Here is a 113,171-nt window from a genome sequence, read left to right as displayed (position 1 = left end):
CGGCACACCGGCCGGCGTGGGACCGCTCAGCCACGGCGACAGGATCGTCCTGGACATCGAGCGCGTCGGCCGTCTCGAAGTGGGCGTCGACGGGGACCGGGCCGTGCCCTACGAGCAGCGCCCCGGAGCCCGGCTCCGCTGACAGCACCGCGGCGGTGAGGTGGTCCCGGGCGCTCGTAGACTCCCAGGGGCCACCATTTCCCTGACCGGCACCACCTCACATCTGGACGAACGGAGCATCGTGACGCGTGGACTGGAGCTGAGCAACTACGTCGGACATCTCATCCGGCGCGCGGAACAGGTCCACACCGCCCTGTGGGTCCAGCACGTGTCCCGCGACATCACCTCGCAGCAGTTCGCCGTCCTCAACGCGCTGCGCCAAGAGCCGGGCATCGACCAGCGCACCCTCGCCCACCACGCGTCCCTGGACCGCTCCACGATCAGCCAGATGGTCCGGCGCCTGACTCACCAGGGCTATCTGAGCCAGGTACGGGACGAAGAAGACCGCAGGCGGACACTCCTGTGCCTCACGGATGAGGGAACTGCGCTCCTCGACTCCCTCATCCCTGCGGCGAAACGCATCAACGACCAGCTCCTGGAATCACTGTCCGACGACGAGCGGATCGTGGCCACCGACATTTTCCGCAAGATCGCGTCCTTGGACCACGAGCCGCTCGGCGGCGCTCACTGAACCTGTTTGATCCTGCGCTGGAGGGTGAAACAGGTTTACTGCGTGTTCCAGATGTCGGCCTTGCCTGCTTCGACAAGGCTCCTCGCATGGCTGGTCAGAATGCTGCATCCTTTTGCCGGGCGAGCTCACCTAGGACCCTCGTCAGCTCTTCCCTGGTGCGGCCGTACGTCTTGACGCGGTGGCAATTGGGGCATAGCGCCACCATGTTCCACGGAAGATCAGGGCCACCGTCCTCAAGGGCGTGGACGTGGTCCACTTCCAGGATTGCGCTGCCGTCGTCCTTTACGTCGGCTGGCTGCCCCGCGCACCCAGGGTTCTCGCACAGCCCGCCGCAGCGCACTAGGACGGCGTCCCTTGACTGTTCAATCCGGGCCCGCTTGGAGGAGCTATTACGACGAATTCCGCGCATCGTTGGCTCACGCTGCTCGGCAATGGCGACTAAGCGTCGGTACTCCGAGCGCCTGTCACGGCGCCGTTGCTCGTGGATGACGGATGAGCTCGGGGGGATCGCCTCCAACGTCTCCTCGATCTGAACCAGCTTCCCGGCCTCGCATTTCCTGTGTCGAAACTGGCCAGGCTGAATTCCGCCCTTCTCGCATACGGGGCAGACCCTGCCGTCAGGGTGATTAAGGGGGTGGTTCTTCGCTGTCGAGGCATTCACTACTCCTACCGCGGCGGGATTGGTGCTCTCCCCCGTAATCTCGACAGATGTGACCAACAGAGAGCCGCTGAAGGTCTTCTGTTCGGCTCGGAGGACTAGGAAAGCAGCCTTCTCCTTTTCCTCGGGGTTCGTCAGATCCTTCTGCGCCATCTGAAGCGCCTGGACTCTGTCGGTGAGCCGACGGTCCGCCACCTGGAACCGGTGCTGGGCCTCCCGGTGTCGTTGTTCCGCGATCTGGAGCTGTTTCAGCGCGGCGGCATGCCGCTTTGAATTCAGTTGGGCCTTCTCGGTCGCCTGCCGCGCCGCGTCGAGCCTTTGCTGATCCAGGGTGACTGCTTGGCTGTCGCTGAACCGCTGTTGGCGGGCGCGGCTGAATGCGGTAAGAGCCGGCTCAAACCGCTTCCACGCGGCCGAGACTCCAAAAACCGCGGGTGAGGGCATATCAGGGCGCGGGGCACTCAGCCGGACAGTCGGCTGCGGCTTGGCACCTCGGCGAGTACGTCGGCGAGTACGTCGGCGAGCAGACGGTAGCGCAGGCGGCAGGTTGGGAGGTTGGAACAGCGGTGTGAGGGACGCCTTCGGGGTCTCCGGAGGTTGCGGCAACATCATCCTTCCATGCCGGTGGAAGTCGGGCTGGCCCGCCTTGTTTCGTCGGCGGCGAACCCAATGCTGTCCCGTCAGACGCTGCTCTCGGTCGCCTTGACCAAAATGTTGTCTCCCGTCTGGCTAAGACATGTCCTACACGGTCAGCTTGAGGAATCGTTTGTAGCAGCAGAGAGCGGCTGCCAAGTCCGAGAAGGGCCAGGTAGTTGCCTGGTTTCCGCTCGTAGCGGTGATTGAGTCGGCGGTAGCCGGTCAGCCAGGACATGGCTCGTTCGATGACCCACCTGCGCCGGCCGAGTCGCTCGCTGGATTCGATGCCTTGCGGGCGATGCGGACCCCGATGTGCTTGCCCCAGAGCCATCGCCGCAGGTGGGGGATGTCGTATGCCTTGACTGCATGAAGCCGGCGGGGCTTGGATTCCGTCGCGTGGGAGTCGTGTCCCATATGGAAATGGGACAGCATCGGCTTCAGGGCCTGACTGTCGTGGGTGTTGGCCGCGGAGAGTCCGACGCGTAGGGGCAGTCCGTCCGCGTCGGACGGGACGTGCATCTTGGAACCTGGCTTGCCCCGGTCCACGGGGCCCGGACCTGCAAGTTCGCGCGCATTTTAGCCCTCACATGCGCGGAGTCCAGGACGGCCCGGGACAGGCCGATCAAGTTCTGTTCGTCCAAGAGCTGGAGAATCTTCTGACACGCGCAACTGCCGGCCACCCTAAGGGCTGTCCCGCAATTCCTGGTGGATCAGCGCACGGCGTCAGATGCGGTGCATCGCAAGGCGGAGAGGCGCCCGCATACTGGATGTATTCGGGTGTTTCGACAACGCGGCGAGGTGCCGTAGCTGTCGTCGTGCGCCCGCCAGGAATTGCGGGACAGCCCTTAGGAACCGACGTACGCGAGGCGCAGCTGCATCCCCTCGCCGCACCGTCGGGGGGATGCGGCTAGCGCACCCGACCGACAGCGCCGGAGAACACATCGCTCCAGGTCAGCGCACCCGCCCCCGCGGTTTCAGCGCCACCGGCGGCAGTGCGGGAGCCGACAGTCGGCCGCCGTCGTAGCCGTGCACCTCACCGAAGCGGGAGCCCTCCGCCCACCCCTGCCGGGCCTCCTCGATCTCCTCATGGGAACGCCCGATGAAGTTCCACCACATCACGATCTCCTCCTCGAAGGGCTCCCCGCCCAGGAGCATCAGACCCGCGTCGGACTCCGCGCGCAGAGGAAGCTCCGTGCGGCCGCAGCCGAGGTAGAGCATCGAGCCGGGCAGCACGGGGACCCCGTCGACCTCCGCCTCGCCGGACATGGACAGCACGGCGTACTCGAAGTCGGGATCCAGCGGAAGGCGCGCTTCGGCTCCGCTGCTCAGGGCGAGGTCGGCGCCGACGATCGGCGTGTACGCGGTGCCGGGCGAGGTGGCGCCGTCGAGGGCGCCGAGGATCACGGTGGCCGTAAGGCCGGGGGCGGTGACCGTCGGCAGGTCCGTGTGGTGCTGGAAGTGCGGCTCGACGTTGCGGTGGGCGTCGGGAAGGGCGACCCAGAGCTGGGCGCCGTGCAGCAGCGCGGCGTGCGGCCTGGGGCTCTCCTCGGAGTGGCTGATGGCCCGGCCGGAGGTCATCAGTCCGAGTTCGCGCGGGCGGATCGTCTCCAGGCTGCCCAGGCTGTCGCGGTGCAGGACCTCGCCCTCGTGCAGCCAGCTGACCGTCTGCAGGCCCATGTGGGGGTGGGGCGGCACCTGCATCCCGGGTTCGTCGGCGATGTCGTCGGGGCCGTAGTGGTCGACGAAGGCCCACGCCCCGACCATGCGGCGGCCCAGATTGGGCAGCAGCCTGCGGACCTCGGTGGACTCCCCGAGCTGGACGCGGCGCGGGGTGAGGAGTTCACGTACCGGTTCGGCGACGACGAAGCCCCGGCCTCCACAGACGGAGAGGGCGGCCTGGCGATCGAGATTGCTCATGACACTCAACCTATTCCCGTGCGACTCCGGGCGGACGACACCCACGCCGAATATTTAGTGGAATGTTAAACGATCCGTTGCTGTTGTGGCGTGTGGATACGTACGGGAACGGCCCGGCGGCGCCCTCGACCGAGGAGGTCACATGAGCGACACCTACTACGAGTTCGGTACCGCTGCCGAACGCTGGGACCGTGCGCAGTTCTTCTTCGCGTCGAAGGAGTACACGACCGCCGCCAGGATTCTGGGCGGGCTCGTCGAGGAGGTGCCGGAGCAGGTCGCGCCTCGGCTGCTGCTGGCGCGGTCCTACTACCACTCCGCGCGGCTCGGCCGGGCCGAGACGGAACTGCGCGAGGTACTGGAACGCGACCCCGTCGAGCAGTACGCCCGGCTGATGCTCGGCCGCACGCTGGAGCGTCAGGGCCGGCAGGCAGAGGCGGACACGCAGCTGCGGATGGCCGCCGCGCTGTCCGGGGACTTCACCGGGGCCGGCAGCGCCTGACCCGCGTGCAGCGGGGCCGCACCCGGAAATCCGGGTGCGGCCCCGATCTGCCACGTGATACTTCACAGGGCATGACCGACCTCGTCACACCCCGCCTGCTCCTCCGCCCGATGACCGTTGCCGATGCCGAGCAGGTGGCGGCGGGGCAGCCGAAGGACGGTGTCCGCTGGGCTCCGGGCTATCCCTGGCCCGGGGAGATGGCGGCTGCCGCTCGCTTCCTCGAAACGTGCGCGGCCACCGGCGACCCCAGCCCGTTCGCGAACTACGGGATACGACGCCGCGAGGACGGACTGGTGATCGGCGGAGCCGGTTTTCACGGGGCGCCCGACGAGAACGGCCACGTCACCATCGGCTACGGACTCGTGGAGTCTGCGCGGGGCCAGGGGTACGCCTCCGAGGCTCTTCGTGCGTTGCTGCGGTTCTCCCGCGAGCAGGGCATCGCCTGCGTGCACGGGGACACCGACCTCGCCAACGTCCCCTCCCAGCGCGTCATGACCGCAGCCGGTATGCGACTCGTGAAGGAGGACGGGCTGCTGAAGCACTACCGGATCGGCTGGGACACGGCCGCCCCGCCCGCCGAGTCGGAGTGAAGCGGCGTCCGTACGCGCAGGGCCCGCCGGGATCTCCCCGGCGGGCCCTGCGCGTACCGTCGGCACGCTGTGCACATCAGCACATCAGCACCTCCTGCCGCACCCCGCATCCCGCCCTCTGCACGACGTGCGTGGCGGAGTGCCGGCCAGTGGTGCCCCAGGACTCAGCCGGCGACGGTGGCCGGCCGGTTCGCGGCGCCGTCCGTGACCGCGGCCGTTCCCGGCTTCGGCACCAGCAGCCGCTCGGTGAGGTACCCGAATACCAGCCCGAAGGTGGTCCAGAGCGTGACCTGCACCGCCAGCGTGGCCAGCCTGAACTCCCAGAGCAGGGAAGCCGGGAAGTCCTTTCCGACCTCGTTGAACGAGGGCAGGAAGGCGTAGGCCAGCCCGATCACCAGCACATAGCCGCCGGCTGCGGCGATCGTGGCGTTCCAGTTGCCCAGGCGCGGAGCCAGCCGCCTGCCGAGGATGACCGCGACGACGGCCAGCAGGACGCTGAGCGCGACCATCAGGAAGAACAGGGCGGTGCGTTGGCCGATGGTGTCCGGGTTGCCGACCGCCGGCGGATTGGCCGGGTACTTCAGGAACGGCACGATGTACACGGCCACCAAAGCAGCGCCCGCGATCAGCGCAGCCGTCGCCCTGGGGCCGAAGCGGCCCATCCGGCCGAGGGCGTAGCAGAAGACGAGTGCGGCGATGCCTCCGACGGCGACACCGAAGACGAGTACACCGGTGGCGAGGCCGGCGGTGGACTGCATGGTGCGGCTGACGAGTTCTTCGCCGCCGCCGTGGTCGTGGCTGTGCGTCTCTTCGAGAGCGATGGCCGCGTCCACACGGGACTCGCCGAGGAAGTAGGCAACGCACAGGGCGAGCGCGCCCGCGACGAGTCCGGCCAGCATGCCGCGGACCAGCAGGGTCCTGACAGATATGGAGTTCATGAGGGGTTCCCCTGGATCAAGCGGTGGGATCAGTGGCAGGGGAAACCGAGGAGGTGGCGCCCGTCGTGGACCCACTCGTGCACGCCCTCGCCCGAGATGAGCGCGGTGGCGCCCTGCTCGGCGCCGACGAAGTACAGCAGGATCAGCATGAGGATGCCGAAGAAGGCGGCCCAAGGGGCGATCGCCTTCAGCGAGATGGGGGTGAGGGCGGGTGCGGCGGTGGTGGGGGCAGCAGCAGTCTGTGCCATGGCAGAACCTCCTGAGGGAACACGCGTCCCGATCGTGGTGCCTGAGACGAAGGTGCTGGGTCTGACTTCCCGTACGGGTACGGGTTCACAGTGGCGCGACCGTGCCGGATTCTCACCGGACTTCCGTCACACCTTCGTCATGTCGTCGCGACCATACCGCCTGCGAGCGGGCGCCGCCATGGTGCCCGTGGACGGCCTGTCCGTCCCCGGATGCCATGGTGGACCTGGCCAAGTGACCAGAGTTCAGGGAGTTGAGAGCGGGTATGGCGGTACGGGTGATGTTGATCTCACCGGCGATGAACGCCGCGCTGCGCGAGGCCCGGTTCGCCGGTGACGCGTCCCTCGACGAATCCGGGCTCCGGCAGGCCCGAGCCTCGGCGGACACCTTGCCCCCGGCGGACCGGGCGCTGCACGGGCCGTCCCGGCGCTGCACCCGGACGGCCGAGGCCCTGGAGATCGGCTCCGTTACCGAACACGCCATCCGTGACTGGGACTTGGGGCGCTGGACAGGTGCCCGCCTGGACGAGGTGAGCGCGAGTGAGCCGGAGGCTGTGGCGGCATGGCTCGCGGATCCCTCGGCCTCGCCGCACGGCGGCGAGTCCCTGCTAGAGCTGTGGGCGCGGGCAGGGGCGTGGCTCGGCTCTCTCGACGCCGGCGACCCCGGTCGAGTGCTGGCGGTGGTCGAGCCCGCCGTGGTCAGGGCCGCGGTCGTCCACGCGCTCGACCTTTCGCCGCAGGCGTTCTGGCGTATCGATGTCGCCCCGCTGACGCTCACCGAGCTCAGCGGCAGGTCGGGGCGGTGGAACCTGCGCTGCGGCCGGCCGCTCACGCCGGAGCAGGGCGCTTGACGCCACTCGGCCAGGGCCGAGGCCGTCCGAGCGTCCCCCGCGTGCGTGGTCGCCCCGCATCCAGCTAAGGGCTGTCCCGCAATTCCTGGTGGATCAGCGCGCGGCGTCAGATGCGGTGCATCGCAAGGCGGAGGGGCGCCCGCATACTGGATGTATTCGGGCGTTTCGACAACGCGGCGAGGTGCCGTAGCTGTCGTCGTGCGCCCGCCAGGAATTGCGGGACAGCCCTTAGTGCTGGGCGCCGGCCGCTGGAGCGTCCCCCGCGCGTGCGTGGTCGCCCCGGGCGGACCCGGGGCGTTACGCCCAGGAGCGGAGCATCAGGCCACCACAGGCGGGACGAAGGCAAGGTCTCGTGTGACGGAACACGAGCCCGCTCGCACCGGGCAGCGGGGAAGCGACCTCGGCGGGACACGCGCCTCGTCAGGACGACCGGTCCGGACACGGCAGTTGAGGAACGCGTCCCTCACGAGTCGTAGTCGACGGTGAGCGTCTCGGTGACCGGGTACGTCTGGCAGGTCAGGACGTACCCGGCGTCGACCTCGCCGGGCTCCAGAGCGTAGTTGCGGCGCATGTCCGCCTCGCCTTCGGTGACCAGCGCGCGGCAGGTTCCGCACACCCCGCCCTTGCAGGCGAACGGCAGATCGGGGCGGATGCGCGAGGCGCCGTCCAGGACGGTCACGGTGCGAGGGAGCGGGGCGGTGGTGGAGCGGCCGTCGAGGACTACGGTGACCTGGCTGACGGGACCGTCGGTGGCGGGCTCCTCCCGGCGCACGGCGACCGGTTCGACGTCGTCGGCGAAGAACAGTTCCCGATGGACGCGGTCCGCGGGAACCCCGAGGGAGGCCAGCAGTTGCTGGGCGTCCTGGACCATTCCGTGCGGGCCGCACAGCCACCAGTGGTCCGCGCCCTCGACATCGACGAGTCCGCCGATGAGCGCGGCCAGACGCCCGCCGTCCAGACGCCCGGTCAGCAGCTCGGCCTCCCGCGGTTCGCGTGAGAGGACGTGCGCGAGGCGGAACCGGGTGGGGTGGAGGTCCTTGAGGTCGGCGAGTTCGTCGGCGAACATCACCGTGTCCGTGCGCCGGTTCCCGTAGAACAGCGTGACCCGTGAACGGGGGTGGGCGACCAGGACGGACTCGGCGATGGACAGCATCGGGGTGATGCCCGAGCCGGCCGCGATCAGTACGTGGTGGCCCGGCTCGTCCAGGGTGGGGGTGAAGGCACCGGTCGGCGGCATGACCTCCACGATGTCGCCGGGGCGGATCTCCTCGACCAGCCAGGAGGAGAACAGCCCGTCGGTGACGATCCGTACGCCGATGCGCGGCGCCGCGCCCGCCGGGGAACACAGTGAGTACGAACGGCGCTCGTCGCGGCCGTCCAGGACGCGGCGCACGGTGAGCGTCTGACCCGGCCGGTGCGCGAACGCGTGGGTGAGCTCGTCGGGCACCTCGAATCCGATGGTGGCCGCGCCGGGGCAGAGCGGCGTCACCTCCGCGACGCGCAACGGGTGGAAGACGGCGTGGCGGCGTGCGCGAACGGCGGGTGTCGCGGCCGTCGGGGCGGGGGTGCCGGTGACGGGCATCAGATCTCCTTGACGTACTCGAACGGTTCCAGGCAGGCGCGGCAGCGCCACAGCGCCTTGCAGGAGGTGGCGGAGAAGCGGGAGGTCTCGGCGGTGTCGGCCGAGCCGCACTGCGGGCAGGCCACCGCCGGGCGGGTGGCCAGGAGCTGGAGCGCCACCGGCCCACCCGTGCGCCGGGGGGCGGCGCCGGGGGGCGCGATGCCCGCGGCGGCGAGTTTGCGCCGCCCCTCGGGGGTGATCCAGTCCGTGGTCCACGGCGGGGACAGAACGGTGCGGATCTCGACCTTCTCGAAGCCGGCCGCGCCCAGCCGGGCGGCGACATCCGCGCGCATCTCCGCCATGGCAGGACAGCCCGAGTACGTGGGCGTCAGCCCGGCCACGACCGTCCCGTCCGCGGAGATCTCGACCTCGCGCAGCACACCGAGGTCGGCGAGGGTGAGCATCGGCAGTTCGGGGTCGGGCACCTGCTCGGCCGCGTGCCGGGCCCGCAGCACGGCGGTGTCCCCCGCGCTCACCAGGCCCCCTGCGGGTGTGTGCGCGCGAGGCCCTGCAGCTCGTCCAGGAGCGGGGCCAGGTGTTCCGTGTGTTCGCCCTCCCTGCCGCGCAGGAGCGGCGTGGGTCCCGTCACGGGCAGGCGAAGGGTGGCCGCGTCCAGGACCTGGCACAGTACGGCGCCGACCTCCTGTGCGATGTCTGCCGCGGAGATCCCGAAGCCGGGGTTCCAGGCCAACAGCTCGGGCAGGTGCGGGGCGATGCCGTCCAGCGCGGCGCGCATCCTGCGGTGGGACTCGGCTGTGCCGTCGCCCAGGCGCAGCGTCCAGTCGGCGGCGAACTGACGGTGGTAGGCGAGCTCGTTGATCCCCTTGGCCGCGATCGCGGCCAGCACCGGGTCGGGTGCCGAGACGGCCAGCCGTTCGAAGAGGGACAGCCTCCAGCAGGACAGGAGTAGGAGTCGCGCGGTGGAGAACGCGAAGTCCCCGTTGGGGAGTTCCGTGAGCGTCACGTTGCGGAACTCCGCGCCGCCCCGGAGGTAGGCGTAGGTGTCCTCGTCACGGCCGGTGCCGTCCACCTGCCCGGCGCGGCTGTAGAGGAGGCGGGCCTGGCCGAGGAGGTCCAGGCCGATGTTGCTCAGTGCGACTTCCTCCTCCAACTCCGGTGCGAGGGTGACCCACTGGGCCAGGCGCTGCGCCGCGACCAGGGCGTCGTCGCCCAGCGCCACGCAGACATCGGCCAGTTCGGTGGTGTCGGTGCCGGCCGGGACTCCGGTGTCGATCCCGTGCAGCGGGTCCTCGAAGCCGGTGCCGAACGCCCAGCGCGCCTCACCGTCGTGGTCTTCGGCCAGGGAGAGGGAGACGTGGTCGTCAGGGGCGTCGTTCATGCCGTCCAACTCCTAGATGTGGGGAACGTCGGCGGGAATGTCGTAAAAGGTGGGGTGGCGGTAGACCTTGTCGGCGCTGGGAGCGAAGAAGGGGTCCTTCTCGTCGCGGGTCGATGCGGCGATGTACCCCGAGCGCACGGCCCAGATGGACACGCCCTCGTTGCGCCGCGTGTACAGGTCGCGGGCGTGCGTGAGGGCCATGGTGTCGTCGGCGGCGTGCAGGGAGCCGACGTGGACGTGGTTGAGACCGCGCTTGCCGCGGACGAACACCTCGTACAGCGGCCAGCTGTCGTGCGGGGCCTCGGAGGCCGGACGGTCGTCCGTCGACGAGCCTTCGGTGGTGGTCATACCGTGGTTCCTTCCGTGGAACGGGACGACGGACGGGACGCGTCGGTGCGGGCGGCACGTCTGGCGGCGTGGGCCGTCGCTGCCTCGCGCACCCAGGCGCCGTCGTCGTGGGCCTTCTTGCGCCGGGCGACGCGTTCGGTGTTGCAGGGGCCGTCGCCGGCGATGACGCGCTGGAGTTCGGTCCAGTCCGGGGCGCCGAAGTCGTGGCGGCCACGCTCCTCGTTCCAGCGCAGCTCGGGATCGGGCAGGGTGACTCCGAGCTTCTCGGCCTGCGGGACGGTCATGTCGACGAACCGCTGCCTCAGTTCGTCGTTGCCGTGCCGCTTGATCTTCCATGCCATGGAGCGGGCCGAGTTGGGCGAGTCGTCGTCGGGCGGCCCGAACATCATCAGGGAGGGCCACCACCAGCGGTTCACCGCGTCCTGCACCATCGCCCGCTGGGCATCGGTGCCGCGCATCATCGTCAGCAGCAGTTCGTAGCCCTGCCGCTGGTGGAACGACTCCTCCTTGCACACGCGCACCATGGCGCGCGCGTAGGGGCCGTACGAACTGCGGCACAGTGGTACCTGGTTGCAGATGGCCGCACCATCGACGAACCAGCCGATCACTCCGACGTCGGCGAACGTCGGCGTCGGGTAGTTGAAGATCGAGGAGTACTTCTGGCGCCCCGTGACGAGCCGCTCGGTCAGATCGGTGCGGTCGGCGCCGAGGGTCTCGGCGGCGGAGTAGAGGTAGAGGCCGTGACCGGCCTCGTCCTGGACCTTGGCGAACAGGATGGCCTTGCGGCGCAGCGTGGGAGCGCGGGTGATCCACTCGCCCTCGGGCTGCATCCCGATGATCTCGGAGTGGGCGTGCTGGGCGATCTGCCGGATCAGGGTCTTGCGGTAGCCCTCAGGCATCCAGTCCCTTGGTTCGACACGCTGGTCGCGGGCGATGGTCGCATCGAACTCCTCTTGGAGCTGTGTTTCGGGGTCCTGCGGCGCTGTGGCGGGTGTGGTCATCTCAGCCAGCCTTTCGACAGGTTCGTGAACCGGTGCTGCGGTGTTTCGGGCGAGGTCGGGTGAGGGGCGCGGCGGCCGGCCCCTTCGAAAGAAGGCGGCCGGCCGTGCCCTGGGGTCAGCGGCCCTCGAAGCGCGGCCGTCTCCTGGCGAGGAAGGCGTCGACCGCTGTCCGATGGTCGTGCGTTGCGCCCAGGCGCTCCTGGGCGTCGGCCTCGCGCTCCAGGACCTGCGCCGGGTCGGACGTCTGCGCGTCGCGCAGGAGCGTCTTCACTTCCCGGTACGCCCGCGTCGGCCCCTGGGCGAGCCGCGTGGCCGTCGCCAGCCCCGCCTCGGTGGCGGTTCCGTCGGGGACCACTTCGTGGACCAGTCCCCAGCTCTCGGCCTCGGCAGCCGTGAAGCGGTTGCCCAGCAGCATCAGCCCGGCGGCTCTGGAGGGTCCGGCCAGCTGGGTGAGGCCGGCGCTGAGACCGCTGTCGGCGGCCAGACCGATCCCGGTGAACGCGGTGGCGAACGTCGCGCCCGCGGCAGCGACCCGCAGGTCCGCCGCGAGCACGAGTCCGAGCCCGGCACCCACACAGGCGCCCTCGACGGCGGCGACCACGGGCACCCGTAGCGCCCGGATCGCCGTGATCAGCGGGTTGTAGTGCGCGCGTACGGTGGCGAATGCCGTTTCGGCACCGTCGGTCAGGGCCGTCGCGTGTTCGGCGAGGTCCTGGCCGACGCAGAACGCCTTCTCGCTGCCCGTGATCAGTACGGCTCGGGCGGTGCCGTCGTCGCCGGCCTGCTTCACGGCGGCCAGCAGTTCGCGCTTGACCCGCATGTCCAGTACGGGGCACAGCAGTTCGACGACGGCCACGTCGTCCTGGCGGTGGTACGCGGCGCCGGTCGCGTTCACGGCCATGTGTAGAACCCCTTGCCGCTCTTGCGGCCCAGCTCGCCGCGGGCGACCTTCTCCCGCAGCAGGCGTGGCGGGGCGAACCGGTCGCCGAGAGTGGCGTGCAGGTACTCGGCGATCGCGAGGCGTACGTCGAGACCGACGATGTCCGTCAGTCGCAGCGGTCCCATCGGGTGCTTGTAGCCGAGTGTCATCGCGTCGTCGATGGCCTCGGGTGCGGCGACGCCCTCTTCGACCATGCGGATCGCTTCGAGGCCCAGGGCCACGCCGAGGCGGCTGGAGGCGAATCCGGGCGAGTCCCTGACGACGACGTCCCTTTTGCCGAGCGCTTGCACGAAGGACAGCGCGGTGTCGAGCGTGACCGGATCGGTGGCCGGGGCGGTGACCAGCTCGACCAGGGCCGAGGCCGGGACGGGGTTGAAGAAGTGCATGCCCAGGAAGCGTCCGGGGGCTTGCAGGGCCGCGGCCAGTTCGGTGACCGACAGGGAGCTGGTGTTGGTGGCGATGAGGGTGCGCGGTCCGACGGCCTTCTCGGCCTCGCCGAGCATCGTGGCCTTGAGCCCGGCGTCCTCGAAGACCGCCTCGACCACGAGTGCACAGTCGTGCGGGAGTTCCGCGATCGATCCCGCCGCTGTGATGCGGGCCGCGACCGTCTCGGCCGGTTCGGGAAGCAGTCCCCGCTCGGCGGCCCGCCGCAGCGACGCGGCGACGCGCTCGACGGCGAGGCGCGCGGCCTGCTCTCCGTCCTCGACCAGCGTGACGGACGACCCTGCCGTGGCGAAGGACTGGGCGATGCCGCCGCCCATCCGTCCTCCGCCGATGACTCCGACGCGCGCGGGCACGGACGTGCTCATGCGCGACCACCTCCTGTGCTTCTGTCGAGGAAACGGGTCATCCGGTCCTTTTTGTCCGCGCCTTCGAACAGCACGGCCTGCGCCAGGTCGTCGGCGACCGGGTGGGCGCCGGGGTGGTCCACGACGAGCTTGGTCAGCCGCAGCGCCGTGGCCGAGGAGCGCGCCATCGTGTCGAGTACGGCGTGCCCGGCGTCCATCAGCCGGTCGGCGGGAACCACGTCCATGACCAGACCGCAGGCGAGCGCCGCCTGCGCGTCCAGCCGGCGTCCGGCCAGCAGCACCTGCTTGGCCACGGACGCGCCGACCAGTTGGGGAAGCCGCCAGCACGCCCCGGCCGCGGCCAGGATGCCCAGGCCCGGTTCGGGGTTGCCGAACATCGCGTCGGGTGCGGCGATCCGCAGGTCGCAGGCGTACGCCAGTTCCGCTCCGCCGCCCAGCGCCCAGCCGTCCACCGCGGCCAGGGTGGGCAGCGGCAGGCGGTGCACTCGCTCGAAGAGTCGGCTGTTGATGCCCCGCAGCGCTTCGTCGCGGCCCCGCTCGCGCAGTTCCGCGATGTCCGCGCCGGCGGCGAAGACTCCGCCGTGGCCGGTCAGCAGCAGCATGCGCGGACTGCGTTCCAGCAGGTCGCACACCTGGTGCAGTTCGGCGATCATCGCCGCGTCGAGGGCGTTTCGGGCTTCGGGGCGGTACAGGGTGACCACCACGCGGTCGTCGTGCTCGACGATGTCGAGCGTGCGGGCTCGGGAGGTCGTCTCCACGGTGCTCACACCCTCTCCACGAGCATCGCGACGCCCTGTCCGACGCCCACGCACAGAGTGGCCAGTCCGCGCCGGGCGTTCGCCCGTTCCAGCCGGCCGACCAGGGTGAGCAGGATCCGGGCACCGGAGCAGCCCAGCGGGTGGCCGAGGGCGATCGCGCCGCCGTCGGCGTTGACGGTGTGCTCGTCGAGCTTCAGACGGCGTGTCACCGCGAGGGCCTGTGCGGCGAACGCCTCGTTGAGTTCCACTGCGTCGAGATCGCCGGTCTGCCAGCCCGCCCGGGCCAGCGCCTTCTCGGTCGCCGGTACGGGGCCGAGCCCCATCAGGTGCGGCTCCACGCCGGCCGACGCGGAGGTGACGATGCGTGCCCGGGGCGTCAGGCCGTAGCGTTCGACAGCCCGTCCGCCGGCGATCACCAGGGCGGTGGCGCCGTCCGACAGCGGGGAGGAGTTCCCGGCCGTCACGATGCCGTCCGGGCGGAAGACCGTGCGCAGAGCGGCCAGTCGCTCCGGGCTGGTGGACGCGCGCGGGCCTTCGTCGGTGTCGACGAGCGTGGTACTGCCCTTGGGTCCGGTCACCTCCACCGGGACGATCTCGCGGGCGAAGTGGCCTGCCTCCCGGGCGGCGAGGGCCCGCCGGTGGCTGCGGAAGGCGAACGCGTCGGCGTCGGCACGGCCGATGCCGTCCAGTGCGGCGACTTCCTCGGCCGTCTCCCCCATGGACAGGGTGTCCTGCGGAGCGAACCGCGGGTTGGTGAAACGCCATCCGATGGCGGTGTCCGCGGTTTCGCCCGGCCTGGCCCACGGGGCGCCGGGTTTGGCCATGACCCAGGGCGCGCGGGTCATGGACTCCACGCCGCCCGCGACGACCACGTCGGCTTCGCCGGAACGGATCGTGTGGGCGGCGGAGGCGACGGCGGTGAGCCCCGAGGCGCAGAGCCGGTTGACGGTGTAGCCGGGCACGGTGTGCGGCAGGCCCGCGAGCAGGACGGCCATCCGGGCCACATCGCGGTTGTCCTCGCCGGCCTGGTTGGCCGCGCCGAGGATCACCTCGTCCACCTGCTCGGCGGGTATGCCGGCCCGGCGTACCGCCTCGCCGACCACCAGGGCCGCGAGGTCGTCCGGCCGGACGGAGGCCAGGGCTCCGCCGTAGCGGCCCTGGGGGGTGCGGGCTCCGTCGACGATGAAGATGTCGTCAGTCACGGCGGCCTGCCTCGGCCGTGCCCGGGCGACGGGACTGCAGGACGTCGAAGCGGCCGGTGACGAAGGCCGCGTCGGCGAGGGCGGCGGTGGCGGCGGGATTGGCGGCGGAGCCGTGGAAGTCCGCGAAGGCCGCTGTCTGGTTGACGAAGACGGCGCCGGTGAGGTTCTCCGACAGTTGTACGCCGACGTCGAGCGCCGCGCGTTCCATGGCCGCGAGCACCCGCTCGTCGGTGGAGTGGACGGCGGCGGTGACTGCGCCGTGCGCGCCAACCGTCTCCCGGAAGATGTCCAGGGCGTGGGCCGTGTCGTCGACGCCGATGACGAACGAGACGGGCCCGAACCACTCGCGGGTGTAGGCGTCGCGCTCGCTCGCCTCCAGCCGTGCCACGAGCGGGGTGCGCAGGACCGCGCCCTCGTACTCGGGGTGCGCGCTCTCGGCCGACGGGTGGGCGGTGACGCCCACGGACGCCGCCCGCGTCAGCCGTTCCACGACATCCGCGTTGACGAGGGCCCCGAGCGTGCCGGCGGCGCGCGAAGGGTCGCCGAGCAGCTTGTCGAGCGCTGTTCCCAGGTCGGTGGCGAACTGGTCGGCGGTCTTCGTGCCGTCATCGGTCGGGAAACCGTCACGCGGGACGAGCAGGTTCTGCGGGGTGGTGCACATCTGGCCGCTGTAGAGGGAGAGGGAGAAGGCGAGGTTGCGCAGCAGGCCCTGGTAGTCGTCGGTGGAGTCGAGGACGACGGTGTTCAGTCCGGCCTTCTCGGTGTAGACGCTCGCCCGGGAGGCGTGCGCCTCCAGCCAGTCGCCGAATTCCGTGGACCCGGTGAAGTCCACGATCCGCACGCGCGGGTCGACGGCGAACCCGGCCGCGGTGCGGCCGTCCGCGGCCTCGGCGGCGAGCAGCGTCACGTTCGGGTCGAAGCCGGCCTCGGCCAGCACCTCTCGGGCGATCCGTACGGTGATGGCCAGCGGCAGCACGGCTCCCGGGTGCGGCTTGACGACAACCGGGTTGCCCGTGACGAGCGAGGCGAACAGGCCCGGATAGCCGTTCCAGGTCGGGAAGGTGTTGCAGGCGACGAGGAGGGCGGTGCCCCGGCCGACCGGGGTGAAGCGGCTCTCGATCACCACCTCACCGCCCTTGCGCTGCGGTTTGGCCCACCGTGCCGTAGCCGGTTGGCGCTTCTGCTCGGCCCAGGCGTGGGCGACGGCCTCCAGGCCGCGGTCCTGTGCGTGCGGTCCGCCCGCCTGGAAGGCCATGACGAACGGCTGGCCGGTGGTGTGGTGCACGGCGTGCGCGATCTCGTAGCTCGCCGCGTTCAGCCGCAGCAGGATTTCGGCGGCGACGCCCGCGCGGACGTCGGGCTCGGCGGCACGCCAGTCGGGAGCCGCGGTCGCGGCTGCGGACAGGGCCTCCTCGACGGTGACGGCTGGGTAGGTCACGCCGAGCGCCGGCCCGTACGGCGACACCTCGCCGGCGTCGGTCAGTTGCTCGCCCGGGTGGCCGGGGAGGACGAACGGGTTTCCCAGGTGCGCCCGGAAGGCCGCCTCGCCCTGTTCGGGTGCTTCGGTGCCGTAGACCTTGGTGCTCGGCGATTCCGGGAAGGCCGACCAGAATTCACGGCGCGTCGTCGCCTCCACGGCGCGTTCCAGCAGTTCCTGATGGCGAGTGAAGAAGTCGGGCGGTGTGGATGGGGGCATGCGTTCCACCTCTTGACAGGCGCCTGCGTCGCTTGATTGTTTGACTGCGCCGCACGCTAACCGAATGTTCGGTCGGGAGACAAGGTGGTACCTGACGTGACGCACGACACGCCTGACGTGACGGATTCCGTCCGCACGATGTTCGACGCCGACCAGGCCTCGAAGGGCCTGGGGATCGAACTCCTGAAGCACGGCGGCGGGGCGGCCGTGGTGCGCATGACGGTGACCGCCGCCATGGTCAACGGCCACGGGACCGCCCACGGCGGCTATCTGTTCCTGCTGGCCGACAGCGCGTTCGCCTGCGCCTGCAACGGCGAGGGCACCGTCACCGTCGCGGCCGGGGCCGGCATCGACTTCGTCGCACCGGCGCACGAGGGCGACGTGCTCGTCGCGACCGCCGAGGAGCGCGGCCGGTTCGGACGGAGCGGCCTCTACGACGTGGCTGTGCGGCGCGGCGACAAGGTGATCGCCGAGTTCCGCGGGCGCAGCCGCGGCATCCGAAACACGAGTACCGAGGAGTCCCGATGAGCAGGCCCACCACCCCCACTCCGCAGGACCGCCCACTGGGCGAGGCACTGCCTGCCGCGTCGCGTGACGCGGCGGAGCGGCTGGACCGCGAGGAGTTGCGGGCGCTCCAGCTGGAGCGACTGCGGACGACGCTGCGTCACGCGTACGACCACGTGGAGCTCTACCGCGTGAAGTTCGACGCGGCCGGGGTGAAGCCCGAGGACTGCCGCACACTGGAGGACCTGGCCCGGTTCCCGTTCACCACCAAGGCGGATCTGCGCGACACCTACCCGTTCGGCATGTTCGCCGTCCCCATGGACCGGGTGCGGCGCATCCATGCCTCCAGTGGCAGCACCGGCCGGCCCACCGTCGTCGGGTACACGGAGAACGACCTGTCCGTCTGGGCCGATGTCGTGGCCCGCTCGATCCGCGCCGCCGGCGGACGGCCCGGCCACAAGGTCCACATCGCCTACGGCTACGGCCTGTTCACCGGGGGCCTCGGCGCGCACTACGGCGCCGAGCGGGCCGGCTGCACCGTCATCCCCGCCTCCGGCGGCATGACCGCGCGCCAGGTACAGATCATCCAGGACTTCCGGCCCGAGATCATCATGGTCACCCCCTCCTACATGCTCACCCTCCTCGACGAGTTCGAGCGCCAGGGCATCGACCCGCGCACCTCCTCGCTGAAGATCGGCATCTTCGGCGCGGAGCCGTGGACGGAGGCGATGCGCCGCGAGATGGAGGACCGCCTCGACCTCCACGCGGTGGACATCTACGGCCTCTCCGAGGTGATGGGCCCCGGCGTCGCCCAGGAGTGCGTGGAGACCAAGGACGGCCTGCATGTCTGGGAGGACCACTTCTACCCGGAGATCGTCGACCCGCTGGCCGACGACGTCCTGGCCGAGGGCGAGGCCGGTGAGCTGGTGTTCACCTCACTGACCAAGGAGGCGCTGCCGATCATCCGCTACCGGACGCGCGACCTCTCCCGGCTGCTGCCCGGCACGGCACGCCCTGCCTTCCGACGGATGGAGAAGATCACCGGGCGCAGCGACGACATGATCATCCTGCGGGGCGTGAACGTGTTCCCCAGCCAGATCGAGGAGATCGTGCTCGCCACCCCCGGCGTCGCCCCGCACTTCCAGGTGGAGCTCACCCGGCGCGGGCGGATGGACCACATGACCGTCCGAGTGGAGGCCCGTTCCACGAGCGGTTCCACGGAGCGCGACGACGCCGCGCAGGCCATCTCCCGGGCCGTGAAGGACGGCGTCGGGGTGAGCGTCGACGTACGCGTCGTCGATCCACAGACCCTGGAACGCTCGCTCGGCAAGATCCGGCGGATCAAGGACCTGCGCGAGAAGTGACTGCACCGCCGGCAACGCGGTCCGTCCGCCGGCGAGCCGCCCCCTCACCAGGGCGCCCCGACCCGCATCACCGCTCGGCGCCGGGCCCTTCGGGGCCGCCGGGCGGGTCCCACGGGGCGCCCTTGTCCGCGCGCCTCCTCGAACACCAGCCAGGTACGGCTCCCCCGGACCCCGGGAATCCCCTGGATGCTCTCCAGCACCACGTGGCGCAGCGCGGCGTTGTCGGGCGCGCGCACGAGGACCAGCACGTCGTAGTCACCGCCCATCAGGGCGAAGTGCTCCACGAACGGAATCTCCCGCAACCGCGCGGACACCGTGCGCCAGGCCGTCTGGTCGATCGTCACCGTGACGTACGCCGTGGTGCCCAGGCCGGCCCTGGCGGGATCCAGCTGGACGGTGAAGCCAGTGATCAGCCCCTCGTCCGTCATCCGGGCGATCCGCGTGTAGGCGTTGGCACGGGAGATGTGCGCCTTGTCGGCCAGGGCGCGGACCGAGATGCGCCCGTCACGCCGCAGTTCGGCGAGGATCGCCCGGTCTATCGGGTCGAGGTGGTCGGCAAAACGTCCTGCGGTGCGGGTCCCGGCGGTCTCTTCCATTGACACATCTCCTCGACTGTCGCGCGATACCGGCATTCTGCCGCCGCACGATCGCCGCCACCGCCGAGGTGAACCCGGCCCTGGTCATCCACTACTTCGGCAGCAAGTGCGGCCTGTTGGCCGCGACCCTGCGGCTCCCCCTGCACCTGCGCGACCAGGTCTCCGCGCTGGTGCGTTCCGACCCGGGCGACATGGGCGAGCGCGTGGTCCGGCTCTTCCTCGGAACGTGGCAGTACCCTGTCACCCGCGCCCCGCTCATGGCGATGGTCCGCTCCATCTTCTCGGACCAGGACGCCGCCGACGCGCTCGGCCAGTTCCTGTCCACGCACATGCTCGGCCCCATCATGGCCGCCTCCGACCGCGACCAGCCCGAACTGCGCGTCTCCCTGGTCGCGAGCCACCTGTCAGGCCTGGCCATCGGCCGCCACCTCCTGGGCGTCGCCCCGCTGGCCCGCGCCGACGTCGACCACCTCGTCGCCTGCACCGCACCCGTCGTTCAGCACTATCTGACCGGAGACCTCCCGGCTGTGCGGCATCGCTGACGGCAACGCGCCCGCCCGGCTGAGCAGTCAGCCAGGCGGGCGTCGATGCCGCGCGGCGAGTTCTCCGCCCCTCGCGGTGTGGATCCGTGCCTCCACCGCGCCCGGTTGCTCGACCGCCGCGGCGTCGGTCAGAGCGAGGACGCGTACGGCCTCCCGCGTACGCAGGGCGGCGAGCGCGGCGGTGACCACGTCCGGCGGGGACATCCCGCCGCTCTCCTCTCCACCATCCCCGCGGAGTCCGCTCGGCCGGGCGGTCTCGCGGCAGTGAGCCGTTCAGACGGTGATGGTCTTGTACTCGATGTACTGCTGGAGGCCGGCAGCCCCGTACTCGCGACCGATGCCGCTGGCCTTGAAGCCTCCGAACGGACCGTCGAAGCCGACGGACGCGCCGTTGACGGTCACGGTCCCGGTGCGGATCCGGCGCGCCACGGCCAGGGCGCGGGCCTCGTCGGAGGACCACACGCCGCCGGAGAGGCCGTACTCGGAGTCGTTGGCGATGCGTACGGCGTCGTCCTCGTCGTCGTAGGCGATGACGACCAGGACGGGGCCGAAGATCTCCTCCTGCGCGATCCGCATCGAGTTGTCGACGTCGGCGAACAGTGTCGGGGTGACGTAGTTGCCCCCTTCCAGGCCCTCGGGGACCTGTGGGCCTCCGGTCACCAGGCGGGCGCCCTCCTCGATGCCGAGCGCGATGTAGTCGCGCACCCGCTGCTGCTGGTCCCGGCGGATCATCGGGCCGATGAAGGTGTCCGGTGCCTCGGGGTCACCCACCTTCAGGGACTCCACGAGCTCCTTCAGCGCGCCCACGATCTCCTCATGACGGGAGCGCGGGACGAGGATGCGGGTCTGGGCGATGCAGGACTCGCCGTTGTTGAGCAGCGCGCCGAACTTCAGCCCTTGGACCGCCTCGGCCACGTCGGCGTCCGGAAGGATGACCGCCGCCGACTTGCCGCCCAGCTCCAGGCTGACCCGCTTCAGCTGTTCACCCGCGATCGAGGCGATCCGGCGTCCCGCCCGCGTCGATCCGGTGAACGCGATCTTGTCGACTCCCGGGTGCGACACCAGGTATTCACTGGTCTCCCTGTCCGCCGGCAGGACGCTGATCACGCCCTCCGGCAGACCGGCCCGCTCCAGCAGTTCCGCCAGCAGCCCCATGCTCAGCGAGTTCTCCGGCGAGACCTTCAGCACCACGGAGTTGCCCGCCAGCAGAGCCGGAATGATCTTCGCCGTCGCCGACGAGAACGGTGAGTTCCACGGAATGACCGCGGCCACCACACCCACCGCCTCCCGGCGCACCACGCTGCGCACCGGCGAAGCCGGGTCGGAGGGCTCCAGCGTCTCCTCCCATCCGAACGCCTCCGCCGCCTTGAGGTACGCGTTCGCCTGCCGGGTGAGGCCCGGCTGACCGGCCAGCGTGAACCACGTCGCGGATCCGTTCTCCGCCGAGATCAGCGCGGCGATCCTCTTCGCGCTCGCTTCACGCAGGGCGTTGAACTCGCGTAGTACGGCGATCCGTTCAGCAGGAGCCGTCCCCTGCCACACCCCTGCGTCGAACGCTGCGCGCGCCGCCGCCACCGCCCGGTCCACATCGGCGGGAAGGGCCTGCGCCGCACGGCCGATCACGGTCCGGTCGTGCGGGGAGCGGATCTCCCGCAGCCCCGCGTCGCTCGGATCCGTCCAGGAACCGCCGATGAAGAGCCGGTCGTAGGTGATCATTCGCTCCCACCTCCATGGGGTCATTTAACTGTCTCATGAATGTAGCACTTCACTCGACTGGTGACACACGCGTGCGCTGTCCGGTGCACCGCGCGCGGCCTTTCCCGCCGCACCGGGCACGTGACATCGGGAGTCCCCATGTCGCAGGGCACTCGTATGCGCGGGGGCGTGGCCCTCACGGCTCTCGGCGGGACACGGAGCCGGAAAGCATTACCGGAGCCGGAGGCACCGCGGAGGAGAGGGCCCATGACTCGCTGTGGACAGGTGGCCGCGTACTCGCCCCTGCCGTGCTGAGCACGCCCCACCCCGGAGAACGAGGTGGGCGCTCGGGCCGCATCATCGGCCCGGTGGCCTCACGCACTCCTCGCGGCGTTCACACCCCGGGCCTTTGCCCGCACCGGAGGAGGGCTCGTCGGCCGGCCGCCGACGCCGTGCCGCTGACGCACCTCATGGACATGTGGGGGCGCCGGCGTGCCGGAGGCCGATCAAGAACGAATCGGCCCGGCTCACCGGAGAGCGGGCGGGGTGACGGGCCGTACGCGGGTGCGCTCGCGTGCGTCAGGTACTTCCGAGCCCCCGCACCAGTGTGTCGACGACGAGGTCGGCCGCCCGGGCGGCCGACAGGTCCGGCAGTTGGCGCGACGCCAGGTGCATCAACTGGGGCAGCAGAGCTCCGGCCCACCCCGCCGGTGCGTCGGGGCGGAGCAGGCCCTCGTCGGTGGCGCGGCGGAGGAAGGCGTCGACCTCCAGGATCGACGCGTCCCGCCGGGCGCGGACCTCGTCGTCGGCGAGCATACGGGCCAGGTCCACGGGCCAGGTCCGGTTCACGCCGATGATGTTCTCGACGTACCGGTGCAGTGCCACAGCTACCGGGGCCTCACGCAGCCGCGCGTCCTCGATGGCCCGCTCGATGGCCTCCAGCCTGGCCTTGTAGACAGCCGCGAGGAGTTCCTCGCGGGAGGCGAACCGCCGGTAGACCGTGCGCCGGTCCACCCCGGCCTCGGCGGCGATGCTCGCGATACTGGCGCCCGGATCGGCGGCCAGCATGCGTGCCCCTGTAGTCAGGACCGCTTCCACGTTGCGTACGGCGTCGGCTCTCACACCCGGAGTTTACCCTCGCACGAGGAGCCTGTGCCGGTATGTGTCTCAGCTCAGGCGAGCATCCAGCCATGGACGCCCCATCCCGGTGGCGGACGGCCGAGCCGCCGGGGTCGGCCCGAATCCGGCGGCTTCTCCACGCGAAGGCGGTTCACAGGGTCGAGCGCCGTGACGCGGGGCCCGCCTGTCCGCACACCAGAACGGTGCCGTCCGCCGTACCCGGCGCCCCCGTCCGCCATGCCCGGCACGCCCGTATGCAATGGCCGGTGGGGAGGACGTGACCTTCCGCGAGGCCGGGCCGATCCTCGCCACGCCGTCGCACCCGGTCGGCGCCGTGTCCTCTCTGTGCTCCTCAAGAAGTACGAGACTGCCCTCGTCGACGCCCACCGGCCCGGCGGGACTTCGCCCTGTCCGCAACACCGCTCGGTGCGGCTTGCGCGCGTCACCCCGTGGGCCGCAGGCCGATCCGACGCCCCGCCGCCCGGTTCCGCTACCAGCCTGCCTTCACCCCGGTGTAGGCGGTACGGCAGTCGGCGTTCGTGGCCTCCGCGGCCAGCTTCTCCATGGAGGCCTTCCAGACCTTCTTGGCCAGCTTCTCCAGCTCCCGCGTCGCGGCGGGCACATTGGGGGCGTACTTCTTGATCGTGGCGATGGAGGACTTGGCGAACTTGCTGCACACGGGCCCGGCCGCGTTCCGGTAGCGGGTGTCCAGGTCCGTCGCGACCGCCTGACCGTTCTGCGTCGCCCAGGTGTTCCAGGCCGCGCACGCCGTCTCGGTGAGGACCGCCTGGTCGCTCTCGCTCAGCCCCAGGACCTCGGCCAGCATCGTGTTCTGCACCTTGTCGGGGACCGTGAAGTCGACCACGGGGAACTTGTCGAAGGTTTCGAGCAGCGCCTCCTGACAGGCCGGGGGCACCGGGGCGGCCTGTGCGGGCGAGGGGACGGCCAGGGCGGAGGCCGACAGGAGGGCGGCGGTGAGGACGCTGCGCCGGAGGGTGCGCGAAAGGGTCATGGAGTGGTGCTCCTTGCACGAAGAACGTGGCGGTCCGGGCACCGCGTCAGCGCCCGCGGCTGGAGAACGATCAATGGCTTCCCTTGGTCACGGCCGTTGCGGGCGGGGCCTCTTGGGCACCCTCGGCCGCAACGGGCCGGGAGGGAGCCGGAACCCGGCGCTTGCGTTCCCGTGGCAGCGCGTTGCGGGTGCGCCGCCGGAAGACCAGGAATCCGGCGGCCGCCGCGCCGGTGAGCCAGAGGACCTGGATCACGAGGCCCTCGCGCACCGACGCGTCGGAGAAGGCCGCGGACATGCTCGCCTGCACGGCCCCGTACGTCGGCAGGAGGCACACGACGGTGCTGTCCGATCCGGAGCTGGAGAGGGGGTTCTGCAGGGCGACGTCGAGGATGCTGATCATCAGGATGGCGAACATGCCCTCCACCTCGCGGCGGAGAACCGATCCGAGGACCACGCCGAACGCGCCGTAGGTGAGGGCGGCGCAGAACAGCGCGGCGGCCAGCATGAGGGGCTGCCGGGGGGCCCAAGCGAAGCCGGCGGCGACCGTCGCGTACGCGGCGACGGCGGCGCAGACCAGCGTGAGCGCGGAGAGCTTGGCGAGGACGAGGTGATATCTCGGGTATCCCGCCATGGCCAGGCGGCGGTCGAACGCCCCGCCCGTGAAGGTGGCGGCGAACATCATGAACCCGGCGATCAGCGTGACCGCGTTCAGCGCACCGGTGATCTGGGTGAGGTGGTTCCCCGGAGGGGACAGAATCTCTCCCGTCGCACGCAGCCGGAACGGTGCGCGTTTGTCAGGGATGGTCACGTAGGCGAGCCCGATCCACACGGGGATGTACGCGACCACCAGCAGCATCGCGAACCTGTTGCGGGCATGCCCGATCAGCGCGTACCGGGACGCCGTGGTGAAGAGGGACCAGTGCTGCCTCATGCCGTCGCCCCCGCACGCGGTTCCTGAAGGGTGAGGCGCCCGCCGTGCAGGCGCCACAGCACGTCCAGCCGGTCGATGTCGTACGCGAGATGCGAGACGACGAGCACCGAACGTCCGGCGTCGCGCAGACTCGTCGCCAGCTCCCAGAAGCGCAGGTACGTCTCCCAGTCGAACCCCTGGTAGGGCTCGTCCAGGAGCAGTACGTCCGGATCGTGCATGAGCGCCAGGGTCAGATTCAGCTTCTGCCGTGAGCCCCCGCTGAGCTGGCCGGCGCGCCGGTCGAGGTACTCCGTGAAGGCGAGGGTCTCCATCACTTCTCCGGCCCGCCGCAGGTCCGGGAGCCCGAACGCGCTCCGGAAGAAGTCGAGATGCTGGCGGACGGTGAACGAGTCGTCCAGCACCACGGACTGCGGGCAGTAGCCGAACCTGCCGGCGTGGTGCACCGTTCCCCGGTCCGGCCTGAGTTCACCGGCGAGGGCCTTCAGCAGAGTCGTCTTGCCGGCGCCGTTCTCCCCGACGATCCCGGCGAGGGTGCCGGGCCTCAGCCGAAGGTCGACGCCCCGGAGAACGGCGTGCTGCCGGTAGGAGTGGTGCACATCTCTGACGTCCATCGCGCTGCTCCGTCGTGCCAGGTCTTCCCGATGGCCGCGGAACCGGTCCGCGTCGTCCAGTCGGCGGGTTCGTCCGGCCGGCCACCTCGACGGCTCGACCGGTCCGCGCATGGTCAACGAGCCGACCCCGCACCGGAAACGGCACCGGGGGCGCGTCGGCGTGAACTACGAGCTCACGCGGGCGCCCGAGCTCTCCTCCAGTTCCCCCACGGCCTGCTCCCAGAGTTCCGGCAGCAGTTCACCCGACGGGAGGGCGCGGTCGGCGACGAACGACACCTCGGCCCAGTCCCCGAAGAACGACAGCCCCACCCCGAAGAGGTGCCCGGGTACGAGCAGGGGCAGCAGGGCGGTGCCCGTCACCTGCGTCTCCCCCAGGGTCCCCTGGTCCGCGAGCGGCATGGACGTGGCCATGGCGTTGGTGACGCGCGGGGAGAGCACCCTTCGCATGTACCAGTCGGTGGGGCGTCCCGGCATGCAGCGGACCAGGTCCTGAATGGCCTGCCTCCACGCCTCGCCCCGCAGCTTCCGGGTCGCCGTCATGACGTGGTCCAGTCGCCGCAGGGACTCCGCGCCGTCCTGGGACCCCTCCGTGCGCCGTGGAGCGATCCGCACGGGCAGCTCCAGCGGCAGGGCGAAGCACCGGTTCCCCCATGTCTGATCCTCGTCGGTGCGGCGCGCGTCAACGGGCAGCACGGCTGTCACCCGTGGGAGCGGTACGCCGGAGCGGTCCGACCAGACCGACAACGCCCCTGCGAGTGCGGCGAGATGTACGTCATGGGCCGAGCCGCCGCGCGGCGCACCGATCCGGCGGAGAGTGTCCACCGGTACGCGTCCCCGCCACAGCCGTCGCTCCCCCGAGGGCACGAACGCGGCGCCGGGACGGTACCGGCGGACCACGAGGGAGCCGGCGACGAACTTCGTGGCCAGCCCGACGGCCGCGCCCACGCGCCGTGGCACCCCGGCCCCGCCACCGTCCGGCGCCGGGCGGGCGGAGAGTTCACCCCCGCCCAGCATCGTCCGGAAGGTCACGGCGGCGGCCGAACCGTCCTGGCAGGCGTGGCGGAATCGGTAGCACACGGCGTACGCGTCGGGCGCGTGGCCGTGCACCAGCCAGACACCCCAGTACGCGCCGGGCGCGAACGGGGCGTTGAGGGCGGTCTGCAGGGCGGCGTCCCACCCGTCGGGGCCGTCGGCCACCACCTCGTGGACGTGCCGGTCTACCGCGAAGTCCGCGTCCGGCTGCCACCGGAGCCGTCGGCCGCCCTCGACCCGGCTGGTGAGCAGGGGCAGTTCACCCAGGCGGAAGCCCACATACGCGCGGAGGTCCGCCAGGGCCGGGGCCGGTCCGCTGAGGTACGCGACGCCGCCGGCGTCCCAACGGACGTCGGGCCGACGGCGTTCCAGGTTGAGGAAGGCACGGTCGACGGAGTGGGTCGGGTGGCGGGGAGAGGGAACGGGCCGGCCGGGCCGGACGGACGTGTCCGACGGGAGGGGCCGGGTGGACCGGGCGGACTGATCGGAGACGGGCATGGGGCAGGGCTCCTATTCGTGCCAACAGCGAGCGGGCCGACGGGATGAGGGACGGGCGGGGCGTGGCGGACCGGCCGGCCCAACAGCGAGCGGGCCGAAGGGAAGAGGACGGGCGGAGCGTTGTGGACCGGCTCGCAGGCCGAGCACCGCACCGGACGCCCCGGCCGCGCCCGCCCGACCATCCAGGATGACCACCGACCACGGCGGTGCCGTCCGGCGCCGGACGGCCACTCCCACCCCCAGCGGCCCCGTTCCCACCCGTCGCGGTGGACCGCCGTATCCGCCGTCGGGCTCACGGAGCGCCCGTACACCGTGGGGTGACTGACCCGATGCCGCCCGGAGCCCGCAGCCGGCGGCACGGGCGCGCTCGGGGGGGCCTTCCCGGAGCGCCGCCCGCAAGATCCCTCGAAGGAGGGACGGGGCTCCGCGCGCCTCCGCTCCGCCGCGTCACTCCCGTTCGTTCCGGGCGCCCGGCCTGCGGCGGGATGCCTCCGTTCGGCGCGGGTCACACCCGCCGCGACGCGGCGTACTTCGTTCGGGTGAGCAGATCGAATCGGAGGTCCCGACCTGCTCACCGTCTGACATCGTGTGCCGTGCGCCGGAGATCATCGGGCCCAGGGGGATCCGAGAACTTCTCGGCGAGGCTGGGGCGTCGGGGGGCCGACGAGCACGCGCCGCATCGGCACGGCCGGACGGGTCGAGCCGCGCGCACCACGTCCGCCGGATGACGATCCGCGCCGTGGGACGGCGCGTGGCGCCCCGTTCCGCGGCTCCCGGTCACCGCAGCGACGGCGACCGTCCCTCCGCACCCGGTCGCGGGTCCGTCCCTTTCGAAGCTTTGGAGTCATGGTCGTGCACGTCGCCCTCACCGGTGCCACCGGATTTCTCGGACTGCGCCTGTTGCGTCGCCTGCTCGACACGAACCGGTCGCTCACGGTCCTGGCCCACGCGGGATCGGGGGACGCTCTGCGCCGCATCATCAGGTTCTTCGAACTGACAGGCGCCACAGAGGCGTTCGTCGCCGATCTCCCCAGCCGGTTGCGAGTGGTGGAGACCGACCTCGCACAGCCCCGGCTGGGACTCCCCGCGCGGGCGTTCCAGGAGCTCGCCGACAGCATCGGTACGATCTGGCACAGCGCGGGCAGCATCCACCTGGAGGGGGACCTCCCCGAACTGCGCCGGATCAACGTCGAGGGGACCCGGCACCTGCTGGAGCTGGCCACCGCCGGCCGCGGTCGCCCCGTGCTCCACCACGTGAGCACCGCATTCGTGGCCGGAGCACGGCGCGAAGGAGTGGCGTACGAGGACGAGCTGGACGATGCCTGGGGTTTCGAGAACGCCTACGAACGCTCCAAGTACGAGGCGGAGCTGCTCGTCCACGCGTGGTCCAGGGAGCACGGCCGCCCGGCCCTGGTCATGCGGCCGAGCATCCTGGTCTCCGACGTGCCGCCGCACCCCGAACTGCCCGCGCATCCCCTGCTGGTCGTCGAGCGGATCCTGCGTGACGCACGAGGCGCCGCGGGTGCCCGGGACCCCGGCCGGCCGCGCGTCCGCACGGTGGGGCACCCGCACGGCCACCTGAACCTGTTGCAGGTGGAGCACGCGGCCGAGGTCATGGTGCGGCTGGCCGCCCGGAGACCCTCGGGCGGAGTCGACACGTACCACGTCGTCCATGACCGCGACGTGCCCGTACCCACCGTCGTGACCTTGCTCGAACAGCTGGTCCCGCTCTCCCTCGAGCTGGTCGCCGTCAAGCCGGAAGCCCCGTCCGCGCTGGAGGCACTGCTGGATTTCTATCCGGGCATGACGGCCTACCTCGCCCACCGGCGGCGGTTCGACGCCACCCGGGTCAGGTCGCTGCTGGGGCACTCGGGCGCGTCCGCCCCCGTGGACCTCGACTACCTCTGGTCCGGTCTGGCCCCGCCCGGCCGGGCCCGCACCGGCTCGCCGGACGCACCCGCCGCCTTCTCGTCCCCGCGTCACGCCTGACCAGCAGACGTCCTCTCCCGTTGGAGCCTCTCCGTGTCCGTCCTCGCAGCTCCCGGCTCCCCTGCCGCGTCCCCGCCGGTCTTCTCCCCCGAAGGGATCGCGGCCTGTGCCCGGCGGATCCGGGAACCCGTCCACGTGGTCAGCGGACCGGACGGCCGCGATCTGGGGCTCGCGACGGGGCCCGTACCGGGCGGACCGGTGCTCGGTACGCTGCCGCCGCTGTATCCGGAGTGGCTCGGCGGCCGCACCTTCTGCGAGGCACACGGCGTCCGCTTCCCCTATGTCGCGGGTGAGATGGCGAACGGCATCGCGACCACGGGGATGGTGACGGCGATGGCCCGGGCGGACATGCTCGGCTTCTTCGGCGCGGGCGGTCTGGCGTACCCCGACGTGGAGCGGGCCGTGCACACGCTGGTCCAGGTACTGGGAGCGCGCCCGAACTGGGGCGTGAACCTGATCCACTCACCGTCCGAACCGGAGCTGGAGTGGCGCGTCGCCGAGCTGCTGCTGCGCCGCGGTGTCCCCCGGATCTCCGCGTCGGCGTTCATGGAACTGACCCCGGCGGTCGTGCTGTGCGCGGCCCGGGGGCTGCGCCGGGGCGCGGACGGCGGCATCGTCCGGGGTACGAGGGTGCTCGCCAAGGTCTCCCGGCCCGAGGTGGCCGAGAGATTCCTCTCCCCCGCCCCGGCCGCACTGCTGAGCTCCCTCGTCGACCGGGGCGAACTGAGCCGGGAGGAGGCGGAGCTGGCGGCACGGGTGCCGGTGGCCGAGGACATCACCGTGGAGGCGGACAGCGGCGGGCACACCGACAACCGTCCGCTGTCGGCCCTGCTACCGAGGATCGCCCTGCTGCGCGACGTCCTGTGCAGGCGGTTCGGCTACCCCCGGCCGGTCCGCATCGGGGCGGCCGGCGGTCTCGGCACACCGGATGCGGTGGCCGCCGCGTTCGCTCTCGGTGCGTCGTACGTGATCGTCGGGTCGGTGAACCAGACGGCTGTCGAGGCCGGCCTGTCCGACGAGGCCAAGTCGATGCTCTGCGAGGCGGACATCGCGGATGTCGCCATGGCGCCGGCGGCCGACATGTTCGAGCTCGGTGTGAAGCTGCAGGTTCTCTCCCGGGGAACGATGTTCGCCCAGCGGGCCGGGCGGCTCCACGCGGCGTACCGGACGCACGGCTCGCTCGATGAGATCCCGTCCGCGCTGCGCGTCCCGATCGAGCGTGATGTGCTGCGCGCACCGTTCGGCGAGATCTGGCAGCGGACCCGCGCCTTCTGGGAGGAGCGCGATCCCGCCGAGATCTCCCGTGCGGAGGCCGACCCGAAGCACCGCATGGCACTGGTCTTCCGCTGGTACCTGGGCGGTTCGAGCCGGTGGGCGATTACCGGGGACGGGTCACGGCGCGCCGACTACCAGATCTGGTGCGGTCCGGCGATGGGTGCGTTCAACCGGTGGGTCGAGGGCACCTTCCTGGCCGAACCCGCGAACCGGTCGGTGGTGCAGATCGCGCTCAACCTGCTCGAAGGGGCCGCCGTACTGACCCGGGCTCACCAACTGCGCACCTACGGCGTCCCGTTGGCGCCCGAGGCCTTCACCTACACGCCGCGGGAGCTGGCGTGAGCGCGTCCGGCGCACCTGAGGCGCCCACGACGGCAGCCCCACTCGGAGGAGAGCCCGTGCACGAGTCCCCGTCCCACCGTATCCCCGTCGCCGTGGTCGGCGTGGGCGCAGTGGTGCCCGGCGCGACGGACGCGGCCGGCTACTGGCGGATCGTGACCGGCGGCCGGGACCTGATGACCGAGGTGCCCCCGTCCCGCTGGCGGGTGGAGGACCACTACGACCCTGACCCGGCCGCCCCCGACAAGACGTACGCCCGGCGGGGCGCCTTCCTGCCGGAGGTGGACTTCGAGCCGATGGCTTACGGGGTGCCGCCCGCCAACCTGCCGGCGACGGACACCTCCCAACTGCTCGCCCTGATGGTCGCCGACCAGGTGCTGGCGGACGCCGGCGGTCCGGCCGGGGTGGACCGGGAGCGGACCGGCGTCGTGCTCGGCGCGGCCGCCCTGGAACTCCTGCCGCACATGTACGGGCGCACCCAGCGCCCGCTGTGGCTCGCGGGCCTGCGGGAGAGCGGCCTCGCGGAGGCGGAGGCGCAGGCCGTGTGCGACCGCATCTCGGCCCGCTTCGAACCGTGGCGGGAATCCACCTTCCCCGGTCTGCTCGGAAACGTCGTCGCGGGCCGCATCGCCAACCGGTTCGATCTGCACGGCGTCAACCACACCACCGACGCCGCCTGTGCCAGTTCACTGGCCGCCCTGTCCACGGCCGTCGGTGAGCTGGCGCTCGGCCGGGCCGACCTGGTGATCAGCGGAGGCGTGGACACCGGGAACGACATCGGCATGTTCCTGTGCTTCTCCAAGACCCCCGCACTGTCCCCCAGCGGTGACTGCCGGCCGTTCTCGGCCTCGGCCGACGGCACCATGCTGGGCGAAGCGGTCGTCATGTACGCACTGAAGCGGTTGTCCGACGCGGAGCGCGACGGCGACCGGATCCACGCGGTGATCCGGGGAATCGGCACCTCGTCCGACGGCAGGAGCACGGCGATCTACGCCCCGCTGCCCGACGGCCAGGCGCGCGCCCTGCGACGCGCCTACGAGGAGGCGGGTTACGGACCGGAGACCGTGGAGCTGGTCGAGGCGCACGGCACGGGCACGAAGGCCGGGGACACCGCCGAACTCGCCGCCCTCGGGGAGGTGTTCGGAGCTTCGGGCCGTCCGGACGGGCAGTGGTGCGCGATCGGCTCGGTCAAGTCGCAGATCGGCCACACCAAGTGCGCGGCGGGCGCGGCCGGGCTGCTCAAGGCGGTCATGGCCCTGCACCACAAGGTGCTGCCGCCGACCGTCAAGGTCGACCGGCCGAATCCGGCGGCCGCCGCCCCCGACGGCCCGTTCTACGTCAACACTCAGACCCGCCCGTGGGTGCGGCCCGCCGGGCATCCGCGCCGGGCCTCGGTGTCGAGCTTCGGCTTCGGCGGCAGCAACTTCCACGTCACGCTGGAGGAGTACGTGCCCTCGGCGCAGGGACGGGCGGCCCTGCGCCACCGCTCGGCGCCGAGCGAGCTCGTCCTGTTCAGCGGCGCCTCCGTGTCGGATCTGGTGCCACCGCGGACGGACGACGGCCGTCCGCTGGCCGCCCTGGCACGCGAGAGCCACACCTCCTTCTCGTCCGCCGACCGGGTACGGCTGGCCGTCGTCGCCACCGACGGTGAGGACCTGCGGGAGAAGTACGCGCGGGCGGTCGCGTCGATCCGGCAGCGGCCCGGCACGGCATTCTCCACACCCACCGGTGTCCGGTACGCGTCCGGGGAGCCCGCCCCGGGCCGTATCGGCTTCCTGTTCCCGGGGCAGGGGTCCCAGTACGTCGGGATGGGGGCCGACCTCGCCATGCTGGCGCCGGCCGCCCAGGCCGCGTGGGACCGGCTCGGCGGCACCCGCTTCGGCGGACGGCCGCTGCACCGGGTGGTGTTCCCGCCGCCCGCCTTCACCGATGAGGAGCGCGCGGACCGGCGGGCCCTCCTGGACGCCACCGAGTGGGCGCAGCCCGCCCTCGCCGTGCACGCGCTCGCACTGCTGGAGGTGGTGCGGGAGCTGGGGCTGCGGCCGGACTGCGTGGCGGGCCACAGCTTCGGTGAGCTGGTGGCTCTGCACTGTGCGGGTGTGCTGGAAGCGGAGGCGCTGGTGGGTCTGGCCCGCCGCCGCGGTGAGCTGATGCGGGACGCGGCGGTCAGGCCGGGCGCGATGCTGGCCGTGGCGGCGGACCGCGCACACGTGGCGGAGGTGCTGGCCGCGGGCGGATTCGGCGAGATCTGGGCAGCGAACCACAACTCCCCGCGCCAGGTGGTTCTTTCGGGTTCCCAGGAGGCTGTCCGGCGCGCCGAGGAGGCGTTCGCGGCCGAGGGGGCGGGCACCCGCCGGCTGGCCACGTCGACGGCTTTCCACTGCCCGCTCGTCGCCTCGGCAGCCGAGCCGCTCGCCGCTCATCTCCGCACGGTGCCGCTCGCGGAGCCCAAAATCGAGGTCTACGGCAACGCCGACGCGGAACCGTATCCGTCCCACCCCGACGAGGTGCGCCACCGGATCGCCGGTCATCTCGCCTCACCGGTCCTCTTCCAGGACCAGATCGAGGCGATGTACACGGCGGGGGTCCGGACGTTCGTCGAAGTCGGCGCGGGCGCCGCGCTGACCGGTCTGGTCGGACAGATTCTCGGTGACCGCGAGCACGCGGCCGTTCCCTTGGACCGGCCGGGCCGGTCCGGGGCCAGCACCCTGCACACCGCGCTCGGCGAACTCGCCGTGCGCGGCGTGCCTCTCGATCTCGACAGCCTCTGGGCGCCGTACGGCACGCCCAAAGCCTCAGTGAAGGAACGCGAGCCCCGAATGACCGTGAAGATCAGCGGAGCCAACTACGGTCAGCTCCACCCGCCCCGCGCCGCACCCGGCGAACCGTCACCCGTGCCGGAGCACGGACCGTCGCCCGCACCGGAGCGCGGACCGGAAGGCCGGCCGGGGACCGCTCCCGCGCACGCGTCCGGCACGCCGACGGCCCCTCTGCCCGCACCGGAGCCCGCGCACGATCCGGCGGGCGCCCACGACGTCGTAGCGTCACCGGGGCCGGGGCCCGTCCGCGAGGCCGTCGCCCCCTACGCCGCCACGGCCGTCGGAGCCGACTGGTACGCGGCGGTCGAAAGCGTCCAGAGGCACACCGCGGAGGCACACGCGGCCTGCCAACGCATGCTGACGGACAGCCATGTGGCCTTTCTGCGGATGACCGAGACGACTCTGGCCGCGATGCTCGGAGTCCCCCACCCGGACGAGGTGCTCGACGCGGTGGCTCCCCCCGTGCCGCTGCCGCTGCCCCGGCCTTCGCCACCGGGGCACGCGCCGCTGTCCGTGGCCCCGGCTCCGGTCGCGAGCGGTGTCACGGCGGCCGCACCCGTTCCGCTCGCCGCTCCCGCAGGCCCCGCGTACGGCGGGCCGGAAGCAGCGCCTTCACCCGCGTCGGCTCCGGTTCCAGTTCCGGCTTCGGCTTCGGCTTCGGCTTCGGCTCCAGCTTCGGCTCCGGCTGATGATGTCGTGCCCCTTTCGCCGTCGGAGCTGGAGGAGTTGCTGCTCTCGGTGGTGGCCCGGCTCACCGGCTACCCCGGCGACATGCTCGACATGGACATGGAGCTTGAGGCGGACCTGGGGGTCGACTCCATCAAGCGCGTCGAGATCCTGTCGGCCGTGCGTCGTCAGGTGGGCGACCTGGGGGCGGGAGATGTCGGCCACCTCGGCAGGCTCCGCACGCTGCGCGAGATCGTCGACGCGCTCACCTCCGGGGACCCGGCACCGGGCCCTCAGGACGCGGTCGGCTCCGTACCGGATCCCCGCAGGGCTTCCGGGCCTTCCGGCGCCCGGCAGGACGCGGAGCTCACCGCCCGTCGTGCCGGGGCCGGTGCGACGGCGGTGCTGACGAGGCTGGTACCGCGCATGGTGGAGTCGCCGGCCTCCGGCCTGGCGACGGCCGGACTGCTGGACGGCCCGGTCGTGGTGACCGGTGAGGGCACCGACGGTTGCGGGCTGACCGGTCTCGTCGCCCGGAAGCTGACGGAACGCGGCGTGGACGCCGCCGCGTCGGCGGAGGTGCCCGAGGACGCATGCCGTGTCGTCCATCTCGGCGGGCTGACCTCGGGCGACGGGGCGCAGGAGGCGACGCAGGTCCACCGGTCGGCGTTCCGCGCGGCGCGTACGGTCGCGGCGCGAGCCGCCGCAGGAGGAGGTGCGCTGTTCGTGACCGTGCAGGACACCGGGGGCGACTTCGGGCTCGGTGGCCGTGCGTCCGGCCGGGCGTGGCTGGGCGGTGTCGCGGGACTGGCCAGGACTGCGGCCAAGGAGTGGCCGGACGCCTCGGTCCGGATCGTCGACTGCGAGCGGGGCGGCCGGGACGGCGAGGAGCTCGCCGAGGCGATCGTGCGGGAACTGCTCGAAGGCGGAGCCGACCTGGAGGTCGGACTCCGCGCGGACGGGACCCGCGCCCTCCTGCGGACGGTGCCCGGGGCGGTGACACCGGGCGGGACACGGCGGATCACCTCCGCGTCCGTGATCGTGGCCACCGGCGGCGCCCGTGGGGTGACCGCCGCCGCCCTGCTCGACCTGGCCAGGGCCCACCGTCCACGGATCGTCCTGGTGGGCAGGACCGACCCGGCCCCCGAACCCGCCGAACTGGCCTCGGCGTCCGACGAGCCGGCGCTCACCCGGCTGCTCGCGGAACGCTCCGCCAGAGACGCGGCGGACTCCTCGCCCGCCCGGATCGCGGCGCGGGCCAGGGAGATCCTGGCCGCACGGGAGGTACGCGCGACCCTGGCGGCCCTGGAGTCGGCGGGGTCCGCCGTCCGGTACGTCCAGGTCGACGCCCGGGACGCCGACGCCCTCGCCGCCGCCCTCCGCGCCGTACGCGACACGTGGGGGCCCGTCACCGGCATCGTGCACGGGGCGGGGGTCCTGGCCGACAAGCTGATCGCCGACAAGAGCGACGAGCAGGCCGAGCTGGTGATGTCCACCAAGGTGGACGGTCTGCGGGCCCTGCTGGCCGCTACGGCGGACGATCCCCTGGACACGATCTGCCTGTTCTCCTCGGTGGCCGCCGTGTTCGGCAACACCGGGCAGAGTGACTACGCCATGGCCAACGAGGTCCTCCACCAGGTCGCGTCGGCCGAGCAGGCCCGCCGCCCCGGCTGCCTGGTCCGGTGCATCGCCTGGGGCCCCTGGCAGGGCGGCATGGTCACGCCGGCCCTGGCCGCGCACTTCGGCCGGTCCGGGGTCCCGCTCATCCCTCTGGAACAGGGCGCGGCCGCGTTCACGGCCGAGCTGGACGGCACCGCCGGTGAGGCCCGCGTCGTCCTTGCGGCCGGGGACGACCCTGCGGCTCTCGCCCCGGTCGGCTGTCCGCCCCGGGCACAGATGCTGGTCCGCTCGGACACCCTGCCGCAGCTGGCCGACCATGCTCCCGCCGAGGCACCGGTGCTGCCCGTGGCACTGGTCCTGAACTGGTTCGCGAGCGCTGCGGCGGCCTGGCTGCCGGCCCCCGGGCCGCTCGTCCTGCGCGATCTGCGGGTGTACAGGACGTGCGCCCTGCCGGAACTGGCGGGTACGGGCCACCGGCTCACCCTGTCCGGCAGCCGGGGCGCACCCGGTTCGCCGTCGGCTCTGGAGGCGGAGTTGCGGGGCGAGGAGGGCCCGGCGCACTTCCGCGCCGTGCTGGACACCTGGAGCGGGGAGCCGGACCCGGCGGCGTGGGTCGCCCCGTCCGGCCCGAGGCCGCTCGGCCGGGCCGATGTGTACGACGGGAAGGTCCTCTTCCACGGTCCGCGGTTCCACGCCCTGCACACGGTGCACGGCGTCTGTGAGCAGGGCGCCGAGGCGGCCGTCGCGGGCGTGCGCACCCTGGACTGGCCGGACGCCCACTGGACGGTCGACCCGGCTGCCGTGGACGGCGCGCTCCAGCTCGCCCTGCTCTGGGGCGAGGCCGTACTCGGGGCGGCGACGCTGCCCATGGCCGTCGCCGAGTGCAGGGTGCACAGGCGCGGCACGTCGGACGGCACGGTGCGGTGTGTCGTACGGGGACGCAAGGCGCATGACACGGGGGCGCGCTGCGACGCGGCACTGATCGACGCCGACGGGGCCGTACGGCTCGAACTGATCGGTATCGAGCTCGTCCGCCGCCCCTCCTGACCCCGTCCCCCGGACTCCGCCCCGCCGTGAAGTGAGCACCCGTATGGATTTCGAACCGATCGCCGTCGTCGGCCGGGGCTGCGTGCTGCCCGGCGCGCTCGACCCGGACACGTTCTGGGAGAACATCGCCGCCTGCCGCACCACGGTGTCGGCAGCCCCGGAGGGTCGTTGGCGGTTGCCGCGCCGCTGGGCCATGGGCTCGGTGGACGACCACCTCGACCGCACCTGGACCGATGCCGGCGGTTACGTCGAGGGGTTCGAGTCCGTCTTCGACCCGGGCGGCTTCCGGATCCCTCCGGAGCGGATCGCCTCGCTGGACCCGCTCTTCCACTGGGTCCTGTACGGGGTGAGGCAGGCACTGACGGAGGCAGGCCGCGTGGGACCGCTGCCGCGCGGTGGCCTGGTGATGGGGAACCTCTCGTACCCCACGCAGGCCGGGGCGGCCTTCTCCGAACACGTCTGGCTGGCCGCGCAGCGGACCCCGCTCCGTGACGCCCTGCTGACGGGTGAACACCGGGCGCGCCCCGACGCGCGCAACCGGTTCTCCTCAGGGCTGCCCGCCCGGCTCGCGGCCCGTGCGCTCGGCCTCGGCGCGGGGGCGTGGGCGCTCGACGCGGCCTGCGCGTCCTCGTTGTACGCGATCAAGCTGGCGTGCGACCGGCTGCACGACGGCACGGCCGACCTGATGGTGGCCGGCGGGGTCAGCCGGCCCGATCCCCTCTATCTGCACGTGGGCTTCTGCGGCCTGTCCGCGACGAGCCGCACGGGGCGCAGCCGCCCCTTCCACCGGGACGCGGACGGGCTGGTGCACGGCGAGGGTGCGGGTTTCGTCGCCCTGATGCGGCTGTCCGAGGCCCGCGCCCGCGGCCTGCCCGTGTTCGGTGTGATCCGCGGCGTGGGGCTGTCGAACGACGGGCGCGGTTCCGGGCTGATCAGCCCGTCGCAGGAGGGTCAGGTACGGGCCATGCGCCTGGCCTACGAGATGGCGGGCGTCGCTCCCGAGTCCGTGTCGCTCGTCGAGTGCCATGCGACGGGAACACCGGTCGGTGACGCGGTGGAGGTGCGGGGCATGGCCCAGGTCTTCGGGGCCGGTGACGACGTACCCATCGGCTCGGCGAAGTCGAACGTCGGCCACCTGCTGGCTTCGGCGGGCGTGGCCGGGCTGCTCAAGGTGCTCGGCGCGCTGCGGGCGGGGGTCCGTCCGGCGACGCTCGGCGCGGACCGGCCGCTGGACGCCCTGGCGGGCACGCCGTTGCGGGTCCTCTCGGCCCTGGAGGAGTGGACGGGGCCGCGCAGGGCGGCCGTGAGCGCCTTCGGGTTCGGCGGGACCAACGCCCACCTGGTGGTGGACCACCCGGAGGGCGCTCCCCCGTCCTCCGCGGCACGGTCGCCGCGCCGCTCGGCGACCGCCGTACGGCGGCCCGACGAACCTTCCCGCGGCCGGACGGTGGCGATCGTCGCTCTCGGCGCCCGGGTCGGCGACGGGACCGGCGTCGAGGACCTCCGTCGGGCCGTGCTGGGCGGTGAACGGCGCGGCCCCGCCACGGAGATCGCGGTGGAGCTCACGGGCCTGTGCTTCCCTCCGTCGGGGCTGGAGCGGACCGTACGCCACCAGCTTCTGGTGCTGGAGGCCGCACGGGAGGCCGCACGGGCGGTGGCCCTGCCTCGCGAGCGGACCATGGTGGTCATCGGCATGGGGGTGGACCCCGAGGTGGCCCGGGCGGGCGCCCGCTGGCGGGTTCCGTACTGGCTGGAACGGGCCGCCGGTCAGGGCGTGGCGGTGCCGCCGTCCGGCCCCGCCCGGGACGCGTTCGTCCCGCCCATGACCGCGGAGGGGGTGGTGGGCAGTATGCCGAACCTCGTGGCGAGCCGGATCAGCACCCAACTGGACCTGGCCGGACCGTCGTTCGCAGTGTCCGCGGAGGAGGCGTCCGGACTGGTGGCGCTGGAGGTCGCGGCGCGGGCCGTCCGGTCGGGGGAGGCGGACGCGGCACTCGTCGGTGCGGCCGACCTGTCCTGCGAGGCGGTTCACCGCGCGGCCCTGCGGGAGCTCGGGGTCGAGGACGATCCGGGGGACGCGGCGGTCGTCCTGGTCCTCAAGCCCCTGGACGCCGCGCGCAGGGACGGCGACGCCGTCATCGCCCTGCTGGACGAGGGGGCCTCCGACGAGCCGGACATGGTCATCGGCGACGGCCCCGGCGCGGCGTTCGACCCGGCATCGGCCTTCGGGCGTGCTCACGCGGCGTCCGGGCTGGTCTCCGTAGCGGTCGCCGCGCTCGCGCTCCAGCACCGCGCCGTGCCGCGTCCGGGCGGCCCCGCGGACACCGCGGCCGTCGCCCACACCGCGCGGGCCGTGGTGGCGCCGATGGAGGGGCCCGAGGCGAGCGCGCGCCTGCGCACGGGTGACCCCCGGCCGTGGCTGCGGGGACCGGCTCCGCGTCTGCACGTCTTCTCCGGGGCCGGCCGCCGGGAGGTGCTGGCCGCGCTGGACTCGGACACGGAGTCCGGCGCCGGCCCGGCCCGGCTGGCGCTCGTGGTCGGCGGCGACACCTCTCTGGAGGACCGTACGGCGGCCGCCCGCCGCTGGCTGACGAACGGCGGGCCCCGTCCTGCCGATGTGCTGTACCGGGACGGGCCGGTCGAGGGGCGGACCGCGTTCGTGTACACCAACGGCTCGGCCGCGTATCCGGGGATGGGCCATGAGCTGTCGCTCGCCCTGCCGTCGCTCGGCGAGGCCGTCCGGGACGGCCACCGGGCGCTGGGCACGCGGTTGCGGTCCGGACCGGAGGCGGAGCGCGGCGTGCTCGGCCAGATCTGGGCGGCCGCCGAACTGTCCGTCCTGCACACCGTGTTCACCCGTGAGGTGCTCGGCCTTCAGCCGGACGCCGCGCTCGGGTACTCCTCGGGCGAGTCGGCCGCCCTGGTCGCGCTGGGGGCGTGGCCGGACGCCTCGGGGCTGTACGAAGCCACCCGGGACAGCGGTCTGTTCACGACCGAGCTCACCGGTGAGCTCCGGGCGGTCCGGCGCCACTGGCAGCGACGGGGCATCCAGGGCTCCCGCTGGTCGAGCTACCTGGTCAGCGTCCCCCTGGACGTGGTCCGCGCGGAGCTCGCCACACAGGACGCGGTCCATCTGATGGCGGTGAACGCGCCCGGGGTCTGCGTCATCGGTGGCGAGTCCCGGGCGTGCGCGGCCGTCGTGGCCAGGCTCGGTGCCGACCGTGCGATCGAGCTGGACTACGACATGGCGGCCCACGCACCGGAGTTGGCCGAGGTCCGGGAGGTGTGGCACGCAGTCCACCTCCGTCCCACGGCCGAGGTGCCCGGGGTGCGGTTCTACAGCGGGGCCACCGGGCAGGCGTACCGGCCGACGGCCGAGCGTGCCGCCGAGGCGGTCACCGCTCAGGGGCTGGGCACGATCGACTTCGCGGCCACGGTCGAGCAGGCGTGGGCCGACGGTGTCCGGGTGTTCGTGGAGCACGGGCCGAGGAGGCTGTGCACCGGCTGGATCAAGCGGGTGCTCGGCGACCGGGAGCATGTGGCCGTGGCGCTGGACTCCCCGAAGGACACCGGACTGCGCCAGCTGTGCCTGGCGGTGGCCGAACTCGTCGTCGCCGGAGTGCCCGTGCGGGCCGACGAGTTGTTCGCCCGGCTCGCGGAGGCCGCCACGGATCTCCCGCGGCCCGGGCCCACCGTCACCGTTCCCGTGATTCCCTCTCCGAGCCTGCCGCCCCTGGAGCCTGTGGTGGCGGTCCTGCCCCGGGCCCCCGAACTGGCCCCGGTACCGGACAGGAGCCCCGGCCGTCCCTCCCCTGCCGCAGCCCCGCAGGACCGTGGCCCTGGGCATTCCGCCGCGCCGGCCGTCCCGTCGGCGCGGGACTCCGGCGTCCTCACCACCCCGGCCGCTCCCGCCGTTCGCTCCCCAGGGGCCGTGGAACAGCAGCTCCGGACGCCTGCCGAAGGCTCGGAGGAGCGGGGGACGGCGGGAGTCCGGGCCGCGGTCGCCCGGCAGAGTCTGCGGGTCGCCGCGCTGCACCAGGAGGTCATGGCCGGGCACACGGAGGCCCATCAGCGGTTCCTGCGGGTCTCGGCGCTCGCCGTCACCGCGCTGACGGCCGCAGTGCCGCCGAACCCCGTTCCCGTACGGCGGCACGCCCCCGTCGCGCCTCCGCCGGCCGTCCGGACCCGGCCGGCGCCCGCGCCGGCCCCGCGGCCGGGTCCGGCCTTCGACCGTGCCCAGCTGGAGCACCTCGCCTCCCGGGAGATCTCCGCCCTGTTCGGCCCGCGCTTCGCCGAGCAGGACGGATACGCGGTGCAGACCCGGATGCCCGGGCCGCCCATGCTGTTCGCGGACCGGGTCACCGGCATCGACGCGGTGCCCGCGGCGCTCACCCTGCCGGATCCGGTGCGCACGGACGGAAGGATCTGGACGGAGACCGACGTCCTGAGCGACAGCTGGTACCTGGACTCCACGGGACGCATGCCGGCCGGTCTGCTGATCGAGGCGGGCCAGGCGGATCTGCTCCTGCTCAGCTGGCTGGGTGTCGACCTCCTCAACCGGGGCGAGCGCGCCTACCGGCTGCTGGGGTGCGAGGTGACGTTCCACGGCGAGCCGCCGCGAGCCGGTGACACGCTCTGCTTCGAGATCCATGTCGACGGCCACGCCGAGGAGGAGGGAGTCCGGCTGGCCTTCTTCCACTACGACTGTTACGTGGACGGCGAGCTCCGGCTCAGTGTCCGTGAGGGCCAGGCCGGTTTCTTCACCCCTGAGGAACTCGCCGGCAGCGGCGGTGTCCGGTGGGATCCCGCCGCGCACACGCCCGGCGACGACCTGCCGCTCGACCCGCCCGCCGTGCGCTGCGGACGGGACCGCTTCGGCGCGGACCGGGTGCGGGCCCTCGGGGAGGGGCGGCCGGCGGACTGCTTCGGGCCGGGCTGGGAGACGACGGCGGCCCATGTCCGGTCGCCGCGGCTCGACGAGGGCCGGCTGCGGCTGCTGGACGAGGTGACCGCCTTCGACCCGGCGGGCGGGCCGTGGGGCCGGGGCTATCTGCGTGCCGAGACCGCGTTGTCGCCGGACGACTGGTTCTTCGCCGGACACTTCAAGAACGACCCCTGCATGCCGGGCACCCTGATGCTCCAGGGCGGCCTCCAGGCGATGGCGTTCTACCTGACGGCGATGGGCTTCACCGTGGACCGGGACGGCTGGCGCTTCGAGCCGGTCAGCGGGATCCCCTACAGGGCCATGTGCCGGGGCCAGGCGACCCCGGAGGGCCGGCGGGTCGTCTACGAGCTGTTCGTCCGCGGTGTCTCGGCCGGGCCGGAACCCACGCTCCACGCGGACGTGCTGGGTTCGGTGGACGGGACGAAGGCGTTCCTGGGCCGCGGCATGGCGCTGCGGCTGGTACCCGACTGGCCGCTGGCGCGATGGCGGCACTCGGGCCCGCCCCTCGTCCAGGCCGGTGGGGCTCCCGTGCCGCTGTCGCGGCTCGGCGGACTGGTCGGGCACCGCGAGGAAACGCCGGTGGCGGTGGCGGCCGACGGATTCCCCTTCGGTTACGCCTCGCTGCTGGCGTGCGCCTGGGGCAGGCCGAGCGAGGCGTTCGGCACCATGTACGAGCCGTTCGACGGCACCCGCAGGGTGGCGCGGCTCCCCGGTCCGCCGTACCACTTCATGAGCCGGATCGCCTCGGTGGACGGTCCGCAGGCCGGGATGCGGGAGGGCAGCACCGTCGTCGCGGAGTACGACGTACCGGATCAGGCCTGGTACTTCGAGCAGAGCGGTGGCCACACCGTGCCGTTCGCCGTACTCATGGAGATCGCGCTGCAACCCTGCGGGTGGCTCGCCTCGTACGTGGGCAGCGCGCTGACCACCGGCATGGACCTGCTCTTCCGCAACCTCGACGGGTCGGGGACGGTCACCGGCGAGGTGACCCCTCTGACGCGTACGGTCCGCACCCGTGCCGAACTGACGCGTGTCTCGCGCAGCGGGGACATGATCATCGAGTCGTTCCGGGTGTCGTGCACGGCTGACGGCGCGCCGGTGCTCGAACTCTCCACGTCCTTCGGGTACTTCCCTCCGTCGGCCTTCGAGGACCAGCCGGGTCTCGCGGCGTCGGCCGACGACCGGGCGCGCCTCGACGAGCCGTGCGGCCCTGCGGTCGACCTGGCCTCCCGGCCCGCCCGGTACTGCGCAGGCGAGCCGCGCCTCCCGGGCCCCATGCTGCTGATGCTGGACCGGATCACGGGCTACTGGCCGGACGGGGGGAGCGCGGGACTCGGCCGGCTGCGGTCGGAGAAGGACGTTCGCCCGGACGCCTGGTTCTTCCGGGCCCACTTCTTCCAGGACCCGGTGCAGCCCGGCTCCCTGGGCCTCGAAGCCATGTGCCAGCTGCTCCAGTACCACCTCATCGAACGGGGAGCGGGCGACGGCATCCCGCACCCCAGGTTCGAGCCGGTGCTGCCCGGCCGCGAAACGGTCTGGACGTACCGGGGACAGATCACCCCCGCCCACCGGCTGATCCGGGTGGACATGGACATCGTGGAGAGCGGGACGGACGAGCAGGGCCCCTATGCGGTGGCGGACGCGTCGCTCTGGGGCGACGGCACGTGCATCTACCGGGTGCGTGGGCTGGGTGTGCGGGTGGTGTCCGCGGCGGACCGTCCACCACCCACCTCACCCGGTGCTCCGCCCCGCGCGGACGGCCCGCGTCGTTGACCGTGCGCGGAACCCGTACCCGCTCCTTCCGCGCGGCGCCGCACGCGGGTCGCCGGTGGCTCCGTGCACGCCGCCGCCCGGGTGGGCCGAGGCCGGCGCGCGGTAGGACCCGTCACCGGCGTTTCGGTCCGCCCGGTGCCGGCCGCCGGGCGGAACACCGGCTGCTGGTGGGTCCGGCGTCCCGCGCGTCCGACATCCCGCGCGGCTTCCCGCTCCAGGACGCCTCCACCGGAGCTCAGCTCACGTCCCCGCCGTGCCGGGGCTTCGGAGCGCCCGGTGGCACGAAGCAGGCGGTGACGGTCTTGCCCGACGCCTGCGCGTGTGTGGACCAGGCGTCGGCGAGTGCGTCGACGATGGCCAGGCCGCGCCCCCCGGTCGTGGTGAGGTCTTCGGGCTGCTTGGCGGGAGGCAGGGAGTCGGAGTCGTGGACGCTCACGTGCAGGCAGTGACCGTCCCAGGTGAGAACCAGCTGGGCGTCGCTGTGTGCGTGGACATGCGCGTTGGTGATCAGCTCGGAAACACTCAGCAGGATCGCGTCCACCGTCTCGGGGGCGTCCTTCGTCCACTCCAGGGACGCGAGGTGCTCCCGCGTCCACCGACGACCGGCCCGCACCCCTTGCGTCACCGGAAACGACTGCGCCCACCCCATCGCACGCAGCGATGTGTCCTTCGCCATCGGCCCTCCCTCGCTCGGCTTTCCCACCGTGTACCCGCCCTCTGCGCACATTCCCACGCCCCCGGCACCCGGCCGACCGCCGTTCGGACGCCGAAACGAGGTCTGCCGCCGGAATGTCCGGGCACACGCACCTCAACCCTTCGAGAGGAGCACCACATGCTCGGCATAGCCGCGGCTGTCCTGTTCGGTATCGCCTTCCTGATCAACGCAGCAGACATCACCACCAACGACGTCTTCTCCTCGGTGAACGTCATGCTGCTGGGCCTGGCACTTCTCGCCCTGCACGTCGCGGGCGTCGGAGCGGCCCGCCCGTCCCGCAGACGCTGACGGCGGCGCGTGGTCGCCCGGTGCGGGCGAGTGGTCGACGCACTCTCCCGCACCGGGCGACTACGCGCCGCGTGAGTGGAACGGTCCGCAGATGCTGCGCCACAGCGGCGTTCCCGATCGAGCCGCCTGGACGGTGAAGCGGTTCTCGTCGTAGGGAGCGTCGGGGTTCCGGGCCCCTCGTGGCCGTATGCCAGGAGCACCAGGCCGGAGTCCCGCATCATGCGGCCCGTGGTGCAGGCCGTCGACGACGGTGGCGCCCCGGGCGGTCCACCACCGCGCCGGCGATGCCGTTGTACGGACCACGTGAGGACGTGCCCGCAGCAGCCCTGACTGCGGCGGCACGTCCTCACGTTGACGTTCGGGGGAGGTCGAGGCAGACATCCGGGAGACGCGACGGACACCGGCACAAGAGCGTCCGCACCGACCGCAGGCCGCCCGTTCGATCACTCACTCCGCCACACGACACGCACCTCTCCGCCGTCCGTCCTCAGCCCCGGTACGTCTCCAGCAGCAGCCGCACAGGCCACACCACCATGCTCGTGCGCCCTCCGGCTGGAGGATCGGCACGCGCGTGCGCGGGTACGGGAAGAAACCGGTACCGAGATCAACCTTCAGCAGGCCGTCATCCATGTCCGAAATCAGTCCGCGGGCAGCGTCCGGGCCAGAGACCGCATGACGGGCTCGCGCCGGATGTCGATGTGGGAGAACGTCAGCGCCTCGGCGAGGCGCGGGCGGCCGGCGCCGATCGCGTCGCAGATCTGCCGGTGCTCGGCGCAGTGCTGCTCCGCGCCGCGCTCGGTGCCCGTGAGCCGGAACAGCCAGTGCATCAGGCCCAGGGAGGGCTGGAAGGAGGACTGGAGCAGCCGGTTCCCGGTCATGGTGATGAGTTCCGCGTGGAAGGCCGTGTTCGCGGCCGCGATCCCCGCCGCGTCCCCGCGCGCGGTCGCCGCCCCGGCTTCGTCCAGCACCTTGCGCAACATGTCGTGGCTACCGCCGCGCGCGACGATCTCGGCCGCCCGCCGCGCGGCGAACACCTCCAGACTCAGCCGCAGGTCGAAGAGTTCGTCGACGTCGCGGAGGGTGAGCTGGCGCACGCGCGCGCCGCGCCGCGGTTCCAGGACGACGAGCCCCTCGGTGGCGAGCCGCATCAGGGCCTCGCGCACCGGGACGCGCGAGACTCCGAGCGACTCCGCCAGTTCGCGCTCACGCAGCCGCGCGCCGGGCAGATACGTCCCGGAGTGGATGCCCGTCCTGATCAGATCCTCGGTGCGTGCCACGTGGGAGCCGGGAAGCTCGGCCGCCTCGACGCGCGTCACGCCCAGACCTCCCGCTCCGGAGCGCGGAACGCCGGGAAGGTGGCCGGAAAGAGCTCGGCCGTCTCACGGCGCTTCACATCGCGCTCGCTGTAGGCACCCCGCATCCGCTCGAAGAGGGTCTGGGCGTCGCGCCGCAGTGCCTCCAGGTCGATCCCGGGCAGACCGCCGTCCACCAGGACCGGGCGGCCCGCGACGACCGAGTCCGTCGCCTGCCGTGCCGTGCCGTTGAGCAGGAACGTCCGTACCGGGTCGTCCAGCACGCCGTCGCGGATGTCGTCGAGCGAGAAGGCGACCAGGTCGGCCTGGGCGCCGGGCGCGATCCGGCCCAGGTCGTCGCGGCCCAGGGCGCGGGCCCCGCCCAGGGTGGCAGCCTCCACATACTGTTCGGCGGGTGCGGCGTCCGAGCAGCCCTCGGCGATCTTGGCCAGGTGCACACCGACGTCCATGCCGCGGATCAGGTCCGGCGGGAAGGAGTCAGTGCCCAGGCACAGGTTCACCCCGGCCTCGCGGTACGCGCGGAACGAATGCAGCACCTCGCCGTAGCGCAGGGACGTCTGCGGGCAGTGGATCACCGAGACGCCGCTGCCGGCGAGCAGCGCCAGATCGCCGCGGTCCTCACCGTGGACCGAGGGGTGCCGGTCGATGGTGACGGTGTGCGGGATCAGCAGGTTCGGGTTCAACAGGTCGTGCTTTTCGAGAAGTTCGAGGGACGACAGGCCGTGGCGGCGCCGGATGATGTCGCGCTCGACCAGCCCCTGGAGTGCGTGCAGCCGGATCAGGACGCCGCGTTCCCGCCCGATCCGTGCCGTCTCGCCGAGCAGTTCCTCAGTGAGCGTCTCGATGCGGCAGGGCAGCAGGACGCCGGTCAGCAGCGGGTCGTCGAGCTCCGCGAGATGGTCGAGGAAGCGGACCGCGTCGCGCAGGCCCGCACGACCCTCCTCCTCGTCGAAGGCGACGTCGCGGGTGCCGTCGGGCAGGACGACGTTGACGCCCGAACGGTAGGCGGGACCGAGGTATCCGCGCAGTCCGATCCCGCGCGCGGTGCGCGCCATGTCGACCAGTTCCTCGTACGGCTCCGCCCAGCGGCTGTGCACCTCGGAGGCGATCGGCATGAACGTGGTGATGCCGTGCAGCGCGAGCTGGGCGAGGGCGTACGCGCGGATCGTCGCCCGCTCCCGCGGGGTGAACACGTCGTGGCGGCGATGGGTGAAGTAGTCGAGCGACCACTGCAGGCCCTTGCCCCGCTCGGGGCCGGCCCAGGAGTCGATCACGAGATGGTCGATGTCGGTGAGCGCGTCGAGGTCGATGAGCCCCGGCATGACCAGGGATTCGCCCAGGTCGCGCTCCTCGTCGGCAGCGCCCTCGTAGTGCGGCCCGACGTAGACGACGGTGTCGTCCTCCCACACCACCTCGCCGTCCCGCAGCAGCGCGTGGCCGCCGCCCTGGTGGGCGAGGATGTGCCGGGCGCGCCAGCGGGTGCGCATTTTGCCTCCTGGGGTCCGTGTACGCGGTCGCGTGCGGTTCACCGTCCGTCGGTTCCTGATCGTACGTGTTGGTATACCTAAGTGGAAGAGCAGGCGGGCCACCGCATTGATCGGAAATCCGACTCTCGCGAATTGCCCCATTTTCACAGCTGGTCAACCGCTTCTGCATATCAGGAACTGGTCAGCTCTTTCGCGCCAGTCGTTTCTTGGTATACCGTCCGGCCAACCTTCCCCCGAGCGCCGAACGGATCTCCCGACGTGACGGATTCCCCTGTGCTGCCCGCGCGGCAGCCCTTCGACGCCGATGCCGCAGGCCTGCCCGACTCCCAGCCGGCCGCGACGACTTCGGCCCCGCCCGCCATCGCCGCCCGCTCCCTGCTCGGCACGGCATGGCTGCGCATCCGGCGCAGCAAGATCGCACTCGCCGCACTCGCCGTGGTGGTCCTCATGATCCTTTTCGCGGCGCTCGCCCCGCTGCTCACCGCGATCGAAGGCCAGGACCCCTACACCACCCGCACCAGCCCGGACGTCCTCGACGACTACGGCACGCCAGGGCTCCCGCTGTCCTACTACCGCTTCCCGTCCGCCGACCACTGGCTCGGCGTCGAACCGGGCCTCGGCCGTGACCTCTTCGCCCGCATGGCGCACGGTGCTCAGGTCTCCCTGATCATCGCACTGCTCGCGACCGTCGTCTCCGTCGTCCTGGGCACCGTGCTCGGCGCGGCCGCCGGCTACTTCGGCGGCAAGGTGGACATGGTGATCAGCCGGATCATGGACCTGTTCCTGGCCTTCCCGCACCTGCTGCTCGTGCTCTCGCTCACGCCGATCCTGCAGTCCCGGCTCGGCGGCACGGCGCTCGGGGACGGCAGCCTGCTGCCGATCGCCTCGCTCGTGATCATCCTCGGTTTCTTCGGCTGGGCCTATCTCGCACGCGTCGTCCGCGGCCAGGTGCTGTCCATCCGCGAGCAGGAGTTCGTCGAGGCGGCTCGCGCCTTCGGGGCCTCGCACCGCTCGATCATCCTGCGCCAGATCGTCCCCAACGTCATGGGGGTCGTCCTCGTCTACGCCACGATGATGATCCCCACGAACATCACCGCCGAGGCCGCGCTCTCCTTCCTCGGCGTCGGCGTGAAGGACCCCACCCCGTCGTGGGGCCAGATGCTCAACGCCGCCCAGGTCGGCAACTGGTATTTGACCGACCCCTGGTTCCTCGCCGTCCCCGCCGGCGCCCTGGTGATCACGGTCCTCGCCTTCAACCTGCTCGGCGACGCGGTCCGCGACGCCCTCGACCCCAAGTCCTCCCGTGGCTGACCCCGGGCGGCACCACCAGGAAAACCAGGAGCAGCAGTGAATCGACGCACCACGGCGGCGCTCGCCCTGGCGGTGGCCACCGGACTGGCCCTCACCGCGTGCGGTGGCCCCAAGCCCGCGCCCGGCTCGGGCTCCCGCGCCCCCGCCGACGCCTTCGAGGCCGTCAAGGTCGGCGAGGGCGACACGACCCGGGGCGGCAACGTCAACGTCCTGATGTCCACCGACTTCCAGACCCTCGACCCGGGCAACAGCAACTACGTCCAGACGGCCAACGTCGGCCAGCTCTACTACCGCACCCTCACCATGGCGAAGGAGGAGGCGGGCAAGCCCCCGAAGATCGTCCCCGACCTCGCCACCGATCTCGGCAAGGTGTCCAAGGACGGACTGACCTGGACGTACACCCTGAAGAAGGGGCTCAAGTTCGAGGACGGCTCACCGGTCACCGCCAAGGACGTCAAGTACGGCGTCGAGCGGACCTACGCCCGCGACGTCTACACACAGGCGCCGCAGGAACTGAACGCGGCCCTGTCCGACGACGGCTACAAGGGCCCCTACGCCCAGGGCTCCGCCAGCGAATTCAAGGGCATCGAGACGCCCGACAGCCGCACGGTCGTCTTCAGGCTGAAGCAGCCCTTCGCGGAGTTCCCCGCGCTCGTCTCGCGTTCCAACACCGCCCCCGTGCCCCGGGCGAAGGACACCAAGCTCGACTACACCAACCACCCGGTGTCCACCGGCCCGTACAAGATCAAGCACTACGACCGCGGCCGCTCCATGCAGCTCGTGCGCAACCCCGCATGGGACCCGGCGACCGACCCGAACCGCACCGCGCTGCCGGACACCTTCACCTTCAGCCTCTCCACAGCCCAGTCGACCATCAGCCAGCAGCTGCTCGCCGACTCCGACGCGACGGCCCTCACGCTCGACAGCGCGGGCGGCCTCCAGGCGTCCGACGCGGCGAAGCTCGACACGGCGAACGTCGCGCGGCGCACCGCCTCCGCACTGATCGGCTGCACCGACGTCCTGGACTTCAACACCGAGACCATCAAGGACCCCGTCGTGCGCGAGGCGATCGCCGTCGCCATCGACCGCAAGGCCATCCACCTCCAGTACGGCGGCGCCCGCTTCGGCAAGCTCACCCAGTCGTACATCAACCCCGACCAGCGCGGATACGTCACCCAGCACACGGCCCTCGCCCCGTCGGGGCAGCCCCGGGTGGCGGCGGCCAAGAAGCTCCTCAAGGGCCGCGACTACCCGAAGAAGCTCGTCTACGGGTATGCCGACGCGACCCCCCGCTACAAGAACATGGGCACCTCGCTCCAGCAGAACCTGAAGCAGATCGGCATCGACCTCGAACTGCGCGCCATCCCCGCCGCGAACTACTACACGACGCTCGCCGGCGAGAACATGCCGGACATCGCCCGCAGCGGCTGGTGCGGCGGCGCCGACAGCGGCTCGGTGCGCACGACCGTCGACCCGAACCTGGGCCCGAGCGTCGACGGCGAGTCCTTCGGCTTCTCCAACATCCCCCGCTACCACGACCCGGAGATCGCCCGCGCCATGTACGCACTGCGTGGCGAGAACGGAACGAGCGAGGACCTCGGCCGCAAGTGGGCGACGCTCTTCGACCGGAGCATGCAGGACTACCCGCTCGTCCCGCTGATCAGGAGTGTCACCCGCAGCGTCGTCGGATCCCGCATCCGCAACGCGCAAGTCGGCTACTTCTTCGGCTCCATCGACCTGTCGACCGTCTCGGTCGTGTCCAAGAAGGGGTGACCATGCCTGCCTTTCTGCTTCGGCGTCTCGGCGCCACCGTCCTCCTGCTGGCCGTCATCAGCTTCGTCACCTTCAGCCTGTTCCAGTTCGGGCCCGCCGACCCGGCCGCCGCGGCATGCGGCCAGGAGTGCACGCCCGAACGCGTCGCGGAGGCGCGCGTCGCCCTCGGCATGGACAAGCCGTTCCTCTCCCAGTACCTGACCTACATGTCCGGCCTGTTCCACGGGCGGACGATCGGCGCGGCCGGTGCGCAGTCGCTGTGCGAGTGGCCCTGCTTCGGCAAGTCCTTCCAGACGAACGAGGATGTCACCGCCGTACTGGAACGCGCCCTGCCGTACACGGTCTCCGTCGCCGTCGGAGCGATCGTCCTGTGGACGGTCGCCGGCGTCACCCTCGGGACGCTGGCCGCGCTGCGCAAGAACAAGGTCACCGACAAGGTGATCGTCGGCGCCGCATCCGTCGGCGTGTCCCTGCCGATCCCGGTCACCGGTCTGCTCCTGCTCCTCGTCTTCGTCTCGACCTTCGACCTGCTGCCGTTCACGACGAACGCCATCACCTCACCTTTCGGACCCGCCGGGTTCGGCGGCTGGTTCCAGAACTATCTGCTGCCCTGGGTCGCGCTCGCCGTCCTTTTCAGCGCCCAGTACATCCGCGTCACCCGCAGCTCCATGCTGGAGACGCTCGGCGAGGACTTCATGCGCACCGCCCGCTCCAAGGGCCTGTCGAAAACCGCCATGGTCGTCCGGCACGGCGCCCGCGCCGGGCTCACCCCCGTCGTCACCATGCTGGGCCTCGACATCGGCCTGCTGCTCGGCGGCGCGGTCCTCACCGAGCAGATCTTCTCCGTCCCCGGAGTCGGCTTCACCGCCGTAAGGGCCGCGCAGGCCGGCGATCTGCCCGTGACCATGGCGATCACCCTGCTCGCCGCCTTCTTCATCATCGTCGCCAATGTCGTCGTCGACGCCGTCTACGCCGTCATCGACCCACGAGTGAGGGCCGCCTGATGTCCACCTCCACCGAGCAACCCTTGCTCCGTATAAGCGACTTGCACGTCACCTTCCCCACCGATGACGGACTCGTGCACGCCGTCAACGGCATGGACCTCACCCTGAACCGGGGCGAGACCATCGGCCTCGTCGGCGAGTCCGGCTCCGGCAAGACCGTCACCAGCCAGGCGCTGATGGGCCTCCTCAAGGAGAGCCGGGCACAGGTCACCGGCGAGATACTGCTCGACGGCACCGACCTCAACTCCTTGTCCGAGGATCGGATGCGGACCTGGCGCGGCAAGAAGATCGCCATGATCTTCCAGGACCCGCTCTCCGCGATGCACCCTTTCCACACCGTGGGCGCGCAGATCGCCGAGGCGTACCGCGTCCACAACAAGGTGTCGCGCAAGGCCGCGCTCGCCGTCGCCATCGACATGCTCGGCCGGGTCGGCATCCCCGACCCGAAGCGGCGGGCCGGCGCCTTCCCGCACGAGTTCTCCGGCGGCATGCGCCAGCGCGCGATGATCGCCATGGCGCTCGTCTGCGAACCCGAACTGCTCATCGCCGACGAGCCGACGACCGCTCTCGATGTCACCGTGCAGGCGCAGATCCTCGATCTGCTCGGCGAACTCCAGCAGGAGACCGGCACCGCCGTCGTCCTCGTCACCCACGACCTCGGCGTCGTCGCCGAGGTCTGCCACCACGTCGCCGTCATGTACGGCGGACAGTGCGTGGAGCGGGGCAGCGTGCGCGCGCTGTTCCGGGACCCGCGCCACCCCTACACCCAGGGCCTGCTCGCCTCCATGCCGACGCTCGGCGACAACGGCGAACGGCTGCGGCCCATCCCCGGCTTCCCGCCGTCGCTCACCGCGCTGCCCACCGGGTGCCTCTTCGCCGACCGCTGCCCGCAGACCCAGCTCGTGCCCGACGGGCTGTGCCACAGCGAGCGGCCGGCCTTCATCACGGCCGAGGCGGCCGACCATCCGTCCCGGTGCCACCAGGAACATCTCGCCGCCGCCGGGAGAACCACCGGGGACACCGTCGGCGACACCACCGAGGAGGCCGCGCGATGACCACCACCGAGCAGACCCCGCTGCTTGAGGCCGACGGCCTGACCAAGCACTTCCCGGGCAGGGGCGGCCTGATGGGCCGCGGCGGCGCCCCGGTCAAGGCCGTCGACGGTGTCAGCTTCTCCGTCGGCGCGGGACAGACCCTCGGCATCGTCGGCGAGTCGGGGTGCGGGAAGTCCACCACCGGGCGGCTGCTGATGCGCCTCCTCGAACCCACCTCGGGCACCGTCCGCCTCGACGGCCGCGACATCGGCGCGATGAAGCGGGCCGAGGCGCAGGAGTACCGGCGCCAGGTCCAGATGGTGTTCCAGAACCCCACCTCGTCCCTCAACCCCCGGCAGACGGTCGGCGCCGCCATCGCCGCCCCGCTGCATGCCCAGGGCATCGACCCGGCCGGCGGGATCAAGACGCGCGTACGGGAACTGATGGACCGGGTGGGCCTGCGCCCCGACCACTACAACCGGTTCCCGCACGAGTTCTCCGGCGGGCAGAAGCAGCGCGTCGGCATCGCCCGCGCCCTCGCGCTCGAACCGCGCCTGATCATCTGCGACGAGCCGGTCTCCGCCCTCGACGTCTCGGTCCAGGCGCAGGTCGTCAACCTCCTCCAGGACATCCAGGCCGACACGGGCGTCTCGTACCTCTTCATCGCCCACGACCTGTCCGTCGTACGGCACTTCGCCGACCGCGTCGCCGTCATGTACCTCGGCAGGATCATGGAGAGCGGAGTGACCCGGGACGTCTTCGACCATCCCCGCCACCCCTACACCCGGGCCCTGCTCTCCGCCGTGCCCCAGCCCGACCCGGACGCCGACCGGGGCCGCAGGATCCGGCTCAGCGGAGACCTGCCCACCCCGGCGAACCCGCCTTCCGGCTGCGTGTTCCGTACGCGCTGCCCGCTGCGCCCCACTCTCGGCGAGGCCGAACAGGCACGCTGTGCGGGAGAGGTGCCGTCAGTGGCGAGCGACGAAGGACCCGCCTGCCACTTCGCCGACCAGGCCGTTGCCGCCCACCACTGACCCGCCACCCGCCGACCGACCGACAACGTAAGGAAGTTGCACCACATGCTCATCCGTGACGTCCGCCCCTGGGGCGGCGAGCGCAGTGACATCCAGCTCGACGGCACCCGCATCGCCGCGATCCGCCCGCACGACCCGGCGGCCACGCCCGCCGCAGAGGTCGTCGAGGGCCGCGGCCGCCTGCTCCTGCCGGCCTTCAGCGACGTCCATGTCCACCTGGACTCCACCCGCGTCGGCCTGCCGTTCCGCCCGCACACCGGCGGCCCCGGCGTGTGGACGATGATGATGAACGACCGCGAGAACTGGCGCGACGCCGAGGTCGCCCTGCCCGAGCGGGTGGCCGGCACCCTGGAGCGCATGATCGCCCACGGTACGACGCGGGTGCGCACGTACGCGCAGGTCGACGTGGACTGCAAGCTGGAGAAGTTCGAGGCGGTCGTCGCCGCCAAGGAGAAGTTCGGGCACCTCGCCGACGTCCAGATCATGACGTTCCCGCAGGCCGGCATCCTGCGCGAGCCCGGCACCGCCGACTACCTGGAGGCCTCGCTCAAGGCGGGCGCCGACGTGATGGGCGGCATCGACCCCTGCACTCTGGACCGTGACCCCAAGGGCCACCTCGACGTGGTCTTCGGCCTTGCCGAGAAATACGGCGTCGAGGTCGACATCCATCTGCACGAGCCCGGTGAGCTGGGCGTCTTCTCGACGGATCTGATCCTGGAGCGGGTGCGCGCCCTCGGTATGCAGGGCAAGGTCACCATGTCGCACGCCTACGAGCTCGGCTCGGTGAACGAATCCACCAGCCGTCGCCTCATCGAGGAGTTCGCGGAGCTCGACATCGCCATGGCGACCGTCGCCCCCGCGGGCCGCAGCCAACTCTCGCTCGTCCAACTCACCGAGGCCGGCGTCCGTGTCGGCCTCGGCGAGGACGGCCAGCGCGACTACTGGAGCCCTTACGGCAACTGCGACCTGCTCGACCGCACCTGGCAGCTGGCCTTCACCAACAACTTCCGCCGCGACGACCACATCGAGATGTGCCTCGCGGTGGCCAGCATGGGCGGCGCCTCCATCATGAGCCACGACGTCCCGCGCCTCGCCGGGGTGACGGACCGGCCGGGCCTCGCGGTCGGCGACCGCGCCGACCTGCTCCTCGTCGACGGCGAGACGCCGAGCAGCGCCGTCATGGACCGCGGCACCGACCGAACGGTCCTGCACGACGGCCGGATCGTGGCCGACGGCCTCGAAGTGGTCACCTCCGCCACGTAGGCGTCACCACCCTCATGCACGGGTCACCTCCGTCATGTGGGTGACGCACGGTGCGGGAGCGGGAACCCTGAGAATCCCCCGGGTTCCCGCTCCTGCCTTGGCCATCGGCATCGTCCCGGGTCCGGGGCCATGGCCCACGATCCGAATGAGCGGTGTGGACCGTTCTGTACCGCGGGCATATCTCCCGGCGCCTCCCCGAGACGACACCTGGGCCCCACCCTGCTCACGGCACGAAAACGGTCCACCGACTCGGTCGGCGGACCGTCACGGAGCTTCGAGGCCGACGGCGGTTCCTATCCCCTGAAAGCCTCCAGCAGCCGGAGCCAGATCTCGCTGATCGTCGGATACGCCGGAACCGCGTGCCAGAGACGATCGATCGGGACCTCCCCCGCGACCGCGATCGTCGCCGAGTGCAGCAGTTCGCCGATGCCCGGGCCCACGAACGTGACGCCCAGCAGGATCTCCCGGTCGAGGTCGACGATCATGCGGGCGCGGCCCCGGTAGCCGTCCGCGTACAGGCCGGATCCGGCCACCGCCGCGAGGTCGTGATCGACGGCCCGGACCCGGTGGCCCGCCTGCTCGGCCTCGGCGAGGGTGAGGCCGACCGAGGCGGCCTCCGGGTCGGTGAAGACGACCTGGGGGACGGCCGCGTGATCGGCGGTGGCCGCGTGCGCACCCCAGCGGTCCGTCTCCAGGAGCGGGACGCCCTGGGCGCGGGCCGCGATGGCCGCGCCCGCGATGCGGGCCTGGTACTTGCCCTGGTGGGTGAGGAGCGCCCGGTGGTTCACGTCGCCGACGGCGTAGAGCCACGACGTCCCCTCGACCCGGCAGCTGTCGTCGACGGTGAACCAGGACCCCGGCTTCAGGCCGACCGTCTCCAGGCCCAGGTCGTCGGTGCGCGGGGCGCGGCCGGTGGCGAAGAGGATCTCGTCCGCCTCGATCTGTTCGCCGTTGTCGAGTGCGACGGTGACCGGTCCGTCCGGTGCCGGGCGCTGTACGGAGGTGACGGAGACGCCCGTACGGATGTCGGCTTCCGCGTCGGTCAGCGCTTCGGCGACGAGCTCACCGGCGAACGGCTCCATGCGGGGCAGCAGCCCCTTGCCGCGGACCAGCATGGTGATGTCTGCTCCCAGGGCGCCCCAGACGGTGGCCATCTCCACACCGACCACTCCCCCGCCCACGACGACGAGACGGCGGGGCACCTCCTTGGCGCTCGTCGCCTCTCGGCTGGTCCAGGGGCGGACCCCTTCGATGCCCGGCAGATCGGGGACGACGGCCCGGCTGCCCGTGCACACGGCCACCGCGTGCCGGGCCGTGAGCCGGCGCTCCGTACCGTCGGGCTCCGTGACCGTGACCGCCTTCGGGCCCGTCAGCCGACCGTGGCCCCGGTAGATGTCGACTCCGATCCCCTCCAGCCAGGCGGCCTGGCCGTCGTCCTTCCAGTGCGAGGCGTACGTGTCCCGGTGCGCGAGCACGGCGGCGGTGTCGAGCGGGCCCTGGACGGCGGCGGCGAGGCCCGGGACCCGGCGGGCGTCGGCGCGGGCGACGACGGGGCGCAGCAGGGCCTTGCTCGGCATGCAGGCCCAGTACGAACACTCGCCTCCGATGAGCTCGGACTCCACGATGGCGGCACTCAGCCCGGCGGCGCGGGCGCGGTCGGCCACGTTCTCCCCCACCGGACCGGCACCGATGACCACGACGTCGTACGCGACAGGCTCCACAGCATGTGTCATGGGCCCATTCTGGTCATGGGTGTGCGCGGCGGCCACATGGGCAGGCGGAATAGCGCAAGCGCGGTCACCGTTGTCCGGGGACACGTCGATACGGGGACAGGAAGAGGTAGCAGAGCATGAGCACCGTAGAGCTCACCAAGGAAAACTTCGACGAGGTCGTCAGTGACAACGAGTTCGTCCTGATCGACTTCTGGGCTTCCTGGTGCGGCCCGTGTCGGCAGTTCGCGCCGGTCTACGACTCGGCGTCGGAGCGGCACGCGGATCTGGTCTTCGCCAAGGTAGACACGGAGGCCCAGCAGGAGCTGGCGGCGGCCTTCGAGATCCGGTCCATCCCGACGCTGATGATCGTCCGGGACAACGTGGCCGTCTTCTCGCAGCCGGGTGCGTTGCCCGAGGCCGCCCTGGAGGACGTGATCGGTCAGGCCAGGAAGCTGGACATGGACGAGGTCCGCAAGTCCATGGAGGACCAGCAGAAGGAACAGAAGTAGACGGGACCCGCGCCCGACCCGCAGCAGGGCCCGGCCGGTGACGGCCGGGCCCTGACTGCTGCGGTGCGGGGCGGTCCAAGCCTGCTGGGCCTGGCTGCCGCCGTGCCGGAAGTCGGGCGGCTTCAGCCGTCCGCGTGCCGCTCCGAGACGCGGACCGAGAGTCCGTAGTCGAGCTCCGAGCCGTCGATCAGCAGTGCCTCGACGGTGTGGGTCGCGGGGTCGATGTCCGCCACCATGCCCTCACCGGCATAGCGGGGGTATCCCGACTCGCCGGTCTCGCCCGTGGCGACCACGACTGCCGAGCGGATGGCCGCGCCCGGCCGGACGCTCCCGACGGCACGGCTGCCGGAGCTCTCGGCGCCCGTGCTCTCGGGCTCCGCGTCCTCGGGCTCCGCGTCCTCGGCAGCCGGGTCCTCGGCAGCCGGGTCCTTCGTCTGCGAAGCCTCTGCGCCGGCATCCCTCGAACCGGCACCGCCCGACCCGGAATCAGCGGCCCCGGAATCACTGGAGCCGGCCCCGGACCCGGACTCGCCGGACACCGGTTCCCCGGCGTCCGCATCCTTCGTACCTGTTCCCTCGGCCGCCGTGCCCTTGCCGTCGGCGAACGCGGGGACCAGCAGGATCTCGTAACTCTGCGGATGGCTCATGGTCATGACGCTAAGCAAGGGGCGTCCGCTGCGCATGTCGCCGCGCTGGCGGCCGGTTCAGCTGGACTCGCGGTGGACGGTCCTCGCCCGCAGCAGGTCGTGCCGTTCCGGTTCGGTCCCGGGATGCCGAACCAGCCGGTCGACGAGGTCGGCCAGCGGCTGCACCGTGGCCATTTCCATCCGTACGCTGCTGAGCCTCGGGCGCAACAGCCTTCCCAGCATGGAATCGTCCGCGCCAACCACGGCGGTCTCCGCGGGCACGTCGATGCCGGCGTCCTGGAGGGCCCGCATCAGCAGCATCGCGTAGTTGTCGTCGTACGCGAAGACGGCGTCCAGACCGAGCGTGCGCCAGCGGGCGGCGAGGCCGGCGGCCGATTCCTCCGTGTACCGCAGCGGAAGCTCCTCGATCCGGGCCGCGACGGCCGCGGCGGCCTGCCGGGCACCGGCCAGCCGGGGGCCGGCGAACAGGTCGAGGCCGGGTTCTCCGGGCATCACCACGCCGATCCGGCGCCGCCCGCGCTCCAGCAGGTGCCGGACGGCACTCTCGCCCACCCCCCGCTGATCCGTGATCAGCGCGTGGGCTCCCGGCACCGGTTGTGGCCCCAGGGTGATGACCGCCTTCGCACCGGAGCGCCTGAGTACGGCGATGCTCTGCGGGGCGAGGGGGACCGAACCCGGAGCGATGACGGCGACCGGCCGCAGTTCGGCCCAGGCGCGGGCGGCGGCGTCCGGGTCCAGGCCGATCGAGCCGTACTGGACGACGGTGTAGTCGAGGTGCCGCAGGCCGGATTCCAGCCCGTGCAGGAAGCGGTGGTGCAGCGGCGCGGCGGGGAGGTTCGCGGTCGGCAGGAGCACCATCCGCGAGTGTCCGGCGCGCAGACTGCGGGCGGCCGCATGCGGTACGTAGCCGAGTTCGGCGGCGGCCTCCCGCACTCGGCGACGGGTCGGATCGCTGATCCGTACGGCGGTGTTGTTGTTGAGTACGTACGACACGGTGGCCCGGGAGACGCCGGCGAGCCGCGCCACGTCGGCGCTGGTCGGAACGGGGCCTTCGGCGGGCTGCTCGGTTAACTGACTCATGGCGTCGGGCAGTCTTCCAGACCCGTTCGGCACGGGGGCGCGCCGGGGCCCGGACCCGATGTGAACCTCAGGTCGAGGTCCCGGCCCGCCGGGTACGGGCGTGTCCCCGTCGCGGTCCGCGGCCCGTTCGGCGGACCCGCTCCGCACGAGGGGCCGTGCAGGTCCTACGGTGTTGCGATGACCATCCAGCACCGCAGCGACAGCAATGACGGCACGACGGCCTTCCCCGGCCAGGCGGGTCCCACCGCCACGTCCCAGGCCGACCCGCACGACGTGGGCCCCGTCCGCACCTCGTACGCCCCCGACCGGGACGGCGACCCCGATCCGGGCGAAATCGTCTGGACCTGGGTGCCGTTCGAGGAGAACGACGGGCGCGGCAAGGACCGTCCGGTTCTCGTCGTCGCCCGTGAGGGGGCTGGCACGCTGCTCGCCGTACAGCTGTCCAGCAAGCAGCACGACCGGGACCGGGAATGGGTGGCGCTGGGAGCGGGCCCCTGGGACAGTTCGGGCCGCCCGTCCTGGGTCGATCTGGACCGGGTGCTGAGGGTGCACGAGGACGGTATGCGGCGTGAGGCGTGCGCGCTGGACCGGGACAGGTTCGATCTGGTCGTCGGTCGGCTGCGGGAGCTCTACGACTGGCGGTGACGGCAGTCGGCACGCGTCGCGGGCCCACGCGGCCGTGACGGCGGTCGGCACCCGCCAGGACCGCCGTCGGCCCGCGCCGTGGCGGGCCCGTCGACCCGAACGGTCCAGGCCCGACGGACGGGCTGACGTCGAAGCCTATGGCTCAACCTCAGCATGAGAGTTGAGCCGCATCGGCGAACGTACGGGCGAAGGCGGCCCGGATGGGCGAATCCTCGTTCCGGTCGAGGATCCCGAAGACGATCTGCTCGAAGTGGCCCGCGAAGCGACCGCCGTCGGCGAGCAGGGCGCGGAAGGCGCCCGCCACCTCGGCGGGGTCGTTGCGGAACACACCGCATCCCCAGGCCCCCAGCACCAGTCTGCGGTAGCCGCGCACCGCGGCGACCTCCAGCACCCGCTCGGCGCGCGAGGCGAGGGCTGCGGGGATGCGGTGCGCCGACTCCGGGGTCCGGCTGCGGATCACCCCGGCGTTGGGCGCCGGCGACGTGAGGAATCCGACGGTGCAGGGGGTTTCGAGCAGCCGGCCGCGGTCGTCACGGAAGACGGGCACGCCCGGCGAGTGGATGACCCGGTCGGTGTAGAAGGCGCTGCGTTCGGCGCGGTGGTGGGCGTAGTACTCGGGGGCCCGCAACAGCGTCGCGTACAGGGCGGAACCGCGGCACAGGGCCTCCTCCTGCGCCTGCGCCCCGTTGAGATACCCCCCGCCGGGATTGCGGGCGGAGGCGTAGTTCAGGACGGCGACCCTGCCCGGTCCCTCACCGGTCATCCGGCGCGCCGCCTGCAGGCTGCTCTCGCCGGTGACTTCGATGCGCGGCGTGCGGTTCCCGTCCAGCGCGGCCACGTGCACCGGTTCGGGGCCGTACAGCCTGGTTCCCGACAGCGCTGCGGTCAGCGCGCGCTCGATGCTGACCTCCCGGCCCTGCGGTGTGCGGTAGTGCCCCGCCTCGACGATGGCCTCGGTCTCTCGCGCGATACCGCGCAGCCGGGCGCTCACCGGCCCTCCCCCTTATGGTGCATACGGGGCATCGTCACCGCCCCGCGGTAGGGACGCAAGTGATTTTCCGACGCACAGGGGCACTCTTGTGCGAACTCCCGGCAGGGGTTTGGGTAGGACGGACGAACCGGAACAGGAGGCCCGGCATGTCATCCGACACACCCGGCGAACACGGTCCGCCCGGACAGGCCACGCCCCTCGGCGAGGGCGAGGCGGAGGATTTACTGCGCTGTATCTGCTTCAAGACGGGACCGCCCCGCATCGTGGGAGTGGAACTCGAATGGCTCCTGCACGATCGCGACCGGCCCCACGTGCCTGTCCCGCACCACCGTCTCGAAGCGGCCGCCACGGCCGTCCGGGCGCTGCACCTGAACGCGGCGCTCACCTTCGAACCCGGCGGCCAGCTGGAGCTCAGCTCGCGCCCCGCCGCATCCCTCATGGCGTGCATCAACGACACGGCCGCCGATCTCGTCGCCGTACGGGAAACCCTCGGCCGTCTGGGCCTCGCTCCGGCCGGGTTCGGCGTCGATCCCTGGCATCCGCCGCACCGGCTGCTGCGCCAGCCGCGCTACGACGCCATGGAGCTCGCGCTCGACCGGTCGGGTCCGGCGGGCCGGGCCATGATGTGCACGACCGCGTCCGTCCAGGTCTGCCTGGACTCCGGAGAGGAGGAGCCGGGACCGCTCGGGTACGGGCGGCGCTGGCAGCTGTCCCACCTGCTGGGTGCGGTGCTGGTGGCGACGTTCGCCAACTCGCCGTTCCGGCTGGGGAGGCCGACGCCCTGGCGCTCGACGCGCCAGTCGCTGTGGGCCGACCTCGATCCGCTGCGCACGCTGGCCCCGGCCTGGCAGCTGCCGCCGCGGGACGCCTGGGCCGCCCACGTCCTGGACACGCCCGTCATGTGCATCCGGGGCGACGAGGGGCCCTGGGCCGTGCCCGAGGGGCTGACCTTCCGTGACTGGATCCGCCGCGGGGAGCCGCGACGCCCGGTCCGGGCCGATCTCGACTACCACATCACCACGTTGTTCCCGCCGGTACGCCCGCGGGGACATCTGGAGCTGCGCATGATCGACGCGCAGCCCGGTGACGACGGCTGGATCGTGCCTCTCGCCGTCACCACCGCCCTGTTCGACGACCCGGAGGCCGCCGAGACCGTGTACCGCACCGTCAAACCCCTGGCCGAGACAGCGGGCCCACGGGCCGCTCCGCGTAATCCGCTCTGGGCCGGGGCCGCCCGCGACGGGCTGAGCGATCCGGAACTGCGGGCCGCGGCGGTCGTCTGCTTCGACCTCGCCCTGGAGGCGCTGCCCAGGAGGGGCGCGTCGCCGGCCGTCCAGGAGGCGGTGGCCGGCTTCCGGGACCGCTATGTCGCCCGGGGCCGATGTCCGGCCGACGATCTGCGGGAACTGCTGACGACGGACCGGCGCCACGGTCCTGCCCACCCGAAGGGGACCCTCTCATGACCGACTCCCCCGCACCTTCGCCGAACGGGCCGCAGGGCCCGGACATCCCGGACCCCGAGGCGCTCCGGGAGCGCGCGCTCGCCGCGCTGCTCACCGCCCGCGAGCGCACCACACTCCTCACCGACAGCGTGGACGACCGCGAACTCACCGCCCAGCACTCCCCGTTGATGTCTCCCCTGGTCTGGGACCTCGCGCACATCGGCAACCAGGAAGAGTTGTGGCTGCTGCGCGGCGTCGCCGGCCGCGAGGCCATGCGCCCGGAGATCGACGGCCTCTACGACGCCTTCGAGCACCCCCGGGCCACCCGTCCCTCGCTGCCGTTGCTGGCGCCCGCCGAGGCCCGTTCGTACGCCTCGGAGGTGCGCGGCCGGGCACTGGACGTACTGGAGTCCACGCCGTTGGGCGACCGGCCACTGGTGCGGTCCGGATTCGTCTTCGGGATGATCGCCCAGCACGAACAGCAGCATGACGAAACCATGCTGATCACCCATCAGCTTCGCTCGGGCCCCGCCGCACTCAACGCGCCGGAACCGCCGCGGGCCACCGGGGCGGCCGCCCTGCCGGCCGAAGTCCTGGTCCCCGGCGGTCCGTTCACCATGGGTACGTCGACCGAGCCGTGGGCACTCGACAACGAGCGCCCCGCGCACCGGCGCGAGGTCCCCGGCTTCTTCATCGACACCGCACCGGTGACCTGCGGCGCCTACCGGGCGTTCGTCGAGGACGGCGGCTACCGGGAACAGCGCTGGTGGGCGCCCGAGGGATGGGCGATGGTGCGTGAGCACGAACTGGCGGCGCCGCTGTTCTGGCACCGGGACGCCGGGCAGTGGCTGCGTCGTCGCTTCGGGGTGACCGAGCCCGTCCCGGCGGACGAGCCGGTGCTGCACGTGAGCTGGTACGAGGCGGACGCGTACGCCCGCTGGGCCGGCCGCAGGCTCCCCACCGAGGCGGAATGGGAGAAGGCGGCCCGCCACGACCCTGCCTCCGGGCGCTCCCGGCGCTATCCGTGGGGCGACGCGGACCCGACTCCGGAGCGTGCCAACCTCGGGCAGCGCCATCTGCGTCCGGCGCCGGCGGGAGCGTACGCCGCCGGGCGTGCGCCGTCCGGCGCCGGGCAGCTGATCGGCGACGTGTGGGAGTGGACGTCGAGCGACTTCCTGCCCTATCCGGGCTTCGCGCCGTTCCCGTACCGCGAGTATTCGGAGGTCTTCTTCGGCCCGGACCACAAGGTGCTGCGGGGCGGTTCGTTCGCGGTGGACGCGGTTGCCTGCCGGGGGACGTTCCGCAACTGGGACCTGCCGGTGCGGCGCCAGATCTTCTCCGGCTTCCGCACGGCCAGGGACCTCTGATGTGCCGCCATATCGCCTATGTGGGGCCGCCGGTGCCCCTGGGCGCGGTGCTGACGCAGCCGGAGCACTCATTGGTCCGGCAGTCCTGGGAGCCCCGTCGGCAGCGGCACGGGACCGTCAACGCGGACGGTTTCGGTGTCGGCTGGTACGCGGACGGGGACCCGGTGCCGGGACGGTACCGCCGGCAGGGCCCCGTCTGGGGTGACCAGACCTTCGCCGATCTCGCCAGAGTGGTGCGCAGCCAGGCCCTGCTCGCCGCGGTCCGGGACGCCACCGAGGCGGACCCGGACGGCGAGGCGGCGGCCGCGCCCTTCAGCGGCGGCGACGTGCTGTTCAGCCACAACGGCGTGGTGAGGGGCTGGCCCGGATCGGTGGCGCCGCTGGCGGCGGCGTTGCCGCCGGCCGAACTGCTCGGCCTCACCGCCCGCTGCGACTCGGCGCTGCTCTGGGCCCTGATCCAGCACCGTCTGGCGGCGGGCGACGCGCTTGCGGAGGCGGTCGCCGACACCGTGGTGGAGGTCGCCGGGGCCGCTCCCGGATCCCGGCTCAACCTGCTGCTCACCGACGGCCGCACCATCGTGGCGACGGCCTGGGGCGACACCCTGTGGTACCTGGCCGAGCCCGGCCGGCACGCGGTCGTCGCCTCGGAGCCGTACGACGACGACCCGCGCTGGCACGAGGTCCCCGACCGCACGCTGCTGACCGCGACCCCCGCAGACGTTCTGCTGACCACGCTCAAGGAGCCCACCCAGTGAGTCCCTTTCTGCTGACCCGTACCCTGCCGGTGGACGCGACGGACGCCGCGCTGCGCGCCGATGTGCTGCACGGCCTGACCGGACACCCCAAGACGCTGCCGCCCAAGTGGTTCTACGACGCCCGCGGCAGTGAGCTGTTCGAGGAGATCACCCGGCTGCCCGAGTACTACCCGACGCGTGCGGAGCGGGAGATCCTGATCGACCGGGCGGCCGAGATCGCCGCCGCCTCCGGTGCCCGGACGCTCGTGGAACTGGGCTCGGGGTCATCGGAGAAGACGCGGCACCTGCTGGACGCGCTGCCGGAGCTGCACAGTTACGTGCCGGTCGACGTCAGCGAGAGCGCGCTGCGCGGCGCGGCGGAGGCTCTGCTGGAGGAGCGTCCCGGGCTGTCGGTGCACGCGCTGATCGCCGACTTCACCGCGGAACTGTCGCTGCCCGCCACTCCGGGACCCCGGCTGGTCGCGTTCCTCGGCGGCACCATCGGCAATCTGCTCCCCGACGAGCGGGCCACGTTCCTCTCGTCGGTGCGGTCGCTGCTCTCCCCCGGGGACACGCTGCTGCTCGGCACGGATCTGGTGAAGGACGAGAAGGTGCTGGTCGCCGCCTACGACGACGCGGCCGGGGTGACGGCCGCGTTCAACCGGAACGTCCTGTCGGTCGTCGACCGGGAACTGGGGGCGGACTTCGCCCCGGACGACTTCGAGCATGTGGCCCGGTGGAACCCGCAGCAGGAGTGGATCGAGATGCGGCTGCGGGCCCGCCGGGAGCTCACCGTGAAGATTCCCGAACTGAACCTGCTGGTGTCGTTCGAGGCCGGCGAGGAGGTGCGGACGGAGGTGTCGGCGAAGTTCCGCAGGGACGGGGTCCGGAAGGAACTCGACGCTGCCGGGATGCGGTTGAGTCAGTGGTGGACCGACGCGGCGGGCAGGTTCGCCCTGTCGCTGGCCACCGTGGACTGAGCCAGTCCGGCCAGTGCGCGGCGGCCGTGGACCGTGCCCGCCGGGATCGGCGTCATGACGTGGATCTCGGCGGTCAGTCCGGCCGCCCGCACCACCCGCCACAGGGAGGCGGTCAGCGGGTCGTCTCCGACGAACGCGGCGGCTCCCGCAGGGGCCCGGCGCCCTGAGGGAGCACCGAGGTAGCGGATGCGGACGGGCTGGACCGCGGCTTCGGCGTCGATCGCCGCCTGGAAGGCGGCGGGCCGGAACCGGCCGCCGGCCCCGCGGCCGCACCATGTGCTGCCTTCCGGGAAGACCACGACGCGCGCCCCGCCCCGCAGCACCGAGGCGAGGGCGTGCACGGTCGCGGGCAGCGCGCGCAGCCGGTCGCGCTCGACGAAGAGGGTGCCCCCGAGCGCGGCCAGCGACCCGAGCAGCGGCCAGTGCCTGATGTCGCTCTTGGCCAGCATCCGGCCGGGGCACACAGCCGCGACCAGGGGGATGTCCAGCCAGGAGACGTGGTTGGCGACGACGAGGACCCCCGGCCCGCCCCGGTGAGCGTCCGGCCGGCCGACGACGCGCACACGCACCCCGAAGGCGCGGATCACCCCGTGCGACCACGCCCGGGTCAGCAGCTCCCGGCAGGCCCGGCCCAGGAGCAGGGTGAGCGGGGCGCACAGCGCGCCGGTGAGGGTGAGCGCGCAGCCGGCGAGCAGCAGGGCCGCCGCCGGGGCCGGGTGCCGGACGGAGCCTTCGTGGACGGCGCAGCCGGGCGGGGTGCAGGGCGAGACGGGCAGCCAGGTGCTCACTGCTGCGGGGCGAGCGAGAGGAAGTGCCGGAGGTAGCGCGGGTCGGTGCCGCGCAGCGAGAGCAGGACGTACAGGTCGGCGACGTTGAAGTCGGGGTCGTGGGCGGGCGCCCCGCAGACCCGCGCACCGAGCCGCAGGTAGCCGCGCAGCAGGGGCGGCAGCGAGGAAAGCCCTCCGGGACCTTCCGCAAGCGCGGCCGGGGGCTGCCAGAGACGGTGCGGCGACACCCAGTACTCCTCGGGCGCCAGGTGCTTCGTGCGTACGGTCTCCCAGGCGCGGGCGGCCGCCACCCCGCCGTCCGCGAGAGGGATCGAGCAGCAGCCGGCCAGCCAGTTGTGTCCGCTGCGCTCCATGTAGCGGGCCAGCCCGGCCCAGATGAGTGCGATGACGGCACCGTCGCGGTGGGCCGGGTGGACGCAGGAACGGCCGACCTCGACCAGGTCGTCCCGGACGGACGCGAGCCGGGTGAGGTCGAACTCGCCCTCGGCGTAGAGGCGTCCGGCGATGCGTGCGCGCTCGGGCGGCAGCAGCCGGTAGGTGGCGACGATCTCGCCGGAGGCCGTCTCCCGGACCAGGAGGTGGTCGCAGTACGCGTCGAAGGCGTCGCTGTCCAGGCCGGGTTCGGGACCGTCCAGCCGGGCGCCGAACTCGGCCGCGAAGACCTGGTGGCGCAGCCGCTGGGCGGCGCGTATCTCCGCCTGGTCCACGGCGAGGGAGACCCGGTAGCGCGGCGGTCCGGTGGGGGCGGCGGCCCGGTCGGGCTGCTGCGCGGGAACGGACGGGGCGGCGGCGGGAGTGGCAGGGGAAGCGGTGGGCAGCACATGCATGACGGACTCCGGGGACGGGTCGGCAGGAGCGGCTGCCAGGCCCCGCGCAGAGGTGGGGCCCGGCTCCTTGGGAGGTCCGGTGCCGGGGCGATGTGGCCCCCGCACCGGACACTCCTACTTCTTCCGTCACCGGCTGGATTCGACGTGACCACCATGGAGAGCCGGGATGTGCGACGGCTGAATCCCGCGGTGCGCGAGCCTCCCGCCGTCCCCCCACGGACCCTGCCGCGCCCCGCGGCGTGCCACCCTCCCGCCGTCCCCCCACGGGACCCTGCGGCGCCCCGCAGCGTGCGCCCCTCCCGCTGCGCCCCACCCGGGGCCCCGCGGCGGCCGCCGGGTCAGCTGCCCGCGAGCAGCGCGGTGATCTTCTCGGATGCGGTCTTCGCCTCGGCCGCCGGGTCGCCGCCCTGGAGGACCGCCGTCATGTACGGCTTGATCGGGTTGGCGGCCTCGACGGCCGCCCACTGCGACGAGTTCGGGGTCGCGTGACCCCGTGCGGCGCCCGCGGCCATCGCGGCCGTGCTCTCCTCGCCCTCGATGACATGGGCCAGGGTGGACTTGTTGGGCACGTAGCTCATGGTCTTGGCGAGGTCCTCCTGCCACTTCGCCCCGGCCAGGGCCTTGATGACCTCGTACCCCGCGCTGCGCTGGTCCGCCTTCTGCGGGATGATCAGGTCGGAACCCCCGGTGAATACGGAACCGGGCGCCTTCGCGGTCTTGCCCGGGATCGGGAAGTAGCCCAGTTTTCCCTTGAGTTCGGGATTCGCCTTCTCGATCAGTGTCGCGCTACTGGGAGTGGAGATGATCTGCGCGACATTCCCCTTGGCGAACACGTCGCTCTGCGGGGGCTTTTCCTCGTCCGCGTCCTTGGGCCCGTCACCCAGCGCCTGGAGCTGGGCGTAGAAGTCCATTCCCTTGAGCGCGGCGGAGGCGTTCAGCGTGCCCTGCCAGTCTCCGCCCTTGTCGCTGGCGAGTTCGCCGCCCTCGTCCCAGATGAATCCGGCGAGTACGTACCAGTTCTGGCCCGGCAGATACATGCCCTGGTTGCCGTCGCGATTCAGCTTTTCGCTGTCCGCGACCCACTGCGCACGCGTCTTCGGCAGGCTCTTGATTCCCGCCTGTTCGAAGAGGTCCTTGTTGTAGATCACCACCCGGTTGGCGGCGTACCACGGGATTCCGTACTGGACACCACCGATACTGCCCGGCTCCGCGAGACCGGGCAGCCAGTCGTCGCTGCCCAGGTCACGCATCGACTCCAGGGTGAGATCGCGCAGATTGCCGCTCTCCGCGTACTGGGCGACCTGAGTGTTTCCGACTTCGATGACGTCCGGGGTGTCCTTGCCGCTGAGGGCTTCGAGAACCTTCGGTCCGATTCCGCTCCAGCTCTGAATCTTGAACTCCAGTTCGACCGAGGCGTGCTCGTCCTCGTACGACTTCTTGAAGCGGTCCAGGAAGTCGGCGGTGACACTGTCCTTCATCAGCCAGATCGTGACCTTCTTGTCGCCCGGACCGTCCGACCCGGGCATCATTCCGCACCCGCCGAGCGCGACGGTGGAAATCAGGGCAATGGCTCCGACAAGCGTGCGGTTCTTCACGAGGGTCACCTTCTGCGAAACGGCAGGACAAGACTGCGGACCCGGTGTGGGGGACTGCGGGCTGCGCTCGCACGGGCGTGGCTGGATTTTGGTATGGACCAATACTTTGGTCAAGGGCCGGCCAGGAGGGGCCGGCGCCCGGCGACCTCTCGCGAACCGCGCCAAGTTGGGGCACCTTGGTAGGAACGAGAGGGGACACATCATGTCGAATCACACGTATCGCGTCACCGAGATCGTAGGAACCTCCCACGAAGGCGTCGACGCGGCCATCCGCAACGGCGTCGCAAGAGCCTCGGAAACGTTGCACAATCTCGACTGGTTCGAGATCACCCAGGTGCGCGGACAGATCAAAGATGGCCGAATCGAGCACTACCAGGTCGGCCTGAAAGTGGGCTTCAGGCTCGACGACAAGGAGTGACGGTGACGGCTCCTCCCCCGGATCCCGACACCGGGTAGCGACGGACTCCGCCCCGGATCCGGACGCCGGAACGCGACTGCCTCCGCCCCGGTTCAGGTGCGCCCCTCGCGCTCCTGGGCGTCCTTCAAGGCGGGCGAGGCTCGCGTCCAGCGGGCTCGCACCACGGTGAATCCCGCCCGTTCGGCGGCGTCACAGACCAGCTCGTCGTCGTCCACCAGCATCCGCACGTCGCGCTCCCGCCCCATCCGCTCCAGGATCTCCAGCTTGGTCCTGCGGGCCGGCCTCCGGTCGTCGTTGCGCCGCATGTGGAGCCGCCCCTCGGGCAGCCCCTGCCCGGCCAGCCAGGCCACGGTGTCCTTGCGGCAGCGCTCCGGGCGTCCGGTGAGGTAGACGACCTCGCACTCCTCGGAGCTGCTCAGAGCGAGCCGTACACCTTCGGGCAGGGGCGGATCGTCGGATGCCGCGGAGAAGAAGCCGGCCCAGTCACGCCGGGGTCCTTCCAGGAAGTGCTGACGGTGGGCGGTGTCCGCGAGCGTGCCGTCCAGATCGAATACGGCCAACGGCCGGGCGTCGTCTCGCATAGGGCCAGCAAACCAAGGCGGGACGGCGTTCGACGACCCGGCACGGCGCGGCACGCGGCGCCGTGCCGCCCTCGGCGACCCCCGGCCACGCCTCGAAGCCTAGAATCAAACCGTTTGTCCCGGTCAGCCCGCCCCGAACCGTACGGAGCCCCGCCCCCATGGCCACCCCCCACGATCCGTACGTCCGGGTCCGCGGCGCACGCGAGCACAATCTGCGGGACGTCCGGGTCGACATCCCGCGCGACACCCTCACCGTCTTCACCGGTGTGTCCGGGTCCGGCAAGTCCTCGCTGGCCTTCGGGACGATCTATGCGGAGGCCCAGCGCCGCTACTTCGAATCCGTCGCCCCCTACGCCCGGCGGCTCATCCATCAGGTGGGTGCACCGAAGGTCGGCGAGATCACCGGGCTGCCGCCCGCCGTCTCGCTGGAGCAGCGCCGCTCCGCGCCCGGGGCCCGGTCCTCCGTCGGTACGGTGACCACGCTGTCCAACTCCCTGCGGATGCTGTTCTCCCGGGCCGGGGAGTACCCCCAGGGGGCCGAGCGGCTGGACTCGGACGCGTTCTCCCCGAACACCGCCGCCGGGGCCTGCCCCGAGTGCCACGGTCTCGGCCTGATCCATCGCACCACCGAGGACCTCCTGGTCCCCGACCCGGCGCTGTCGATCAGGGCCGGGGCTATCGCCGCCTGGCCGGGGGCGTGGCAGGGCAAGAACCTGCGCGATGTGCTGGACGCGCTCGGCTACGACGTGGACCGGCCGTGGCGCGAGCTCGATCCCGCCGACCGTGAGTGGATCCTGTTCACCGACGAGCAGCCGGTGGTGACGGTCCATCCGGTGCGCGACGCGGGCCGGATCCAACGCCCGTACCAGGGTACGTACATGAGTGCGCGGCGCTATGTGATGCACACGTTCGCCGACTCCCGCAGCCGTACGCTGCGCGCGAAGGCCGAGCGCTTCCTGACGAGTGCGCCCTGCCCGGTCTGCGGTGGCAGCCGGCTGCGGCCGGAGGCCCTCGCGGTGACCTTCGCGGGCCGGACGATCGCGGAGCTGGCGGGGCTCGCGCTGACGGGGCTCGCCGAGGTGCTGTCCGCGTCGGGCGGGAGCGACACCGCACGCGTGCTGACGGAGGATCTGCTGGCCCGGATCGGGACGGTCACCGAGCTGGGGCTGGGCTATCTCAGCCTGGACCGCACGGCCCCGACGCTCTCCTCAGGCGAGCTCCAGCGGCTGCGGCTGGCCACCCAGCTGCGGTCGGGCCTCTTCGGCGTCGTCTACGTCCTGGACGAGCCGTCGGCCGGGCTGCACCCGGCCGACACGGAGTCGTTGCTCGGCGTGCTCGGCCGGCTCAAGGAGGCCGGGAACACGGTGTTCGTCGTGGAGCACCAGATGGATGTGGTGCGGCAGGCGGACTGGCTGGTGGACGTGGGTCCGCTGGCCGGCGAGCACGGGGGCAGGATCCTGCACAGCGGTCCGCCGGCCGGCCTCGCCGACGTCGCGGAGTCGGCGACACGGCGCTTCCTCTTCGACGAGGGCCCCGTCCCCGTACGCGAGGTACGCGCCCCTTCGGGGTGGCTGCGGCTGCGCGGGGTGGACCGGCACAACGTGCGCGGTGTGGACGCCGCCTTCCCGCTCGGGGTGTTCACCGCCGTGACGGGGGTCTCGGGCTCGGGGAAGTCGACGCTGGTGGGTCAGGTGCTCGCGGGCGTGCTCGCCGACCGGCAGGCCACCGATGACTCGGAGCCGGGGGCGGAGCGGCCGTCACCCGGTTGCGCCTCGGCGGAAGGGCTGGCGGCGGTGGACCGGCTGGTCCAGGTCGACCAGCGGCCCATCGGCCGTACGCCCCGTTCCAACCTGGCCACGTACACCGGGCTCTTCGACGTGGTGCGCAAGCTGTTCGCCGCCACCGACGCGGCGCGCGAGCGGGACTACCGGGCCGGCCGGTTCTCCTTCAACGTGGCGGGCGGGCGGTGCGAGACCTGCCAGGGCGAGGGGTTCGTCTCGGTGGAGCTGCTCTTCCTGCCGAGCACGTACGCGCCCTGCCCGGACTGCCACGGCGCCCGGTACAACCCGGAGACGCTCGACATCACGCTGCGGGGGCTGAACATCGCCCAGGTGCTGGATCTGACGGTGGAGTCGGCGGCCGGCTTCTTCGCGGACACACCCGCCGCCGGGCGCAGTCTGCGGACCCTGCTCGACGTGGGGCTCGGCTATCTGCGGCTCGGGCAGCCGGCGACGGAGCTGTCCGGCGGCGAGGCGCAGCGGATCAAGCTGGCGGCAGAGCTCCAGCGCGCCCGCCGTGGCCACACCCTGTATCTGCTCGACGAGCCGACGACGGGGCTGCATCCGGCCGATGTCGAGGTGCTGATGCGGCAGTTGCACGGGCTGGTCGACGCGGGCAGCACCGTGGTGGTCGTGGAGCACGACATGGCCGTGGTGGCGGGCGCCGACTGGGTGATCGACCTCGGTCCGGGCGGCGGCGACCGGGGCGGCCGGATCGTGGCCGCGGGACCGCCGGCGGAGGTGGCCCGCACACCGGAGAGCAGGACGGCCGCGTACCTGCGGGTGGCCCTTCGCCTCGGCTGACCACAACTCCCAAGCACAACCGCCGAGTTGTGCGCTCGGGCAAGCAATGAGGAATGAAACAGTAAAGAACGTTGACAGTTAGCTGGTCCAGACCAATCATGGGCATGCCCCACGGCCGTTCCTCGCCGTGCGGCACGTGACCCCGGCCGGGAATCACAGGAACGGGCCGCGCCCCTCACCGGGCGCGGCAGAGCCGTGCGATCCGCGATCCCCCGTTGTCCCACCCCGCTGGGAGCTACCCCATGAGACGTCCAAGAAGAGTCGGCGCCGTCCTCGGCGCCTTGGCCACCGTCGTCGCGTCCGCAGGCCTGGTCCTCGGATCAGGCGCCGGCGCACAGGCCGCCGCAACCGCCGCCACCCCCCTGCCCGCGCACGTCTTCGCCCCGTACTTCGAGGCGTGGAACGGCGACAGCCCGGCCGCGCTCTCCCAGGCGTCCGGCGCCAAGTACCTGACCATGGCCTTCATCCAGACGGAGGCCCGCGGTTCCTGCACCCCCTACTGGAACGGCGATTCGGGCACCCCCATCGCCCAGTCCGAGTTCGGCGCCGACTTCACCACGATCCGGTCGCGCGGCGGCGACGTGATCCCGTCGTTCGGCGGCTACTCGGCCGACAACGGCGGCACCGAGATCGCCGACAGCTGTACGAACGTCGACTCCATCGCGGCGGCGTACGAGAAGGTCATCACGACCTACGACGTGTCCCGCCTCGATATGGACATCGAGGACAACTCCCTGGAGAACAGCGCCGGGATCGACCGCCGCAACAAGGCGATCAAGAAGGTCCAGGACTGGGCGGCCGCCAACGGGCGCTCGGTGCAGATCTCGTACACCCTGCCCACCACCACGAGCGGCCTCGCCGACAGCGGTCTCGCGGTGCTGGAGAACGCGGTGTCCAACGGCGCCAAGGTCGACGTCGTGAACCTCATGACGTTCGACTACTACGACGGCGCCTCGCACAACATGGCCCAGGACACCCAGACGTCGATCACGGGTCTCAAGGGCCAACTGGCGGACCTGTACCCGTCGAAGACCGACGCCCAGCTGTGGGGCATGACCGGCATCATCGAGATGCCGGGCATCGACGACTACGGCCCGGCCGAGACGTTCACCACGGCCGACGCCACCCAGGTCTACAACTGGGCCGTCTCCAAGGGCGTCAGCACCCTGTCGTTCTGGGCGCTCCAGCGCGACAACGGCGGCTGCCCCGGCACCGGCGGGAGCGACACCTGCTCGGGCATCGCGCAGGACACCTGGTACTTCAGCCACACGTTCGCCCCGTTCACGAGCGGCGGCACCGGCCCGGTGACGGACGACTACTCGGTGGCCGTCACCCCGGCATCGGCGACAGTCGCGCCCGGGGGCTCGACCACGGCCGCGGTGAAGACCGCGGTCACCTCGGGCAGCGCCAAGACGGTGGCGCTGACGACGAGCGGGGCGCCGTCCGGTGTGACGGCGACACTCAGCCCGACGTCGGTCACCGCCGGCGGTACGTCGACGCTGACCGTGAAGGCATCCGCCTCGGCGGCGCCCGGCACGTACGCGGTCTCCGTGACCGGTGCGTCGGGCACGCTCAGCCACGCGGCGGGCTTCACCCTGACGGTGTCCGGCCCGGGCGGTGGCACGGGTTCACTGGCGAACGGCGACTTCGAGACCGGCTCGCTCGGTCCCTGGACCTGTGAGTCCGGCGGCGCGGTGGTCTCCACCCCGGTCCACGGCGGCACGCACGCCCTCGCCGCCGCGGCGACGTCGTCGCAGACCGGCGAGTGCACCCAGACGCTCACCCTGTCCCCCAACACCAAGTACACCCTTCAGGGGTGGGTGCAGGGGAACTACGGCTACCTCGGTGTCCGGGGCGGCGCGTCGGCGAACACCTGGGGTTCGTCGAGCGGCTACGCCAAGCAGTCGGTGGCCTTCACCACGGGTGCGAGCGGCACGGTGACCGTCTATCTGCACGGCTGGTACGGACAGGGCACGGTGTACGGGGACGACCTCTCCGTGACCTCCTGACCCCTTCCGGGGACGTACAGCACTTCCCGGTCCCGGAGGCGGGCGGCCTCCGGGGCCGGGAACCGGTCCGTGCGCTCAGCGGTGGACCTTGCGGGTCGCCCGCAGCCATTCCTTGTTCATGGCGGAGATCGACGGCAGCGGGATCCCCTTGGGGCAGGCCGTGGCGCACTCACCGGTGAGCGTGCAGCCGCCGAAGCCCTCACTGTCCATCTGCCCCACCATGTCCAGGACCCGGGTCTCACGCTCGGGCGCGCCCTGCGGCAGCACGTTGAGGTGGTTGACCTTCGCCGAGGTGAACAGCATCGCCGAGCCGTTGGGGCAGGCCGCGACGCAGGCGCCGCAGCCGATGCACTCGGCGTGCTCGAAGGCGAAGTCGGCGTCCGGCTTGGGCACGGGCGTCGCGTGCGCGTCCGGTGCCGTACCGGTGGGCGCGGAGATGTAGCCGCCGGCCTGGATGATGCGGTCGAAGGCCGAGCGGTCCACGACCAGGTCCTTGACGACCGGGAAGGCCGAGGCGCGCCAGGGCTCGATGTCGATGGTGTCGCCGTCCGCGAAGGACCGCATGTGGAGCTGGCAGGTGGTGGTGCGCTCCGGACCGTGGGCGTCGCCGTTGATGACGAGGCTGCACGCACCGCAGATTCCTTCGCGGCAGTCGTGGTCGAAGGCGACGGGGTCGTCGCCCGCGAGGATCAGCTCCTCGTTGAGGGTGTCGAGCATCTCCAGGAACGACATGTCCTGCGAGATGCCGTCCACCTGGTAGGTGGACATGGCGCCGGGGGCGTCGGCGTTCTTCTGGCGCCAGACGCGCAGGTTGAGCTTCATGCGTAGCTCCGCTGAGTGGGGTGGACGTACTCGAAGACGAGGTCTTCCTTGTGCAGGACGGGGGCTTCGCCGGTGGCGCCGAACTCCCACGCCGCCGCGTAGGAGAACTCCTCGTCCCGGCGGGCGGCCTCGCCGTCCGCGGTCTGCGACTCCTCGCGGAAGTGTCCTCCGCAGGACTCCGCGCGATGCAGGGCGTCGAGGCACATGAGCTCGGCGAGCTCCAGGTAGTCGACGATGCGGTTGGCCTTCTCCAGGGACTGGTTGAACTCCTCGCCGGTGCCCGGCACCTTGATGCGGCGCCAGAACTCCTCGCGGATCTGCGGGATCCGGTCGAGGGCCTTGCGCAGCCCCTCTTCGGTGCGGGCCATTCCGCAGTACTCCCACATGAGTTCGCCGATCTCCCGGTGGAAGGAGTCGGGGGTGCGGTCGCCGTCGACGGCCAGCAGCAGGTTGAGCCGGTCCTCGGTCTCGGCGACGGCCTCCTCCACGGCGGGGTGACTCGCGTCGACCTCGTCGTGGTGGGGGTTGCGGGCCAGGTAGTCGTTGATGGTCGACGGCAGGACGAAGTAGCCGTCGGCGAGCCCCTGCATCAGCGCGGAGGCGCCGAGGCGGTTGGCTCCGTGGTCGGAGAAGTTCGCCTCGCCGATGGCGAACAGTCCCGGGATCGTGGTCTGGAGGTCGTAGTCGACCCAGAGTCCGCCCATCGTGTAGTGCACGGCCGGGTAGATGCGCATCGGGGTCTCGTACGGGTTCTCCGCGGTGATCTGCGCGTACATGTCGAAGAGGTTGCCGTACTTCTCCTCGACCTTGGCGCGGCCCATACGCTCGATGGCCTCGGCGAAGTCCAGGTACACCCCCTGGCCGCCCGGTCCCACTCCGCGGCCCTCGTCGCAGACGTTCTTCGCCGCGCGGGAGGCGATGTCACGGGGCACCAGGTTGCCGAACGCGGGGTAGATGCGCTCCAGGTAGTAGTCGCGCTCGTCCTCGGGGATCTCGTTCGCGGGCCGGTCGTCGCCCTTGGCCTTCGGCACCCAGATGCGGCCGTCGTTGCGGAGCGACTCGCTCATCAGCGTCAGCTTGGACTGGTGGTCGCCGGTGCGCGGGATGCAGGTGGGATGGATCTGGGTGAAGCAGGGGTTGGCGAAGTACGCGCCGCGCCGGTGCGCGCGCCAGATGGCGGTGGCGTTGGAGTTCATGGCATTGGTCGAGAGGTAGAAGACGTTGCCGTAGCCGCCGCTCGCCAGCACGACCGCGTCGGCGAAGTACGTCTCGATCTTTCCGGTCACCAGGTCGCGGGCGACGATGCCGCGGGCCTTGCCGTCGACGACGACGAGGTCGAGCATCTCCGTACGGGGGTGCAGCTCGACGTTGCCTGCGGCGATCTGCCGGGACAGTGCCTGGTAGGCGCCCAGGAGCAGCTGCTGCCCGGTCTGGCCGCGGGCGTAGAAGGTGCGGGAGACCTGGACGCCGCCGAAGGAGCGGTTGTCCAGGAGGCCGCCGTACTCCCGGGCGAAGGGGACGCCCTGCGCCACGCACTGGTCGATGATCTCGACGGAGATCTGGGCGAGCCGGTGGACGTTGGACTCGCGGGCGCGGAAGTCGCCGCCCTTGACGGTGTCGTAGAAGAGGCGGTGGACCGAGTCTCCGTCGTTGCGGTAGTTCTTCGCCGCGTTGATGCCGCCCTGCGCGGCGACCGAGTGCGCCCGGCGGGGCGAGTCCTGGAAGCAGAACTGGACGACGTGATAGCCCTGTTCGGCCAGCGTGGCGCCGGCCGAACCGCCGGCCAGGCCGGTGCCGACGACGATGACGGTGTGCTTGCGGCGGTTGGCCGGGTTGACCAGTCTGGCCTCGAAGCGGCGGGTGTCCCAGCGCTCGGCGACGGGACCCTCGGGCGCCTTGGTGTCGGTGACCGGTGCGCCGGTCACGTAGTCGGTGTAGTCGTTCATGTCAGCTCACCACTCCGGTCATGACGGCGACGGGTACGGAGATGAAGCCCACCGTGAGCACCAGTGCGAGGACGTTGGCGAGGGTCTTCAGGACGCGGTCGCGGGTCGCGCGTCCCGCACCGAGGGTCTGCGCCGCACTCCAGAACCCGTGCTGGACGTGCAGTCCCATGGCGAGCATGGCGACGATGTAGATGACGTTGCCGTACCAGGTGGAGAAGGTGTCGATGACGTTCTGGTACGGGTGCCCGGACTGGAAGCCGCCCGAGTGCACGGTCCCGGTCGTCAGGTCCAGGATGTGCCACACGATGAACAGGGCCATGATGATGCCGCCGTAGCGCATCGTGTTCGTGGCATAGCTCGCGCGCGGCTTCTTGTGCACGTACTTGCTGGGACGCGCCCTGAGGTCGCGCCTGCTGAGCTGGTACGCGGAGACGGCGTGCAGGACCACCGCGGCGACCAGCACGACACGGACGATCCACAGCGCCCACTCGTGGTGCAGGAAGGGCTCGCCCATCACCCGCAGCCAGTGTGCGTAGCCGTTGAACTCGTCGGAACCGAAGAAGATCTTCAGGTTGCCGACCATGTGGACGACCAAGTAGAGGAGCATGATCAGACCGCTCACGGCCATGATCGTCTTCTTGCCGACGGATGAGTCCCAAAGCGTGCGCGTCATGGACGGCCGTCGGTCCGTCCGTGTTGCCAATGCCATGAACAGGACGCTAGGGCCGCAGGGCCCGATCAGTCCAAGACATGGAGCAGCTGATATCCATAGGCTTTGCCTATTGATAGCGGTAGGCTGGGTGTATGCAGCTTCAGCAGCTCATGTATTTCGTGGCAGTCGCCGAGGCCCGGCACTTCACCCGAGCCGCCGAGGAGGTGCACGTCTCGCAGCCCTCGCTCTCCCAGCAGATCAGGGCCCTGGAGAACGAGCTGGGCGCCGAGCTGTTCAGCCGGGCCCGGGGGAACATCGCGCTGACGGACGCGGGCGAGGCCCTGCTGCCGCTCGCCCGGCGCATCCTCGCCGACGCCGACACCGCACGCCACGAGGTCCAGGAACTGGCCCAGCTGCGCCGCGGCCGGGTCAGGCTGGGCGCGACGCCGAGCCTCTGCACGGGCCTGCTGCCCGACGTCCTGCGCGCCTTCCACGACCTGCACCCGGGGATCCAGCTGTTGCTGGAGGAGGGCGGTTCGCACGACCTGGTACGGGAGCTGGCGCGCGGCGCGCTCGATCTGGCCCTGGTGGTTCTGCCGCTGCCCGCGGCCTCTCCCGCGCTGACCACGGTCGAACTGCTCCAGGAGGATCTGGTGGTGGTCTCGTCGGCGGACGGCCCGCGGCCCGGCCGGGGCGGCACGGTCCGGATCGCGGATCTTCAGGGCGAACCGCTGGTGATGTTCCGGCACGGCTACGACCTGCGGGAGCTCACGGTCGCCGCCTGCCGCGCCGAGGGCTTCGAGCCGTCGTTCACCGTGGAGGGCGGCGAGATGGACGCCGTCCTCGGCTTCGTACGGGCCGGCCTCGGGGTCGCGGTGGTCCCCAGCATGGTGGCCACCCGGGCCGGCCACGACCTGCGGACGACACCGCTGGCGCGGCCGGGCCTGCGCCGCACGATCGCCCTGGCGCACCGCAGCGACGTGGCTCCGCCACGGGCGGCGCGGGAGCTGCAGCGGGTGCTGCTGGCGAGCCGGGCGGACACCGGGCACCCGGGGCGGCAGGACCCGTCCGTCGGCTGACGGGTCCGGCCGGTCTCACACCGCGTCGGCCAGCAGCAGCGAGTGGATGCGGTCCGGGGCGCCGGGGCGCGCGTAGTACCAGCCCTGGGCCGTGTCGCAGCCCAGCTCGCGCAGTTGCTCGGCCTGGGCCCCCGTCTCCACGCCCTCCACCGTCACGGCCAGGTCCAGGCTGTGCGCGAGCGAGACGATCCCCTCGACGATCTTCAGGTCCACCGGATCGGCCGGATGGTGCTGCATCCCCTGGGTGAAGGAACGATCCAGCTTCAGCACACTCACCGGCAGCCGCCGCAGGTTCGCGAGATTGGAGTACCCCGTGCCGAAGTCGTCGAGCGCTATGTCGACGCCCATCTCGGCCAGTTGCCGCAGCGGCTTCAGCAGGTCCTCGTCCGCCCCGATGAGTGCCGACTCGGTGACCTCCAGGCACAGCGCGCCCGCTTCGAGCCCCGAGCGCTCCAGGACCTCGACGGTCTCCGCGACGAGCCGCGGGTGGTGCAGCTGAGCCGGCGAGAGGTTGACGTTGATCCGCAGCGGACCTCCGTCGGTGTGCCGCTCCTGCCAGAAGTTGGCCTGCCGTACCGACTCCTCCAGGACCCAGCGGCCCAGCGGCACGATCAGCCCGGTGTGCTCGGCGAGCGCGATGAACCGGTCGGGCCCCAGCACCCCGTGCTGCGGGTGGCACCAGCGCACCAGCGCCTCCGCGCCGTGCACCGAACCGTCGCCGAGGTGCACGAGCGGCTGGTACTCGATGAAGAACTCGCCGCGCTCCAGAGCGGCCGGCAGGGCCGTCGTCAGACCGTGCCGGGTGATCGCGCGGGCGTCCGCCTCCGCGTCCGCGAGCTCGAACCGGTTGCCGCCCGCGGACTTGGCCCGGTACATCGTGATGTCGGCGCTGCGCAGGACCTCCGCGGCGCTGCGCTCACCGGCCGGTCCCTCGACGACCCCGATCGATCCGCGCACGGTCAGCTCGCGCCCGTCGAGGCGGATCGGTGTGGCGAGCACACTGAGGATCCGGCACGCCAGCTCGTCGACCTCGTCCGCGGTGCCGGGCCCCGTCGTGAGCGCCACGAACTCGTCGCCGCCCAGCCGCGCCACCATCTCACCGGGTGCGGTCGCGCAGCTCTGCAACCGGTCGGCGACCTCGACCAGCAGCCGGTCGCCCGATGCGTGACCCAGGCTGTCGTTGATCGCCTTGAAGCCGTCCAGGTCCAGGTAGCAGAGGCCGAAGCGGCTTCCGCCACCCGCCGAGAGCGCTTTCTCGAGACGCTCGAAAAAGAGCGTCCGATTCGGCAGGCCGGTCAGCGCGTCGTGCGTGGCCTCGTACCGCAGCCGCAGATTGAGCAGCCGTCGCTCGGTGGTGTCCTCCATCAGCGCCAGCTGGTACTCCGGCCGGCCCTCCGAGTCGCGCAGCAGCGACACCGTCAGGTTGGTCCACAGGACCGTGCCGTCGTTGCGGTAGTACGGCTTCTCGACCCGGTAGTGCTCGCGTTCGCCGCGGACCAGCTCGTTGTAGTACTTCCAGACGTGCGGGGAGTCCTCGGGGTGGACCCACTCGTTGACGCGGTGGCTCAGGACGTGGTTCTCGAGACCGCCGAACATCCGGGTGAGGGTGTCGTTGACCTCCAGCACGTTGCCGTCCAGGTCGGCGATCCCGATGCCGATGGCCGCGTCCTTGAAGACGGCCCTGAAGCGCGCCTCCGTCGCGTGCAGGGCCTGTTCGGCCTGGGAGCGTGCGGTGAGCGCCGAACGGGCGATCGCCTCCTGCTCGGCCAGGGTCCGCTCGCGCAGCGCCTGGGAGAAGCCCCCCGCGACGGCATGCTGGATCCGCGCGCAACGGGACCGGCTGTCCTCGGTCGAGAGCGCGGCCGGGCCGTTGTTGCCGCAGTAGAGCACGAGGTACGAGTCGACGACGCCGAGCGTGGAGCTGAGCGCGTCCGGGTCCGTGCAGTGCGCCGCGACGAGTGCGGCGCCCACAGCGCTCGCGGGGGCCGGGTCGAAGGGGCGGGCGTGCAGCGTGTCACTGAGCGCCCGGGCCAGGGGGAGCAGATGCTGCTCGAACTCCGGCCGGGTCATGGAGGTGGCCGTGGACGGGAAGATCGCCCGGCTCCAGATCGTGGCGAATCGCCGGAGCCGGTCCTCGGGGCCGTCGGGCTCCGCGTCCGGGGCTCCGGACGCCTGGGCGGGAATGCTCACGCCTTGCGTCCCACTCCTGCGAAGCCCGAGAAGGCGTATGGGTCCTCGTTCTCCTGCACGGCGGGGGTCTCGGGGCGCCAGAGCGGCATGGACACCAGTCCGGGCTCGACCATCTCGTAGCCGTCGAAGAACCGGCCGACCTCGTCGCGGGAGCGCATGACCAGCGGGTTGCGGATGTCCTTGTACACCCCCACCGTCCCGCCGGCCTCCTCCCTCGTCAACGGGATGCCCTCGTACGAGGCGTGGGTGACGACGAGAAGGCTTCCGGGCGCCAGGATGTCGCGCAGGGCGGCGACGGCCGCCTGCGGGTCGTCGGCGTCCTCGATGAAGTGGAGTACGGCGACGAGCAGCAGCGCCACCGGACGGTCCAGGTCGAGGAGTTTGGAGACCTCGGGGTGGTCGCGGATCTCCTCGGGCCGGCGCAGGTCTGCGGTGGCGATCACCGCGTGGTCGTTGCCTTCGAGCACGGCCTGGCTGTGGGCGACCGCCACCGGATCGTGGTCGACGTACGCCACCCTGGCCTGCGGATCGATCGCCTGGGCGACCTCGTGCACGTTTCCGAAGGTCGGTATCCCGGAACCGATGTCCAGGAACTGCGTGATGCCCTCGTCCAGAGCGAAGCGCACGGCGCGGCGCATAAAGGCGCGGTTGGCCTGCATGATCTTGGGAAGTCCCGGCATGAACTCCATGGCCTTGCGGGCCGCTTCCCGGTCCACCTCGAAATTGTGCGAGCCGCCCAGATAGAAGTCGTACATTCGGGACACGCTCGGCACCGAAATGTCAATGCCGTGCGGTGCCCAGGCGGGACGCTCCATCGATGTCTCCAACAGTCGCCTCGGTGATCCGGCCATGTTCATGGTCAGTATTGACCAGAGGCTACTGACCCACCGCCAGGAGAGCGAGCGGAAACGGAAATTAGCGGTCCGTTATTGGTCACACTCGTGGCAAGTGCAACCGCCCCGTCGCTGCCTGTGACATTCGGCGACGGGGCCTAGCGGGAAGTTCATTTCCGAACTACTTCGTCGCACCGACGAGTTTGGCCTGGGGCGAGACTGCGTACCATGTCCCCCCGACGCCCTGGCCGTTGGTGTCACCGGGTTCGACATCCCCGGAGAAGGTATAGAGGGGCCAGCAGTCGACGGCCTGTTGCCTGAGCCCGTCGGGGCGGTCGAAGGTGACGAATCCCTTCGTCGTGACACCCTTCACATCATTCTTCTCGACCGGTGCGACAACCGGCCACTTCGAGAGACAGGCACCGGTACAGGCGGACTTCATCGGCCATGCGACGTCCTTGTTGAACCGGTAGACCGTCATGCCGCGCTTGTCCACGACGATATCGCCGAGTTTCGGATCCGTGCGTACCGAGAGGCCCGCGAGGGCGGCGGGCCGGGACCCGGAAGGACCGTCGGCGTTCACCGCCGCCTTCTTGCCGTCGGGCGCCGCGGCGAACCAGGTTCCACCCACTCCCTGCCCCAGGGCATCGCCCGGCGCGGCGTCCTTGGCGTACCGGTAGACCGGCCAACCGGCCAGTGTGAGTTGCTGCGTACCGTCGGCCCGGGTGACCTTACCGATCACGGCGGCACCGGTCCCGGCCGCGGCGGTGACATTGCCCGCCGGCACCGGCGGCCAGGCTTTCGCACAGTCGCCTTCGCAATTCGACGCGGGTGGACTCGCGGTGTCCTTGTCGAATCGGTAGAGCGTGAATCCTTCGCTGTCCGTCACGACTTTGCCGAGCTTCTTGCTGTCCCACACCGCGAGCTGACCGGCCTGCTTCGCCGAGGCGGGCCCGGACGCCGCACCGGAGCCGTATCCGCTGTCCGATCCGTAGCTGTCTGCGGCCTGGCCGGCCGGACTCGCGTTGCCCACGTTCTGCCCGCCTGGCGACTCGGTGCCCTTCTCCTGACCACACGCCGCCGTCAGCGCCAACAGGGTCACCGCGGTCACCGCGAGCGAGGCGTTCCGCCAAGTGTTCATGTCAACTCCCGTGGTACTTCAGCCAGTTGCGACGCGGCTTCGCGCCGTTCATGGCCCTAGGTACGGGCGCCGGGCCGTTCTTTGTTCAATGCGTACGCAGATTCTTACGGAGCGCCAAACACCGAATGCTCCAGGTCCCCTCCATCAGGGGAATCCGACGGGTGTCCCGCGTGTCCGGCCGCGGCCTGGAACATGCTCCCCGTCGTGTACGGATCACTGATAGGCCGGCTCACCGCAGCCGTGGCCCTCACCTGGCTGTTGACCGCCCCCGCGCCCGCGATGGCCGACAACTGCGCCTATGCCTCGATCGGTGACGGAGAGGGCAGTACGGCGGTGGCCGACAGCGGCGACGGCACCTGCCACGCGGGGCCGGAACCCGAGCCCACTCCCCCGCCGACTCCTCAGCCGAAGCCTCCGCCGCCCCCCGCTCCGCCTCCACCCCCCTCTCCGCCACCACCGCCTCCACCGCCGCCGCCCACCCCGCCACCGCCCGTGCCCCTGCCCGCGCCGCCACCGCCCTCTCCACCACCGCCCCCGCCTCCCCCGCCCACTCCGACTCCGCCACCCGCACCGACCCCGTCCGCACGCCCGGCGCCCCCCGCGCCCGTGGCACTCCCCTCGTACCGCAGGCCCGTACGGAAGGCACCGGAACGCCATACCTCCCTGGTCACGCTCACCTTGATGATCACAGCCCCCGCAGTGTTCGCCGTCGCCGTCCTGCGGCCCCGTTCCCGATGACCTCCGGAGGCACCCATGTCGGAATGGCTCGTTCTCACCCTCGCCATGGCCGCGGCCAGCACGGTTGTGCTGACCATCGCCGTACTCAACAACCGCAGGCTTCCCGAGGACGACGACCCGTCCGAAACCCCTGACGTCATCGAGTACATGACGATGATGATCGGGGTGGTCTACGCGATCGTGCTGGGCCTCGCCATCGCCGGCGTCTGGGAGGGCCGCGGCGCCGCGCAGGAGTACGTGCGCCAGGAGGCCCAGGCACTGCACGAGGTCAGCGCGCGCTCGTCCGTCTACCCGGCCGAGGTCCGCACCCGGATCCGCGCCGACGTCGACGCCTACGTCAGCTACGTCGTGCACGACGAGTGGCAGACCATGAGCGAGCACGGCACGCTCAGCGACCGGGGCACCGAGCTCCTCGACCGGGTACGGGCCGATGTCACGGGCTACGAACCGAAAACGGACCATGAGGGACAGGCCTATCAGCCACTCGTCGACCAGGTCGCCGCGGCCGACGACGCCCGCAACGCCCGGGGACAGAGCGCCGGTGCCACGATGCCGGGGGTCGTCTGGTTCGGGCTGATCACCGGGGCGCTGGTGACGGTGGGGCTGATCTTCACCCTGCAGATCCGCCGCACCTTCCGCGAACTCCTGCTGGCCGGACTCTTCAGCGTGCTGATCGCCTTCCTCCTCTTCCTCATCTGGGATTTCGACTCCCCCTTCGGCCGGGGCATCTCGGCCACCGCCGCGCCCTTCCTCGATCTGTTCCCCGGCGCGGCGGGCGGATAGCGGGACCCACCCCCGGGCGGTGCGCCGCTCGGGGGACAGCGGTGCCCCGAGCGGCGCACCCCGATCGCGGGCGAAATGCACCACTTCTAGCGTTGCCCGCATCGAGGTGCATTTCTGACACTTTGTGGAAATCCGTTCCGCAGCTGCTCCTCGGGGACCCGGAGGATTCACCATGCGCGCAATACGTGTCACACCCGTCGCTCTGCTCGGCGCCGCAGCACTCGCCCTGACCGCCCCGGCCGTGACCGCGTATGCCGCTACCACGGGCGGTCCGTCCAACAGCGGGAGCGGATACACCGTCACGCCCTCGGTGATCGCACCCGGCGGCCAGGTCACCCTGGCGGCCAAGGGGTGCTCCACCACGGCCACGGCGTCCTCGGGGGTGTTCGACACCGTCACCATCCCCAAGGACGGCACCGGCAGGGCGACGGTCGACTGGGACGCCAAGCCGGGCGCCGCCTATGAGGTGACGTTCACCTGCAACACCTCGCCGAGTTCCACGGCCAAGGTGAACCTCACGATCAGCGCCGCCACGAGCACACCCACCGCGAGCTCGACGAGCTCCGCGCTGTCGACGGCCTCCCCGGCCGGTGTGCAGGGCGGTCTCGGCGGCAGCATCGACAGCATGAACTCCGGCGAGATCGTGGCCGGCACCGCGCTGGCCGTGGCCGCCGCGGCCGGCACCGTCTTCGTGGTGCGGCGGCGCAAGGAGAACCGCTCGCACTGACCTGCAGCGCCGGCGGAACGAAAGTCGCCCCGGGTCCTCTTGGAGGACTCGGGGCGACTTCGGTTATCGGGCCGGCGGGTGCGTCTCTGCGGTCAGACCGCCCCATGGCTCATCCTCCGGCGGCGCATGATGTACATGCCTCCGCCGAGGGCCGCCGAAGCGACCAGACCCGCGCCCACACCCATCTCCGTCGGGCTGGCGGCCATCGAGCCGCCGAAGCCGCCCTGAGCACCCCGGCTGTTGAGCACCGTGAAGCGGTGGCCCGCCGTACGGTCGGTGCCGTCACAGCGCACCGTCAGGTTGTAGGAGCCGGGCGTCGCGTCGTTGAGGATCCGGACCCTGGCGTGGCCGACCCGGCCCGCCGAAAGGCGCGTGGTCCGGAACGCGTTGGACGAGACGCTGCCGCCCCGGCCGCAGCCCTCGGCGCTGACCTGCATGGCCGCGCCCTGGTGTACGCGCTCCGGGTCGACGGTCACGTTGTTCGGACCGTTGTTGCGGCCGTTTCCGTTCCCGTTGCCGTTGCCGTTGCCGTTGCCGTTCCCGTTGCCGTTCCCGTTCCCGTTCCCGTTGCCGTTCCCGTTGCCGTTCCCGTTGCCGTTCCCGTTGCCGTTGTCCCAGTCGCCCGGGTCGTTCCAGTCGTTCTGGCTGTTGCCGTTGTTCTGGCCGTTCCCGACGTCTCCACCGGCCGCGGCCATCGGGGCACCGAGCCCGAGAGCGGCGACGGCGGTCGCGGCGACAACGAGAGCGCGTGTAGCACGCATCGTTCGAACCTCCAGCGGGAAGCGCCCCGGAGCTCTGTGCACCGGGAAGGATCGACGAGAACGCCTCCCATGACGAACCCTCACCAGATCCTTGATCCACCGCATTTCGGCACTGCTCCACCCCGGTGATCCGACACACCGTGCGGACACCCGTGAACCTGATGGACTCGCAGGTCACAGAGCGTCAGAACTTTTATCCGACCACTACTCCGATATGAAGCCCGCCCCCCGGCCGCCACCCGTTCGCGCTTCCCTGAATGCCGCGCGGCCGACCCGCGCCTAGCGTTCCCCTCGTCGCGACGAAGGGAGAACCATGGGACGGGACAGCTGGCACCCCGAACGCACCAGATACTCGCCGTGGGGCGCGCTCGCGCTGGCGATGCTCACCGGTCTCGCGCTGATGAGGAACGGCGCGGACCTCTCACCCGGCCCGCCGCAGCCGGTCGCCGCCACCTCGGTGGGCCATCAGAAGGTCGTCCCGGGGGCCCCGGTGGCCGGACCGGTCGTGAAGCCACTCGCGTACGCGCCCGTCGCGCGCGTGGCCATCCCCTCGATCGCGGTCGACGCGCCGGTCATCGATGTGAACCTCGACGAGAACGGCTGGATCGAGACACCGCCCCCGCAGGATCCCAACCTGGCCGGCTGGTACCAGAACGGCATCGCGCCAGGACAGCTCGGCACCTCGGTCCTCGTCGGCCATGTCGACAACCAGGCGGGGCCCGCCGTCTTCTACGGGCTGGGCTCCCTGAAGAAGGGCAACCGGGTCGAAGTCACCCGCAGTGACGACCGGATCGCCGTGTTCGAGGTCTACGGCGTCGAGGTGTTCTCCAAGAACGACTTCCCCGGCGCCCGGGTGTACGGCGACACGGGGCAGGCGGAGCTGCGGGTCATCACCTGCGGCGGTGGATACACGAAGGCCAACGGGTACGACGGCAACGTGGTGGCCTTCGCCCGCCTGGTCGAAACCCGCTGACGCTCGCCGCCGGGGCAGCGGGCCGGCCCCGGCGGCAGCCGTCGCCCACCTCAGCGGCGCTGCGGCACCGTGATCCGGTACCCGTCGTCCAGCAGTTCCGGCAGATAGCGGCGCAGCGCGGCCACGCTCTGCGAACGGTTACCCCCCGCGTCGTGCGAGAGCACCACGACCCCGGGGGCAGCCCCCTCCCGCACCCGCCGGACGATGCTGTCGGTTCCCGGCACGGTCCAGTCCAGGGTGTCCACCGTCCAGGCCATCGGCTCCATGTCCAGCGCGGCCCCGATCTCGAACGAGTTCCGGTTCCAGGCCCCGTAGGGCGCCCGGTACCAGAGCGGCGCGGCGCCGGTGATCTTCTCGATCACCTCGCTGGTGCGGCCCAGCTCATCGGTGATGCCGGCCCGGGAGAGCTTGGTGACCAGCGGATGGGTCCACGAGTGGTTGCCGACTGTATGGCCCTCGTCGGCGATCCTGCGTACCAGGTCCTCGTTGTCGTGGGCCATCTCCCCGCAGAGGAAGAACATGGCCCGGACGTCATGCTTCCGCAGCGTGTCCAGGATGTGCGGTGTGTAGAGCGGATCCGGACCGTCGTCGAAGCTCAGCACCATGGCCCGGCCGATGTCGGGCAGTTCCTCGAAGGGCCGGGTACGCACCCGCGCCGCCGCCGGACGGTAGTGGGGCGGGTTGTGCGCGGTCATGGGTCGCAGCCGGTAGGCGAGGGGCCGCGTCCGCAGGGCGGCTGCCTGCGGACCGGCCGCGGCGGCCGTCGGCGGTGCGGGACGCCGGACAGGGCTGCCGGCGGAGTCCGCCGCGACCAGGCGCACGACCGTAGCGGCGCCCAGTCCGGCCGCCAGCCTCAGCAGTGCTCTGCGCATCGGCGGCATCTGATCATTCTTCATGACCAACTGCTCGCACATCCGCTCTGTCACCTTTCTCAACGACACCGGTTGCGGCGGGTTTTGCACCCAATGGAGGGAGCGCTTCCGCGCATCCGGCAGCAGCGCGCCGGGGCACTCGGGAGCCCGGCCCGAGAGCGTCACGGGGAGCCGATAGCCTCACTGCCGTGACAGACCAGCAGCCCCACCAGTTCGAACGTGGCACAGACGGCCCGAAAGTGATCGTCGCCGGCCTCGACGGTTCCGATTCCTCGATGCGCGCCGCGGCGTATGCCGCGGGTCTCGCGCGCAGGCAGCGGGCCATGCTCGCCCTCGTCTACGTCCAGCCCGTGCTGACGGCGGGAGCCGCCCTCGGTGCGCCGGTCGGCGACGCGACCGGCGACGTCGCCGAGGGCCTGGTGAACGAGATCCGGGCGTCGACGGAGCGGATGAAGGACATATGGGATGTGCGCTGGGAGTTCCACACCTTCCGGGGTGATCCGTACAACGGGCTGGTGACGGCGGCGGACGAACTCAAGGCGGACGCCGTCGTGGTGGGCGCGTCCGAGTCCGCGGGCCACCGGTTCATCGGCTCGGTGGCCGTGCGCCTGGTGAAGGCCGGCCGCTGGCCCGTCACCGTGGTCCCGTAGCGCCCTCTCCCCCGGCCCGCTCCCCCTCCGCCCGACCGTTCACCGCACCATTCGCCGCTCTGTGCGACCGCTCGTCGCACAGGGCCGCTTTTGTCCTGTTCCCCGGGGCGTGAATGGGTTCGTATACGCCAGTCGGCAGCGAGGCGGCAGGAACCGCGGGGAAGGGCGTTCACCATGACCACGACGACGACCGATGAGCGGGCACTCGCGGATCTTCAGCGTGAGCACGGACCCGCTCTGTTCCATTTCCTGCTCGGCCTGACCTTCGGTGACCGGCAGCGGGCCGAGGATCTCCTTCAGGAGACGCTGGTGCGGGCCTGGCAGCACCCGGAGGCCTTCGACGGCCCGTACGAGTCGATGCGGCCCTGGCTGTTCACGGTGGGACGCCGGCTGGCCATCGACGCCCGCAGGTCACGGCTGGCCCGGCCGGCCGAGGTCAGCGACGCGGTACTGGAGGCCGCCCCCGGCCGGGAGGACACCGCGGAGTCCGCGGTCGCCGCGCTCGATGTGCGGGAAGCGGTGCGTACCCTCAGCGCCGAGCACCGGGCCGTGCTCGTGCAGATCTACTTCCGGGGGCTGAGCGTGGGCGAGACCGCCGAGGTGCTCGGTATACCCGCAGGCACGGTCAAGTCCCGCTCCTACTACGCGCTGCGCCTGCTCTCCCGTAACCTCCCCGGTTACTCCAGCAGGTCCTCCTCACTGAGCAGCGGCAGCAGGGCCGCCGCCTCCGCGACCGCCACGTAGTCGGCGGCGCAGCGGTCGCAGCTCTGGAGATGGCGGGCCACGGCGCGCGCCTCCGCGGCCGCGAGCGCGTCCAGGACGTAGGCGCCGAGCAACTGCCGCATGTGCGGTCCCTCCCCTGGGTCTGCGGTCATCGCAACCTCATGTCTGTGACGGACCGGGTCCGACGGATCCTGTCCTTCTGGCCACGCGGGGCGCGCTCCCCCGGTTCAATGCTGCATGTAGGGCCGTACCGAGAACGGAATGGGGCGAGACCGGATGCGTCCGGAACGTCAAGACGGATCCAGCGGCGGCGGGCTGCTGATTCCGATGGCCTGGATGTACGCGGAGTACATCGCCGACGAACTGCTGCGGACCGGCGATCTGATGGAGCCGGCGACCCTGGAGTACCGGGCGGGCCGTGATGCGCTCGCCCTCACCGTCTTCCTCTCCGGCGGCGAGGTGGCCGACTCCCTCCCGGCCACCCGGGTGGACGAACTGCGGCTGCTGACGGCGTACGGAACGCCGTGGCGCCGTTGGGTGTGTGAGCGGCTCGACGCTATGGCGGCGGCCGGTGACGCCGACCCGGACCTCGCACTGGCCCGCGCGGCCTGGCGGTGGCTGGAGAGCACCGAACTTCTGGCGGCCGACCTGGACGCGATCCGCCCACCGCCGTGGGAGCCGGTCGACAGCGCTCCGGAGCCCGAGGAGGGATCGGGGGCCCAGGTGTGGACACCCGCCTGGCAGCTGGGGCTGCCGCTCGGACACCTGTCGATCCATCTGTACTGAAGCGTGTGACAGAAGACTGTGGCCCGGCGGGCCGGGGCAGGGTGCCTCGGCGGGTGGATCATCACGGTTCAGGGCGGTGCTGAGCCTGCCCTGTTTCCGTAGGACCGCTCCCTACGCCTCGGGACCATCCAGGTGATGAACCGCGCCCGCACGGGCGTAGCGCGCCCGGGCGTAGCGCGCCCGGGCGTACTCCTATGGTGAAGCTTCACAGCGAGGTCGAGACCGAGTCGAGGACACTTGAGGAATCCGCAGATCAACTACCTCGCGGTCTTCCACGCCCTTCCCGGCATGGTCGCCCTGCTCACCCCTGATCTGGTCTATGCCGACGCCAACGAGGACTTCCTCCGTCTGGCCGGACGTACCCGCGAGCAGTTACTGGGCCGGTACATCTTCGATGTGTTCCCCGAGAACCCCAACGACCCGGCCGCAGCCGGCATGCGGGAGACCCGGGAGTCGATGCTGCGCGTCGTGGCCACCGGCGCACGCGACACCATGGCACTGCTGCGCTACGACATCGAGGACCGCGAGCGACCCGGGCACTGGGTGGAGCACTTCTGGAGTCCTGTCAACGCACCTGTGCTCGACGCGGACGGGAACGTGCTCCTGATCGTGCACCGGGTGGAGGAAGTCACCGAACTCATCCGCGCCCGCGGAGGTCCCAGCGGCAGCAGCCGGGCCCACGCGCTGGAGGCCGAGCTCTACACCCGCTCCCGCGAACTCCAGGAGATCAACGAACGACTGCGCCGGGCGCACGCACGCGATCGCGAGGTCGCCCTGGCCCTGCAGGACGCATTGCTTCCCGCGCCCACGCCGGTGGGGCACCACCGGGCAGCCGTGCGCTACCAGCCCGCCGTCAACAACCTGAACGTATGCGGTGACTGGTACGACCTCGTGGACCTGCCCGGCGACCGCATCGCCGTAGCGGTCGGCGATGTCGTGGGCCACGGCCTGAAAGCGGCGTGCGTCATGGGGCAGCTGCGGAGCGCCTTGAGTGCCGCGGCACGTGTCGCCGACGGTCCGGCCCGCGCGTTGGAGGCTCTCGGGCTCTATGCCCGTCGCGTCGAAGGTGCCGAGTCGACGACCGTGGTGAAGGCCTTCATCGACTGGACCACCCACACCGTCGTGTACAGCAGCGCGGGCCACCCTCCTCCGGCCCTGCTCCACCCCGACGGCACCGTGAACTTTCTCGATCAGGCGACTGATCCGCCGCTGGGCGCCCGGCCCGAGCACGCCCCGCGCCCCGAGGCGACCACGCCCTTCTCCGAGGGCGGCACCCTGGTGCTGTACACCGACGGCCTGATCGAGCGCCGCGACGAGGACATCGACGTCGGCCTGGCCCGTCTCTCCGACGCTCTTGTCCGCCATGGCCAGGCAGCCCCTGAGGCACTGGCCGACGCACTCCTGGCCGACCTGTTGCCTCCCGCGGGTGTCACCGACGACACCGCGCTGGTCATCATCCGCCTGTGACGACGCGGAGACCGTGGCCGATCACGCAGGTGCGGACGGAAGCCCGGCGGCCTGCCCGCCGCCCCTTCAGGAACCGTGCACCCCGGCACGGTACTTCGGCAGCCGCACGGTGATGCGCATGCCGGCCCCGATGCCCGTCTCGATGACGAGCCCGTACTCGTCCCCGTACACCTGGCGCAGCCGTTCGTCGACGTTGAGCAGGCCGATGCCGGTGGACTTGCCGCCCTCGCCGCGCAGGATGTGGCGCAGCCGTTCCGGGTCCATGCCGGTGCCGTCGTCCTCGATGACGACCTCGGCCTCGGAGCCGGCGTCGAGTGCGCTGATCGTGATGCGGCTGGAGGTGACGGCCCCTTCGAGTCCATGCTTGACGGCGTTCTCGACCAGGGGCTGGAGGCAGAGGAAGGGCAGGGCGACGGGCAGTACCTCGGGAGCGACCTGAAGGGTGACCGAGAGCCGTTCGCCGAACCGGGCCCGGACGAGGGCCAGGTACTGGTCGATGGAGTGCAGTTCGTCGGCGAGGGTGGTGAAGTCGCCGTGGCTGCGGAACGAGTAGCGGGTGAAGTCGGCGAACTCCAGGAGGAGCTCGCGGGCCTGCTCGGGGTCGGTGCGGACGAACGAGGCGATGGCGGCGAGCGAGTTGAAGATGAAGTGCGGGGAGATCTGCGCGCGCAGCGCCCTGATCTCGGCCTCGATGAGCTGGGTGCGCGAGCGGTCGAGCTCGGCCAGCTCCAGTTGTACGCAGACCCAGCGGGCGACCTCGCCCGCCGCCCTCGCGAGGACGGCGGATTCGCGCGGGGCGTAGGCGATCAGGGTGCCGAGGACCCGGTGGTCGACGGTGAGCGGCACGGCGACGGCCCAGCGCAGCGGGCAGTCCAGGTCGTCGCACTCGCTGCGGAAGGCGGTGTCACGGCCGCTGGTGAGGACGTCCACCACCTGTTCCATGATGTGACGGCCGTGGTGGGCGCCCTCGCCGTCCCAGACCAGCACCCGGTCGCGGTCGGTGAGGCACAGGGCGTCGGTGCCGAGCAGCGAGCGGAGCCGGCGGGCCGACCTGCGGGCGCTCTCCTCGGTCAGTCCGGCGCGCAGGGGCGGCGCGGCGAGCGAGGCGGTGTGGAGGGTCTCGAACGTGGCGTGTTCGACGGGTGTGCCGACGTCGCTGGTGCGGACGGGGCGTGCGGTCCGCCGGCCGGTCAGCAGGCCGCCGCCGAACAGCAACAGGGCGAGGAGCACGATGACGGCGTATCCGGCCCCGGTCACCGGTGCCTCCCGGTGGTCAGTGCCTCGGGCAGGTGGAAGCGGGTCATGGCGGCGTTGGTGCCGGCGGGTATCCGTCCCGGTGTGGCGAGCGAGACCAGGATCATGGCGAGGAATCCGACGGGCACCGACCAGACGGCCGGCCAGGCGAGCAGGGCGTGCGGCCAGCCGGGGGGCCGCACCGCCCCGCTGACGGTGATGGCGACGGAGAGCAGCGCGGAACCGCCGCCCAGCACGAGTCCCGCCACGGCTCCGGGCGGGGTGAGCCGGCGCCACCAGATGCCGAGGACCAGCAGGGGGCAGAAGGAGGACGCCGACACGGCGAACGCCATCCCGACCGAGTCGGCGACCGGTACCCGGCTGACGATCAGTGAACCGGCCAGCGGGACGGAGATGGCCAGGACGGTGGCCAGCCGGAAGTGCCGGACGCCGCCCGAGGGCAGGACGTCCTGGGTGATGACGCCGGCGACGGCCATGGTCAGTCCGGAGGCGGTCGACAGGAACGCGGCGAAGGCGCCGCCCGCGATGAGCGCGCCCAGCAGATCGCCGCCGAGCCCGCCGATGACCCGGCCGGGGAGCAGCAGCACGGCGGCGTCCGCGTCACCGCCCCGGATGAGCTCGGGTGCGTACAGCCTGCCGAGGGCTCCGTAGACGGGCGGCAGGAGGTAGAAGACGCCGATCAGGGCGAGGACGGCGACGGTGGTGCGGCGGGCGTCGCGGCCGTTGGGGCTGGTGTAGAAGCGGACGACGACGTGCGGCAGGCCCATGGTGCCGAGGAAGGTGGCGACGATGAGGCCGTAGGTGGCGTAGAGCGGATGGTCGGCGCGGAAGACGGAGAGCTGTTCGTCGAAGGTGACGCGGGGCCGTCCGTCGCCCTGCCAGGCGAGCACCAGGAAGATCGCGGGGACCAGGAGAGCGGTCAGCTTGAGCCAGTACTGGAAGACCTGGACGAAGGTGATGGAGCGCATCCCGCCCGCGGCGACGGCGAGGACGACGACGGAGGCGACGAGGACGTCGCCGAGCCAGCCGGGCGCCCCGGTCAGGATCTTGAGGGTGAGTCCGGCGCCCTGGAGCTGGGGGACGAGGTAGAGCCAGCCGGCGCCGACGACGAGCACGCTGACGAGTCTGCGCACCTGCCGGGATTCGAGCCGGCCCTCGGCGAAGTCGGGCAGGGTGTACGCCCCCGAGCGCCGCAGCGGGGCCGCGACGAAGACCAGCAGCACCAGATAGCCGGCGGTGTAGCCGACCGGGTACCAGAGCATGTCGGGTCCGTGCACGAGCACCAGGCCGGCGATGCCGAGGAAGGACGCGGCGGAGAGGTATTCGCCGCTGATCGCGGCCGCGTTGAGGCGGGGCCGCACGGTGCGCGAGGCGACGTAGAAGTCGGAGGTGGTCCGGGAGATGCGCAGTCCGAATCCGCCGACGAGGACGGTGGCGAGGACGACGGCGGCGACGGCCGCCACCGCGTACGTGCGGCTCACTGTGCGGGGCGGCCTTCCACGAGCCGGGCGAAGTCGCGCTCGTTGCGCTCGGCCCGGCGCACGTACCACCAGGCGAGCAGGGTCAGCGGCGGATAGGCGGCGAAGCCGAGGACGGCCCACACGACGGCGGAGCTGCGCAGGGCCTCGAAGACCAGCGGAAGGGTGCCGACCACGACGGCGAGGACGGCGAAGGCGGTGAGTCCCGCGCGCAGTTGGCTCCGCATCAGCGAGCGGACGTAGGCACCGCCCAGTGCGGTCTGCTCGTCGATCTCCGACTGGGTGCGGTAGCGCGGCAGCGGACGCACCCGGCGGGGCTCCCCCGTCACCACTTCACGCCGGGGCGTTGGCTCTGCGGACATGGGGCCGGAGTGTACGCAGCACCCTGCCCCGCTGGGAAGGGTTTCGGACAGGGGTAGGCGCTGGTCAGCGGCCGGTCCGGCGCATCAGCAGATCGCGCAGCGCGCGGGTGTGGCGGCGGCTGACGGCGAGTTCCGCGGCGCCGATGCGCACGCTCATGCTGCCCGCGTCGAGCCGCAGTTCGTCGATCCGGCCGAGCGCCACGAGGTGGCGGCGGTGGATGCGGACGAACCCGCGGGTGCGCCAGCGCTCCTCCAGGGTGGTCAGGGGGACGCGGACGAGGTGGCTGCCGGTGGCGGTGTGCAGGCGGGCGTAGTCGCCCTGGGCCTCGGCGTAGGCGATGTCGTCGATCGGGATGAAGCGGATGACGCCGCCCAGTTCGACGGGTATCTGGTCGGGTGCGGTGTCGTGGGCGGGTGCGGAGCGCCCGCCGACCTGCTCGGCGACGCGGCGCACGGCTTCGGCGAGACGTTCGCGCCGTACGGGCTTGAGGACGTAGTCGACGGCCTTGAGGTCGAAGGCGTGCACGGCGAAGCCCTCGTGTGCGGTGACGAAGACGATGAGCGGCGGCGCGGCGAACCCGGCCAGCAGTTGGGCGACGTCGAGTCCGGTGAGGCCCGCCATATGGATGTCGAGGAAGACGACGTCGATGGCGGCGGGGTCGTCGGGGCCGGCCTCGACGGCGCTGCCGATGCGCCGCAGCGCCTCGGTGGCTCCGGTGGCTCCCTCGGCGCTGCGGATCCGGGGATCGGCCCGCAGGAGGTACAGGAGTTCCTCCAGTGCGGGTTCTTCGTCGTCGACGGCGAGTACGCGGAGCATGGCCGGAGTGTACGACCTGGTGCGCGACGCGATGAGGGTGCCGGGCTGAGTGATTCACGGGCTGTTTCCGTACGGGACGGTATGTGCACCCCGCCTCACCGTCGCGACGTCGGCGCCTACGTCCTGGGCGTGCTCGGCGCCGCCGACGCCTTCCGTTTCGAGGAGCATCTGGAGGGCTGTTCCCGTTGCGCGGGCGGGGTGGTCGAGCTCGGCGGGGTGACGGCCGTTCTGGAACGGTACGCGCGGCTGACGCCGCCGGGCGTCGATCCCGTGGTGCGGGCCGACCCCCGGCTGGTGCTCCGGGCCGCCGAGGCACTGGCGGCCGGACGGCGCAGGACCCGGCGACGGCGGCTGGCCGTGGCGGCCGCGGTGGTGGTGCTGGCGGCCGGGACGCCGTTCGCGGTGCCCGGCGGGGAGCGGGGAGGCGGGCGGTGGACGGGAGCGGACCGGGGCTCCGGGATGACTGCCGTGGTGACGACGGGGGCGCGGGAGTGGGGCACCGATGTCGGCCTGGAGGTGGCGGGGGCGCCGGATCCCGGTGTGTGCTCCCTGGTCGCGGTGGGGCGGGACGGGGACGAGGAGACCGTCGCCACCTGGTCGTGGGGCGGCGTCGGCGCGGCGCCGTTGCGGGTGCGCGGCGGCGCGGCCCTGCGGCCCGGGGCCATCGCCCGGTTCGAGGTGCGTACGGCGCAGGGCCGGCCGCTGCTGCGGCTCACCCGTTGAGGCGCGCTACTTGAGCAGCTTGGAGAGCCGCCGGTCGGCCAGTGGCTTGCCGCCGGTCTGACAGGTCGGGCAGTACTGGAGCGAGGAGTCGCTGAAGGACACCTCACGGATGGTGTCCCCGCAGACGGGGCAGGCCTGACCGGTACGCCCGTGGACGCGCATGCCGCTCTTCTTCTCGGCCTTGAGACGTCCCGCCGCCAGTCCGCTGGAGCGGGTGACGGCGTCGTCCAGTGTGGTGCGCAGGGCGGCGTGGAGGCGGGTGACCTCGTCATCGGTGAGGTGCGCGGTGAGTTTGAACGGCGACATCTTCGCGACGTGCAGGATCTCGTCGCTGTAGGCGTTGCCGATGCCGGCGATGAGCGACTGGTCGCGCAGGGCCCCCTTGATCTGGCGGCGTTCGCCTTCGAGGAGCGCGGCGAACGCGTCCCGGTCGAAGGACGGGTCGAGCGGGTCGGGGCCCAGGCGCGCCACTCCGGGAATCTCCGCCGGATCGTTCACCAGGTACACGGCGAGGCGTTTGGTGGTCCCGGCCTCGGTCAGGTCGAAGCCGTCACCGCCGGTGAGGACGGTACGCAGCGCGAGGGGACCCTTGCCGGGTCGGGGCGGCGTGGCGGGGAAGGAGTCCTTCCAGTGGAGCCAGCCGGCCCGGGCCAGGTGGGTGACCAGGTGCAGCGGTCCGAGGGCGATGTCGAGGAACTTGCCGTGCCGCCGGACGCCGGTGACCGTACCGCCGTGCAGGGCGGTGAGCGGCGGGTCGTACGTCTTGAGGACGCTGATGGCGAGCGGCAGGACGTGGTCGATCTCCCTGCCGACCAGGTGGTCGTCGAGGAAGACCCGCAGGGCTTCGACTTCCGGCAGTTCGGGCATGGTTCCCAGCCTGCCGCAGCGCGCGCCCCGGCGCCTACCGGAGGCCGTACACGCGCTCGGCGGTGGTGGCGAGGACGGCGTTGCGCTCGTCCTCGGTGAGCGTGTCCAGGAGGGCGAGTGCGGTGTCGACGACCTCGGTGTACGTCGCCGCGAGCCGGCACACCGGCCAGTCCGAGCCGAACATCAGCCGGCCGGGGCCGAAGGCGTCGATGACCGTGCCGGCGTACGGGCGCAGGTCCTTGACGGTCCAGTCGTGCGGGTCCGCCTCGGTGACCAGGCCGGAGAGTTTGCACACCGTGTTGGGAAGGGCGGCGAGCGCCCTGAGGTCGTCGGCCCAGGGGTACTGCTGCCCGGCGGCGATCTGCGGCTTGCCCGCGTGGTCGAGTACGAAGGTGAGGCCGGGCAGCAGTTCGGCGGCCCGGACGGCGGCGGGCAGCTGGTGGGGCTGGACCACCAGGTCGTAGGCGAGTCCGGCGTCGGCCACGGCGGCCAGTCCGCGCTGGACGTCCGGGCGCAGCAGCCACCGGGGGTCGGGTTCTCCCTGCACCTGGTGGCGGAGCGAGACGAGCCGGTCGCCGCCGGGGAGCTCGCGCAGGGCGGCCAGGGTGTCGGCGATCTCCGGGGCGGTGAGATCGGCCCAGCCCACGACGCCGGCCACCAGCTCGCTGCCGTGCGCGAGCGCGAGGAACTCGGGGGTCTCCTCCGGCACGGTGACGGTCTGCACGAGCACGGTCGCGCACACTCCGTTGGCGCGGGCCTCCGGCTCCAGGTCGGTGAGGGTGAAGTCGCGTCGCAGTGGCGCCAGTTCCTCGCCGGTGATCCAGTCCTGGTCGCGTACCGAGAGGTCCCACACATGGTGGTGGGCGTCGACGATGCGGGGGCGGCCGGTCATCTCACAGCTCCCAGGCGACCGGCAGGCCCGCTTCGGCGCCGTCCGCGGAGTAGTCGTGCGCGACGTCGAGGAGTTCGCCCATCCTGGCCTGCCAGGCGACGTTGACGGGGAGCTGTTCCAGTTCGGCGAGGAGCCGGGCGTAGTCGTCGCACTCGATGACGTGGAAGAGGTCGGTGCCGCTGCGCCAGATCGTCCAGGAGGCGGCACCCGCCGCCCGGATCGCGCGGGTCAGTTCGGCCGGGACCTCGCGGTGGGCGGCCTCGTACTCGGTGATGCGGTCCGCGCGGACCTTGGTGTGCAGGGCGATACGCATGTCAGTGTCCGTTCTCGGTCAGCAGGCCCTCGGCCCGCAGGTCGTCCCAGAGGGCGTCGGGGATCTCCTGGCGGAGCAGCGCCGCGGCGTCGCGCACCTCGTCGGGGGAACGCGTGCCGACGAGTACGCCGGCGACCGCCGGGTGGGACAGGGGGTAGTGCAGGGCGGCGGCGCGCAGCGGGACGCCGTGCCCCTCGGTGACTGCTTTCAGGCGCAGCGCCCGGTCGAGCAGGTTCGGTGGAGCGGCGGCGTAGTCGTACGTCGCTCCGAGGCGCGGGTCGGCGAGGAGGCCTGAGTTGAAGACGCCTCCGACGACGACGCTGCGGCCTCGGGCGGCGGCCTCGGGCAGCAGATCGTTCAGTGCGGACTGGTCGAGGAGGGTGTAGCGGCCGGCGCAGAGCACCACGTCGACGTCGGTCTCGACGACGAATCGGGTGAGCATCGCGGTCTGGTTCATGCCGGCGCCGATGGCTCCGATCATCCCTTCGGCCCGCAGCTTCTCCAGTTCCGGGTAGGCCTCTGCGAAGGCGGCTTCCGTGTGGTCGTCGGGGTCGTGGAGGTAGGCGATGTCGATGCGGTCGAGGCCGAGACGTTCCAGGCTGTCCTCGATGCTGCGGCGCACACCGGCAGCGCTGAAGTCCCAGCGCCTGCGGTGCGTGGCGCGTACGGCGAAGCCCTCGGACAGTCCGTCGGACTCGGCGGCCCCGCCGTCGGGCAGCGGGTCGAGAACCCGGCCGACCTTCGTGGACAGCGCGTACGCGTCGCGGGGCCGGTGGCGCAGGGCCTCGCCGAGCCGGCGTTCGGAGAGGCCGAGCCCGTAGTGCGGCGCGGTGTCGAAGTAGCGGACGCCCTCGTCCCAGGCCGCGTCGACGGCGGCAGCGGCCTGGCCGGGCTCCACCGCGCTGAAGAGATTGCCGATGGCAGCGGCGCCGAACGACAGATCGGTGACCTCGACCGCACTGTGTCCCAGCCTGTTGCGCCGCATGCTTCCGCCGCCCTCCCCGAAGATCGCTTCCTGCACACAGCGAATATTCATCGGATCACTTGGGTGCGTCAACACCCCGGAGGACATCGGTCACGGCAATTGCTCGCTGATCTGTCCGATCTATGGAGCGGTACCCGCGGGCAGCAGCGTCAGAAGTTCGGCCACCTCCTCCTCGGCGCAGCGCCCCAGCCGCTCCAGATCCGGCAGCGCCTTGCCGTCGGCCACCAGCCCGATCTGCACTGTGCCGCCGTACGTGGTCAGCGCGACGGCCAGGGACTGGCCGCGGGCCAGGGGCGCCATGGGGTAGAGCGCGCGCAGCGGGCAGCCGCCGAGCGAGAGGGCCGAGCGCGGCAGCGGCACACTGGTGACCAGCAGGTCGAAGAGCATCCGGGCGGCGTTCCCGGCGAGCGGCGCACCGAAGCGGTGGGCCAGCGGCGGAAGCTGGTCGGCGAGCACGGCGACCGCACCGGCTCCGCGCAGCGGCCCGGCGGACTTGTTGCGGTCCATGGCACCGCGGACGGCCCGAAGCCGCTCCCAGGGATCGGCTTCGGAGACGGGAAGGCCCAGCAGATAGGCGGAGAGCCGGTTACCGGTGGCCGCGCCGCCGGGGCGGCGCCGTGAGACGGGGACCAGGGCGCGCGGATCGGCGCCGGGCAGCGGTTCGCCGCGCTCCAGCATCCAGCGGCGCAGCGCTCCCGCCACGACGGCGAGCAGGACGTCGTTGCCCGTGCCGCCCGCCGCCCGGCGGATCCGCTGCACGGACGCGAGGTCGAGGTCGGCCGTGGCGAGGCGCCGGGTGCCGGAGGAGCTGGCGCTGAGCGCCGGAGCACCGCGCAGGTCCAGGCGGCTGGCGCGTACGAGCGAGGCCCCCACGCCGAAGGCACGGCCGAGGTCCTCGATCCGCCCCAGGGCGAGACCGGCGACCTGCCGGGGTCCGGGCATCCAGGAGCGGGGCGGCACGGGGCGGACCCGTCCGGCCGCCGGGCCCGGCCGGGCCCGGCCCGCGGCCGAGGCGATCTCGTCGAAGATCCCGGCCCCGATGGCGACCGCACGCATTCCGTCGGCGAGCGCGTGGTGGAGTTTGACGAGGACGGCGAAGGAGCCGTCCGGGGCATCGCCGATGACGTACATCTGCCAGGGCGGCAGTCCCCTGGGCAGCGGCTGCTCCATCAGTTCGCCCGCGAGCCGGGTGGCCGCGGCCATGAATCCGGCCTCCCCCGCGCCCGCGGTCTCCGACTCGGGCAGGCACACGCGCTTGACGTGCTGGTGGACGTCGAAGTCCTTGTCCACCGACCAGGCCGCGCCCCCGACGGGCAGCAGCACGTCGCGCACCCGCATCCGCAGCCGGGGAATGGCGGCGGCGCGGGTACCGAGCAGTTCGAGGAGATGGCCGGGCCCGGGAGCCGGGCCGTCCCCGGGCGAGAAGACGGCGAGCGCCCCGAGGTGCATGGGATGCGCATCGGATTCGAGGTGCCAGAAGGCCAGATCGAGAGGTGCCAGTAGCTCAGTGCCCAACGGGTCCTCATGTCATGGAAGAGGAAGGCTGACGAGATCGCAGTCAATCTCCCGCAGTCGGTTACGGTCAAGTACAGACATGTTACTTTCTGTTACTTTTCAGTAGTGTTCAATCCCCGTGAACGGCCGTGCCCCTCACCGGGTCAGTCGCGCGGCGGAATGACGAATTCGCACCAGACGCACTTGCCGGTGCCCCGGGACTCGACGCCCCAGGCGTCCGCCAGCTGGTCGACGAGCATCAGCCCGCGGCCCGAGACCCCCGACTCGCCCGCGTCCCGGCGGCGCGGCAGTGCGCTGGAACGGTCCTCGACATCGACACGCAGGCGGCGCTCGGGCCCCGTGAGCACCCGGATGGTCACGATCGCGCCGCCGTCGGTGTGCATCAGGGCGTTGGTCGTCAGCTCGTCCGCCGCCAGCTCCACCTCGTCGGCCCGCCCCTTCGCGCCCCAGGCACGCACCGCCGCACGGATCATGTGCCGGGCCGAGCTGAGCGCCTCCGGATCGTTCTGCCCCACGTGCTGCTGGAGCCGGCCGCCCGGCTGCGGGGCGTGAGCGGCCCTGCGGCGCAGGAGCAGCACGGCGACATCGTCCTCGCCGCCGCGTTCGTCGACCGATTCGCAGAGCCGGTCGGCGAGCTGCTGAAGGTCCTGGGGGCCGTTCCTGATCATGGCGGTGAGCAGTTGCGTACCCTCGTCGAGGTCGGCTCCCGGCAGCTCCACCAGTCCGTCGGTGAACAGGACCATGGTCTGCCCCGGGTCCAGTTCCACCGTGCTGACCGGATACTCCAGCCGCCCGAACTCCGCGGAGAGCCCCAGCGGCAGGCCGCCCTCGACCAGCACCTTGCGGCAGCTCCCGTCGGCATCCCGCACCAGCGGGTCGACATGGCCCGCCCGCACCACCTGGACCACACCGGTGGTCAGATCGGCCTCGGCATAGGTGCAGGTCGCGAAGCGGTCGGTGTCCAGTTCGTGCAGGAAGACGGAGGCCCGCGCCATGACCGTCGCGGGGCTGTGCCCCTCGGCGGCGTACGCGCGCAGCACGATGCGCAGCTGCCCCATGACGGCGGCGGCGTGCGTGTCGTGGCCCTGCACGTCCCCGATGACGGCGCCGACCCTGCCGCCGGGCAGCGGGATCACGTCGTACCAGTCGCCGCCGATGTCCCGGCCGAGCCTCGCCGAGCGGTAGCGCACGGCGATCTGCGCACCCGGCACCTCGGGGATGCGGCGCGGCAGCATCGCCTGCTGGAGCCCCTCGGCGAGGTCGTGCTCCTGCTCGTACAGCATGGCGCGCTGGAGGCTCTGGGCGATGGAGCTGCCGAGGGCGACCAGCAGGTTGCGTTCGTCGCCGGTGAATCCGTTCTTGTCGCTGTAGAGCAGCCCGAGTGCGCCGATGGGGCGCGCCTGGGCGATCAGCGGCAGATAGGCGGCGGAGGTGATGCCGAGATGGCTGATGTGGGGCCACAGGATCGGGTACGAGTCGGCGAAGTCCTCGGCGGACTCGATGAAGCGGGGGCCGAGCGTGCGGACGACCTCGCTCATCGGGTACTGCTCGTCCGTCCGCGTGTACCGGGTGCCCGGCACGAAGGCGCCGTCGGGGCCGTCGGCCACCAGGTGGATGCGCCCGGCCTCTATCAGCCCCATGACCAGGCTGGTCGCCCCCAGGTGAGCCAGCCCCTGGGAGTTCTTGAGCACGTCGATGACGTCCTTGACCGTCCGGGCGTGGGCCAGCGCGGCCGTGGTGGCCTCCACCAGGCTGGTCCGCCGCCGCCGCTCCTCGTCCAGCTCGTGGCGGGCGGTGGCATCGGCCAGCTCCTGCGTGGCGTCGCGGACGATCCCGATGATGCGGCGCGGCCGCCCGTTCCCGTCGCGCTGCACGAAGCCCTGGGTGTGCGTCCACTGCAGGGTGCCGTCGCGCCGCAGGATGCGGAAGTACGCTCCGTAGTTCTTCCGGCCGGACTTGAGTGCCTGGGTCACCATGGCGTCCAGACGCACGCCCTCGTCCGGTGGCACCCGCTTCCCGAGCGTCGCCGGTCTGTTGTCGTACTCGTCGGCCCTCAGGTCGAAGACGTCGAGGGCCGCTTGCTCCATGTGCATGAGGCCGCTGTCGAGATCCCAGTCGAAGCTGCCCATACGGTTCAGGGCGAGACTGAGGTCCGGGTGGGCGGGCCAGTCGTCCGGGAGTGACAGGGCACCCGCTACCCGATCATCCATGTGGGTAACTCTGCCATCATTTGTCCGATTCTTCGAGTGAGCCGTCCACCAGGTGAACGTGCGATGGAACACATTTCCGAGCCGTTCGGCGGGGTCGTTTCCCCGGAGATTCCGCGGGATTAGCCCGTCCGGCAAAAGTGCGGGGTGCCGGATATCGCCGCAGAACGCCGACCCGCCCCGAAAGCGGGCAGGGACAGCGGCTAACGTGTGCGTCGGGGCGGAGTAAGCCAAGCCTTACCACGGCCCGCCCCGCTCCTGCTCGTTCGTCCTAAGGAACAGCTCGCCATGACACGCCCCGTCCGCGTAGCCATCGTCGGAGCCGGCCCCGCCGGAATCTACGCAGCGGACGCGCTGCTCAAATCCGATGCCGCCGCCGAGCCGGGCGTCTCCATCGACCTGTTCGAGCGGATGCCCGCCCCCTTCGGCCTGATCCGTTACGGCGTGGCACCGGACCACCCCCGGATCAAGGGCATCGTGCAGGCGCTGCACCAGGTCCTGGACAAGCCCCAGATCCGGCTCTTCGGGAACGTCGACTACCCGAACGACATCGGCCTGGACGAGCTGCGGTCCTTCTACGACGCCGTGATCTTCTCCACCGGCGCGGACGCCGACCGCGCCCTCGACATACCGGGCAGCGACCTGGACGGCTCGCACGGTGCCGCCGACTTCGTCTCCTGGTACGACGGCCACCCGGACGTCGCGCGCACCTGGCCGCTGGAGGCCGAGAAGGTCGCCGTGCTCGGTGTCGGCAATGTGGCCCTGGACGTCGCCCGCATCCTCGCCAAGACCGCGGACGAACTGCTGCCGACCGAGATCCCCGCCAACGTCCACGACGGCCTCAAGGCCAACAAGGCGCTGGAGGTGCACGTCTTCGGGCGTCGCGGCCCGGCCCAGGCGAAGTTCAGCCCCATGGAGCTGAGGGAGCTCGACCACTCGCCGAACATCGAGGTCATCGTCAACCCCGAGGACATCGACTACGACGCGGGCTCGATCGAGACCCGGCGCGGCAACAAGCAGGCCAACATGGTCGCCTCCACGCTGGAGAACTGGGCGATCCGCGACGTCGGCGACCGGCCGCACAAGCTCTTCCTGCACTTCTTCGAGTCCCCCGTGGAGATCCTCGGCGAGGACGGCCAGGTCGTCGGCCTGCGGACGGAGCGCACCGAGCTGGACGGCACCGGCAACGTCAAGGGCACCGGCCGGTTCAACGACTGGGACGTGCAGAGCGTCTACCGCGCGGTCGGCTACTACTCGCAGGAGCTGCCCAAGCTCCCCTTCGACGTCGCGTCCGGCACGGTCCCGCACGCCGCGGGGCGGGTGCTCGCCGGCGGCGAGCCGATGGAGTCGGTGTACGTCACCGGCTGGATCAAGCGGGGCCCGATCGGCCTGATCGGGCACACCAAGGGCGACGCCAACGAGACGGTCGCCTGCCTGCTGGAGGACCACACCGCCGGACGGCTGCCCGCCCCCGCGCAGCCCGAGCCCGCCGCCGTGACCGAGTACCTGGAGTCCCGCGGCGTCCGCTACACCACCCGCGAGGGCTGGTACCGCCTCGACGCGCACGAGCGCGCGCTGGGCGAGCCGCAGGGCCGCGAGCGGGTGAAGGTCGTGGAGCGCGACGCGATGCTGGACGCGTCGGAGCCCGGCAACTGACACCACGGCGACGGCCCCGGAACGCCCCGCGCAAGGGGAGGTTCCGGGGCCGCCGTCATGCCGGGACGCGTCAGCGGCCCTGCAGCGCCTTGACGTTGTCGCCGAAGGTCCAGTTCTTGGAGCCGTCCCAGTGGTCCAGGCCCTCCGTCAACAGGTCTGGACCGAAAGCGGCGACGGAGGCGGCCTCACGGGGCGCCGCGCGCCCTCAGGGAGCGTTCGCGCACCTGGTCCGGGTAGCGCTCCGTGAAGCGGACCGCCAGGACCAGCAGGACGACCGGGATGACCCAGTTGTACCAGTCGGAACCGGACGACGTATGGACCGCCAGCAGGCCCAGCAGCGCGGTGGCGACGAAGACTCCTCCCCACACGAGCGTCAGCACCCGGTTGACATGACGGAAGGCGGGCGAGCCCCATACCTCGCGAGGAGTGGTCTCCCGCGCGTACTGCTCGGTGAACGGGACGAACGCCAGCGATCCGAGGGCCACCACCGCGATCACCCCACTGGAGAGGACCTGGGCGTACCTCTCCAGCCAGAGCAGATCCTGACGGTCCAGGAACAGCGCCAGAACACTGAGGACCGCGAAGAAGACGATCCCGGCGACCTCCAGCACCTTGAAGGAACCCCTGCGCATGTCCGGCAGATTGAGCACCACGGCGGCGACCAGGCCGGCCAGCGCGGCGTACTCCCAGGTACTGGGTCCCGCGATGATGTCGAAGATGATCCACGGGGCGAACGCGAAGAACAGATTCCCGGTCCGACGCCCGGATTTGGCTTGGGTCACCGCACACCTCCGGGTGTGGCCCGGTACGACATCCTGCCGCACGTTCCATGGTGGCGCCCGAACCCGCCCCCCGCATCCCCGCACGTTCCATGGTGGCGCCCGGACCCGCCCCCCGCATCCCCGCCCCTGCGCATCCGCGTTGCAGCGGGCCCGGGCCGGGGATTGAATGAAGGATCGGCGCGACACGCATCCAGGTGCTCACACGTCCCGGCAAGGGAGGCCGTCATGGCCGCACATGCCTCACGGAGCTTCGACCCGACCCGCGTCGTCCATCTGTCGGGCCGGTTCGCCCCGGTGACCGACGAGGTGGACGAGGCCGGACTGCAGGTGCTCGGCGAACTGCCGGACGAGCTCGACGGCCTGTTCCTGCGCAACGGCCCCAACCCCCGCTTCAGCCCCATCGGTTCGTTCCTCTATCCGATCGACGGGGACGGCATGCTGCACGGGGTGTGGCTGTCCGGCGGCCGGGCGAGGTACCGCAACCGCTTCGTACGGACACCGGCCGTCGTCGCCGAGGAACGCGCGGGCCGGGCCCTGTGGGGCGGTATCGAATCGCTGATCATGCCTCAGGTCCCGGATGTGGAACCGGAGCTGGCCGGAACGTTCCGGGACCTGCCGGACATCAACGTGGTGCGCCACGCGGGACGCCTGCTGGCCCTCGCCGAATCCGACTGCCCGTTCCTGATGACGCCGGATCTGGAGACGGTCGGCAAGGAGACGTTCGGCGGGGCGCTGCCGGCCGGCATCACCGCGCACCCGAAGACCGATCCGGTCACCGGCGAGATGATGGTCTTCTGCTACGGCCTGGAGCCGCCCTACCTCACCTGGTCGGCCATCGGCCCGACCGGCACCGTGACACGCGGTCCCACCACGGTCGACGGGCTCGACGAACCGATGATGATCCATGACATGGGGCTGACCGAGCGGTTCCTGGTGATCGTGCTGGCCCCGGTGTTCTTCGACATCGCCGCGGCGATGAACGGCGGGTCCATGATCGACTGGCGGCCCGAGCGCGGCACCCGGGTGGCCCTGGTCCCCCGCGACGGCGGCCCTGTCCGGTGGGCGTCCGACGAGGCCTTCTGGCTGTGGCACACGGTCAACGCGTACGACACCGAGGCCGGCGACGTCGTACTGGATTACGTGCAGTGGACCCGCCTCTCCCTGGGCGCGCCGGACGGTTCGCGGGCGCCCAACACCGCCGGCCTCGTCCGCGCGGTCATCGACCCCGAGGCAGGCACGATGCGGCGGACCGTACTGGACGACGCCCGGATGGAACTCCCCCGCACGGACGACCGCCTGATCGGCCGGCCGCACCGGCAGTTCGCCGTGGCAGCCGACTCCGGGAACCCGGACCTGCTCCCTGGCGAGTTCGACGCCCTGCGCTGGTACGACGGCGGGGACACGTCGGGGACGAGCGTGGTGTGGCAGGCCGGGGACCTGTCCGTCGGCGAGCCGGTCTTCGCACCCTCACCCGGCACCGGTCCCGGCGGGGGCGGCCACTGGATGACGTATGCCACCGACCGTACGGACAACACCAGCTGGCTGCTCGTGATCCCCGCCGACGACCCCGGCTCCGGCCCGGTCGCCCGGGTGCGGATCCCGGTACGGGTCCCGTTGGGGCTGCACGGCAACTGGCTTCCCACCGAGGAGTGAGGAGCCGGACCGCGGGGCCGCCGTCCGGCTCCGACGCGGTGGCTCGGGTCCGGACCGGGAGCCGGGGCACGGCTCTCCTGCCCGCCGCGAGACAGCGCCGCACCAACGCCGGGCGGAGGCAACCGGGAGACACACCCCCTCGCGTCGGCGCCACACAGGGAACCCGCCCCGCCCGGCATGCGCGACGCCGGCGGCCGGGCCCCCGAGGACACCGTCGCCATCGGTCTGGGGGCACGGCCGCTCAGCCCTCGACCGACGCCTCCGTGTCGTCCTGCCACGGCAGCCGGATGGAGGTCTGCGGTTCCTCGGTCATGAGCGGCACGAGGTCCTGCGGCGGCTCGTCCGGGTCGGCGGGAACACCGGTCGGCTCGCCCGTCGGGAGCTCCGGGTACTCCTCGGTGGGGCCGTCGGACGGCACGGCGGTCGGCGGGCAGTTTGCCGGGACCCGCGCACCCGTCGGCCCGTCCGTCGCCGCGACCGCCTCGCCGGGCGGCGTCGGGTCGCCGGGGGTCGGGCAGTCCCCGGGCGCCGGCGTGGAGGGTGACGGGGGCGGCGTCGCGGACTTCCCCGGCTTCTCCGGCACCTTCGGTTCCTTCGACTTCGCCGGAGGCACGTCGGGCAGCGGCCCGGTGATGTCGGTGCCGGGAGCATAGGGCGGCGGCACCTCGGGGACATGGTCCCGGGCCCCCTCGTCACCGACCGGCCGCGCCATCCAGCTGTCGTGGTCCGCGTCGACGACGACCAGGTCCGTGACGGGCTTCGCGGCGGGTGCGACGGTGACGATCCGCGCCGGGTCGTAGGCCGACCACCGCTCGCCCTGCGCACGCCGTGTGTCCCCTGCCCCGGCTGGCCGGCTCAGCGGGTTGCCGCAGGCGCAGCGGACGCGCGGAAGGCCATGCCGGTCCACCATCACCGCGGTGCCCGCCTGGAGCACGGACTGGAAGGCGGTGGCGGAGCCCGCACGGAAACCGTGGTTGCCCACGCGGGTATCGGCCCGCAGGACCACGGGCGTCAGGCCGCGCAGGAAGGCCGGGACGCCGGACCGGGGCACGCCCGCGGCCCGCGCGAAGGCCTCCTCCCGGGCCGGGTCGGCCGCGAGGAGGCTGATCTGCTGCCCGACGTCGCAGGAGGCGACGGAGCGGGTACCCCCGTAGAGGCCGGGGGTCGATCCCGGAAGGGTGTGCGGGTCCCCGTCGCCGGGCGACGCCGTCCGCGGCCGGGCTGTGGGAGGGGCGATCGTGGGAGGCGCGGCACCGGCCGGTTCCACCGTGGACCTCGTGAAGGGGTCTGGTCCCCGCGCCGCGGCCGGCTGGAGCAGGACCTCCCCGGCGTCGGCCGTTCCCTCGGTGCCGGGACCGCCTCTCCCCGCCTCCCGGGCGCAGCCCGCGGTGACGAGGATGCCGGCGGACAGCACGGCGAGCACGGCGCGGCGCATGCGTATCGGTGCGTGCACGAAGAGGTCTCCTGCCTGGTCACCGGTCCCGGGTGGTTCCCTCATGTCTGCCGTAGTTCCCTCTCCCCCGCAAGCCGGGGTCCCCTGGCGCGCACAGGGCTCGGGAAGACGTGCGACGACCACCTTGAACGCGTTCAAGAAAGGCCCTAGAGTCAGCTCCGGCAGCAGTTGAACACGTTCAAGTGTGGGGAGGGCGGAGCCATGTCGGTCCTGGTGGGGCTGATCGTGATGCTGGGCATGCTGGTGATCGTGCCCGCGGGACTGGCCCTGGCGGACGCGCCGGAGCTGGCGCGCATACGCCGGCTGTGGCCGGTCTTCGCCGTGCCGGGGGCCGTCGCCCTCTGGCTGCCGCGCGGACCGGCCGCGACCGTCCTGGCTCTCGGCTACGGGCTCGGCGCCATACTCCTCGCCCTGCACGCTCCGGCCCGTGTCGTCCGGCGCCCGCAGCCACTGCTGTCGTGGCGGACGGCACCCGCCGAGATCGCCCTGCTCACCGCGCTGGCGGCCCCGGCCGTCGCCGCGACCGCGCTGGTCGCCGAGCGCTCGGGGCGTCCGTTGTTCGGCTTCGGCCTCGGGATCCTGGCGCTGACCGTGCCGCACTTCCACTTCGCCGGATTCGCCGCCGCACTGGTCTCGGGGCTCGTCGGCCGCGTGACCGACAGCGCGGCAGGCCGGTTCGCGGCGCTCAGTGTGCCGCTGGGCACCCTGCTCGTCCTGATCGGCTACTTCATCGGCGACTGGGCCGAACTGGCGGGGGCGGTCGTCCTGACAGCGGGGATGTGGACCGTCGCCCTCCTGACCTGGCGCACGGTTCGGCCCACGGCCCGCGACCTGACCACCCGGCTGCTGCTCGCCGCCTCGGCCGCCGTACTCGCCGCGACCATGGTGCTCGCCCTGAGCTGGGCTCTGGGCGAGGCCACCGGTCTCCCGCACCCCACCCTCGCCTGGATGGCCGCCACACACGGCGTCGGCAACGCGCTGGGCTTCGCCCTCTGCTCGGTGCTGGCCTGGCAACGCCTGAACCACCGCCCCCACGAAGGAAGGTCCGCATGAGCACGCTCACGTATCCGGAGGTGGGCGCCACCCGGCTCGGCCCGCTCCCCGACGGCTACCACCACCTGCACCACCGCACCCGGATCGGACACGGGCGCGCCGACTTCGAGGCCGCGGGCGCCGCGATCACCGAGTTCCGCATGCACCGCGTCTCCGGGGCGCGGGTCAGGGCCTCGGCTCCACGCGCCGAGCCCGGTGCGTCCGTTCGGGTGGCGCTGGAGGCCGGCCCCTTCCGGCTCTCGGCGCCCTGCCGGATCATCTGGGCCGAGTACGGACCCGAACGCATCGGATTCGCGTACGGAACACTCACCCGTCACCCCGAGTGCGGCGAGGAGTGCTTCGTGGCCGAGCTGGCGGACGACGGCACGGTCTCGTTCACCGTGATGGCGTTCAGCCGGCCCGTCCGCTGGTACACCCGGCTCGCCGGACCGCTCGTGCCGATGGCGCAGCACTGGTACGCGCGCCGGCTCGGGCGCACGCTCCGCCGGATCGTCGCGGAAGGGCGCACGCCCCGGAGCTGAGGCGGTGGGCCGATACTGGAAGTAATGGACTGGTTCACCGCGGACGGGTACTGGCTCGGCCGGCTCCTCTTCCAGAAGGCCCTGGCCGTCATCTATCTGACCGCCTTCCTCACCGCCGCGCTCCAGTTCCGGGCGCTGATCGGCGAGCGCGGCATGCTGCCCGCCCGCGAACTGCTGCGGCGCACGGACTGGCGTGCCGCGCCGGGGCTCTTCCGCCTCCACTACTCCGACCGGTTCTTCGCCGTCGTCGCCTGGTCGGGCTGCGTGCTCGCCGTCGCCCTGCTCGCGGGTGCGGACCGCTTCGTACCTCTGTGGGGGTCCATGCTCCTGTGGGCCCTTCCCTGGGCGCTGTATCTGTCGATCGTGCAGATCGGCGGCGTCTGGTACGGCTTCGGCTGGGAGTCGCTGCTTCTGGAGACGGGGTTCCTCGCCGTCTTCCTCGGTAACGCGCACACGGCGCCACCGGTGCTGGTGCTGTGGCTGCTGCGCTGGGTGCTGTTCCGGGTGGAGTTCGGCGCCGGGCTGATCAAGATCCGTGGCGACGCGTGCTGGCGCAAGCTGACGTGTCTGTACTTCCACCACGAGACCCAGCCGATGCCGGGCCCGCTGAGCTGGTTCTTCCACCACCTCCCCCGGCCGCTGCACCGTGCCGAGGTGGCGGCCAACCATGTGACCCAGCTCCTCGTGCCGGTGCTGCTCTTCACCCCGCAGCCGGTGGCGGGCGCGGCGGCGGGACTGATGGTGCTCACCCAGCTGTGGCTGGTGCTGTCGGGCAACTTCGCCTGGCTCAACTGGCTGACGATCGCCCTCGCCCTGTCGGCCGTCGACTGGTCCCCGGTCGCCGAGCCGCCCGCACAGGCCGGGGCGCCCCTCTGGTACGAGGTGGTGGTCATCGCCGTGACCGTGCTGGTCGTGGCCCTCAGCTACCATCCGGCCCGCAATCTGCTCTCGCGCCGGCAGGTGATGAACCGCTCCTTCGACCCGCTGCACCTGGTCAACACCTACGGCGCGTTCGGCAGCATCAGCCGGGTCCGGATGGAGGTGGTCGTCGAGGGAACCGACGAACAGGTGATCCGCCCGGGCACGGTGTGGCGGGAGTACGGATTCCGCGGCAAGCCGGGCGATCCGGGGCGGCTGCCCCGCCAGTTCGCCCCGTACCATCTGCGGCTCGACTGGATGATGTGGTTCGCGGCGCTCTCGCCCGCCTACGCCAGGCCCTGGTTCGGACCGTTCGTGGAGCGGTTGCTGGACAACGACCGGGACACGCTGCGGCTGCTGCGGCACAACCCGTTCCCGGACGAGCCGCCGGCACACGTGCGCGCCAGGGTGTACCGCTACCGGTACACGACCTGGCGCGAACTGCGGGCCACCGGGAACTGGTGGCACCGCACCTACGTGCGGGAGTTCATGCGCCCCGAGCCGCCGGGTCCCTCGCCGCTCGGCGCGCCCGGGCGATCCTGAACACCCGGCGCGCTCGCCGCTCCCGCGGACCGCCGCCGCGCATGCCGGTCACGAGCGGGCCGCCCCCGGTGCACCGGGCCGGCAAAGAGACCGGCCGGCCGTGCGGCATAGCCCCGCTACCGCCCGCTCTCGCGGGACCGCAGCAACGTACGGATCTGCTTGACGAGTTCGTCGTCCTCGGACGCCGGCTTGCCGGAGACCAGCGCGCCGAGACGCTCGGCCGTCTGGAAGTCGTACGCGCGCTCCTCCTCCTCGCCGGGGACCTTGGCGTACTCCTCCTTGGCACGGAATCCGACGGTCAGGTCCACCGCCTTGGCGATGAGCCAGGTGAGGATGAACGAGAAGGCGATCACGGAGACGACGGCGACGAGCTGCTTGCCGAGCAGCCCCCAGCCGCCCCCGTAGAAGAGCCCCTCCTTGCCGCTGATGCGCGCGGTGGCGAAGAGCCCGACCATGATCAGACCGATGAGACCTCCGACGCCGTGCACGCCCACCACATCGAGCGTGTCGTCCACGTTGAAGCGGAACTTGAGCGTGACCGCGAAGGCGCAGACCGCACCGACGACGAGACCGGTGATGACCGCGCCGAGCGTGTCGATCTCACCACAGGCCGGGGTGATGGCGACCATCCCCGCGACGGCGGAGGAGACGACGCCCATGGTGGTGACCTTGCCGGTACGCCACTTCTCCACCAGCGGCCAGGTGACCATGGCGCCCGCGGCCCCGAGCTGGGTGTTGATGAAGGCCGCGGCGGCGGTGCCCTGGTCCGTCAGCGCGGAACCGGAGTTGAAGCCGAACCAGCCGAACCAGAGCAGGCCCACGCCGATGACCACGAGCGGAATGTTGTTGGGGCGCTCCTCGCGGCGGGCGAAGTCCCGTGGCGCGCGCAGCACGAGGGCGACCGCGAGACCGGCGACCCCGGAGTTGAGTTCCACCGGCAGGCCGCCGGCGAAGTCGAGGGCGCCGAGGTGCTTCACGATCCAGCCGTCGGTGTCGAACACCCAGTGGGCGATGGGGATGTAGACGATGAGCAGCCACAGCACGACGAAGACGAGCCACCCCTTCATCGTGGCGCGGTCCGCGATCGATCCGCTGACCAGGGCCACCGTGATGATGGCGAAGCCCATCTGGAAGGTGCTGTAGATGTAGGTGGGGATCGCTCCGGTCAGCGTGTTCAGCTCGATGTCGTGCATGAACACGTGATCGAGGTTCCCGATGAGCCCGGCGCCGCCGACGTCCGGGCCGAACGCGAGGGTGTATCCGATGACCCACCAGGCGAGGGTGCCGAACGCCAGCGCGGCGAAGCTCATCTTGATCATCATGAGCACGTGGCGGGTGCGCACCATGCCGCCGTAGAAGAAGGCGAGACCCGGCGTCATCAACAGCACCATGGCGGTCGCGGCGAGGAGCCAGGCGGTGTCCCCGGAGTCGTACGCGGCCGGCATCGGCGCGGGAGCGGTGTTCATCGGCGGATCCTCGTGTGGGTCGGCGGGAAGGGGTCAGGGCTTGCGCAGGTCGGGGGCCGCGTGACCGGTGAGCAGGCGCCGTACGGCCTGGCGCACGGCCTCGTGCGCGGCGGCAACCCGGATCGGGCTGTCGTCCAGCAGCCGCACCCAGGCGCCGCAGTCCCGGGGCAGCACACTCACCCCGTACAGGACGCCGAGCCCGGCGAGTGCCCCGTGCAGAGCGTCGGCGAGTTCGGTGGCGGGGACCCGGTCGGTCACGGCGAAGAGTGAGGCGACATGGTCGTGGCCGGCGAACACACCGGGGCCGAGGGCTCCTTCGCCCCGCACGCCGGGAGCCAGGCGCAGGGTGTCTACGGCGAGCAGCGTGCCGTCGGGCCGGCTGACGTGCAGGTCGGTGGCGAGCACCCGGTACGCGTGCCGTTCGCCGCGGGCGAGCCGGCCGGCGGTGACCGTCTCGCCGACGACGACGGTGGCGCCGGGTGCGACGGTCACCTCCGTGCGCTGGTAGAAGCGGGCGTCCTTGAACGGGATCAGCGGGTCCGGCAGGTACTCGACGTAACTCCCGGCCTCCGCCGTCAGGTGCACACGCTGGCTCGCGTAGTCGTGCTCCATCCGGAAGATCTTGGTGGCGGCCTGGGTGGTCAGATGGACCTGGGTGTCCGGACCGCAGCGGAAGTCCATCCGGTAGCGGTCCGCCTGGGCGATGCCGCCACCGGTCGCCATCATGTAGACGTAACTCATGCCGGGCATCCCGGGGTCGATCCACAGCGGACGCATGATCTGCAGCGGCGTCTTCTGGTAGCGCTCGACGAGTTCGGTGCGCTCGCCCCGTACCGCGAAGGCCAGGTCCAGGATGCCGACCTTGGCCGGGGAGCCGGGTGCGAGCGTGTCCGGCGCGGAGGCCAGCGCCGCCACGTCCGGGGGGACGCGGACCGCGGCGTAGTACTCCTCGGCCAGCCGGTCGGCGCGGGGCCGGTACGGGGCGAGCCGCATGTCAGATCAGCACCTTGCGGCGCGATTCGAGGTAGCCGGCGATGTCGTCGATACCGACGCCGGTGAGGCAGTCGGTGAGCACCACGGGGCGGTTGTCGCGTACCCGGTGGGCGTCGGACTCCATGACGTCGATGTCCGTGCGCACGTACTTCGCGATGTCGATCTTGTTGATGACGAGGAGGTCCGAGTCGGTGATACCGGGGCCGCGCTTGCGGGGCATCTTCTCCCCCTCCGCCGTGTCCAGGACGAAGATGAAGAGGTCCACGAGTGCGGGGCTGAACGTCAGCGTGAGGTTGTCGCCCCCCGACTCGTAGAGCAGGGTGTCGGTGTCC

General features: G+C 71.7%; 98 protein-coding genes, 2 pseudogenes and 1 riboswitch (2 of these 101 cut by a window edge). Of the genes and pseudogenes, 42 read left to right on the top strand and 58 right to left on the bottom strand.

From position 1 onward, the window contains the following. Together ACGFZA_RS20640 and ACGFZA_RS20635 are read left to right on the top strand one after the other, a co-directional pair. Positions 1–142: the 3' end of a fumarylacetoacetate hydrolase family protein gene (locus ACGFZA_RS20640; protein WP_393680861.1), read on the top strand. It extends 725 nt beyond the left edge of the window; the window shows 142 of its 867 coding nt (coding positions 726–867); its start codon lies beyond the left edge, outside the window; it ends in the stop codon at positions 140–142. A 99-nt stretch (positions 143–241) separates the two neighbouring features. Continuing rightward, positions 242–691 (top strand): MarR family winged helix-turn-helix transcriptional regulator, encoded by a 450-nt coding sequence (locus tag ACGFZA_RS20635; RefSeq protein WP_393680859.1) that lies wholly within the window; start codon positions 242–244, stop codon positions 689–691. 94 nt (positions 692–785) lie between these two features. Here ACGFZA_RS20635 and ACGFZA_RS20630 read toward each other — a convergent pair whose 3' ends face one another. The 3 genes and pseudogenes from ACGFZA_RS20630 to ACGFZA_RS20620 all read right to left on the bottom strand — a co-directional run bounded on the left by ACGFZA_RS20630 (position 786) and on the right by ACGFZA_RS20620 (position 3,902). Beyond that, positions 786–1,793 carry an HNH endonuclease signature motif containing protein gene (locus ACGFZA_RS20630; protein WP_393680857.1) on the bottom strand — a complete coding sequence of 336 codons (1,008 nt, stop codon included), beginning with the start codon at positions 1,791–1,793 and terminating at the stop codon, positions 786–788. A 297-nt stretch (positions 1,794–2,090) separates the two neighbouring features. Continuing rightward, positions 2,091–2,644 (bottom strand): annotated as a pseudogene (locus tag ACGFZA_RS20625) (IS5 family transposase); the annotation flags it as partial. Positions 2,645–2,936: 292 nt separating this feature from the next. Then, on the bottom strand, positions 2,937–3,902 hold the full coding sequence (locus ACGFZA_RS20620; protein WP_393680855.1) for a pirin family protein: 966 nt from the start codon (positions 3,900–3,902) through the stop codon (positions 2,937–2,939). Between the two features lie 142 nt (positions 3,903–4,044). On the opposite strand from ACGFZA_RS20620, the gene ACGFZA_RS20615 reads away from it, so the two are divergent. Next, on the top strand, positions 4,045–4,401 hold the full coding sequence (locus tag ACGFZA_RS20615) for a tetratricopeptide repeat protein (RefSeq protein ID WP_385274169.1): 357 nt from the start codon (positions 4,045–4,047) through the stop codon (positions 4,399–4,401). A 71-nt stretch (positions 4,402–4,472) separates the two neighbouring features. Beyond that, the gene (locus ACGFZA_RS20610) at positions 4,473–4,991 is read left to right on the top strand and encodes a GNAT family N-acetyltransferase (protein WP_385274166.1); all 519 of its coding nucleotides are present in this window, start codon (positions 4,473–4,475) and stop codon (positions 4,989–4,991) included. Positions 4,992–5,155: 164 nt separating this feature from the next. On the opposite strand, the gene ACGFZA_RS20605 is transcribed toward ACGFZA_RS20610, so the two are convergent. Then, positions 5,156–5,929, bottom strand: a complete 774-nt coding sequence (locus ACGFZA_RS20605) for a CbtA family protein (RefSeq protein ID WP_393680852.1) — start codon at positions 5,927–5,929, stop codon at positions 5,156–5,158. Between the two features lie 29 nt (positions 5,930–5,958). Further along, the gene (locus ACGFZA_RS20600) at positions 5,959–6,177 is read right to left on the bottom strand and encodes a CbtB-domain containing protein (RefSeq protein ID WP_393680850.1); all 219 of its coding nucleotides are present in this window, start codon (positions 6,175–6,177) and stop codon (positions 5,959–5,961) included. Positions 6,178–6,222: 45 nt separating this feature from the next. After that, a riboswitch (adenosylcobalamin (AdoCbl) riboswitch) is annotated at positions 6,223–6,316 on the bottom strand. A 124-nt stretch (positions 6,317–6,440) separates the two neighbouring features. Here ACGFZA_RS20600 and ACGFZA_RS20595 point away from each other — a divergent pair. Further along, complete coding sequence (locus tag ACGFZA_RS20595; protein ID WP_385274157.1) at positions 6,441–7,025, top strand: histidine phosphatase family protein; 585 nt, start codon at positions 6,441–6,443, stop codon at positions 7,023–7,025. A 463-nt stretch (positions 7,026–7,488) separates the two neighbouring features. On the opposite strand, the gene paaE is transcribed toward ACGFZA_RS20595, so the two are convergent. The 10 genes from paaE to paaN all read right to left on the bottom strand — a co-directional run bounded on the left by paaE (position 7,489) and on the right by paaN (position 16,739). After that, the gene (paaE, locus tag ACGFZA_RS20590) at positions 7,489–8,607 is read right to left on the bottom strand and encodes a 1,2-phenylacetyl-CoA epoxidase subunit PaaE (RefSeq protein WP_393680848.1); all 1,119 of its coding nucleotides are present in this window, start codon (positions 8,605–8,607) and stop codon (positions 7,489–7,491) included. Further along, a complete protein-coding gene (gene paaD, locus ACGFZA_RS20585) occupies positions 8,607–9,125 on the bottom strand; it encodes a 1,2-phenylacetyl-CoA epoxidase subunit PaaD (protein ID WP_385274664.1) in 519 nt (172 codons plus the stop codon). The genes paaE and paaD overlap by 1 nt, the downstream gene beginning before the upstream one ends. Further along, positions 9,119–9,985: a 1,2-phenylacetyl-CoA epoxidase subunit PaaC gene (paaC, locus tag ACGFZA_RS20580; protein WP_393680846.1), complete on the bottom strand. Its 867-nt coding sequence runs from the start codon at positions 9,983–9,985 to the stop codon at positions 9,119–9,121. The genes paaD and paaC overlap by 7 nt, the downstream gene beginning before the upstream one ends. A gap of 12 nt (positions 9,986–9,997) precedes the next feature. After that, a complete protein-coding gene (gene paaB, locus ACGFZA_RS20575) occupies positions 9,998–10,333 on the bottom strand; it encodes a 1,2-phenylacetyl-CoA epoxidase subunit PaaB (protein ID WP_393680843.1) in 336 nt (111 codons plus the stop codon). Next, positions 10,330–11,334 (bottom strand): 1,2-phenylacetyl-CoA epoxidase subunit PaaA, encoded by a 1,005-nt coding sequence (gene paaA / locus ACGFZA_RS20570; RefSeq protein WP_393680841.1) that lies wholly within the window; start codon positions 11,332–11,334, stop codon positions 10,330–10,332. Before paaA ends, paaB begins: the two co-directional genes overlap by 4 nt. Positions 11,335–11,449: 115 nt before the next feature. Beyond that, positions 11,450–12,235 (bottom strand): enoyl-CoA hydratase-related protein, encoded by a 786-nt coding sequence (locus ACGFZA_RS20565; protein ID WP_393680839.1) that lies wholly within the window; start codon positions 12,233–12,235, stop codon positions 11,450–11,452. Continuing rightward, on the bottom strand, positions 12,226–13,083 hold the full coding sequence (locus tag ACGFZA_RS20560; protein WP_393680837.1) for a 3-hydroxyacyl-CoA dehydrogenase family protein: 858 nt from the start codon (positions 13,081–13,083) through the stop codon (positions 12,226–12,228). The genes ACGFZA_RS20565 and ACGFZA_RS20560 overlap by 10 nt, the downstream gene beginning before the upstream one ends. Further along, positions 13,080–13,850, bottom strand: a complete 771-nt coding sequence (locus tag ACGFZA_RS20555; protein ID WP_393680835.1) for an enoyl-CoA hydratase/isomerase family protein — start codon at positions 13,848–13,850, stop codon at positions 13,080–13,082. The genes ACGFZA_RS20560 and ACGFZA_RS20555 overlap by 4 nt, the downstream gene beginning before the upstream one ends. Beyond that, positions 13,847–15,043 (bottom strand): thiolase family protein, encoded by a 1,197-nt coding sequence (locus ACGFZA_RS20550; RefSeq protein WP_393680833.1) that lies wholly within the window; start codon positions 15,041–15,043, stop codon positions 13,847–13,849. Before ACGFZA_RS20550 ends, ACGFZA_RS20555 begins: the two co-directional genes overlap by 4 nt. Further along, positions 15,036–16,739 carry a phenylacetic acid degradation protein PaaN gene (gene paaN / locus ACGFZA_RS20545; protein ID WP_393680831.1) on the bottom strand — a complete coding sequence of 568 codons (1,704 nt, stop codon included), beginning with the start codon at positions 16,737–16,739 and terminating at the stop codon, positions 15,036–15,038. The genes ACGFZA_RS20550 and paaN overlap by 8 nt, the downstream gene beginning before the upstream one ends. A gap of 138 nt (positions 16,740–16,877) precedes the next feature. On the opposite strand from paaN, the gene paaI reads away from it, so the two are divergent. Together paaI and paaK are read left to right on the top strand one after the other, a co-directional pair. Continuing rightward, complete coding sequence (paaI, locus tag ACGFZA_RS20540) at positions 16,878–17,267, top strand: hydroxyphenylacetyl-CoA thioesterase PaaI (protein WP_385274661.1); 390 nt, start codon at positions 16,878–16,880, stop codon at positions 17,265–17,267. Continuing rightward, positions 17,264–18,607 (top strand): phenylacetate--CoA ligase PaaK, encoded by a 1,344-nt coding sequence (gene paaK, locus ACGFZA_RS20535; protein ID WP_393680829.1) that lies wholly within the window; start codon positions 17,264–17,266, stop codon positions 18,605–18,607. Before paaI ends, paaK begins: the two co-directional genes overlap by 4 nt. A gap of 44 nt (positions 18,608–18,651) precedes the next feature. On the opposite strand, the gene ACGFZA_RS20530 is transcribed toward paaK, so the two are convergent. Then, positions 18,652–19,203: an Lrp/AsnC family transcriptional regulator gene (locus tag ACGFZA_RS20530; protein ID WP_393680827.1), complete on the bottom strand. Its 552-nt coding sequence runs from the start codon at positions 19,201–19,203 to the stop codon at positions 18,652–18,654. Here ACGFZA_RS20530 and ACGFZA_RS20525 point away from each other — a divergent pair. Then, positions 19,203–19,745, top strand: a complete 543-nt coding sequence (locus ACGFZA_RS20525) for a TetR/AcrR family transcriptional regulator (RefSeq protein WP_393680825.1) — start codon at positions 19,203–19,205, stop codon at positions 19,743–19,745. The two genes, ACGFZA_RS20530 and ACGFZA_RS20525, sit on opposite strands and share 1 nt — an antisense overlap. A gap of 27 nt (positions 19,746–19,772) precedes the next feature. Here the strand turns inward: ACGFZA_RS20525 and ACGFZA_RS20520 are convergent, their stop codons facing one another. From ACGFZA_RS20520 to ACGFZA_RS20490, 7 genes are all read right to left on the bottom strand, one after another. Further along, positions 19,773–19,949 (bottom strand): hypothetical protein, encoded by a 177-nt coding sequence (locus ACGFZA_RS20520; RefSeq protein ID WP_385274070.1) that lies wholly within the window; start codon positions 19,947–19,949, stop codon positions 19,773–19,775. Positions 19,950–20,018: 69 nt separating this feature from the next. Then, complete coding sequence (locus ACGFZA_RS20515; protein ID WP_393680822.1) at positions 20,019–21,461, bottom strand: aldehyde dehydrogenase; 1,443 nt, start codon at positions 21,459–21,461, stop codon at positions 20,019–20,021. Between the two features lie 558 nt (positions 21,462–22,019). Continuing rightward, positions 22,020–22,508: a TetR/AcrR family transcriptional regulator gene (locus ACGFZA_RS20510; RefSeq protein WP_393681342.1), complete on the bottom strand. Its 489-nt coding sequence runs from the start codon at positions 22,506–22,508 to the stop codon at positions 22,020–22,022. 541 nt (positions 22,509–23,049) lie between these two features. Further along, positions 23,050–23,571: a hypothetical protein gene (locus ACGFZA_RS20505; RefSeq protein ID WP_393680820.1), complete on the bottom strand. Its 522-nt coding sequence runs from the start codon at positions 23,569–23,571 to the stop codon at positions 23,050–23,052. A gap of 70 nt (positions 23,572–23,641) precedes the next feature. Beyond that, positions 23,642–24,502: an ABC transporter permease gene (locus ACGFZA_RS20500; RefSeq protein WP_385274062.1), complete on the bottom strand. Its 861-nt coding sequence runs from the start codon at positions 24,500–24,502 to the stop codon at positions 23,642–23,644. Further along, complete coding sequence (locus ACGFZA_RS20495) at positions 24,499–25,113, bottom strand: ABC transporter ATP-binding protein (RefSeq protein ID WP_393680817.1); 615 nt, start codon at positions 25,111–25,113, stop codon at positions 24,499–24,501. Before ACGFZA_RS20495 ends, ACGFZA_RS20500 begins: the two co-directional genes overlap by 4 nt. Positions 25,114–25,278: 165 nt before the next feature. Next, on the bottom strand, positions 25,279–26,643 hold the full coding sequence (locus ACGFZA_RS20490) for a hypothetical protein (RefSeq protein WP_393680815.1): 1,365 nt from the start codon (positions 26,641–26,643) through the stop codon (positions 25,279–25,281). Between the two features lie 846 nt (positions 26,644–27,489). On the opposite strand from ACGFZA_RS20490, the gene ACGFZA_RS20485 reads away from it, so the two are divergent. Genes ACGFZA_RS20485 through ACGFZA_RS20470 form a run of 4 tightly spaced genes read left to right on the top strand, consistent with a single transcriptional unit; the run spans position 27,490 to position 43,116 of the window. After that, a complete protein-coding gene (locus ACGFZA_RS20485) occupies positions 27,490–28,632 on the top strand; it encodes an SDR family oxidoreductase (RefSeq protein WP_393680813.1) in 1,143 nt (380 codons plus the stop codon). A 33-nt stretch (positions 28,633–28,665) separates the two neighbouring features. Continuing rightward, entirely contained in the window at positions 28,666–30,249 is a 1,584-nt protein-coding gene (locus tag ACGFZA_RS20480; protein WP_385274050.1) for a PfaD family polyunsaturated fatty acid/polyketide biosynthesis protein, read from the top strand. 56 nt (positions 30,250–30,305) lie between these two features. Further along, on the top strand, positions 30,306–36,398 hold the full coding sequence (locus ACGFZA_RS20475; RefSeq protein ID WP_393680811.1) for an SDR family NAD(P)-dependent oxidoreductase: 6,093 nt from the start codon (positions 30,306–30,308) through the stop codon (positions 36,396–36,398). 43 nt (positions 36,399–36,441) lie between these two features. Beyond that, on the top strand, positions 36,442–43,116 hold the full coding sequence (locus tag ACGFZA_RS20470) for a beta-ketoacyl synthase N-terminal-like domain-containing protein (RefSeq protein WP_393680809.1): 6,675 nt from the start codon (positions 36,442–36,444) through the stop codon (positions 43,114–43,116). Between the two features lie 235 nt (positions 43,117–43,351). Here ACGFZA_RS20470 and ACGFZA_RS20465 read toward each other — a convergent pair whose 3' ends face one another. After that, positions 43,352–43,792 (bottom strand): ATP-binding protein, encoded by a 441-nt coding sequence (locus tag ACGFZA_RS20465; RefSeq protein WP_393680807.1) that lies wholly within the window; start codon positions 43,790–43,792, stop codon positions 43,352–43,354. A gap of 156 nt (positions 43,793–43,948) precedes the next feature. On the opposite strand from ACGFZA_RS20465, the gene ACGFZA_RS20460 reads away from it, so the two are divergent. Beyond that, on the top strand, positions 43,949–44,119 hold the full coding sequence (locus ACGFZA_RS20460; protein WP_385274038.1) for a hypothetical protein: 171 nt from the start codon (positions 43,949–43,951) through the stop codon (positions 44,117–44,119). A 638-nt stretch (positions 44,120–44,757) separates the two neighbouring features. Here the strand turns inward: ACGFZA_RS20460 and ACGFZA_RS20455 are convergent. Then, on the bottom strand, positions 44,758–45,435 hold the full coding sequence (locus tag ACGFZA_RS20455) for a GntR family transcriptional regulator (protein WP_393680804.1): 678 nt from the start codon (positions 45,433–45,435) through the stop codon (positions 44,758–44,760). Then, positions 45,432–46,919, bottom strand: a complete 1,488-nt coding sequence (locus ACGFZA_RS20450) for a chlorohydrolase family protein (RefSeq protein ID WP_393680801.1) — start codon at positions 46,917–46,919, stop codon at positions 45,432–45,434. The genes ACGFZA_RS20455 and ACGFZA_RS20450 overlap by 4 nt, the downstream gene beginning before the upstream one ends. Positions 46,920–47,192: 273 nt before the next feature. On the opposite strand from ACGFZA_RS20450, the gene ACGFZA_RS20445 reads away from it, so the two are divergent. Genes ACGFZA_RS20445 through ACGFZA_RS20420 form a run of 6 tightly spaced genes read left to right on the top strand, consistent with a single transcriptional unit; the run spans position 47,193 to position 54,338 of the window. Beyond that, entirely contained in the window at positions 47,193–48,230 is a 1,038-nt protein-coding gene (locus ACGFZA_RS20445; RefSeq protein WP_393681340.1) for an ABC transporter permease, read from the top strand. Between the two features lie 36 nt (positions 48,231–48,266). Then, a complete protein-coding gene (locus ACGFZA_RS20440; RefSeq protein ID WP_393680799.1) occupies positions 48,267–50,003 on the top strand; it encodes an ABC transporter substrate-binding protein in 1,737 nt (578 codons plus the stop codon). 2 nt (positions 50,004–50,005) lie between these two features. Next, positions 50,006–51,007, top strand: coding sequence for an ABC transporter permease (locus tag ACGFZA_RS20435; protein WP_393680797.1), 1,002 nt, complete (start codon positions 50,006–50,008; stop codon positions 51,005–51,007). Continuing rightward, complete coding sequence (locus ACGFZA_RS20430; RefSeq protein ID WP_393680795.1) at positions 51,007–52,062, top strand: ABC transporter ATP-binding protein; 1,056 nt, start codon at positions 51,007–51,009, stop codon at positions 52,060–52,062. Before ACGFZA_RS20435 ends, ACGFZA_RS20430 begins: the two co-directional genes overlap by 1 nt. Next, positions 52,059–53,075, top strand: a complete 1,017-nt coding sequence (locus tag ACGFZA_RS20425) for an ABC transporter ATP-binding protein (RefSeq protein WP_393680792.1) — start codon at positions 52,059–52,061, stop codon at positions 53,073–53,075. The genes ACGFZA_RS20430 and ACGFZA_RS20425 overlap by 4 nt, the downstream gene beginning before the upstream one ends. Before the next feature lie 45 nt (positions 53,076–53,120). Next, complete coding sequence (locus tag ACGFZA_RS20420) at positions 53,121–54,338, top strand: amidohydrolase (protein WP_393680790.1); 1,218 nt, start codon at positions 53,121–53,123, stop codon at positions 54,336–54,338. 293 nt (positions 54,339–54,631) lie between these two features. Here ACGFZA_RS20420 and ACGFZA_RS20415 read toward each other — a convergent pair whose 3' ends face one another. Beyond that, on the bottom strand, positions 54,632–56,071 hold the full coding sequence (locus ACGFZA_RS20415; RefSeq protein WP_393680788.1) for a dihydrolipoyl dehydrogenase family protein: 1,440 nt from the start codon (positions 56,069–56,071) through the stop codon (positions 54,632–54,634). Positions 56,072–56,187: 116 nt separating this feature from the next. Between ACGFZA_RS20415 and trxA the strand changes: the two genes are divergently transcribed. Further along, positions 56,188–56,559 (top strand): thioredoxin, encoded by a 372-nt coding sequence (gene trxA, locus ACGFZA_RS20410; protein WP_393680786.1) that lies wholly within the window; start codon positions 56,188–56,190, stop codon positions 56,557–56,559. 122 nt (positions 56,560–56,681) lie between these two features. Here trxA and ACGFZA_RS20405 read toward each other — a convergent pair. Continuing rightward, a pseudogene (locus ACGFZA_RS20405) lies at positions 56,682–56,879 on the bottom strand (hypothetical protein); the annotation flags it as partial. A gap of 384 nt (positions 56,880–57,263) precedes the next feature. Further along, positions 57,264–58,286 (bottom strand): LacI family DNA-binding transcriptional regulator, encoded by a 1,023-nt coding sequence (locus ACGFZA_RS20400; RefSeq protein ID WP_385285584.1) that lies wholly within the window; start codon positions 58,284–58,286, stop codon positions 57,264–57,266. Positions 58,287–58,463: 177 nt separating this feature from the next. Here ACGFZA_RS20400 and ACGFZA_RS20395 point away from each other — a divergent pair, with 177 nt between their 5' ends. Next, entirely contained in the window at positions 58,464–58,931 is a 468-nt protein-coding gene (locus tag ACGFZA_RS20395; RefSeq protein ID WP_385285582.1) for a type II toxin-antitoxin system PemK/MazF family toxin, read from the top strand. Positions 58,932–59,079: 148 nt separating this feature from the next. Here the strand turns inward: ACGFZA_RS20395 and ACGFZA_RS20390 are convergent, their stop codons facing one another. Continuing rightward, positions 59,080–59,922, bottom strand: coding sequence for a TIGR02452 family protein (locus ACGFZA_RS20390; RefSeq protein WP_393680782.1), 843 nt, complete (start codon positions 59,920–59,922; stop codon positions 59,080–59,082). Positions 59,923–60,068: 146 nt separating this feature from the next. Here ACGFZA_RS20390 and egtA point away from each other — a divergent pair, with 146 nt between their 5' ends. The 4 genes from egtA to egtD are packed head-to-tail and all read left to right on the top strand — an operon-like array spanning position 60,069 to position 64,445. Next, positions 60,069–61,385: an ergothioneine biosynthesis glutamate--cysteine ligase EgtA gene (gene egtA, locus ACGFZA_RS20385; RefSeq protein ID WP_385285578.1), complete on the top strand. Its 1,317-nt coding sequence runs from the start codon at positions 60,069–60,071 to the stop codon at positions 61,383–61,385. After that, positions 61,382–62,731: an ergothioneine biosynthesis protein EgtB gene (gene egtB / locus ACGFZA_RS20380; protein ID WP_385285576.1), complete on the top strand. Its 1,350-nt coding sequence runs from the start codon at positions 61,382–61,384 to the stop codon at positions 62,729–62,731. Before egtA ends, egtB begins: the two co-directional genes overlap by 4 nt. Beyond that, positions 62,731–63,486 (top strand): ergothioneine biosynthesis protein EgtC, encoded by a 756-nt coding sequence (gene egtC / locus ACGFZA_RS20375; RefSeq protein WP_393680779.1) that lies wholly within the window; start codon positions 62,731–62,733, stop codon positions 63,484–63,486. The genes egtB and egtC overlap by 1 nt, the downstream gene beginning before the upstream one ends. Beyond that, positions 63,483–64,445, top strand: a complete 963-nt coding sequence (gene egtD / locus ACGFZA_RS20370; RefSeq protein WP_393680777.1) for an L-histidine N(alpha)-methyltransferase — start codon at positions 63,483–63,485, stop codon at positions 64,443–64,445. Before egtC ends, egtD begins: the two co-directional genes overlap by 4 nt. On the opposite strand, the gene ACGFZA_RS20365 is transcribed toward egtD, so the two are convergent. The 3 genes from ACGFZA_RS20365 to ACGFZA_RS20355 form a co-directional block, all read right to left on the bottom strand. After that, positions 64,388–65,233 (bottom strand): lysophospholipid acyltransferase family protein, encoded by an 846-nt coding sequence (locus ACGFZA_RS20365; RefSeq protein WP_393680775.1) that lies wholly within the window; start codon positions 65,231–65,233, stop codon positions 64,388–64,390. The genes egtD and ACGFZA_RS20365 overlap by 58 nt on opposite strands. Then, complete coding sequence (locus tag ACGFZA_RS20360; protein ID WP_385285570.1) at positions 65,230–66,060, bottom strand: GNAT family N-acetyltransferase; 831 nt, start codon at positions 66,058–66,060, stop codon at positions 65,230–65,232. Before ACGFZA_RS20360 ends, ACGFZA_RS20365 begins: the two co-directional genes overlap by 4 nt. A 338-nt stretch (positions 66,061–66,398) precedes the next feature. Beyond that, positions 66,399–67,655 carry an extracellular solute-binding protein gene (locus tag ACGFZA_RS20355; RefSeq protein ID WP_385285569.1) on the bottom strand — a complete coding sequence of 419 codons (1,257 nt, stop codon included), beginning with the start codon at positions 67,653–67,655 and terminating at the stop codon, positions 66,399–66,401. 202 nt (positions 67,656–67,857) lie between these two features. Between ACGFZA_RS20355 and ACGFZA_RS20350 the strand changes: the two genes are divergently transcribed. Beyond that, entirely contained in the window at positions 67,858–68,073 is a 216-nt protein-coding gene (locus ACGFZA_RS20350; protein ID WP_385285567.1) for a dodecin, read from the top strand. Positions 68,074–68,165: 92 nt separating this feature from the next. Here ACGFZA_RS20350 and ACGFZA_RS20345 read toward each other — a convergent pair whose 3' ends face one another. Next, positions 68,166–68,654 (bottom strand): hypothetical protein, encoded by a 489-nt coding sequence (locus ACGFZA_RS20345; RefSeq protein ID WP_393680771.1) that lies wholly within the window; start codon positions 68,652–68,654, stop codon positions 68,166–68,168. 158 nt (positions 68,655–68,812) lie between these two features. Here ACGFZA_RS20345 and ACGFZA_RS20340 point away from each other — a divergent pair, with 158 nt between their 5' ends. Beyond that, positions 68,813–71,236 carry an ABC transporter gene (locus ACGFZA_RS20340; protein ID WP_393680769.1) on the top strand — a complete coding sequence of 808 codons (2,424 nt, stop codon included), beginning with the start codon at positions 68,813–68,815 and terminating at the stop codon, positions 71,234–71,236. 242 nt (positions 71,237–71,478) lie between these two features. Beyond that, positions 71,479–73,245 carry a glycosyl hydrolase family 18 protein gene (locus tag ACGFZA_RS20335; RefSeq protein WP_393680767.1) on the top strand — a complete coding sequence of 589 codons (1,767 nt, stop codon included), beginning with the start codon at positions 71,479–71,481 and terminating at the stop codon, positions 73,243–73,245. Positions 73,246–73,320: 75 nt separating this feature from the next. On the opposite strand, the gene ACGFZA_RS20330 is transcribed toward ACGFZA_RS20335, so the two are convergent. From ACGFZA_RS20330 to ACGFZA_RS20320, 3 genes are read right to left on the bottom strand one after another with little or no spacing between them, the layout of a single operon-like run. Then, on the bottom strand, positions 73,321–74,067 hold the full coding sequence (locus tag ACGFZA_RS20330; protein ID WP_385285560.1) for a succinate dehydrogenase/fumarate reductase iron-sulfur subunit: 747 nt from the start codon (positions 74,065–74,067) through the stop codon (positions 73,321–73,323). Beyond that, positions 74,064–76,013, bottom strand: a complete 1,950-nt coding sequence (locus tag ACGFZA_RS20325) for a fumarate reductase/succinate dehydrogenase flavoprotein subunit (protein ID WP_385285558.1) — start codon at positions 76,011–76,013, stop codon at positions 74,064–74,066. Before ACGFZA_RS20325 ends, ACGFZA_RS20330 begins: the two co-directional genes overlap by 4 nt. Position 76,014: 1 nt before the next feature. Then, positions 76,015–76,722: a succinate dehydrogenase gene (locus ACGFZA_RS20320; RefSeq protein ID WP_393680764.1), complete on the bottom strand. Its 708-nt coding sequence runs from the start codon at positions 76,720–76,722 to the stop codon at positions 76,015–76,017. Between the two features lie 95 nt (positions 76,723–76,817). Here ACGFZA_RS20320 and ACGFZA_RS20315 point away from each other — a divergent pair, with 95 nt between their 5' ends. Beyond that, a complete protein-coding gene (locus ACGFZA_RS20315) occupies positions 76,818–77,744 on the top strand; it encodes a LysR family transcriptional regulator (protein WP_385285555.1) in 927 nt (308 codons plus the stop codon). A 15-nt stretch (positions 77,745–77,759) separates the two neighbouring features. Here the strand turns inward: ACGFZA_RS20315 and ACGFZA_RS20310 are convergent, their stop codons facing one another. The 3 genes from ACGFZA_RS20310 to ACGFZA_RS20300 form a co-directional block, all read right to left on the bottom strand. Continuing rightward, positions 77,760–79,934 (bottom strand): putative bifunctional diguanylate cyclase/phosphodiesterase, encoded by a 2,175-nt coding sequence (locus ACGFZA_RS20310; protein ID WP_393680762.1) that lies wholly within the window; start codon positions 79,932–79,934, stop codon positions 77,760–77,762. After that, positions 79,931–80,749 carry an SAM-dependent methyltransferase gene (locus ACGFZA_RS20305; protein WP_385285552.1) on the bottom strand — a complete coding sequence of 273 codons (819 nt, stop codon included), beginning with the start codon at positions 80,747–80,749 and terminating at the stop codon, positions 79,931–79,933. The genes ACGFZA_RS20310 and ACGFZA_RS20305 overlap by 4 nt, the downstream gene beginning before the upstream one ends. Before the next feature lie 199 nt (positions 80,750–80,948). Then, the gene (locus ACGFZA_RS20300) at positions 80,949–81,908 is read right to left on the bottom strand and encodes an SCO0930 family lipoprotein (RefSeq protein ID WP_393680759.1); all 960 of its coding nucleotides are present in this window, start codon (positions 81,906–81,908) and stop codon (positions 80,949–80,951) included. A 753-nt stretch (positions 81,909–82,661) separates the two neighbouring features. On the opposite strand from ACGFZA_RS20300, the gene ACGFZA_RS20295 reads away from it, so the two are divergent. Together ACGFZA_RS20295 and ACGFZA_RS20290 are read left to right on the top strand one after the other, a co-directional pair. Further along, positions 82,662–83,429, top strand: a complete 768-nt coding sequence (locus ACGFZA_RS20295; protein WP_393680757.1) for a hypothetical protein — start codon at positions 82,662–82,664, stop codon at positions 83,427–83,429. 172 nt (positions 83,430–83,601) lie between these two features. Beyond that, positions 83,602–84,156: a hypothetical protein gene (locus ACGFZA_RS20290; protein WP_393680755.1), complete on the top strand. Its 555-nt coding sequence runs from the start codon at positions 83,602–83,604 to the stop codon at positions 84,154–84,156. Positions 84,157–84,248: 92 nt separating this feature from the next. Here the strand turns inward: ACGFZA_RS20290 and ACGFZA_RS20285 are convergent, their stop codons facing one another. Continuing rightward, positions 84,249–84,917, bottom strand: coding sequence for a hypothetical protein (locus ACGFZA_RS20285; RefSeq protein ID WP_393680753.1), 669 nt, complete (start codon positions 84,915–84,917; stop codon positions 84,249–84,251). A gap of 313 nt (positions 84,918–85,230) precedes the next feature. On the opposite strand from ACGFZA_RS20285, the gene ACGFZA_RS20280 reads away from it, so the two are divergent. Beyond that, positions 85,231–85,890 carry a class F sortase gene (locus ACGFZA_RS20280; RefSeq protein ID WP_393680751.1) on the top strand — a complete coding sequence of 220 codons (660 nt, stop codon included), beginning with the start codon at positions 85,231–85,233 and terminating at the stop codon, positions 85,888–85,890. 50 nt (positions 85,891–85,940) lie between these two features. Here the strand turns inward: ACGFZA_RS20280 and ACGFZA_RS20275 are convergent, their stop codons facing one another. After that, entirely contained in the window at positions 85,941–86,786 is an 846-nt protein-coding gene (locus ACGFZA_RS20275; RefSeq protein WP_393680749.1) for a polysaccharide deacetylase family protein, read from the bottom strand. A gap of 164 nt (positions 86,787–86,950) precedes the next feature. On the opposite strand from ACGFZA_RS20275, the gene ACGFZA_RS20270 reads away from it, so the two are divergent. Together ACGFZA_RS20270 and ACGFZA_RS20265 are read left to right on the top strand one after the other, a co-directional pair. Next, entirely contained in the window at positions 86,951–87,412 is a 462-nt protein-coding gene (locus tag ACGFZA_RS20270) for a universal stress protein (RefSeq protein ID WP_385285540.1), read from the top strand. A 174-nt stretch (positions 87,413–87,586) separates the two neighbouring features. Next, positions 87,587–88,156 carry a sigma-70 family RNA polymerase sigma factor gene (locus ACGFZA_RS20265; RefSeq protein ID WP_385285538.1) on the top strand — a complete coding sequence of 190 codons (570 nt, stop codon included), beginning with the start codon at positions 87,587–87,589 and terminating at the stop codon, positions 88,154–88,156. Here ACGFZA_RS20265 and ACGFZA_RS20260 read toward each other — a convergent pair. Continuing rightward, positions 88,090–88,287: a zf-HC2 domain-containing protein gene (locus ACGFZA_RS20260; RefSeq protein ID WP_393680746.1), complete on the bottom strand. Its 198-nt coding sequence runs from the start codon at positions 88,285–88,287 to the stop codon at positions 88,090–88,092. The two genes, ACGFZA_RS20265 and ACGFZA_RS20260, sit on opposite strands and share 67 nt — an antisense overlap. Positions 88,288–88,411: 124 nt before the next feature. On the opposite strand from ACGFZA_RS20260, the gene ACGFZA_RS20255 reads away from it, so the two are divergent. Both ACGFZA_RS20255 and ACGFZA_RS20250 read left to right on the top strand, forming a co-directional pair. Then, positions 88,412–88,921 (top strand): hypothetical protein, encoded by a 510-nt coding sequence (locus tag ACGFZA_RS20255; RefSeq protein ID WP_393680744.1) that lies wholly within the window; start codon positions 88,412–88,414, stop codon positions 88,919–88,921. Between the two features lie 237 nt (positions 88,922–89,158). Next, entirely contained in the window at positions 89,159–90,388 is a 1,230-nt protein-coding gene (locus ACGFZA_RS20250; protein WP_393680742.1) for a PP2C family protein-serine/threonine phosphatase, read from the top strand. Positions 90,389–90,454: 66 nt separating this feature from the next. Here the strand turns inward: ACGFZA_RS20250 and ACGFZA_RS20245 are convergent, their stop codons facing one another. The 4 genes from ACGFZA_RS20245 to ACGFZA_RS20230 form a co-directional block, all read right to left on the bottom strand. Then, the gene (locus tag ACGFZA_RS20245) at positions 90,455–91,645 is read right to left on the bottom strand and encodes a sensor histidine kinase (RefSeq protein ID WP_393680740.1); all 1,191 of its coding nucleotides are present in this window, start codon (positions 91,643–91,645) and stop codon (positions 90,455–90,457) included. Next, positions 91,642–93,123 carry a cation acetate symporter gene (locus tag ACGFZA_RS20240; RefSeq protein ID WP_393680738.1) on the bottom strand — a complete coding sequence of 494 codons (1,482 nt, stop codon included), beginning with the start codon at positions 93,121–93,123 and terminating at the stop codon, positions 91,642–91,644. Before ACGFZA_RS20240 ends, ACGFZA_RS20245 begins: the two co-directional genes overlap by 4 nt. Further along, on the bottom strand, positions 93,120–93,482 hold the full coding sequence (locus ACGFZA_RS20235; RefSeq protein WP_385285530.1) for a hypothetical protein: 363 nt from the start codon (positions 93,480–93,482) through the stop codon (positions 93,120–93,122). Before ACGFZA_RS20235 ends, ACGFZA_RS20240 begins: the two co-directional genes overlap by 4 nt. Positions 93,483–93,546: 64 nt before the next feature. Continuing rightward, the gene (locus tag ACGFZA_RS20230; protein ID WP_393680735.1) at positions 93,547–94,299 is read right to left on the bottom strand and encodes a LytR/AlgR family response regulator transcription factor; all 753 of its coding nucleotides are present in this window, start codon (positions 94,297–94,299) and stop codon (positions 93,547–93,549) included. A gap of 81 nt (positions 94,300–94,380) precedes the next feature. Between ACGFZA_RS20230 and ACGFZA_RS20225 the strand changes: the two genes are divergently transcribed. Continuing rightward, complete coding sequence (locus ACGFZA_RS20225) at positions 94,381–95,022, top strand: zf-HC2 domain-containing protein (RefSeq protein ID WP_393680733.1); 642 nt, start codon at positions 94,381–94,383, stop codon at positions 95,020–95,022. Positions 95,023–95,028: 6 nt separating this feature from the next. On the opposite strand, the gene ACGFZA_RS20220 is transcribed toward ACGFZA_RS20225, so the two are convergent. The 6 genes from ACGFZA_RS20220 to ACGFZA_RS20195 all read right to left on the bottom strand — a co-directional run bounded on the left by ACGFZA_RS20220 (position 95,029) and on the right by ACGFZA_RS20195 (position 101,804). Next, entirely contained in the window at positions 95,029–95,889 is an 861-nt protein-coding gene (locus ACGFZA_RS20220) for an Fpg/Nei family DNA glycosylase (RefSeq protein ID WP_393680731.1), read from the bottom strand. Positions 95,890–95,923: 34 nt separating this feature from the next. After that, positions 95,924–96,781 (bottom strand): amidohydrolase family protein, encoded by an 858-nt coding sequence (locus ACGFZA_RS20215; RefSeq protein WP_393680729.1) that lies wholly within the window; start codon positions 96,779–96,781, stop codon positions 95,924–95,926. Position 96,782: 1 nt separating this feature from the next. Then, positions 96,783–97,094 carry an L-rhamnose mutarotase gene (locus ACGFZA_RS20210; protein WP_385285522.1) on the bottom strand — a complete coding sequence of 104 codons (312 nt, stop codon included), beginning with the start codon at positions 97,092–97,094 and terminating at the stop codon, positions 96,783–96,785. Between the two features lies 1 nt (position 97,095). Then, a complete protein-coding gene (locus tag ACGFZA_RS20205; RefSeq protein ID WP_393681338.1) occupies positions 97,096–98,079 on the bottom strand; it encodes an aldo/keto reductase in 984 nt (327 codons plus the stop codon). A 120-nt stretch (positions 98,080–98,199) separates the two neighbouring features. Continuing rightward, complete coding sequence (locus tag ACGFZA_RS20200; RefSeq protein WP_385285520.1) at positions 98,200–99,594, bottom strand: wax ester/triacylglycerol synthase family O-acyltransferase; 1,395 nt, start codon at positions 99,592–99,594, stop codon at positions 98,200–98,202. Positions 99,595–99,737: 143 nt separating this feature from the next. Beyond that, positions 99,738–101,804, bottom strand: a complete 2,067-nt coding sequence (locus ACGFZA_RS20195; RefSeq protein WP_385285519.1) for a SpoIIE family protein phosphatase — start codon at positions 101,802–101,804, stop codon at positions 99,738–99,740. A gap of 285 nt (positions 101,805–102,089) precedes the next feature. Between ACGFZA_RS20195 and ACGFZA_RS20190 the strand changes: the two genes are divergently transcribed. Continuing rightward, complete coding sequence (locus ACGFZA_RS20190; protein WP_385285517.1) at positions 102,090–103,457, top strand: FAD-dependent oxidoreductase; 1,368 nt, start codon at positions 102,090–102,092, stop codon at positions 103,455–103,457. A 185-nt stretch (positions 103,458–103,642) separates the two neighbouring features. Here ACGFZA_RS20190 and ACGFZA_RS20185 read toward each other — a convergent pair whose 3' ends face one another. After that, positions 103,643–104,239, bottom strand: a complete 597-nt coding sequence (locus ACGFZA_RS20185) for a hypothetical protein (RefSeq protein ID WP_393680725.1) — start codon at positions 104,237–104,239, stop codon at positions 103,643–103,645. Between the two features lie 225 nt (positions 104,240–104,464). Between ACGFZA_RS20185 and ACGFZA_RS20180 the strand changes: the two genes are divergently transcribed. Beyond that, a complete protein-coding gene (locus tag ACGFZA_RS20180) occupies positions 104,465–105,892 on the top strand; it encodes a carotenoid oxygenase family protein (protein WP_393680723.1) in 1,428 nt (475 codons plus the stop codon). 241 nt (positions 105,893–106,133) lie between these two features. Here ACGFZA_RS20180 and ACGFZA_RS20175 read toward each other — a convergent pair whose 3' ends face one another. Next, positions 106,134–107,390 carry a DUF6777 domain-containing protein gene (locus ACGFZA_RS20175; RefSeq protein ID WP_393680721.1) on the bottom strand — a complete coding sequence of 419 codons (1,257 nt, stop codon included), beginning with the start codon at positions 107,388–107,390 and terminating at the stop codon, positions 106,134–106,136. Between the two features lie 156 nt (positions 107,391–107,546). Between ACGFZA_RS20175 and ACGFZA_RS20170 the strand changes: the two genes are divergently transcribed. Genes ACGFZA_RS20170 through ACGFZA_RS20160 form a run of 3 tightly spaced genes read left to right on the top strand, consistent with a single transcriptional unit; the run spans position 107,547 to position 110,380 of the window. Further along, on the top strand, positions 107,547–108,398 hold the full coding sequence (locus tag ACGFZA_RS20170) for a YndJ family protein (RefSeq protein WP_393680719.1): 852 nt from the start codon (positions 107,547–107,549) through the stop codon (positions 108,396–108,398). Further along, the gene (locus ACGFZA_RS20165) at positions 108,395–108,919 is read left to right on the top strand and encodes a DUF1990 family protein (protein WP_385285507.1); all 525 of its coding nucleotides are present in this window, start codon (positions 108,395–108,397) and stop codon (positions 108,917–108,919) included. The genes ACGFZA_RS20170 and ACGFZA_RS20165 overlap by 4 nt, the downstream gene beginning before the upstream one ends. A gap of 24 nt (positions 108,920–108,943) precedes the next feature. Further along, positions 108,944–110,380 carry a lipase maturation factor family protein gene (locus ACGFZA_RS20160; protein WP_393680717.1) on the top strand — a complete coding sequence of 479 codons (1,437 nt, stop codon included), beginning with the start codon at positions 108,944–108,946 and terminating at the stop codon, positions 110,378–110,380. A 116-nt stretch (positions 110,381–110,496) separates the two neighbouring features. Here the strand turns inward: ACGFZA_RS20160 and ACGFZA_RS20155 are convergent, their stop codons facing one another. The 3 genes in view from ACGFZA_RS20155 to ureG are tightly spaced (at most 33 nt apart) and all read right to left on the bottom strand, a layout consistent with a single transcriptional unit that may run on beyond the window. After that, positions 110,497–111,846: an ammonium transporter gene (locus ACGFZA_RS20155; protein WP_385285504.1), complete on the bottom strand. Its 1,350-nt coding sequence runs from the start codon at positions 111,844–111,846 to the stop codon at positions 110,497–110,499. A 33-nt stretch (positions 111,847–111,879) separates the two neighbouring features. Then, positions 111,880–112,839 carry an urease accessory protein UreD gene (locus ACGFZA_RS20150; RefSeq protein ID WP_393680714.1) on the bottom strand — a complete coding sequence of 320 codons (960 nt, stop codon included), beginning with the start codon at positions 112,837–112,839 and terminating at the stop codon, positions 111,880–111,882. A 1-nt stretch (position 112,840) separates the two neighbouring features. Next, a protein-coding gene (gene ureG / locus ACGFZA_RS20145) for an urease accessory protein UreG (RefSeq protein ID WP_385285500.1) crosses the window boundary here: on the bottom strand, positions 112,841–113,171 show its 3' portion. It continues 290 nt past the right edge of the window; only the last 331 of its 621 coding nucleotides appear in the window; its start codon lies off the right edge, out of view — the gene reads right to left on this strand; the stop codon is at positions 112,841–112,843.

The sequence above is a fragment of the Streptomyces sp. NPDC048211 genome, from assembly GCF_043202315.1.
Classification (GTDB): domain Bacteria; phylum Actinomycetota; class Actinomycetes; order Streptomycetales; family Streptomycetaceae; genus Streptomyces.
Note: the sequence above shows the minus strand (reverse complement) of the source record. Positions and strands in the feature narration are given on the sequence as shown.

Coding starts and splice junctions, on each gene's coding strand:
- paaA (WP_393680841.1), bottom strand. CDS start 11,334: ATGACCACACCCGCCACAGCGCCGCAGGACCCCGAAACACAGCTCCAA.
- ACGFZA_RS20335 (WP_393680767.1), top strand. CDS start 71,479: ATGAGACGTCCAAGAAGAGTCGGCGCCGTCCTCGGCGCCTTGGCCACC.
- ACGFZA_RS20470 (WP_393680809.1), top strand. CDS start 36,442: ATGGATTTCGAACCGATCGCCGTCGTCGGCCGGGGCTGCGTGCTGCCC.
- ACGFZA_RS20235 (WP_385285530.1), bottom strand. CDS start 93,482: ATGTCCGCAGAGCCAACGCCCCGGCGTGAAGTGGTGACGGGGGAGCCC.
- ACGFZA_RS20595 (WP_385274157.1), top strand. CDS start 6,441: ATGGCGGTACGGGTGATGTTGATCTCACCGGCGATGAACGCCGCGCTG.
- ACGFZA_RS20325 (WP_385285558.1), bottom strand. CDS start 76,013: ATGAACGACTACACCGACTACGTGACCGGCGCACCGGTCACCGACACC.
- ACGFZA_RS20495 (WP_393680817.1), bottom strand. CDS start 25,113: ATGGACGTCAGAGATGTGCACCACTCCTACCGGCAGCACGCCGTTCTC.
- ACGFZA_RS20530 (WP_393680827.1), bottom strand. CDS start 19,203: ATGGAAGAGACCGCCGGGACCCGCACCGCAGGACGTTTTGCCGACCAC.
- ACGFZA_RS20505 (WP_393680820.1), bottom strand. CDS start 23,571: ATGACCCTTTCGCGCACCCTCCGGCGCAGCGTCCTCACCGCCGCCCTC.
- ACGFZA_RS20175 (WP_393680721.1), bottom strand. CDS start 107,390: ATGAGGGAACCACCCGGGACCGGTGACCAGGCAGGAGACCTCTTCGTG.
- ACGFZA_RS20400 (WP_385285584.1), bottom strand. CDS start 58,286: ATGAGTCAGTTAACCGAGCAGCCCGCCGAAGGCCCCGTTCCGACCAGC.
- ACGFZA_RS20465 (WP_393680807.1), bottom strand. CDS start 43,792: ATGGCGAAGGACACATCGCTGCGTGCGATGGGGTGGGCGCAGTCGTTT.
- ACGFZA_RS20435 (WP_393680797.1), top strand. CDS start 50,006: ATGCCTGCCTTTCTGCTTCGGCGTCTCGGCGCCACCGTCCTCCTGCTG.
- ACGFZA_RS20210 (WP_385285522.1), bottom strand. CDS start 97,094: ATGCGTATCGCCCTGCACACCAAGGTCCGCGCGGACCGCATCACCGAG.
- paaK (WP_393680829.1), top strand. CDS start 17,264: ATGAGCAGGCCCACCACCCCCACTCCGCAGGACCGCCCACTGGGCGAG.
- egtA (WP_385285578.1), top strand. CDS start 60,069: ATGTCATCCGACACACCCGGCGAACACGGTCCGCCCGGACAGGCCACG.
- ACGFZA_RS20280 (WP_393680751.1), top strand. CDS start 85,231: ATGGGACGGGACAGCTGGCACCCCGAACGCACCAGATACTCGCCGTGG.
- paaI (WP_385274661.1), top strand. CDS start 16,878: ATGTTCGACGCCGACCAGGCCTCGAAGGGCCTGGGGATCGAACTCCTG.
- ACGFZA_RS20255 (WP_393680744.1), top strand. CDS start 88,412: ATGCGTCCGGAACGTCAAGACGGATCCAGCGGCGGCGGGCTGCTGATT.
- ACGFZA_RS20610 (WP_385274166.1), top strand. CDS start 4,473: ATGACCGACCTCGTCACACCCCGCCTGCTCCTCCGCCCGATGACCGTT.
- ACGFZA_RS20490 (WP_393680815.1), bottom strand. CDS start 26,643: ATGCCCGTCTCCGATCAGTCCGCCCGGTCCACCCGGCCCCTCCCGTCG.
- ACGFZA_RS20360 (WP_385285570.1), bottom strand. CDS start 66,060: ATGCATGTGCTGCCCACCGCTTCCCCTGCCACTCCCGCCGCCGCCCCG.
- ACGFZA_RS20320 (WP_393680764.1), bottom strand. CDS start 76,722: ATGGCATTGGCAACACGGACGGACCGACGGCCGTCCATGACGCGCACG.
- ACGFZA_RS20605 (WP_393680852.1), bottom strand. CDS start 5,929: ATGAACTCCATATCTGTCAGGACCCTGCTGGTCCGCGGCATGCTGGCC.
- ACGFZA_RS20620 (WP_393680855.1), bottom strand. CDS start 3,902: ATGAGCAATCTCGATCGCCAGGCCGCCCTCTCCGTCTGTGGAGGCCGG.
- paaE (WP_393680848.1), bottom strand. CDS start 8,607: ATGCCCGTCACCGGCACCCCCGCCCCGACGGCCGCGACACCCGCCGTT.
- ACGFZA_RS20160 (WP_393680717.1), top strand. CDS start 108,944: ATGGACTGGTTCACCGCGGACGGGTACTGGCTCGGCCGGCTCCTCTTC.
- ACGFZA_RS20155 (WP_385285504.1), bottom strand. CDS start 111,846: ATGAACACCGCTCCCGCGCCGATGCCGGCCGCGTACGACTCCGGGGAC.
- ACGFZA_RS20230 (WP_393680735.1), bottom strand. CDS start 94,299: ATGCTCCGCGTACTCGCCGTCGACGACGAAGAACCCGCACTGGAGGAA.
- paaC (WP_393680846.1), bottom strand. CDS start 9,985: ATGAACGACGCCCCTGACGACCACGTCTCCCTCTCCCTGGCCGAAGAC.
- ACGFZA_RS20215 (WP_393680729.1), bottom strand. CDS start 96,781: ATGACCGGCCGCCCCCGCATCGTCGACGCCCACCACCATGTGTGGGAC.
- ACGFZA_RS20510 (WP_393681342.1), bottom strand. CDS start 22,508: ATGCTGGCCGCCGATCCGGGCGCCAGTATCGCGAGCATCGCCGCCGAG.
- ACGFZA_RS20515 (WP_393680822.1), bottom strand. CDS start 21,461: ATGATCACCTACGACCGGCTCTTCATCGGCGGTTCCTGGACGGATCCG.
- ACGFZA_RS20485 (WP_393680813.1), top strand. CDS start 27,490: ATGGTCGTGCACGTCGCCCTCACCGGTGCCACCGGATTTCTCGGACTG.
- trxA (WP_393680786.1), top strand. CDS start 56,188: ATGAGCACCGTAGAGCTCACCAAGGAAAACTTCGACGAGGTCGTCAGT.
- ACGFZA_RS20345 (WP_393680771.1), bottom strand. CDS start 68,654: ATGCGAGACGACGCCCGGCCGTTGGCCGTATTCGATCTGGACGGCACG.
- ACGFZA_RS20165 (WP_385285507.1), top strand. CDS start 108,395: ATGAGCACGCTCACGTATCCGGAGGTGGGCGCCACCCGGCTCGGCCCG.
- ACGFZA_RS20565 (WP_393680839.1), bottom strand. CDS start 12,235: ATGGCCGTGAACGCGACCGGCGCCGCGTACCACCGCCAGGACGACGTG.
- ACGFZA_RS20315 (WP_385285555.1), top strand. CDS start 76,818: ATGCAGCTTCAGCAGCTCATGTATTTCGTGGCAGTCGCCGAGGCCCGG.
- ACGFZA_RS20150 (WP_393680714.1), bottom strand. CDS start 112,839: ATGCGGCTCGCCCCGTACCGGCCCCGCGCCGACCGGCTGGCCGAGGAG.
- ACGFZA_RS20220 (WP_393680731.1), bottom strand. CDS start 95,889: ATGCCCGAACTGCCGGAAGTCGAAGCCCTGCGGGTCTTCCTCGACGAC.
- ACGFZA_RS20340 (WP_393680769.1), top strand. CDS start 68,813: ATGGCCACCCCCCACGATCCGTACGTCCGGGTCCGCGGCGCACGCGAG.
- ACGFZA_RS20560 (WP_393680837.1), bottom strand. CDS start 13,083: ATGAGCACGTCCGTGCCCGCGCGCGTCGGAGTCATCGGCGGAGGACGG.
- ACGFZA_RS20350 (WP_385285567.1), top strand. CDS start 67,858: ATGTCGAATCACACGTATCGCGTCACCGAGATCGTAGGAACCTCCCAC.
- ACGFZA_RS20295 (WP_393680757.1), top strand. CDS start 82,662: ATGTCGGAATGGCTCGTTCTCACCCTCGCCATGGCCGCGGCCAGCACG.
- ACGFZA_RS20630 (WP_393680857.1), bottom strand. CDS start 1,793: ATGCCCTCACCCGCGGTTTTTGGAGTCTCGGCCGCGTGGAAGCGGTTT.
- ACGFZA_RS20425 (WP_393680792.1), top strand. CDS start 52,059: ATGACCACCACCGAGCAGACCCCGCTGCTTGAGGCCGACGGCCTGACC.
- egtB (WP_385285576.1), top strand. CDS start 61,382: ATGACCGACTCCCCCGCACCTTCGCCGAACGGGCCGCAGGGCCCGGAC.
- ACGFZA_RS20450 (WP_393680801.1), bottom strand. CDS start 46,919: ATGCGCACCCGCTGGCGCGCCCGGCACATCCTCGCCCACCAGGGCGGC.
- ACGFZA_RS20180 (WP_393680723.1), top strand. CDS start 104,465: ATGGCCGCACATGCCTCACGGAGCTTCGACCCGACCCGCGTCGTCCAT.
- ACGFZA_RS20290 (WP_393680755.1), top strand. CDS start 83,602: ATGCGCGCAATACGTGTCACACCCGTCGCTCTGCTCGGCGCCGCAGCA.
- ACGFZA_RS20275 (WP_393680749.1), bottom strand. CDS start 86,786: ATGAAGAATGATCAGATGCCGCCGATGCGCAGAGCACTGCTGAGGCTG.
- ACGFZA_RS20225 (WP_393680733.1), top strand. CDS start 94,381: ATGTGCACCCCGCCTCACCGTCGCGACGTCGGCGCCTACGTCCTGGGC.
- ACGFZA_RS20500 (WP_385274062.1), bottom strand. CDS start 24,502: ATGAGGCAGCACTGGTCCCTCTTCACCACGGCGTCCCGGTACGCGCTG.
- ACGFZA_RS20285 (WP_393680753.1), bottom strand. CDS start 84,917: ATGCGTGCTACACGCGCTCTCGTTGTCGCCGCGACCGCCGTCGCCGCT.
- ACGFZA_RS20420 (WP_393680790.1), top strand. CDS start 53,121: ATGCTCATCCGTGACGTCCGCCCCTGGGGCGGCGAGCGCAGTGACATC.
- paaB (WP_393680843.1), bottom strand. CDS start 10,333: ATGACCACCACCGAAGGCTCGTCGACGGACGACCGTCCGGCCTCCGAG.
- ACGFZA_RS20170 (WP_393680719.1), top strand. CDS start 107,547: ATGTCGGTCCTGGTGGGGCTGATCGTGATGCTGGGCATGCTGGTGATC.
- ACGFZA_RS20205 (WP_393681338.1), bottom strand. CDS start 98,079: ATGCGGCGCAACAGGCTGGGACACAGTGCGGTCGAGGTCACCGATCTG.
- ACGFZA_RS20520 (WP_385274070.1), bottom strand. CDS start 19,949: ATGTCCCCGCCGGACGTGGTCACCGCCGCGCTCGCCGCCCTGCGTACG.
- paaN (WP_393680831.1), bottom strand. CDS start 16,739: ATGCCCCCATCCACACCGCCCGACTTCTTCACTCGCCATCAGGAACTG.
- ACGFZA_RS20265 (WP_385285538.1), top strand. CDS start 87,587: ATGACCACGACGACGACCGATGAGCGGGCACTCGCGGATCTTCAGCGT.
- ACGFZA_RS20305 (WP_385285552.1), bottom strand. CDS start 80,749: ATGGAGCGTCCCGCCTGGGCACCGCACGGCATTGACATTTCGGTGCCG.
- ACGFZA_RS20430 (WP_393680795.1), top strand. CDS start 51,007: ATGTCCACCTCCACCGAGCAACCCTTGCTCCGTATAAGCGACTTGCAC.
- ACGFZA_RS20600 (WP_393680850.1), bottom strand. CDS start 6,177: ATGGCACAGACTGCTGCTGCCCCCACCACCGCCGCACCCGCCCTCACC.
- ACGFZA_RS20415 (WP_393680788.1), bottom strand. CDS start 56,071: ATGACACATGCTGTGGAGCCTGTCGCGTACGACGTCGTGGTCATCGGT.
- ACGFZA_RS20260 (WP_393680746.1), bottom strand. CDS start 88,287: ATGACCGCAGACCCAGGGGAGGGACCGCACATGCGGCAGTTGCTCGGC.
- ACGFZA_RS20615 (WP_385274169.1), top strand. CDS start 4,045: ATGAGCGACACCTACTACGAGTTCGGTACCGCTGCCGAACGCTGGGAC.
- ACGFZA_RS20395 (WP_385285582.1), top strand. CDS start 58,464: ATGACCATCCAGCACCGCAGCGACAGCAATGACGGCACGACGGCCTTC.
- ACGFZA_RS20190 (WP_385285517.1), top strand. CDS start 102,090: ATGACACGCCCCGTCCGCGTAGCCATCGTCGGAGCCGGCCCCGCCGGA.
- egtC (WP_393680779.1), top strand. CDS start 62,731: ATGTGCCGCCATATCGCCTATGTGGGGCCGCCGGTGCCCCTGGGCGCG.
- ACGFZA_RS20460 (WP_385274038.1), top strand. CDS start 43,949: ATGCTCGGCATAGCCGCGGCTGTCCTGTTCGGTATCGCCTTCCTGATC.
- ACGFZA_RS20330 (WP_385285560.1), bottom strand. CDS start 74,067: ATGAAGCTCAACCTGCGCGTCTGGCGCCAGAAGAACGCCGACGCCCCC.
- ACGFZA_RS20195 (WP_385285519.1), bottom strand. CDS start 101,804: ATGGATGATCGGGTAGCGGGTGCCCTGTCACTCCCGGACGACTGGCCC.
- ACGFZA_RS20300 (WP_393680759.1), bottom strand. CDS start 81,908: ATGAACACTTGGCGGAACGCCTCGCTCGCGGTGACCGCGGTGACCCTG.